Source organism: Sorangiineae bacterium MSr11367 (assembly GCA_037157805.1).
In the GTDB taxonomy this organism is placed as follows: domain Bacteria; phylum Myxococcota_A; class Polyangia; order Polyangiales; family Polyangiaceae; genus Pendulispora; species Pendulispora rubella.
This window is the reverse complement of sequence record CP089983.1, coordinates 1729227-1844569: the sequence shown is the minus strand read 5'-3', so window position 1 is coordinate 1844569 and position 115343 is coordinate 1729227. Positions and strand designations below refer to the sequence as shown.

Annotated in this window: 81 protein-coding genes and 3 pseudogenes (1 of these 84 only partly in view); 32 read left to right on the top strand and 52 right to left on the bottom strand. The window is 64.2% G+C overall.

The genetic code is table 11. The annotated features are described in order from the left end of the window. Positions 1-381 precede the first annotated feature (381 nt). The 8 genes from LVJ94_07235 to LVJ94_07200 are packed head-to-tail and all read right to left on the bottom strand — an operon-like array spanning position 382 to position 11183. A complete protein-coding gene (locus LVJ94_07235) occupies positions 382-3837 on the bottom strand; it encodes a SpoIIE family protein phosphatase (GenBank protein WXB07025.1) in 3456 nt (1151 codons plus the stop codon). Beyond that, on the bottom strand, positions 3834-5618 hold the full coding sequence (locus tag LVJ94_07230; protein WXB07024.1) for a hypothetical protein: 1785 nt from the start codon (positions 5616-5618) through the stop codon (positions 3834-3836). Before LVJ94_07230 ends, LVJ94_07235 begins: the two co-directional genes overlap by 4 nt. Beyond that, positions 5597-6031 (bottom strand): hypothetical protein, encoded by a 435-nt coding sequence (locus LVJ94_07225; GenBank protein WXB07023.1) that lies wholly within the window; start codon positions 6029-6031, stop codon positions 5597-5599. Before LVJ94_07225 ends, LVJ94_07230 begins: the two co-directional genes overlap by 22 nt. Further along, entirely contained in the window at positions 6028-7158 is a 1131-nt protein-coding gene (locus LVJ94_07220) for an AAA family ATPase (protein ID WXB07022.1), read from the bottom strand. Before LVJ94_07220 ends, LVJ94_07225 begins: the two co-directional genes overlap by 4 nt. Positions 7159-7170: 12 nt before the next feature. After that, a complete protein-coding gene (locus LVJ94_07215) occupies positions 7171-8103 on the bottom strand; it encodes a tetratricopeptide repeat protein (protein ID WXB07021.1) in 933 nt (310 codons plus the stop codon). Beyond that, a complete protein-coding gene (locus LVJ94_07210; GenBank protein WXB07020.1) occupies positions 8103-8582 on the bottom strand; it encodes a hypothetical protein in 480 nt (159 codons plus the stop codon). The genes LVJ94_07215 and LVJ94_07210 overlap by 1 nt, the downstream gene beginning before the upstream one ends. A 6-nt stretch (positions 8583-8588) precedes the next feature. Next, positions 8589-9947, bottom strand: a complete 1359-nt coding sequence (locus tag LVJ94_07205; protein ID WXB07019.1) for an AAA family ATPase — start codon at positions 9945-9947, stop codon at positions 8589-8591. A gap of 18 nt (positions 9948-9965) precedes the next feature. Next, the gene (locus LVJ94_07200) at positions 9966-11183 is read right to left on the bottom strand and encodes a DUF2236 domain-containing protein (GenBank protein ID WXB07018.1); all 1218 of its coding nucleotides are present in this window, start codon (positions 11181-11183) and stop codon (positions 9966-9968) included. An 85-nt stretch (positions 11184-11268) separates the two neighbouring features. Between LVJ94_07200 and LVJ94_07195 the strand changes: the two genes are divergently transcribed. Together LVJ94_07195 and LVJ94_07190 are read left to right on the top strand one after the other, a co-directional pair. Then, positions 11269-11889, top strand: coding sequence for a TetR/AcrR family transcriptional regulator (locus LVJ94_07195; GenBank protein ID WXB07017.1), 621 nt, complete (start codon positions 11269-11271; stop codon positions 11887-11889). Positions 11890-12097: 208 nt separating this feature from the next. Continuing rightward, positions 12098-12493 carry a RidA family protein gene (locus LVJ94_07190; protein WXB07016.1) on the top strand — a complete coding sequence of 132 codons (396 nt, stop codon included), beginning with the start codon at positions 12098-12100 and terminating at the stop codon, positions 12491-12493. Between the two features lie 35 nt (positions 12494-12528). On the opposite strand, the gene LVJ94_07185 is transcribed toward LVJ94_07190, so the two are convergent. Then, entirely contained in the window at positions 12529-13242 is a 714-nt protein-coding gene (locus LVJ94_07185; protein ID WXB07015.1) for a siderophore-interacting protein, read from the bottom strand. Between the two features lie 154 nt (positions 13243-13396). On the opposite strand from LVJ94_07185, the gene LVJ94_07180 reads away from it, so the two are divergent. Further along, on the top strand, positions 13397-14464 hold the full coding sequence (locus LVJ94_07180) for a hypothetical protein (protein ID WXB07014.1): 1068 nt from the start codon (positions 13397-13399) through the stop codon (positions 14462-14464). 459 nt (positions 14465-14923) lie between these two features. Here the strand turns inward: LVJ94_07180 and bioD are convergent, their stop codons facing one another. The 4 genes from bioD to LVJ94_07160 all read right to left on the bottom strand — a co-directional run bounded on the left by bioD (position 14924) and on the right by LVJ94_07160 (position 20351). Next, positions 14924-15568, bottom strand: coding sequence for a dethiobiotin synthase (gene bioD / locus LVJ94_07175; protein WXB07013.1), 645 nt, complete (start codon positions 15566-15568; stop codon positions 14924-14926). A gap of 104 nt (positions 15569-15672) precedes the next feature. Then, the gene (locus LVJ94_07170) at positions 15673-17820 is read right to left on the bottom strand and encodes a beta-propeller domain-containing protein (protein WXB07012.1); all 2148 of its coding nucleotides are present in this window, start codon (positions 17818-17820) and stop codon (positions 15673-15675) included. Between the two features lie 99 nt (positions 17821-17919). Next, on the bottom strand, positions 17920-19647 hold the full coding sequence (gene aceK, locus LVJ94_07165) for a bifunctional isocitrate dehydrogenase kinase/phosphatase (protein WXB07011.1): 1728 nt from the start codon (positions 19645-19647) through the stop codon (positions 17920-17922). A 29-nt stretch (positions 19648-19676) separates the two neighbouring features. After that, positions 19677-20351 carry a class I SAM-dependent methyltransferase gene (locus tag LVJ94_07160; protein ID WXB07010.1) on the bottom strand — a complete coding sequence of 225 codons (675 nt, stop codon included), beginning with the start codon at positions 20349-20351 and terminating at the stop codon, positions 19677-19679. A 297-nt stretch (positions 20352-20648) separates the two neighbouring features. Here LVJ94_07160 and LVJ94_07155 point away from each other — a divergent pair, with 297 nt between their 5' ends. Further along, the gene (locus LVJ94_07155; GenBank protein WXB07009.1) at positions 20649-24353 is read left to right on the top strand and encodes an AAA family ATPase; all 3705 of its coding nucleotides are present in this window, start codon (positions 20649-20651) and stop codon (positions 24351-24353) included. 1 nt (position 24354) lies between these two features. Here LVJ94_07155 and LVJ94_07150 read toward each other — a convergent pair whose 3' ends face one another. The 4 genes from LVJ94_07150 to LVJ94_07135 are packed head-to-tail and all read right to left on the bottom strand — an operon-like array spanning position 24355 to position 29271. Then, the gene (locus LVJ94_07150) at positions 24355-25365 is read right to left on the bottom strand and encodes a hypothetical protein (GenBank protein ID WXB07008.1); all 1011 of its coding nucleotides are present in this window, start codon (positions 25363-25365) and stop codon (positions 24355-24357) included. 7 nt (positions 25366-25372) lie between these two features. After that, entirely contained in the window at positions 25373-25924 is a 552-nt protein-coding gene (locus LVJ94_07145) for a hypothetical protein (protein ID WXB07007.1), read from the bottom strand. A 13-nt stretch (positions 25925-25937) separates the two neighbouring features. Next, the gene (locus tag LVJ94_07140) at positions 25938-27503 is read right to left on the bottom strand and encodes a VCBS repeat-containing protein (protein ID WXB07006.1); all 1566 of its coding nucleotides are present in this window, start codon (positions 27501-27503) and stop codon (positions 25938-25940) included. Further along, entirely contained in the window at positions 27496-29271 is a 1776-nt protein-coding gene (locus LVJ94_07135; protein ID WXB07005.1) for a sigma 54-interacting transcriptional regulator, read from the bottom strand. Before LVJ94_07135 ends, LVJ94_07140 begins: the two co-directional genes overlap by 8 nt. A 180-nt stretch (positions 29272-29451) precedes the next feature. Here LVJ94_07135 and LVJ94_07130 point away from each other — a divergent pair, with 180 nt between their 5' ends. From LVJ94_07130 to LVJ94_07120, 3 genes are read left to right on the top strand one after another with little or no spacing between them, the layout of a single operon-like run. Continuing rightward, positions 29452-36450, top strand: a complete 6999-nt coding sequence (locus tag LVJ94_07130) for a hypothetical protein (protein WXB07004.1) — start codon at positions 29452-29454, stop codon at positions 36448-36450. Continuing rightward, a complete protein-coding gene (locus LVJ94_07125) occupies positions 36447-39488 on the top strand; it encodes a hypothetical protein (GenBank protein ID WXB07003.1) in 3042 nt (1013 codons plus the stop codon). Before LVJ94_07130 ends, LVJ94_07125 begins: the two co-directional genes overlap by 4 nt. Then, positions 39485-42505 (top strand): hypothetical protein, encoded by a 3021-nt coding sequence (locus LVJ94_07120; GenBank protein WXB07002.1) that lies wholly within the window; start codon positions 39485-39487, stop codon positions 42503-42505. Before LVJ94_07125 ends, LVJ94_07120 begins: the two co-directional genes overlap by 4 nt. Positions 42506-42513: 8 nt before the next feature. Here LVJ94_07120 and LVJ94_07115 read toward each other — a convergent pair whose 3' ends face one another. After that, positions 42514-42792, bottom strand: a complete 279-nt coding sequence (locus tag LVJ94_07115) for a type II toxin-antitoxin system RelE/ParE family toxin (protein ID WXB07001.1) — start codon at positions 42790-42792, stop codon at positions 42514-42516. Further along, positions 42789-43025: a type II toxin-antitoxin system ParD family antitoxin gene (locus LVJ94_07110; GenBank protein WXB07000.1), complete on the bottom strand. Its 237-nt coding sequence runs from the start codon at positions 43023-43025 to the stop codon at positions 42789-42791. The genes LVJ94_07115 and LVJ94_07110 overlap by 4 nt, the downstream gene beginning before the upstream one ends. 72 nt (positions 43026-43097) lie before the next feature. Between LVJ94_07110 and LVJ94_07105 the strand changes: the two genes are divergently transcribed. After that, positions 43098-43898, top strand: coding sequence for a helix-turn-helix transcriptional regulator (locus LVJ94_07105; protein WXB06999.1), 801 nt, complete (start codon positions 43098-43100; stop codon positions 43896-43898). A gap of 16 nt (positions 43899-43914) precedes the next feature. Here the strand turns inward: LVJ94_07105 and LVJ94_07100 are convergent, their stop codons facing one another. The 3 genes from LVJ94_07100 to LVJ94_07090 all read right to left on the bottom strand — a co-directional run bounded on the left by LVJ94_07100 (position 43915) and on the right by LVJ94_07090 (position 48065). After that, positions 43915-44913, bottom strand: a complete 999-nt coding sequence (locus LVJ94_07100; GenBank protein WXB06998.1) for an MBL fold metallo-hydrolase — start codon at positions 44911-44913, stop codon at positions 43915-43917. Positions 44914-45028: 115 nt separating this feature from the next. Further along, positions 45029-45838, bottom strand: a complete 810-nt coding sequence (locus tag LVJ94_07095) for a hypothetical protein (GenBank protein WXB06997.1) — start codon at positions 45836-45838, stop codon at positions 45029-45031. 166 nt (positions 45839-46004) lie between these two features. Continuing rightward, on the bottom strand, positions 46005-48065 hold the full coding sequence (locus tag LVJ94_07090; GenBank protein WXB06996.1) for a prolyl oligopeptidase family serine peptidase: 2061 nt from the start codon (positions 48063-48065) through the stop codon (positions 46005-46007). Positions 48066-48203: 138 nt separating this feature from the next. Here LVJ94_07090 and LVJ94_07085 point away from each other — a divergent pair, with 138 nt between their 5' ends. Continuing rightward, positions 48204-48467 (top strand): trypsin-like serine protease, encoded by a 264-nt coding sequence (locus tag LVJ94_07085; protein ID WXB06995.1) that lies wholly within the window; start codon positions 48204-48206, stop codon positions 48465-48467. A gap of 376 nt (positions 48468-48843) precedes the next feature. Here LVJ94_07085 and LVJ94_07080 read toward each other — a convergent pair whose 3' ends face one another. Next, entirely contained in the window at positions 48844-49737 is an 894-nt protein-coding gene (locus tag LVJ94_07080; GenBank protein ID WXB06994.1) for an SMI1/KNR4 family protein, read from the bottom strand. Between the two features lie 645 nt (positions 49738-50382). Here LVJ94_07080 and LVJ94_07075 point away from each other — a divergent pair. Then, the gene (locus tag LVJ94_07075; GenBank protein ID WXB06993.1) at positions 50383-51558 is read left to right on the top strand and encodes an HNH endonuclease; all 1176 of its coding nucleotides are present in this window, start codon (positions 50383-50385) and stop codon (positions 51556-51558) included. 724 nt (positions 51559-52282) lie between these two features. On the opposite strand, the gene LVJ94_07070 is transcribed toward LVJ94_07075, so the two are convergent. Beyond that, positions 52283-52954: an epimerase gene (locus LVJ94_07070; GenBank protein WXB06992.1), complete on the bottom strand. Its 672-nt coding sequence runs from the start codon at positions 52952-52954 to the stop codon at positions 52283-52285. A gap of 62 nt (positions 52955-53016) precedes the next feature. On the opposite strand from LVJ94_07070, the gene LVJ94_07065 reads away from it, so the two are divergent. Continuing rightward, the gene (locus LVJ94_07065) at positions 53017-54207 is read left to right on the top strand and encodes an MBL fold metallo-hydrolase (GenBank protein WXB06991.1); all 1191 of its coding nucleotides are present in this window, start codon (positions 53017-53019) and stop codon (positions 54205-54207) included. Between the two features lie 1472 nt (positions 54208-55679). Here LVJ94_07065 and LVJ94_07060 read toward each other — a convergent pair. Then, entirely contained in the window at positions 55680-58001 is a 2322-nt protein-coding gene (locus LVJ94_07060) for a DEAD/DEAH box helicase (protein WXB06990.1), read from the bottom strand. A 177-nt stretch (positions 58002-58178) separates the two neighbouring features. Between LVJ94_07060 and LVJ94_07055 the strand changes: the two genes are divergently transcribed. The 11 genes and pseudogenes from LVJ94_07055 (at position 58179) to LVJ94_07005 (ending at position 71247) form a co-directional block, all read left to right on the top strand. Next, complete coding sequence (locus LVJ94_07055; protein ID WXB06989.1) at positions 58179-59180, top strand: LLM class flavin-dependent oxidoreductase; 1002 nt, start codon at positions 58179-58181, stop codon at positions 59178-59180. Positions 59181-59189: 9 nt separating this feature from the next. After that, positions 59190-61403, top strand: coding sequence for a prolyl oligopeptidase family serine peptidase (locus LVJ94_07050; GenBank protein WXB06988.1), 2214 nt, complete (start codon positions 59190-59192; stop codon positions 61401-61403). A 331-nt stretch (positions 61404-61734) separates the two neighbouring features. Then, the gene (locus LVJ94_07045; GenBank protein ID WXB06987.1) at positions 61735-62037 is read left to right on the top strand and encodes a hypothetical protein; all 303 of its coding nucleotides are present in this window, start codon (positions 61735-61737) and stop codon (positions 62035-62037) included. After that, the gene (locus tag LVJ94_07040) at positions 62034-62438 is read left to right on the top strand and encodes a hypothetical protein (protein ID WXB06986.1); all 405 of its coding nucleotides are present in this window, start codon (positions 62034-62036) and stop codon (positions 62436-62438) included. Before LVJ94_07045 ends, LVJ94_07040 begins: the two co-directional genes overlap by 4 nt. After that, entirely contained in the window at positions 62372-63073 is a 702-nt protein-coding gene (locus LVJ94_07035) for a tetratricopeptide repeat protein (GenBank protein ID WXB06985.1), read from the top strand. The genes LVJ94_07040 and LVJ94_07035 overlap by 67 nt, the downstream gene beginning before the upstream one ends. After that, on the top strand, positions 63070-64011 hold the full coding sequence (locus LVJ94_07030) for a hypothetical protein (GenBank protein ID WXB06984.1): 942 nt from the start codon (positions 63070-63072) through the stop codon (positions 64009-64011). The genes LVJ94_07035 and LVJ94_07030 overlap by 4 nt, the downstream gene beginning before the upstream one ends. A 61-nt stretch (positions 64012-64072) precedes the next feature. Next, positions 64073-64690 carry a hypothetical protein gene (locus tag LVJ94_07025; protein WXB06983.1) on the top strand — a complete coding sequence of 206 codons (618 nt, stop codon included), beginning with the start codon at positions 64073-64075 and terminating at the stop codon, positions 64688-64690. A gap of 61 nt (positions 64691-64751) precedes the next feature. Then, positions 64752-66455 carry a hypothetical protein gene (locus LVJ94_07020; GenBank protein WXB06982.1) on the top strand — a complete coding sequence of 568 codons (1704 nt, stop codon included), beginning with the start codon at positions 64752-64754 and terminating at the stop codon, positions 66453-66455. A 1447-nt stretch (positions 66456-67902) separates the two neighbouring features. Continuing rightward, positions 67903-69636: a hypothetical protein gene (locus tag LVJ94_07015; GenBank protein ID WXB06981.1), complete on the top strand. Its 1734-nt coding sequence runs from the start codon at positions 67903-67905 to the stop codon at positions 69634-69636. Positions 69637-69774: 138 nt separating this feature from the next. Beyond that, positions 69775-69921, top strand: a pseudogene (locus LVJ94_07010) (IS3 family transposase). A gap of 120 nt (positions 69922-70041) precedes the next feature. Further along, complete coding sequence (locus LVJ94_07005; GenBank protein ID WXB06980.1) at positions 70042-71247, top strand: hypothetical protein; 1206 nt, start codon at positions 70042-70044, stop codon at positions 71245-71247. A 335-nt stretch (positions 71248-71582) separates the two neighbouring features. Here the strand turns inward: LVJ94_07005 and LVJ94_07000 are convergent, their stop codons facing one another. Beyond that, positions 71583-71837, bottom strand: coding sequence for a hypothetical protein (locus LVJ94_07000; GenBank protein WXB10846.1), 255 nt, complete (start codon positions 71835-71837; stop codon positions 71583-71585). On the opposite strand from LVJ94_07000, the pseudogene LVJ94_06995 reads away from it, so the two are divergent. The 3 genes and pseudogenes from LVJ94_06995 (at position 71813) to LVJ94_06985 (ending at position 74524) form a co-directional block, all read left to right on the top strand. After that, positions 71813-72741: pseudogene (locus LVJ94_06995) on the top strand (serine/threonine protein kinase). The gene LVJ94_07000 and the pseudogene LVJ94_06995 overlap by 25 nt on opposite strands. Beyond that, positions 72738-74282, top strand: a complete 1545-nt coding sequence (locus LVJ94_06990; GenBank protein ID WXB06979.1) for a carotenoid oxygenase family protein — start codon at positions 72738-72740, stop codon at positions 74280-74282. Before LVJ94_06995 ends, LVJ94_06990 begins: the two are co-directional and overlap by 4 nt. Positions 74283-74347: 65 nt before the next feature. Beyond that, positions 74348-74524: a hypothetical protein gene (locus LVJ94_06985; protein WXB06978.1), complete on the top strand. Its 177-nt coding sequence runs from the start codon at positions 74348-74350 to the stop codon at positions 74522-74524. Between the two features lie 468 nt (positions 74525-74992). On the opposite strand, the gene LVJ94_06980 is transcribed toward LVJ94_06985, so the two are convergent. From LVJ94_06980 to LVJ94_06900, 17 genes and pseudogenes are all read right to left on the bottom strand, one after another. Beyond that, on the bottom strand, positions 74993-75556 hold the full coding sequence (locus LVJ94_06980) for a hypothetical protein (GenBank protein ID WXB06977.1): 564 nt from the start codon (positions 75554-75556) through the stop codon (positions 74993-74995). Between the two features lie 1217 nt (positions 75557-76773). Continuing rightward, the gene (locus LVJ94_06975; GenBank protein ID WXB06976.1) at positions 76774-77568 is read right to left on the bottom strand and encodes a hypothetical protein; all 795 of its coding nucleotides are present in this window, start codon (positions 77566-77568) and stop codon (positions 76774-76776) included. A gap of 1085 nt (positions 77569-78653) precedes the next feature. Next, positions 78654-79706, bottom strand: coding sequence for an AraC family transcriptional regulator (locus LVJ94_06970; protein ID WXB06975.1), 1053 nt, complete (start codon positions 79704-79706; stop codon positions 78654-78656). A gap of 447 nt (positions 79707-80153) precedes the next feature. Continuing rightward, positions 80154-80360 (bottom strand): hypothetical protein, encoded by a 207-nt coding sequence (locus LVJ94_06965; GenBank protein WXB06974.1) that lies wholly within the window; start codon positions 80358-80360, stop codon positions 80154-80156. A 470-nt stretch (positions 80361-80830) separates the two neighbouring features. Further along, positions 80831-81817: a zinc-binding dehydrogenase gene (locus tag LVJ94_06960; protein WXB06973.1), complete on the bottom strand. Its 987-nt coding sequence runs from the start codon at positions 81815-81817 to the stop codon at positions 80831-80833. Positions 81818-82218: 401 nt separating this feature from the next. Then, complete coding sequence (locus tag LVJ94_06955) at positions 82219-83136, bottom strand: trypsin-like serine protease (protein WXB10690.1); 918 nt, start codon at positions 83134-83136, stop codon at positions 82219-82221. Positions 83137-83305: 169 nt separating this feature from the next. Then, the gene (locus tag LVJ94_06950; GenBank protein WXB06972.1) at positions 83306-84142 is read right to left on the bottom strand and encodes a response regulator transcription factor; all 837 of its coding nucleotides are present in this window, start codon (positions 84140-84142) and stop codon (positions 83306-83308) included. 464 nt (positions 84143-84606) lie between these two features. Then, positions 84607-85725, bottom strand: coding sequence for a prolyl oligopeptidase family serine peptidase (locus LVJ94_06945; protein WXB06971.1), 1119 nt, complete (start codon positions 85723-85725; stop codon positions 84607-84609). Between the two features lie 67 nt (positions 85726-85792). Then, a complete protein-coding gene (locus tag LVJ94_06940; GenBank protein ID WXB06970.1) occupies positions 85793-86374 on the bottom strand; it encodes a WHG domain-containing protein in 582 nt (193 codons plus the stop codon). Between the two features lie 643 nt (positions 86375-87017). Further along, the gene (locus LVJ94_06935; protein WXB06969.1) at positions 87018-87500 is read right to left on the bottom strand and encodes a DUF1554 domain-containing protein; all 483 of its coding nucleotides are present in this window, start codon (positions 87498-87500) and stop codon (positions 87018-87020) included. Between the two features lie 917 nt (positions 87501-88417). After that, positions 88418-88906 (bottom strand): carotenoid oxygenase family protein, encoded by a 489-nt coding sequence (locus LVJ94_06930; protein ID WXB10689.1) that lies wholly within the window; start codon positions 88904-88906, stop codon positions 88418-88420. Positions 88907-88953: 47 nt separating this feature from the next. Continuing rightward, a complete protein-coding gene (locus LVJ94_06925) occupies positions 88954-89343 on the bottom strand; it encodes a carotenoid oxygenase family protein (protein ID WXB06968.1) in 390 nt (129 codons plus the stop codon). 94 nt (positions 89344-89437) lie between these two features. Further along, on the bottom strand, positions 89438-91081 hold the full coding sequence (locus LVJ94_06920) for a serine/threonine protein kinase (protein WXB06967.1): 1644 nt from the start codon (positions 91079-91081) through the stop codon (positions 89438-89440). Next, positions 91078-92349, bottom strand: a complete 1272-nt coding sequence (locus tag LVJ94_06915) for an ATP-binding protein (protein ID WXB06966.1) — start codon at positions 92347-92349, stop codon at positions 91078-91080. The genes LVJ94_06920 and LVJ94_06915 overlap by 4 nt, the downstream gene beginning before the upstream one ends. Beyond that, the gene (locus LVJ94_06910) at positions 92346-93725 is read right to left on the bottom strand and encodes a sigma-54 dependent transcriptional regulator (protein WXB06965.1); all 1380 of its coding nucleotides are present in this window, start codon (positions 93723-93725) and stop codon (positions 92346-92348) included. The genes LVJ94_06915 and LVJ94_06910 overlap by 4 nt, the downstream gene beginning before the upstream one ends. Before the next feature lie 2704 nt (positions 93726-96429). Beyond that, positions 96430-96899: pseudogene (locus LVJ94_06905) on the bottom strand (ATP-binding protein). Between the two features lie 327 nt (positions 96900-97226). After that, positions 97227-97883 (bottom strand): hypothetical protein, encoded by a 657-nt coding sequence (locus LVJ94_06900; GenBank protein ID WXB06964.1) that lies wholly within the window; start codon positions 97881-97883, stop codon positions 97227-97229. Between the two features lie 1973 nt (positions 97884-99856). Between LVJ94_06900 and LVJ94_06895 the strand changes: the two genes are divergently transcribed. Continuing rightward, positions 99857-100285 carry a hypothetical protein gene (locus LVJ94_06895; protein ID WXB06963.1) on the top strand — a complete coding sequence of 143 codons (429 nt, stop codon included), beginning with the start codon at positions 99857-99859 and terminating at the stop codon, positions 100283-100285. A gap of 1 nt (position 100286) precedes the next feature. Here the strand turns inward: LVJ94_06895 and LVJ94_06890 are convergent, their stop codons facing one another. Beyond that, positions 100287-101618: a DUF2156 domain-containing protein gene (locus LVJ94_06890; protein WXB06962.1), complete on the bottom strand. Its 1332-nt coding sequence runs from the start codon at positions 101616-101618 to the stop codon at positions 100287-100289. Positions 101619-101757: 139 nt separating this feature from the next. Between LVJ94_06890 and LVJ94_06885 the strand changes: the two genes are divergently transcribed. Further along, positions 101758-102591 carry a hypothetical protein gene (locus tag LVJ94_06885; protein WXB06961.1) on the top strand — a complete coding sequence of 278 codons (834 nt, stop codon included), beginning with the start codon at positions 101758-101760 and terminating at the stop codon, positions 102589-102591. Positions 102592-102733: 142 nt separating this feature from the next. Here the strand turns inward: LVJ94_06885 and LVJ94_06880 are convergent, their stop codons facing one another. Further along, on the bottom strand, positions 102734-103450 hold the full coding sequence (locus LVJ94_06880; protein ID WXB06960.1) for a hypothetical protein: 717 nt from the start codon (positions 103448-103450) through the stop codon (positions 102734-102736). 354 nt (positions 103451-103804) lie between these two features. On the opposite strand from LVJ94_06880, the gene LVJ94_06875 reads away from it, so the two are divergent. Beyond that, complete coding sequence (locus tag LVJ94_06875; GenBank protein WXB06959.1) at positions 103805-104545, top strand: TetR/AcrR family transcriptional regulator; 741 nt, start codon at positions 103805-103807, stop codon at positions 104543-104545. Here LVJ94_06875 and LVJ94_06870 read toward each other — a convergent pair. Continuing rightward, positions 104501-105472, bottom strand: coding sequence for a YafY family transcriptional regulator (locus LVJ94_06870; protein WXB06958.1), 972 nt, complete (start codon positions 105470-105472; stop codon positions 104501-104503). The genes LVJ94_06875 and LVJ94_06870 overlap by 45 nt on opposite strands. Positions 105473-105538: 66 nt before the next feature. On the opposite strand from LVJ94_06870, the gene LVJ94_06865 reads away from it, so the two are divergent. The 3 genes from LVJ94_06865 (at position 105539) to LVJ94_06855 (ending at position 107608) form a co-directional block, all read left to right on the top strand. After that, on the top strand, positions 105539-105997 hold the full coding sequence (locus LVJ94_06865; protein WXB06957.1) for a hypothetical protein: 459 nt from the start codon (positions 105539-105541) through the stop codon (positions 105995-105997). 64 nt (positions 105998-106061) lie between these two features. Further along, positions 106062-106901: an alpha/beta hydrolase gene (locus LVJ94_06860; GenBank protein ID WXB06956.1), complete on the top strand. Its 840-nt coding sequence runs from the start codon at positions 106062-106064 to the stop codon at positions 106899-106901. 20 nt (positions 106902-106921) lie between these two features. Continuing rightward, positions 106922-107608, top strand: a complete 687-nt coding sequence (locus LVJ94_06855; GenBank protein WXB06955.1) for a DUF4328 domain-containing protein — start codon at positions 106922-106924, stop codon at positions 107606-107608. Here the strand turns inward: LVJ94_06855 and LVJ94_06850 are convergent. Then, positions 107565-109091 (bottom strand): hypothetical protein, encoded by a 1527-nt coding sequence (locus LVJ94_06850; GenBank protein ID WXB06954.1) that lies wholly within the window; start codon positions 109089-109091, stop codon positions 107565-107567. The genes LVJ94_06855 and LVJ94_06850 overlap by 44 nt on opposite strands. Before the next feature lie 642 nt (positions 109092-109733). Here LVJ94_06850 and LVJ94_06845 point away from each other — a divergent pair. Further along, entirely contained in the window at positions 109734-110288 is a 555-nt protein-coding gene (locus tag LVJ94_06845) for a hypothetical protein (protein WXB06953.1), read from the top strand. Between the two features lie 7 nt (positions 110289-110295). Here LVJ94_06845 and LVJ94_06840 read toward each other — a convergent pair whose 3' ends face one another. From LVJ94_06840 to LVJ94_06820, 5 genes are all read right to left on the bottom strand, one after another. Then, a complete protein-coding gene (locus tag LVJ94_06840) occupies positions 110296-110964 on the bottom strand; it encodes a class I SAM-dependent methyltransferase (GenBank protein ID WXB06952.1) in 669 nt (222 codons plus the stop codon). A 106-nt stretch (positions 110965-111070) separates the two neighbouring features. Next, a complete protein-coding gene (locus tag LVJ94_06835) occupies positions 111071-111937 on the bottom strand; it encodes an SMP-30/gluconolactonase/LRE family protein (GenBank protein WXB06951.1) in 867 nt (288 codons plus the stop codon). A 6-nt stretch (positions 111938-111943) separates the two neighbouring features. Next, entirely contained in the window at positions 111944-113389 is a 1446-nt protein-coding gene (locus LVJ94_06830) for an aldehyde dehydrogenase (NADP(+)) (protein ID WXB06950.1), read from the bottom strand. After that, positions 113386-114429: an alcohol dehydrogenase catalytic domain-containing protein gene (locus LVJ94_06825; GenBank protein WXB06949.1), complete on the bottom strand. Its 1044-nt coding sequence runs from the start codon at positions 114427-114429 to the stop codon at positions 113386-113388. Before LVJ94_06825 ends, LVJ94_06830 begins: the two co-directional genes overlap by 4 nt. A 26-nt stretch (positions 114430-114455) precedes the next feature. Next, positions 114456-115343 carry the 3' portion of a U32 family peptidase gene (locus LVJ94_06820; GenBank protein ID WXB06948.1) on the bottom strand. 45 nt of this gene lie beyond the right edge of the window, so 888 of the gene's 933 nt are visible here — the last part of the coding sequence; the start codon falls outside the window, past its right edge; its stop codon occupies positions 114456-114458.

Below are 115343 nucleotides of genomic sequence, written 5' to 3'. Positions count from 1 at the left end.
GTGGGGGAATCAGTAACCGGTGTCATGTTGACGGTAACCGGTGTCATGATTCCAATCAAGGAACTCAATGCGTCAAATCGATGAAATCGTTCGCCGCGCCGCGTCGAATCCTATCCGTATCGCATGCGCTGATTGGATTTGAATGTTCGAACATTTCCTACGACGTTGGATTGAATGCCTTTACCACACACACTGGATGACCCTGACCGGTATTGGACCTAATCCGCGATCACGATCCCTCGCCCAAAAGAGGGGAAACCGCCAAGACGCCAAGGTCGCCAAGTTTGATTGATGTGCCGAAGCGCCGAGAAACGGCGGATTCAGGAGCCTTTAATTAATTAGCCCTTGGCGTTCTCGAACATGAAGAAGGAAACCGCGATTTTAGATGCGGTATTCGCGCGCGATGCGGCCGGCTTGGAGGATGAGCATTCGGCCCCAGGGGTCGAAGACGAGGGTGCAGTCTTCTTGGAACCGGACGTGGTGCGATGCCGGGACCTGATCGGGCTGGACGCCGTCAAGCTGGAAGACGGCGTATTCCTTGGCCATGCCATCGTAGATGCGAATGGACAATCCGTCTTTTCCCCAGTGCGCGAACGCCGCGCGTTCGTGGTTCGCGCTCGATGGGGCCGGTGTGGATGAGGTCAAGGAAGGGATGCGTATCCATTCTTTCCGATTGTAGACGTAAGCCTCCCAGATTTCGTCGTCGTGCACGTTGAACCAGCCGGCGTAATCACCGCCGGGGCCCGCGGCATCGCAACGAGATTGGGCGCTTGGCGATTTCACGCTCACGCGCTGGCGCAAGGTGTGCGTCTTTGCCTCGAAGGTCCAGATCTCGTCGTGGAGCTCCGTGCAATGGCGGAAATAGGCGCTCAGTGTGTGCGGGCTTCGTGCGATGGACCGAATGGTGAAGGCTGCGTCGTGGACTTCCCAGAGGTGTTCCCAATGCGTGCAGAGTACATCGATGGCAAACAGGGTGTCGTCGCGGGTGACGTACCAGACCGCGCCGTCGAAGGTATCGGCAAATTCGTCGATGCGCGCATCGCACCAGGGGCGCACTTTGCGTGCGGCGATGTCCAGGCGGGCAAGGCGGCGGGTCGCTCCACGGTGCGCGACGAGAATGGCGCGATCGCCGTGATCGGAGAGCACGAGGTGGTGGGCGGGCTCGGCGAAGCGTGTGAGGACTTTGCCGTCGCGTGAAAGCAGCCATACGCCGACTTCGCCGAGGGCCACGAGGAGGCGGCCGTCGGGAAGGGCGGCGGCATCGTAGATAGGAATGGCGCCCGCGTCGCCCGCTACGCGATGCTCCAACAAGGGCTTGACAGGAAGAGCGTCGCCGGCGACTTGGGCGACCACGATGGAAATGTCGTCATTGGAGCGTGCGGTCACGGCAGCACGCAGGAGCTCCTCGGCCGCCGCCTGTGGTGACCGCCCGTCCAAGAGGTCCCGAAGGGCCGCATCGTCGAGATTCTCGCGGAGGCCATCGGAGCAGAGCAGCACGGTGTCGGAGCCGTGCAGGTCGATGCGGACCGTGTCCGGGGTCACGCTAGCGTTCATACCGAGGATACGCATGACGACGTTCTTACTCGGAAAATCGGCAATTTCCTGCGGCGTCAACGCGTTCTTCGCGAGGTAGTCGTTGAGCATCGTGTGATCCTTCGTGAGCGGCAGAAGCTCTCCTTGGCGAAGGAGATACGCGCGCGTGAGACCGACGTGCGCAACGAGGAGCGTACTGCCGTGCACCGTCGCGACGGTCGCCTCGGATGCAGAACCGCGCTGGGAGGGATCTTTCGTTGCGTTATCCAGAACGGCTCGACTCGCCTTCTCCACGGCGGCCGTGAGCGCACGCGCCGCGGCATCGACGTTGGGCAGGCCCCTGGTGAAAGCGCGTTGCAGCTCTTCGGCGATGGTCATTGCGGCCAACGCGCTGGCAATGTCGCCGGCCGCGCGGCCGCCGGTGCCATCGAAGGCGCCAAGCAACACACCGTCTTGCGCGACGTCCACATCGAGTAGCACCCCGGAACGTGGTGGATCGATCCTCGAGAGAGACGTCGCGATGCACACGTCCTCGCTGTACTCTCGAGCCGCGCCCATGCGCGTGAGCGCAAACGCCTTCAGTCGCACCGACGACTCTCGGGCCGGGACGCGGAGGCGCACGTCGGCGGAAAAGACGGGATCGCCCGTGCGTTCCACGAGCTGCTTCACGAGGGTCGAGCTCGCGTGCGCATGGGGCATCAGGGCGCGCGCCGCCATCTTCGCGAGGATGCGCAGATCGTCCCGCTTCTCACCGGCGAGCACCGCTTGTCCGACCGCCGTGGCGAGAGCGACACCGTCATTCCCATCGATGAGCGAGGCAAGGCGATCGCGCACTTCGGGGAAGGCCGCCGCATCGACGTGGAGCTTGCGAACGAGCATTTTCGCGCCGGAGATTCCGCCCACCGCGATGCCGCGCTCGATCCATTCGCGGGCGAGAGGGCGCGCCGCCTGGATCGGCCACACCACGTCGACGGCCGCGGCGTACGCTCCGCTGCTCGCCAACATGTCGGCCCAGGCGAGGCGCAAGGCTTCGGCTTCTTGGGCATGCGACGACTCCAGCCGCGAAACGGCTTCGGCGAAGGTGCCCGTGCGGCGGGCTACGCGGATGGCGCGCTCCTTGTTGCCGGCGAGGAACCATTGGCGGACCACGAGGGCCGGAGGCAGCTTTCGCGCCTCGGCGATCTCCGCCGCCAACGTCCAGCGGCCATGCCGCTCGAGAAAGGCGACCGCCTCCTCGTTCGATTGAAGAAGCTCCGCGAGCACGAACGCCGCCTTCTCGATGTCCCCGCGCTGCACCAGTGCCTCGAAGGCGCGCCGGTACGTTTGCCGAAGGACCGAGAACAGGTCATCGCCCATGAACAGCGTCGTGGACGCCATGCCACGCGCGGGCACGATGGCCAGATCGGACCGCGGCGACGGCGTCGTCAACGCTGGATGCGTTTTCGCGAGCGCGGCCGCCACCGAGTCGTTCAGGGGAATGGCATGGCGCAAGGCGCCTTCGAGATCGTTCGAGGCGAACATGTCGAACAGTCGCTGGAGGTACTGCGCATGCCGGCGGCCCACGAGCGGGGCGAGCCGCGTCCACATCAAAAGGCGCACCGCCATGCCGTCGAACCAAGCACGAACGCGTTCGAACCACGCAGACGGCGCTCGTGTCGTGGACACCTCCGAGGAAGCCGGTGACGCCGGCACGCGCCATGTCATCAGCCACGCGAACGCGCGCCAGATCGCCGAAAGCCACGCACGGCGCGGGGGCGCACTCGGCGCCGACGGCGAGGCCAGGGCCGCCATGAGCTCCTGTCCGTCGGCGGCCAGAGCTTCTACACCGAGCGGCGCGCGCACGTCCTCGGAAGGGGGTACCCACTGCGCGGCAGGCGATGCCGCAATTTCGCCCAGCGACAACGCGTCGTCTCGAACCTCGAAGGACGCGACGTCGAGCCAGAGCGAGATATCCTCCAAGGTCGCGGCCTCCAACGGCAGCGACACGGACTCCCCACCTGCAACCAGGACGGCGGACTCCGCCCCCGTCTCCAAACTTCGCACTTCGTCAGGTTCGAGCGGCATGGCCGCGTGAAGGCGCCCGTACGAAACGAGCGGCGCCCCGAGGGCCGTCGCAGCGTCGATGCGCGCGGGACGGCGAAGCCGCACGATCAATTGCCCCTCCGTGCGGCGAACCTCGCTCACGCGGCCAGCGATGCTCAAAATGCGGGCGCGCACCGTGGCCTCCGGGACGAGCCGCGTGTCGAAAACGAACCCCGATGCGAGCACCGAGCCACGATGAACGAGATGGCGCGGCCTGGTCATGGTGCCATCTCCAGTGTGAGGCGAAGCACGGCGGTGCCATAGGTGCACGAGTGCACGCAGAGCTGCCCGTCGCGCGTGAAATAGGCAATGTCCGAGGACGCGTCGCTGGCCGCCGCCCCCAGAATGGGCGACGTCGTGGTCACCACAATTTCGTTGGACTCATGGTCCATCAAGGAAATTCGTGTACGTGCCCCGTCGAGCACCACCAGCCGAGGGCGCCCCTGAACCTCGACGACCCCAACGACCTCGTGGCCCTGGCCAACCGAGACGGAGACGGTGGTCTTCTTCTTTCGAATCGTCCAGCGGGAGCTTTCGGGCTCGGCATAGGCCACGAGGTCGTGCGGCGCGCCGAAGAACAAGACTCCGACCTTGCCGTCGATGCCCGACAGGTCGATGAGATTGGACGCCGAGACGACCGGCCCCGAATCGTCTTCGTATTTGGCCACCATCACCCGCGGTGTGGTCACCCCGACGGGGTATTCCACCTCGTCGACGTAGGCCAATCCGCCTTTGAGCGCTCGGGAGCGTCGCCCCTGTGCGCGCGTCGGCCAACTGCGCAATCGCCCATCCTGCAGCTCGACGAGCGTGTCGTCGCCTTGCAGGAAGAAGTATTGATCGGGCGCGAGAACGCCGAGCGGCTGCAACGGCTGCCCCTCACGCACCGGCGCCGAGGTGCATCCGCGAACGGGTTCGTAGTGCCCCGACGAAAGGCTCTCCCCACCCCGTTTCGACAGGTGATGCACGGTGATAGCCACATCGCTCTGAACGGCCGCGAAACGCCTTTTCGCAGTCCATTGTCCCACGGCCACCACGACACCGTCGCCGGGCGGCACGAAGGTCGCAGGAGGCCCCGACGGGCCGTGCGGCGATTTCGGAACGTGGAACGTGAGAAGCGACCGTCCAGCGCCCCGCGCGTAAAGCAATCGAGCATCCACCGAAAAAAGGAGGTTCGAGCGCGGATCGAGCGCCACCTTTGCCGACGTGCGAGGCGCCACCGCCACCTCGAACGGATCGCGCAACAGACGCGTGGCCACAGGCGCGGGCGGGAGCTCCAAGGTGACGGTCCGCGCACGGACGCGCACGCGAAGGCTCGGCGGCGCGCCCGGCTCGAGAACCTCCGAGACGGCGAGCAGCGATGCCTTGCAACGCTCCGCCTCGGCATCCAGGCGGTCACCGCCGACGAACCATAGTTCCGACGCGGGGTGAACGAGGCTCCGCCATGCCTTGAAATCGTGCTGCGCGGCTGGGTGCGTGCTCCGCGCGCGAAGGAACTCCGCCACGCTGGCCGCGTGCACCGCCGTGTGAAGCTTGCGCGCGCCATCTTGAAGAATGCCCCACGTCCACTCGGCTTTGCGCCATTCCGCACGCTGCGCCAGCACCACGAGGGCTGCCAGGTGGGCAATGCGCGGGGCACCGAGCTGCTCGGGCCCCGCGTCGAACAGGACGCACGAACGCAGCGTCTCGGAAGGCTGACGGTAGGCTCGTTTCAGAAAGGCGTGCTCACCCGAAATGGCGCGGCGAATGAACTCCTCGGGCAGCTCCTCCTGGAGAAACCACTCGGTGAGGAGCAATCGCTCGTACGAACCTCGTCGCGTGAGGCCGTCGAATCCATCGAAAGAGCCCTCCCCTGCCGCAGGCGCCCCCAAGGTGCCCAGAAGGCCGGTCAGCCGCGACGCCAGATCGCGAAGTGCCAAGGCGATGGGCTCTGGGAAGATGGCCAGCTGCTTGGCCCAAGGCGCGAGGGAACGCGGCAGCGACGTCACGATCGGGCCTCCAGCCATTTCTGCACGAGCTCGCGCGCCAGCGGCCGTGCCTCCGCCAGGGAAACGACGCATCGCGGTTCGAGCAGAATCGCCAGGGGCGGCGCCAGCGAAGCCGCGTGGCGCAGCAGCGCGCGCTCGAAGGCCTCGAGGGGCACGTTCGGGCGATGCGTCGTGGGCAGGAGGATGCGCGGTGCCGCCGGGTCTTGCCCGAGGTAGTGCGCGCCATCGACCCAAGGCAACGTGTCGCCCGCGCCGAGAAGAAATACGGCGTCCTGCGCCACCACGCCACGCCACGCTGCCAGTGCCGCATCGTCCTCCGCGAGCACCCGTCGGGCCAGTGCCAGGGCCGCCGGGCCCACGCCCACCACGCCGACGGGTTCGAGCGGATCGCCGCGCGCGGAGAACGTGACCGCGATTCCCCCATGGCTCATTCCGCGAGGATCTCCACCACGCGTGCCCGCAGCCCGGCCACATCGCCGGGCATCGTCTCTTGGCCGAACGTGGCGTCGATCTCGCGCGCGATGCCTTCGAGCTGCAGCCGCCACGCCCGCGCTTCCTGTTCGGCCGAGGGCCGCGCTTCGAGCAGCGCGCTGCCTCGCGTGACGATCTTCGCGCCCCGCGCCCGCAAGCCCAGGGACCCTTCGGCGGCCGCCGACGCGAGGCTCTCGTTTTCGGCCGCGCCGAGCGCATCCCGCAACACGTCGCGCCCGAGGCGCTGCGCTTGGTCCGTCGGCAAGGCGAACACCATCGGCCAGAGATCCGCCTCGGTCGGCCGTTCCCTCCCGGCCAACGCCGCTGCCGCGGCCACGAGTCGTTGGACGCGAACGATGCGCCGATCTGTCCACTCGATGCCCGCCGCACGAAGCGTGCGCACGGCATGCGCCATCGCCGGCCGCACCGGTGCGAGATCCATGGCCCGCGCGGCTTGCGTCAGCACATCGAGGTCCGCCATGGACGCGGACGCCGATCCGCGCTCCGCTCCGAGCGACCAGCCCGTGGTGAGCAGCTCCTCGAGCCCCGCATCGCCAATGGGCTCGACGAAGACGCGCACGAGAAAGCGATCGGCGAAGGCCGCGAGTTGCTCGTCCTCCGGCAGGCGATTGGACGCGCCCACGCAGACGCGCAATGGGCAATCGAGAATGGTGTGCCCCCGGCGGAAGGTGCGCTCGTTGAGCAAGCTCAAAAGCGTGTTCAAAATGGCCGTGGAACCGAGGAATACCTCGTCGAGGAATGCGATTTCTGCCTCGGGCAGCATCCCCGCGGTTTCGGTTTCGACGATTCCCTCTTTCAATTTGCGCAGGTTGATCGGGCCAAAGAGCTCCGTCGGTTCGGTGAACCGTCCAATCAAGTACTCGAAATAGCGGCCGCCCAGCCTTCGCGCGATGCGCCGAACCGCTTCACTTTTCCCGGTACCGGGTGGTCCCACGACCAAAAGGTGCTCGCCCGCCACCGCGCACAGCACCACCAATTCGACCAAGGTCTCGCGATCGACCAGCGCCGTACAGGCCTCCGCAATGGCGCGGCGAACGGCTTCCCGACTCAAATGGCTATTTGGCACGGATTGTTTTTATCAGAAGTCCCGACGAAGTCGTACCGTAGCGAGTTCGCGCTGGAGCATGCGCTGGAAGATGCCGGGGGCAATCCAGGAATAGACGCAGAGGCCGAGCCATGCGTACGTCACCAGGTCCGAGAGCTGGGCGTGCCCCAGATCGTCCAGGAGCAACGATAGAAACCGCTGCGTCACATAGGCGGCGACGAGGATCAGCATCGATTTGGGGCCCAGCTCCGACAAAACGGAATTGAAGCGGAACCAAAAGCCGAGAAAGATATTTTCGCGGGCTTTGATGGCCGTGAGCAGGAGCATGGCATCCCCTGCCCCACCACTGCGCAGCGCCCAGGCCGCATGCTGGCGGGCTTCCTGAATTTCGCCACGTCGCAAGAGAGTGTGACCCATGATCACCAGCGCGCTCGAATGCTCGGGCTGCTCTTCGAGGGCCGTTCGTGCGAAATGCTCGGCCTCCGGAAGACGGCCTCGCAGCAGGTGCTGTTGCGCGAGCTGAACCAAGGTCTCGGGATCCTGCGGATCGAGCGCCAACGCCGATTCGAGGAGCGCCACCGCGGCGTCGTACCGATGGAAAAACGACTCGTACTTGGCCAAACCGCGAAGGGGCGCCGGGTGCGCAGGGTCGAGGTTGCGCGCTGTCTCGTAGTGCTCGTGCGCTTTGCGGGGCTTGCGGTGCGCAATCCACGCGTCGCCCATGACGAGATGGGCCACCGACATATCGGGCCCCAGCGCCACGGCGGTGCGTGCCTCGACCAGCGCCGCGTTGATCCGGCGCATGGCGAGCAGCGCATACGAGAGGAGGGCGTGCGCCCGCGCGTCGTTCGGATCGAGGGTGAGAGCCCTGCGCAGATAATCGAGCGCGCTCTCCGCTTGCCCGCGGTCCAATGCGGCAATCGCGAGATCGATCCAAGCCGAGGATTCTCGTTCTTCGCCTTGCATCACATCACCGCGATGACCAACAGCCCTGAGTGCCCCGCCACGGCGGAAACGACCCGGCTACCGAAATAGAAGGCCCCCAGCGCGACCAGCGCAGCTCCTTGCCACACGGTTCCGCCAAAGTGCCGATAAATCTCGAAGCTTCGTTGCTGTGAGAGGCACAGCCAATAGCCAAACAAGAGCTTCACGGCGATGATGAGGACCTTGAAATAGGGCATCGATCGCTCGGAAAGTCCGAACGACACCGCTGCGATGCCCAAAAGGAGCGCCGTCGCAATTGCCACCACCGGCGCGGCCACCGCCACGAGCAACTCCTTGCGAAGACTCGCACTTCCCATCGCCACGCCATTGAAGACGAACCACGGAAGACCAATCCACGCACCGCCAAGCATCAGTGCCATGAAGGGCCAGAACGGATTCACCGTGTAGGACGCAAGGCGACCCGGGCGCGGTTCATCGGGGATGTGGTAGGCGGCCGGCATGGCACCTCAATCTTTGCCGTGCCGCTTGAGAAAGTCCAACACCTCGTCATATTGCCCGCCCTCATTGGCGTACCGCGCGTAATTGCGCGCGGTGGTCAGCCACTCGAGCGTGGTCGGCTTCACGTCCCGCAACGCCGTCAGCACGTGGCGTTGCGAAATCGGCACCTCGCCGCCGCTGTCCAGCGAGGCTTCGATGGCCTCGTCGCTCGCCATTTCCACGAGGTGCTCCAGATCGGCACCGGAGAAGCCGCTCGTCTTTCCTGCAATGGCGTCCGCATCGATGGCCCCGTCGGTGGGGCGCGCGTCCAAAAGCTGCCGAATGATGGCACCGCGGGCCTCCTGATCCGGCGGCGGCACGAACAACACGCGGTCGAATCGCCCCGGGCGTCGAAACGCAGCATCCACCGCCCAGGGCACGTTGGTCGCGCCCAGAATGAGGACACCCGAGTTGTTCTGGGTAAAACCATCCATTTCCGAGAGGAACTGGCTCACCAGCTTGGCGCTCGTGGCCTCGCGCGTGTGCTGGCGTTTGCCCGCCAGCGCCTCAAGCTCGTCGAAGAAGAGAACCGCGGGCGTGCTCGATCGCGCCTTGTCGAAAATGGCGTGGAGCTTCCGCTCGGATTCTCCAATGTACATATCGAGAATGTCGTGAATGGCCACGTTGAAAAACGCCGCCTTGCACTCCCCCGCCGTCGCGCGCGCAAGCAGCGTTTTTCCGCAGCCGGGCGGCCCATACAGCAGAATCCCGCCGCCCACTCGCTTCTTGAACCGCTGGAACAACGACGGCTTTTGAAACGGCATGATGATGCGCCGTTCAATCTGCTTTTTGACGTCGTTCAAACCGCCCACGTTGGCGAACGTCACCGTTTTCGTCTCCGGATGGAGCAGCCTCGCCAACTCGGATTGATCGGTGTCGTCGTTCGCGGTGGACAGCACCCGTAGCTTTCTCTCGCCAGCCGCCGAGGCCGGGAATTCCCGAACGCGTGCCCCCAGGCGCGCCTTGAGATCCAGATCCTCGAGGGTGGGATTCTTCTCCACCGCGACCCGATAGGCCTCCACGGCCTCCTTGGGGCGACCGAGCTCGTGCAGAATGCGCGCCCGCTGGAGCAGGGTGTCGGCGTCGTCCAACGACGTGAGCAGCCCGAGCGCCGTTTCGAAGTCCCCCACCTTCGCCAACGCGCGCGCCGCCACCCGCTTGTGCGCGGGAAGTTCGAACGACGCGGGGCCGTGCGCCCGCACCAATTTGGCTGCCTCCTCGCCCTGATCGCGGTCGACCAGGGCCGACGCGACGAGGGTGAGCAACTCGACATTGTTCGGACTTGCGGTGAGCGCAACGCGAAGGGAAGCCAGCGTATCGTCGTCCATCTGGAAGATGGCACGCTATCACAGATGCATTCGCTTGCCCGCCGTCGCCTCGAGGGCGCGCCCCAACTTGCGGCGCAAGACGCGCCGGCCAACGCGCACGGCGGCTTGCCGCCCACCGGGGACGAGGCGCTGCATCAACTCGAGGGCCGACACGGTGGGCGATAGCGCGAAAACGGCATATTTCCAGCGGTCGTTGGGCAACCCGAGGGCGTCGGCCGCCACGCCGCCCATGATCGAGCGCGACAACCCCGCACGGAAAGCGCGGTCGACGCGGACGATGCGGCTCACAATCGGGTGGAGCGCCAACCCCAGCGGCGCGTCGAGCAACGCAGCGGCAAGGGCGCGACTGTCCTCGTCCGGATCGGGCTGGCTGGTGCCCACCAATCGAAGGTAGCGCGTGGCCTCGCGGAAATTCCGCGGGAGGAGGTGCTCGTCGATCCCCATGAGGTATCCCACGTAGCGCCAAAAGTGCACAATGCTGTCGCGCTCGCGTTGCGAGTGGAGGAAGCCCATGAAGCGCAGGGTCAGCAGGTACGTGACGGAGAATTGGAGGTTCGTCCCCAGAAGGTCATTTTGATTGATGGGTAGTCCCCATTCCTGGGTTCTCCATTCGGGGGAGCGCCGCAATTTGGCGCGCACCATGGCGTGGAGCAACCGCACGCGCACGGTGGTTTCGAAGCCCGCGGTGTGGCGCCCCAAGTCGCCGGACTCGGTGATGTCGAGAATGAATTTGCCTGTCTCGACGATGCGTCGCGCGGCATTGCCCGTGAGCGCCCCGGTGCGCATCAACGGTTTGACCGCCGCACTGGACAGATATCCCGACATGAGCGAGCCACACCCCAATGCGTAATCGTTCGCCGGCCCGGCTCGGTGGATCGTGGCGCACGCATATCGGAGCTTCTCTTTGTCGACCCATGCCGGAACGCTATCGAGCTGAGCGAACAGGCGCGCGAGCGGCTCCGGCGGCTCTTGGTCGAGCGCACCGATTCCCTTCCGAAGCGCGGTCTCGAAGAGCTTTCGGGCTTCGGCTTGGCCGACCCGTTCCATCCAGGCGACGACCTCGTCCATCCGCGGATCGCCCTGCAGCAGCGCCTCCTGCAAGGTGCGCAGGAAGGGATGATCGGCGCGAAGGCCCCTCGAGCCGAAATACCAGACGACGCGTTTTGCCCACGGCGCGGGGTCGAAGGGATCGTGCCAGCGCGTGGGGACGGACGTCGTGTCTGCAACGTCGATCATGATTGCTCCCGGCTTGTCAGCGACTAGATAGGCAAGTAAGCATAATCCGAGTGATTACTCGGTTCTACTCGGATACGGGAGCACGATGCGAAGTCGCAAAATTCCCCGCCTTTCGCCGAAGAAAGTTCCTCAACAGGCCCGTTCACGGCAAATGGTGGGCGACATCCTGGAGACAGCTGCTCGGCTTCTCGTGCGGGGTGGTTACGAAGCGCTGACCACCAACCACGTGGCGGACGAGGCAGGTGTGGGCATCGCCTCGGTGTACGAATATTTTCCCAACAAGCAGGCCATCGTGGCCGCGGTCGTCACCCGCGTGGCCGAAGACGTGCTCGACGAATTGCAAAAGGCACTGGCCGAGGCGGCGCATGCGAATGCCAAAGAGGGATTGGCCCTTTGGCTCGATGCAATGTTCGGCGCCATCGAGCGGCGGCGCGCCATCCTCACGGTGATGGTGCGCGAGATCCCCTTCCTCTGGGAGATCCCGGCCGTGCAGTCGCTCGGCGAGCGGCTGCTGCAACTTGCGCGCGGTGCCGGCATGCTCTCGCGAAAGCCGGTGGTCGTGGCCCACTACGAGGCGGTCGCGTACCTGATGACCATCATGGTGCGCGCCGCGGTGCTCGAATCGGTCATCCGTCCCCCACCGCACATTCCCCAGGCCGAGCTACGCAAGACGCTCACTCAGTTGCTGACGGATTTGCTCGCCTAGCAGCTGGCTGCGGTACTCTTGAAAAGCTCGAGCGGACCGATGCTCCACTCCAGACTTCGGCCAGCACCTCGCCGCCGCCCGCCCCACGAGCGGCCAACCGGCAACTCGAGCTGCAACGGCTTCATTACACGCTTCAAATTCATCGCGTCGCATGTGTCGTGCTACATTCGGCGGGATTTACGCACAGCCACCAGCTAGGAGGTCGTCCATGACGCTCAAGTGCATCAATCCCGCGGACCTGCCGCCGCAGCAAACGTATACCCAGGTCGTCGTTGCGACGGGCAACAAGTTGGTATTCATTGCGGGGCAGGAACCCGAGGACATCCACGGCAACCTCGTTGGCCGTGGTAATCTTGCCGCTCAGGCGCGCCAGGTGTATGCCAATCTCGGTCGTGCGCTTGCCGCTGCGGGGGCCAGACCGGACCAAGTCGCGAGGATCACCATCTACGTCGTCAATTACGAACGCGATGCATGTTTGCCGATTATCGAAGCTGCACGGACATCGTTGTTTGGTGCTCACAAGCCAGCGGACGTGGTGATCGGCGTAACGTCGCTATCCCCGGGCTACCTGATCGAGGTTGACGCGATAGCGGTCATCGATTGAGCGTGCCATTGCGCGCCCGGCGTTCCACGACGGGCTCAGTCGAGCCCGCGCTTGCCCACGGACCAATACGGCTTCACCGTGCTCGGGGCACGAAGCCCGTCGCGTTTGAGGCGCGCGCGGATCCATTGGATCGACTGCGCGCGGCCGGTGAGCACCAGGCGCGTGTCTGGGCGCGCTGCGACGGCACGCCGAATGGATCCACAGACGCCATCCAAGTGCAGGTCTTCCGGCGTGCGTTCGAAACACTCCGCGTCGGCGAGGCCCACTTGGCGGAGCACGCCCTCCGCTTCGGGGCGCGATGTCACTTCGAATGCCGCGTGCACCGACCCCGCGCGCATCGATGCCTTGAAGGCGTGCGCCACGGCAAATGCGGTTTCGTCTCCGACGAGAAAAATCGGTTCGTCTTCGCGCACGCTCAAGGAGCGGCGCGGGCCGAAGAATTGGCACGCGTCGCCCTGACGAATGCCGCGCGTCCAACGGCTCCCAGGGCCGTCTCCGTGCGCATAGAGTAGGAACTCGGTGGTGCCGCGTGCCTCGTGCCACGACAGCGGTGTGTAGGTGCGCATGCCGATGTCCTGCAGGAACACTTGGACCTTGTCCCCCGCCGCCCAGCCGGCGTTTCGCAACGCCTCCCCGCGAAATTCGACACGACGAAAATGGGCCGACACCTCGTGCACTGAGGTTGCGGTCGCGTGGCGAAAGAAGAGACGTCCCAACATCTTTCCGAGGAGCGTTTGACCGGTTGCCATGGTGACGTCATGGCATGATGATATCGATTTGCAACTTCATTAACCTTTCTTCATGATTCGCCTCGGCCCCTCGTGAAAGGCTCCTTGCACAAGGCGGGGCAAAGGGGTCTGCTGGCAGGCCGTACATTCTTACTTTCGCGCGGAGGAAGGTTCCATGATCAAACCGTACACGGCGGTCGGTCTCATTCCCACGGTTCGCGGCATTCGCAAGCGCGCCGACATCGGCGTCAACATCGAGCACCTGGGGCACCTCGCCAAGGCTGCCGGGTGGCTATCGAGCCTCGATCTGCCGGTGCGCCTCATCGCCATTCCCGAGGGGGCGCTGCAGGGATTCAACGACGAAGTGCAGGACCTGGATCACGTCACCTTCGCACGCGATTGCGCCATCGACATCCCCGGCCCGGAGACGGAGGCCCTTGGAAAAATCGCGCGCGAGTTCGACGCATTCATCATCGCGCAGGCCAAGGCGCGGCATCCAGATTTTCCCGATCGATTCTTCAATGTGGGCTTCATCCTCGACCCCAAGGGAAAGCTCATTTTGAAGCACCACAAGGTGGCGCCGCTCTTTCCCGTGGAGCACTCGGTGGTGCCGCACAATGTGTATGACGCATGGGTCGAGAAGTACGGGAACGACCTCGATGCCTTCTGGCCCGTGGTGGACACCGAAATAGGACGCCTGGGCATCATGATGGCCAACGAGGGCTCCTACCCGGAAAATGCCCGAGCGTTGGCCCTCAATGGCGCCGAGGTCATTTACCGCGGATCCTACCCGCACCCGGCCGCCGGAAATGGCATGTTCGAGATTCAAAGCCGCGCACGGGCACTCGACAACAATGTGTACGTCGTGGCCCCGAACATGGGCACCTATTACCTCCACGCCGAGGACACCACGCCCATCGATACCTTTGGCGGACAATCCATGGTCATCGACTACAAAGGCCGCATCGTCGGCGAACAGCGCTACGGCGCGGGTTCGACCTACGTCGCCGGCGTCGTGGACATCCAAGCCCTACGCGACCACCGCGCCCGCGCCCAATGGGACAATTGGATGAAGGATCTACCGACCGAGCTTTATCAATTGCTGTACAAGCGCCCCATCTACCCGAAAAACTTGTACCTGCACCGCCCCCCGATGAAACACGCCGAGTACCGCAAGGAAGTCATCGAGCGGCAAATCCATCTGATGCACGAGCGCGGCATCTGGGTAAAACCGGACGAGTAGATCCGCTCTTCGGTTCGAGTCCTCACCATCCGCTACGCCACGCTGGCATAGCGGAACGCACCAGGATTCCAGCGGCAGCTGCTGGATGCCCGGAGAGGTTCGAGCCTTTATTCGTCCGGCTATCGTTTGGCTTCCTTTTCAAGGCCGTGCTGCCCCCCCCGTCGTGCCCGCTTCGGCGGTCGCGACGGGGTGGTCGCGGCATTCGCAATTCGCGAATCGCGAATCGCGAATCGCGAATCGCGAATCGCGAATAGGCCGCCCCCCATCCTCCCGCGCCGAGCGTTGCGGAACCGCAGTGAAATACTGCGCGCGAGTTCGCTGAGCCGCGCTCACCACCCCGGAATCGTGGATGGTCTATATCTGGTACACATTGTACCGAAATGTTCACGACGCAGAGAGAAAGAGCCCTTCTTTCGCCGTGAAACGTCACTTGCCAGGACAGGTGACCCTTGACGAACGTCAGGAACGGAGTACCGACGCGAGAACGGGATTCAAGCCGCGAGCCTGTTCGCGAACGAAGGCGGCGTCCACGCGTTGGGCTTGGGGGATGTGACCGAGCAGGGGATACTCGCTCCAGCGGACGATCTCGTCTTGGTTCGAATGGAATTCGCCGCTGAAGATCCACCCCAGCACGGGGACGCCGCACGCTTTCAACGTGCGGGAGGTGAGCAGCGAGTGGTTGATGCTCCCGAGATAATTTTGCGCCACGATGATGACCTGCGCCTGCAGCGCGAGAATCAGGTCCAACGTGAAGACGTTCTCGTTGAGCGGCACGAGCAATCCCCCTGCGCCTTCGATCACCAGGTGCCCGCTGGATGGGCGGATGCCGTTGGCGGCCGAGACGATGAGCATCTCGTCGATGCGGGTGCCTTCCAGGCGCGCGGAAAGGTGGGGCGAGGCCGGCTCGCGAAGGCGATACGCCTCCGGATGGCAAACCGTCGTCGCGTTCGACAAGAGGGATTGCACCGTGTTCGTGTCCGTCCCGTCCTCGAGTCCGCTCTGCACGGGCTTCCAGTAATCGGCACTCAGCGCTTCCGTCACGCATGCCGACACCATCGTTTTACCGACCCCGGTTCCGATTCCCGTTACGAAGATTCGCGCCATGCGCGCCACCATAGCCGGCACGCAGACCGTGCGGAACATGATGGCGACGCGGGGAGAAATTCTAAGCTAAGAGGGACCCCAGCACGGGCCCAACCATGGGCCCATCAACGAATCGAGACCTCGGCCACGTCGGCGGCGAGGGTTTGCAGGTTGTTCGCTTTGATGCGGGACGACGAGACGCTGTACACCATGTCGTCCATGAAGATGCTGCGTTTGACCTCGCTCGAAGCGTTGGTCCACCAGTTGTAACAACCGCCGTTGTTGTACCCCTTGCCGATTTCCGCGTTGGGGTGCGCGACGGTGCCCCGCAGGGAAAAGCCACGGTCCAACGAGACGTCGTAGACCATGAGGCCACTGAAGGTCATGTCGGTACCATAGCTGCCGTCACCGCCCCCCTCGCAGATGGTCATCGGCAATGCGAGGGCGCCCTTCGGGAGGAAGTAGTTGAAGGCGAGGTGATCGGACAGCGCCTCGGAGCTGGAACCACGCGTGCCGATCTTCGTCTTGTGCACCAGCGTTGGCGCTTTCGGATTCGAAACGTCGAAGATCTGCAGAAGCACGCCATCGAAGAAGGCGAAGTCACCGTGGTCGTTGGCGTCGTAGCCGATGGTCAGAAGGTGATTCTGATCCATCACGTGCATGTACGTGGAGAAACCCGGGATCTTCAACTCGCCCATGGTGACCGGCGCGCGCGGGTTGGAGAGGTCGAAGGCATAGAGCGGATCGGTCTTCTTGAACGTCACCATGAAGCCTCGATCGCCGTCGAACCGCACGGAGCGAATGTCTTCGCCTTTGGCGATGTCGTCGATTTGGCCCGAGACCTTCAACGCCGGCCCCTCCTGCCCGAGAACGGACAACGTGTTGTGCGCGGTCGGACTGGGAAGGTGCCCCGTCGTGGTGGCGATGCGGAGGTGGTCGTCCTTTTCGTCCATCGAGAATTGGTTCAACACGCGCCCCTTCACCGTGCCGCTCGCGCGGTATTCGGTGGTGAGCACGCCATCGCCAATCGCGAATTTGTGCACGGTGGACACCTCGTCGAGGCCGGCCGAGTCATCGAACCACCCGTAGTAGCCCCCACGCTCGTGCGGAACGGCCATGTAGAGCGCCTTCGCCGACGCGTACACGGCACCGGCGCGGCTCAACACCGTCACGGAGTTCAGCGGAGCGCTGTCGTTGGCGATGTCCAGCGACAAGACGGTGGTGAAGGCGACGCCGTCCGGCACCGTCGATTGCAAAAGCTGCGTGATGGCCCCCACTCCGCCGCCGGTGTCCAACGTCGGAAGTTGGTCCTTCATGCTGAGGCTGGCCATGTCCTTTTCGTTCTCGACCTTCAAGGCCGCGAAGGCCCGCTCGACATCGGCCTCCGACGTGGGGGCATAGCCCATGGGGGAGAGGCGATAGGACGGCACGAATGCCCTTTGTCCGAGCACGGTATGGACGGCGTTGCCGATGCGCCGTGCCGCAATCAGCGAGGCCGAGCTCTTGATCGCGCGCAGCAACTTGGGGTGGGCGCGATCGGTGATGTCGAACAGCGAAAGGGTCGTCGCCGTGCCATCGCCGGAGAAGTCGCAACCGTACCCATACGTGCAGGCCGAGCTTCCACCCGAAGGCATGGATCGCGAACCACGGGCAGGCTGTTGCTGCTGCACCGACGAGTACACCAAGGCCCGATCGCCCGCGACGAAAAGCTTCAGCGGCGTGCCCTCGAGGGAAACTTTGCCCACCTCGCGCATGCTCGTCGCCGGCCAGGCCTCCACGATGTGCAGCGCCGAGCCGGTCGCCGTATAGATGTAGTGCCCATCGTTCTTGACGAAGTCCGCCTCGTCGACGCCCCCCACTTGGTTGTTGGTGCCGGACACGTTCGTGGGGGAACCAGGGTCTTCCGCAGGGACGGGCGCCCCCGAGCCTCCGTTGCTATCGTAGGCGTCGCCGCCCTTCGAGAGGGCCGAGCAGCGCATGCTCACCAGGGCGTTGTACTTGGCATTGTCGACGGCGCGCTTCATCTCGGCGACGGCCGCCGCACGCATCACCGCATCGGCAGCATCCGCGTCGCCGGCGACGAGTCCCGCCTGCAAGGTCGCGCCATTGCCGGAGACCACCTGGATCTCCGGCTTGGGCACCGAGGCGACACAGGCTTCGTACGCCGATCGATACGAAGGAGTCCCCGTTGTGTTGCACGCACTGGGAACGATTCCGACCGCGCCCAGAGAGAGCGCCGAAAAGGCAAGAAAGCCAAAGGATCGATTTCGCATGAACCGTGGCCATCGCAAAGGCAATGCCATGGCTTCATACGGGATTTTCCAGCTTTCTCGTGGCGCGAGCGGGCCAATCTGTGCCTACCGAATCGGTCGTTACCCACCCTTTTGATCGCGGTTGGCAAATCGATGGCTTTCGCCATAGGGAAATACCTCTTCCTCGAGGCCTTCGCGGATATGGGCTTGGCGCTCGATCCAAAAACGAGCCTGGGCGAGATCTCGATGCTCGGCGAGAAAGATCTGCCGCATGCGCCCTTCCGGAAAAAGGAACATGGGAAACTGCTCGGGAAATACGTCGTTCGGCTCGACCGCGAACCATGGCTCGTTGGCCATCTCTTCGTCGTCGTCGCGCGGTTTGGGCATGCTGCGAAAGCGGCAATCGGTCAGATAACAAATTTCGTCGTAATCATAAAAGACGACCCGCCCGTACCGCGTCACGCCAAAGTTTTTCGTCAGAAGATCGCCCGGAAAGATGTTCGCGCGCGCCAAGTCCTTGACCGCCTCGCCGTATTCGCGAATGACATCACGGAGTTGCTCGTCGCCTGCGTCCTGGATGTACATGTCCAGCGGCACCAGGCGGCGCTCCACGTAAATGTGTTTGAGCACGATGCGGTCGCCCTCGATGGAGACATTGGATGGCGCAACGCGTTCCATTTCCTCGAGAACCTCGGCGCTGAAGCGCTCGCGCGGGAAGGCCACGTGGGTGAACTCCAGCGCATCGGTCATGCGCCCCACGCGGTCGTGGTGCTTGACCAGCTGGTATCGGTCCAACACCATGTTGCGATCCGTGTCCTTGGGCGGCTCGAACCAGTCGCGGATGATCTTGAAGACGCACGGCAGCGACGGCAGCGTAAAGACGAGCATGACCATGCCCTTCGTTCCGGGCGCCAGCACGAAGGTGTCCGTCGAGTGCTTCAAATGCTGCTGCAGGTCGCGGAAGAACAGGGTCTTACCCTGCTTCTGCAGGCCCACCATCGTATAGAGCTCGCCCCGCGGGCGCTGCGGCACCACGGTCTCGAGAAAGGAGACGTAGGCCGCAGGCACCTCCATGTCGACCATGAAATAGACATGATTCAAACTGAGCACGCGCCCGATGCTCCGTTTGTCGAGCAGCAAGGCATCGACGAAGAGGCGGCCTTGCTCGTCCCGCAGAATGGGGACCATCAGCGGGATGAGAACATTGCCATTGAGCACGCGGCCGATGATGTAAGCCGCCTTGTTGCGAAAGAAGAGCGAACGAAGGGCTTGAATCTGGAAATTCGGCTGCCGATCCCAGCCCTCCGGAAAATGCTCCTCCACGGCGCGCAGCATCCGCTGGATGTCGCGCTCCAAATCTTGAAATGGATTCTTCAAGTTGAAACTCCGAAGAATCTGGCGGAAGGCCTCGCCAAGATCGGCCGTGTAGTACGGGCGGTACGTGGGCTCGTCCCCATCGAGGTGCTCGGTGGAGACGGCCGGGCGGGAGAAGATGTACTCGTTGCTATGGTAACGGCGATCGAGCACGCGTGTGGCCACGGAGTTGTAGAAGGTCTCCGCACACTCAGGCTGCTTGTGGTCGTGCAAGAGCCCCACGTACGCGAGCTTGATCGACTGCCAAAGCGTATCGTCGAGCCCCAAATCGGGAAAGCGATCGCCGAGCACCTCGACGGCTTCGCGCACGCGCTGGTCGTACATGTCGATGCGCGCGAAGGCTGCCGCGCGCCCCCCCTCCCAGTCGGCGCGCTCGAAGCGCTCCTTGGCGCGCCCCGTGGTTTCACGAAAGAGCCGGTAGTGCTTGTCGAACCCGTCGAGGATGGCCCTTGCGATGTAAAAGCTTGCGCTCACGTCCCCCAGAATACCAGATAGACTACCGGTTACGCATGCGCTCGGACGGAAAATTCGAGCTTGTCTCCAAGCGGAATTTCCACGGAGCTGTAAGCGTTTTTGGGATTGCGGACGTAATCGAGATAGGGTGCGAGCTTCTCGGGCATGATGGCGAGATCGTCGGCGATCACCACGGCGTCGGGTGCCAGGCGGGACTCGACCAGCTTCAGCACCGGAAGGTAAAGCGCTTTCCAACCATCGAGAAAGAGCACGTCGATGGGCTCCTCGAGATTCGCCAACGTGACCAGGGCATCGCCTTCGAGGATCTCCACCACGTCCGCGACCCCCGCCTCCTCGAGGTTCGCGCGCGCAGCGGCAACCTTCGCAGGCTCCTGTTCGGTGGAGATGACACGTCCCGCGCCGAGATCTTTGACCGCGGCGGCGAGGTGAATCGTGGAGAATCCGAACGACGTCCCAAATTCGAGCACGGTGGCGGCACCGCGCGCACGCACCACGTTGTAAAGGAACTTGGCCGTCGGCATGTCGATGGCCATGTACGCGTCGCGAAGCAAGTGCGCAACGACCTGGTCGTCTTTCACGCCGCCGGTTGCCTTGATGTGCGCGAAGGCGCGGGGCGTGATCTCGGCATCGACGGCTTCGGCGGTGCGAAGGATGCGCTCGACGGTGGAGGTCACGCGCGGGGAGTTCAATGAGCTGTTGTTCATGCCCTCAACCTAGGCCGCGGGCGACATGCTCTCCAGTGCACTTTGCTGAACATATGATTGCGTCGCGTGCACTTGAGAGATCGAACCGCCAAGACACGGAGAACGCCAAGAGGAGATGGACTGGGGTGTTTCGTGGAACGAGCCCGTTCCAGCACATCAATCCATCTCTTGGCGTTCTTGGCGACTTGGCGGTTCGATCCGGCAGCGTGAATCGGCTCGGCTGCGTCGCTATGTGACGCAAGCGCGTCCGAAAGGAACGCGATTGACAAGGGTGCGGTGAATGGTCGTGAATGCAGCATGGCAGACATGCATGCCGACACGGAACTCGAAGTGCGGGGGCCGGTCGCCCGGCAAGGTGTCATCGCGGAACGGCTGGGGCCTTATCGCATCGTGCGGTGCGTGGGCTCGGGCGGGATGGGGGTGGTGTACGAGGCCATCGATGAAGAGCGCGGCGCGCGGGTTGCTTTGAAGACGCTCCCCGCAGCGGAGCCGGGAACCCTCTTCCGCTTCAAAAAGGAGTATCGAAGCCTCGCCGACCTCACCCATTTCAACTTGGCCACGCTCTACGAGCTCATGGCCATCGACGATACGTGGTTCTTCACCATGGAGCTCGTCGATGGGCAGCACTTCCTCGAGTACGTCTGGGGCGGGCCCACCATCCCACCCGGGCCGGGGCTGCCGCTCGATGCCGAGGCGCGCCTTCGGGCGGCGCTGCGGCAGCTCACCGTGGGCGTCGAGTTTCTCCATGGTGCATCGCTGTTGCATCTCGATTTGAAGCCGGCCAATGCGCTCGTGGACGCCTCGGGGCGCGTCGTGATCCTCGACTTCGGCCTCGTGAAGTCTCTCGAACGCGGCGGTGGGGACGACGATGCGGGGGAGATCGCGGGCACGCCCGTCTACGTGTCGCCGGAGCAGGTGCTCGGCGCGCGGCCGACGGCGGCGAGCGACTGGTACGCCGTGGGAACCATTTTGTTCGAAGCGCTCACCGGCACCACGCCCTTCGAGGGCACGGCGCTCGCCGTGACCATGGCGCGCACCACCGGCCCAGCCCCCGATCCGGGGTCGCGCCGGGACGATCTTCCGTCCGATTTGGTGGGGTTGTGCAACCAGCTCCTGGAGCGCGATCCCGCGCGTCGGGCTGGAGGAAAGGACATCCTCGAGGTGTGCGAGGATGCGCCCTACTCGGTGCGCGCGAGGGCCACGACGCTCACGCACGAACGGGCGATGGCCGAGTGGCCACTCATCGGGCGCGAGGGCGAGCTCGAAACGCTGCGTGACTGGTGCACCGACGGAGCGGCGGCTTGCCTCTTCGTCAAAGGCGGTTCCGGCGTCGGAAAAACGGCGCTGGTGCGCGAGCTCCTCACGCGGATCGAGACGGAGGAGTCCCAGAGCATCGTGCTGCGCGGGCGCTGCTACGAGCGCGAGTCGGTGCCCTACAAAGGCTTCGACGCCTTGGTGGACGCGCTCTGCCGCAAGATCTCGGCGATGCCGCATGGCGAGCAACGAGGCTTGCTCGACGAGGACATCCATCACACGGCGCGCATTTTCTCGGTGCTGGAAGACCTCGAGGTCCTCGCGTCCGTCCCGGCGCCGGCCAACATGCACCTCGAGCCCTTGGCCTTGCGGCAGCGCGCCTTCGCAGGCTTGAAGCGGCTCTTCTTTCGGCTGTGCGCGCGCCGCAAGGTGGTGCTCTTCGTCGACGATTTGCATTGGGCCGACGCCGACAGTGCGCATCTTTTGTGCGAGCTCCTGGGCGCACCCGACGCACCCGCCTTGGTGGTGCTCGCCGCACACCGCCATGACGAGGAGGACTACAGCCCCTTCTTGCGCGACCTCCGTGCCCGGCGTCGCGCGGGAACGCTGCCCTTTCGCGAACGCACCATGGAGGTGCGTCCCCTTCCCCACGACGACGCCATCCGCCTCGCACGCACGTGCATCGGAGCCGACGGCAGCGAGGAACGCGCCGCCGACGTCGCACGCGAGGCCACGGGCATCCCGTTCTTCATCGATTTGCTCGCGCGCGATGGCGGTCTGGGCGTCGATGTGGCGGCGCCATCGCTCGAGCGCGTCCTCGATGCGCGCCTGCAGCGGATGCCCGAGGATGCGCGGCGCATGCTGCAAGTGGTGGCCGTCGCTGCCCGGCCCATCGAGCAGGCGCTCGCCTTCACCGCCGCGCGCATCAGCGGCGATTCACAGGCCATTCTCGCGCAGCTTCGCTCGGCGCGGATGCTTCGAACGCGCGGCTCGCGCGGAAGCGACATCGTCGAGGTCTACCACGATCGCATCCGGCAAAATGTGGCCGCATCGATGCCCAAGCCCGAGCTGACGGCGATGCACGAACGGCTCGCGACGACCCTCGAGGCTGCGCGGCGAGCCCCAGCCGACGTGTTGGCCTACCACTTGCGAGAGGCTGGTCAGCTACGTCGTGCCGCCGAGTACGCCGAGCGCGCCGCGCACCAAGCCGCGACCGCGCTCGCCTTCGAACGCGCGGCGGAGCTCTACGCAAACGCATGGAGCTGGGGCGATTTCATGACAGACCACGCTCGGGATCTGCAAATACGAAGAGCCCTGGCTTTGTTCAACGCCGGGCGATGCGGTGAGGCGGCCACCGTTTACCAGGCCGCCGCCGATGATGCTCCGGCCCCCGAACGACGCCGGTTACGCAGCCTCGCCGCGGAAGCGTTTCTCTTCGGCGGGCACGTCGACGAAGGCATGGCCGTTGCGCGCGGGCTTCTTCACGAGAGCAAGCTGCCGTATCCGAGCACGCCCTCGCGGGCGATGCTTTCGCTGGTGTCCCAACTCGGGTACCTGCGGTTTCGCGGCATCGAGTTCCCCCAGCGCGGGGAGAGCGATCTCACGCACGAGGAGCTCTTCTCCGTGGACCTATGCTGGTCGTTGGGCAAAGGCCTGGGCAACGTGCTTCCGCTCGAGGGGACGTATTTCCTCGTGCGAAGCCTCGTCTCGGCGCTGCAACTCGGCGAACCACGGCGCATCGGGCGCGGACTCGCGCTGGTGGGCGGCACCGTGCTCGCGCCCTGGGCGATAGGTGCAACCTACATCCAACGCGCCGAGGCGCTCGGACGCGAGACGAAGGATCCGTACCTCGAAGGATTTCCGCAGATCATGCGGGCGCTCGGGCACATCTCGCAGACGGGCCGCTGGAAGACCGCGCTCGAATTGGTCGATCAAGGCGTGGCCACCCTGCGGGAGACTTCGACGGGTGTGAGCTGGGAAGCCGCCCTCGGGTTGGGCATCTCCTTCAAAGCGCTGGAGGCCATGGGCGATCTGGAGGAAATATCGCGCCGTGCCGCGCAGGGGTCCCGCGAATCGGAAGAGCGCGGCGACCTGTTCGCCCAGATCATCGCCGGGCAGTTCGGCGTGCTTTCGCTCATCGCGCGCGGCGACATCGAGACGGCGCGCAAACAGGACCAGCGGCTCTTGCTGCGCTGGTCGCGCGGCGGGTACACGCCCCAGCACTGGTATTCGCTCTTTCTTCGCGTCTATTGCGATTTGTACGAAGGGCAGCTTGGCAGCGCATGGGAGCTTTTCCAGCGCGACTTGCCGCAGATGGAGCGCGCGTACCTGCTCAAGATGCCCATTGCGCGGGCGCCCACGCTCTACCTGTGGGCCCTCTTGCAAGTGGCGCGGGCGCGCACACGGCGAGCCCGGCGCGAGCGCGATGAATTGCTCAAGGAGGCGGAGCAACTCGCGCGCCGGCTCTCCCGCGAGCAACGGCTCGATGGCCCAGTCCATGGCAAGGTCATCGAGGCGGCGGTGGCGGCGGCGCGCGGGCATCTGTCCGACGCGCGCAACCTCTTGGAGCAGTGCCGCGACGAATACCGCAGCATCGACATGGTGGTCATGTCGGCGTGCGCCGAACGGAGGCTGGGTGAGCTCTTCGCCAACGAAGAGCGGCGCCGCGCGGCCGATGCGGAGATCCGCCGGCACGGCATCGCCCAGCCCGAAAACTGGACCGATGCGATGCTGCCGCCGTTCACGTGAATCAGAAGAGAACGAAGCGCGGGTGGAAACAGAGGTACGCTTTGGCCTCGCACGTTCCATCGGCGCGGAGGACGAGCTTCACGTCGAGCTGACGCTGGACGTGGACGAGCCACGGCGCGCCGGTGACCTGCCCCGTGGCATCGCCGATCCATCGTAGGGCGGACTCGGCCTTCTCCACATCGGCGAGACCGCGCGCCACGAGGCCGGCCATGAACCGCTTCCAGGCGGGATCGTCACCGGAGCGCGGCAGCGGAAACTCCAGGGCGAGCGTCGGCCGCACGGCCTCGCCGAGATCGAGCTGAACGGAGGCATGCGTAAAGTGCCCGCCGAGAAGATCGAGCCAGTCGAAAGCATGCGCGCGATCGCCGGGCCAGCCGATGGCGGCGAGCCATTCCCAGGTTCGCGCAATGGGCACGCCGGCGAGCACCCGCAGATCGCGGCGACCGCGGTAAGGCATCACGCCCACGTGAAGCACACTGGCATTCTCGGGCAACCGCGCAGCGCACTGGGCGAGAAGATCGAGCGGCCCGGCGTCGGGTTCATCGCCCAACAGAGGCGCGACCCCGGCCTTCGCCAGCGCCCGAAGCTCCGCAGGCGGCAGCGCCGCCCGCCCCTCGGGGTAGCGAGGGTCGACGCAGAATTGTACGAAGGGCGCGCTCGGCCCGCCCGGGAGAAGATCGTGCTCGACCCAAAAGAGTGGACTTCGGGCAAGCGCCCCATTCGGATCGCGCCACGCGCGCAGAAACTCGGCAATCGGCCCGAGCTCCGCCTCGATACGCGGCCATTCTTCGGCGAGCTTGTCCTCACCCCCGCCCCGCCGCGAAACGCGAAAAAGCATGTCCACGCGCATGTCATCGGGCGCCAAGCGGCACTCGAAGATGCCCCAGGCGAAGACGGGCGGAAGCCGCGCCGTGTGTGCCCCGATGCGCGCCGACGCTGGCAGCGAAACCAGCGCCGACGACACGAACGGTGCCACGGCTTGAACCAGGGCACTCGGGGGCAAAAATGCCATGTTCGCGCTATTGAGATTTCGCTGTGAATCCCTGAGGGAGCTTGCCCGGGGACTCGTCGGAACCCGGATTGGCCACGACGACGTCGTAGACTCCGGCGACGGTAAATGTTGCCTTGGCAGTAAGTACGGTGTCGCCATTGGGTCTGGTCGTGACCTCGACACCGGTACCTTGAACCTTGGCACCCGGATTGGCGAAAGTCAGTATTGCATTGGATGCAAAGCCGGTCCCCGTGACCTTCACCGGAACCGGGGTATTCAGTGGCCCGCTGTTCGGGTCGATGGATTTGATGTGGATGGACGGTGGCGCGGCCCATCCCACGATTTCATGCGGGGGTTTCGTCACCACGGGAAGAAGCGATTCCACCTCCGCAGCAATGGCGGCGGAAATGCGTACCGCGGAGCGACTGCGCAAAATGTCGAGTTTCTCGTCGGCAATTTTGTAGTCGCGGAGAACCGCCACCGCGTCGACGGCAAATCGCTCGACGAGGGTACGATCGCGGGACAAATCAGCCAAAAGATGGAGGAGTAGTCCACTGGCCGAGGCAGCTTGAGTCGTCATGGTTTGTTTTCTCCTATTTCTGCTGTTTCGCTTGCGCAGGCAGGAAGCTGTCGAAAAGAAGATTTCCGCGCTGTGGACTCCAAGTGGCCACGATCAAATCCTGGACCGGGGATGCGCGGTAGGTGACCCGTAGTTCGGTGTTGGGTTCATAGGGCCGTGCGAGTGAAATCCAGTTCTGGCCGACGGCGAAGGCCCATTCGTGGGGTGGAAGATTTCGACCGGCCACGACGACCGACACGATGGACGCGACACGCCGATCGGGCAATGTGACGACGGCACCGCGTCCTTTGGTCCGCAACGTGACGTTGCGTTCCGATATGGCACGGCATCGGGTGTCGGCGACCATGAGCGCCTCGGCCACTGCACTTCCCGAGCCATCGGTGCGAAAGTCGGGCTCGGATGAAAAGGTGCCTTCGGGCAACCCTTGAAAGAACCACAGGGGTCCGCCCTGAACGTGATCGCCCCATTGGCCTCCGACGAGATCGAGCAGGTGATCGTCGTTGAGATCGGCCAGCAAGAGCATGGCGGCGAGCTGGTTCGGGGCGGATTTCCAGACGGGCGAAGGCCCGGTGCTCGGGCGAAAGAGCGCGAAGTCACTCGTGCAATTCGAATCGCCGGGAATGCAGCCGCGCGACACGGCAAGGGTCAGCGCGGGATCACGGCCCATCGCCCCCGCGTCGATGGACAGCGCGAGGCCGCGCGTCGGCTCGGACTTCCACGCAGGCGCCGGCGCGATGGGTACGCCTTTACCCGTGGGTGCTCCGCCGCGGTACGTGAACACGCGCTCGGTGCCCATGGCCACGTCCATCCAGCCGTCCTGATCGAGATCGGCGGCCACGGTGCTGAAGGCGAACATGCCATTGTCGCTCTTCCAATCGCTCGCCGTGTGAAAGCGGCCCCCCTCGTTGAGGTAAATGCGCGCGGACTCGCGGATTCCCTGCGGCGCGCTGCGCAGGCTGCCGCGAACCACCGCCGGCACCGGCGAGGACGGCGGCGAGTTGAACGCCGCCACGACGAGATCGAGCAGTCCGTCGGCATTCACGTCGGCCAAGGTGCACGCGAAGGTGCCATAGCCCTCGGCAATGCGCTGGGACGGGAAGCCCTCGAGATGGCCCTTGCGGTTCATGTAGATTTTGACGCTGCCACCCTGGCTGCGCCGCGACTTGTCCAAGGGCACGCAGACCGCCACATCGAGCCAGCCATCGTGGTCGATGTCGCCGACGGCAACGTTGGCCTGGTAATCGAAATCGCTCGAGTACCACTCGGGGTAGGGCGCAAAGCACGAGGTTTGCTTCGGCGAACAATGGTTCGTGTAGACCATGAGCGGCTGCGGAGCCATATCGTTGCCATTGGCCGCCACGACATCGGGCATTCCGTCGCCGTTGATGTCGGCATACGTGATGCCCGTGGCGAACGAGCCATCCATCGCGGTCTCGTACGAAGGCTGGCGCAGGTAGATCGAGTGAAAGGGCTCGGCGCTGGTCAGCACGACGGGACGGCGAGGCTTCACCGGAGGCTTTGCACCGGCGCAACTCAACGTCATGGCACTGGCCAGGAGCGCTGGGACGACCTTAGCCATCTTCCGCGAGCCCATCGAGAAGCCGGCCGAAGGGGGAGCCGGAATCGATCCCGAGCGCGCGAAAGAGGGCCTCGACCCGCTCGAGCTCGCGGCGAAGCACGCGGTGGTGGTTGCGGCTTTTGACTTGCGCGTCGCGACCGAAGAGGCGAAACGCTTCGTCACGGCTCTCGAGCTTTTCCGTGGCCGCAGCCAGGACCATTCCAGGGAACACACTGGCGAGGTCCAGTTCAAGTGGCGTGCCCAAGGCGGCGCGGCGCTCGGCTTCCCGGACGAACGCGGTCGCCGCCGCGTGGAGCAGCTCGACCAGCGAGCGACTCGGCTCCGCGTCCTCGTAGGCGAGGGCGCGCGTGAGGTGAGGTTCGTCGACGGCGAGCGAATGCTGCACGCCGCCTTGTTCCGCGAGCGCCACGGTGTACGCGCGGCGCATCACGTTGTCGAGTTGCCGCAAATTGCCCGGCCACACGTACGTGAGCAGGCGCCGTTCCGCGGCCAAGGTGAGATCGACGCTGCCCGCGGAGTCGCGTTCCCGATGACGCCGCTCGAGCATGTGACGCGCCCACGCGGGAATCTCGTCGGGACGCTCACTGAGCGCGGGCAGGCGAACCGGCAGCACATTGATGCGGTAATAGAGGTCCTCGCGAAAGCGCTGGGCGCGCACCGCGGCCTGCAAGTTGGCATTGGTGCCCACGACGAACCTCGCCTGCGCGCGCCGTTCGCCACCGCTGTCGCCGAGCACGCGGTACGCACGCGTTTCGAGCATGTAGAGCAAGCCCGCCTGCGCACGCATGGACAGCTTGTCGATCTCGTCGATGAACAAGGTGCCCTTCGCTGCGCGCTCGACGGCACCGGCATGATCGCGCGCGGCACCGGTGAAAGCGCCTTTGCGCCAGCCAAACAATTCTGCCAACTGCAGATCTTCGGGCACGGTCGAAAGATCCAGAACCTCGAATGGCCCCTTTCGATACGGCGAGCGCTCGTGGCACCAGCGCGCAAGGCGCGATTTGCCCGTGCCGGTCGCGCCGGACAAGAGAATCGTCTCGTCCTGCAGCGCAAAGACGCGCAGCATGCGAACGAGTCCTTTCATCGCCTCTCCCTGCACGGGCAGCAAGGGATCCTGCTCCTCGGTCACCACGGGGCGAAGCGGTAACGCAGTGAGGTGTGGCGTTGCAATATCCGCGAGCGTCCGCAGGCGCGATGCACACGAATTCCACACGAAGGGCTGCCCCACGGCGCCACGGCACTCGGCCTCGAGCGAGATCATTCCTTCGACGGCGCCGCCGGCACCGCGCAACGGAAGCACGTAGACGTGGGTGGCTCCGCGCTCGAGAAGGCGCTGCCGTGTTTCGCCCTTGTCATTGTTCGACGTGTCACCGAAGGCGTTGCGCCACTCTTGAGGAACATCCGTTCCGCCTGGCTCGATTGGCTCAATGCGTCCGAAATGGACATCGATGCTGGCGGCACAACGGTGCTTCGCAACCAGACGCCACGCCGTCATCGACGGAAGCCGTGTCGATCCTGGTTCGGGTGCGACGGCTTCGTGAGCCCCTGCCTCGAGCACGACCAGTTGCCGATATCCATCGGATGGTCGCAAATGGACCATGCCACGCGCCATGCGCGCGCCCTCGGAATGGACACTTCCGACCAACGCAGCTTCCACCTCGGAGAGCATGGCTGCCAGCGTGTGCGCTGCCGCCTCTTCGAAATAGTTCGATGCGTGAACCCGCGCCAAAAAGGCGTCCACCCCGCCCATATCCAACACGGAGTCCACACTACACCTCTTACTTGGTTCCGATAGGTCCAAAGCGACTCCTTCAGGTACGTGCGTAGCTCATTTAGACGACTGCACGGATTTTGTTGCCTGCGTTACGAAATACCGAGCGGAGCTAGCGGAGGGTGCGGGCTGCAGGTGCGTTGGCGCCTGCATCATTGCAACCGCGCAACGAACACCATGTCGCGACTCGCACTGATCGATATTCTGCGGGCACACTTTTTCGTCGGCATGGATCTCGGTCCAGGCGTGAGCGACATCCTCGCGGCATTGCATGTCGATGAGTACGACACGGCCTGGGACGATGACGCGGTCGTCATTTGGGGCGTGGCGCGCATCGATTCGGCTGATTCCACCTCGCCGGTGTTCTCACCGAGTGCCGGCGCAGGCGGGGCGGCGCCGGGAAATGGAATCGAATGGCACGATCTGGCCATCCGCTTTCGCATGACGGCGGCACGACGGCCCGCCGTGGCACTTCCCATTTCCGACGTCAGCGATGCCGAGGTGCGCAAGGTGCTGAGTGCGCTGGGCCCAGCCGTCGGTACAGCGCAATCGGATTATCCGAATACGCAATTTCGGATGGAGCTGTTGTTCGAGTTGGTGGATATCCCACTTCCGGGGCTGAAGGGGGCGAAGCTCGACGGCTGGGTCATGGTACCCGATCCGGAGAACCCGAACGTCAAGCTCACGGTGCCGCGCCTCCTCTTGATCCTCACGCAGGATTCGGCGGCGGACACGGCCTTCAACGTGGACCTTGGCAGCTTCGGCGCGGAAACCATCGACGATCACGATCCGGCCATTGCCAGTCTAATCGCCATGAAGCCGCCCTTTGCGTTGGTCCCTGGGGACCAATTCGGGTTCGGTCTCCAAAAGGTGGTGCTCGACCTGTCCGCCGAAAAGACACCACCGGACATTCTCGACCGATTTGGTGTGGGCGAGGATTGGAAGGGCATCTATTGCCCCGAGGTTCGTTTTTTCGTCTCGACGCAGCGCTCCGCCGGCGTGGCCTTCAACGTGGGCGCACGCGAGATGCTCATCGGCTTCGAACCGACGGCGGGGCTGTGGGGCGACTTCAACTTCGACGTCGAGGTGCTCGGCGATCGGCTCCGCGTAGGGCTGCGTCTTTATGGCGTCAACGGCCAGCGGCTCGATCCCGAGTGGGTCGAGAGCGACGAGACGTTGCACGTGGATCGCTACCGAGTCACCGTCCCGTCGACAGCCGGCCCGGACACCGAGAATTACGTGTTGTTCGTCGACGTCCAGAGCGGTGCAGCCCCCTTCGGCCTCACGTTCGTGGGCGGTGAGGAGCACCCGGCCGACCTGCATACCTTTCCCAACGACGCGTTCTTCGACGATGCGAGCCACTCGCCCGAGGACATCTCCGTCCTGCAGCGCACGCGCCTCTTCTCGCACGATCAGCGCGTGGCCGTGCGCGTCACCAGTCGAAATCCGCAGCAGCGGCGCATCGTGGTGCTCGATGTGTATCCGGATCTGCAAGCGTTGCCGCGCCCCCGCACGGAGACCTTGCGCGAGGCACATATCGTGGCAACGCATCCGGCGAACACCGGGACGGTGAGCGTCGAAAATGCGACCTCGGAAGAGGTGCTCCTTCGGTTGAATCCGCCCGATGGGGCCACCTTGACGGTGGATGGCAGCCCTGTACTGGTGACGGATGGAGGCGCACGCGTGCGCGTGGCCGGCGGCGGGGAGCGGACACTCGGTGTGACGTGGAATCGCACCGGCGCGGAGGAACTGCGCCGGTATTCGGTGTACTTCGAGTTCGACCATCCGTGGCGCCGGGATGGCAGCGGCCACTGGATCCTCGGTACCCCGCCTTTCGGGCCGGAGGGAAACCTCACCGACTTCGCCACCCAGTGGAATGCGCTTCCCCCGGGCGGGCGGCTCTTGCGCGTCGATGCGTACGCCAGCCGCGACTCGGACGATGCGTACTCCGCCCACAACGTCACGCTCTCGGAGAACCGGCGCGCGCACCTGCTCGATGTCCTGGCCGGGGCGGGCGTCCATCCGACGACGAGCGAGCTCGCAGGTAGTGGCTGGGGCAACGAATCGCACCCCGGCACCGGGAGTCTTTTGACCGAGGGTCAAGTGCCCGGGGATCACTCCGCCTCCGTGGAGCGGGCGACGGGCAGCAATTACGATCCCCGCCGCTATTGGGTCGCGGTGGCCAGCCTACTGCGACCGACCCCCGTCACGGACACCTTCGAAGGCCGGCTCGTGCGCCCGCCCACGGAGCATACCGAGATCCAGCGTGTGGAGCCGCCGGCGCCGCAAGGCCAGCATCCCAATTGGCTGCGGCACATCGGAGGCACGGTGCGCTTCGAGCGCGATGCCGCTCCAATTGCAGGCGAGTTGCGATTGACCGTCGATTTCCAAACCGCCCACGAGGACGGTTTGGAGCGATTCCGCCACGACGTCGACGTCATCGGCCCCGGCCTGGAGAATCCCGACGAGCAAGCGCGCCTGCCGCAGGGCGAGGCCAACCCGGACGACGGCGTGGTCGAGTTCCGTTTGGGCATCACGCACGATCCCTCGACGGGCACCTTCACCGAGACGCTCGTCGCGCGCGCCGGGGAAGGCGATCGCGATGGCCTCTGGAGCTGGGGGGCCATCCCCAGTGCCGATGCGGCAGGGGAACCCGGCGCACCGCAGACCGATGGCTGGCGCGATGTCCTCGGCCTCTATTTCACGCTGGCACCCCTGCTGGCCACCACGGCATCGAATGCCGCCAACGGCGGCGACATCGTTCCGTTGGTCATCGGCCTCGCCGCGCCCGTGGCCATCACGGTCACCGGCGTCGCGCACGTGCTGCGCTTTACGCATTATGGCGTGGAGCTCGACGTCCGCCACGACGCCGACGAAGTGCACGCCTCGCTGCTCTTCGACGTGGAAAGCGCGCTCTGGCTCAATCTGAAGATCGGTGACTTCGAAATCGTCACCTGCAGGCCGGACAAGCCCATCAAGGTTCGCTACAAGGCCATCGGCTTCGGCCTAGACGTGCAGCCTTCGCAGCCCACGCGCTTTCTGCCGGTGTTCGATTCCTCGCGCGGGTACACCATCGACCTGGCCGATTCCGGCTCGCTCCGGGTACTGCCCGCGCTGGGCGATACCATCGGCGACATCATTCAAGTCATGGGCGCGCGCATTGCGCGAACGAACCCGCTGAACATCGAGGTGGAGCTCGGGCTCGGGGTGGATCTCGGTGTCTTCCAGGTCGACCGATTCGGCTTCCGACTGCCGGTGGATCCGTTGGGTGCGCCGTCCATCACGGCGATTGGGGTGGGGGTGAACATCCCCGACGTTCTCAAGGGAACGGGGTACCTGGAGATCAAGTCCGATGGCTTCGCCGGGCAGCTCGATCTGACATTGCCCAGCGTGGGCATGCGCGTCGCCGGCGCGTTGGCCATCCGCACGGTGACCGAAGCCGAACGCTCGGCCACGGGCGTGATGGTCACCCTGGCGGTGGAGCTCCCCGCGGGCATTCCGCTGGGCGGCACGGGGCTCGCCTTGTTCGGGTTCCTCGGGCTCTTCGCCATGCACCACCGGCGGCTCGAGAATGGCTCGGCGAGAAATCCCGCGCTCGATTGGCTGGTCAACGTCGCCCACGGCGATCCCACGGATCTTCGCGCATGGGGGCCGCAGCTCGATCAATGGGCCTTCGGCGTGGGGCTCGTCGCGGGCACCATCGAGGGCGGCACGGTGTTGAACCTCAAAGGGATGCTCGCCCTCGAGATCCCCGGCCCTCGCGTGCTCTTGTTCGTCAAGGCGAACGTGCTCTCGAAGAAGCCAGACACCAAGGGCACCGCCACCGGTACGCTCTTCGCGGTCGTCGACGTCAGCCCGCAGCGCGTCCTGATCGGGATTCAATTCGAATACCACATCGAGTCGGTGCTCGATTTGATGATTCCCATCGATGCGGGCTTCTTTTACGACCCGCCGGCGTTCCCGCCCGAGCACTTTTACGTCGACGTGGGCAGCATCGCCCGCCCGGTCACCGCGAAGATTCTGCAGCTCTTCGACGCCACCGCCTATTTCATGGTGCACGGTGACGGCATTCCCGATTTTCCGCTCGCGCCCTTGCAAGGTTTCGCCATTGCCACGGGATTTCGTGTTTCCTTCACCTGGGGCAATACCGATATCGGATTGTATTTGCGTGTCGCGGCTGGATTCGACGCGGGAATCGGATTTGCGCCGCTATTCTTCGCTGGCCGCGTTTTCCTCGAGGGCGAGTTGCGGCTCTTCATCATCGGGCTGCGCGTTCGCGGAGACCTGAAGTTCCTCTCCGATGGGCAGGATACGCGGCTCGAGGGGCGCATCTGCGGGCGCGTGGACTTCTTCTTCTTCTCCGTCGAAGGCTGCGTGGGCTTTGCGCTGGGCAATGTGCCGGGGGCCCCCTTCCCGCCCGCGCCCATTCGCGATTTGAAATTGCAAAGCCGCTCGCCGGCGCTGGTCGATGGCACCGGCGTGGACCGGGGCATCGATACCGTGCTTTGCCGCGGCACCGACGATGGCACTGTGCCGAAGGTCGAAGTGCGCGATGGCGACGTGGTCACATTGCAAGACGTCTATGTGCCCATCGACACCATTCCGCTGATCCAATTCGAGGTCGCGCCCGACGTTCCCTCGAGCGCGACCATCGATGGGCAGCTCTCCTCCGGGCTACCGCCCGGCTTTGGCCAGGGCTGGCAAAAGCGGGGGCCCAATTGGCTTCGCTACCACATTCGCGCGATCGAGCTGCGGCTATTGGCCATTGGCGGCGTTCCGGTCGCCCCGGGCACGCCGTCGACGACGGAAGGGCCGCGGCCGTACACGTGGAGGCATCCCGCGCAGCAAAGTGGCAGCGATGGCTTGCCCGTGGAGCTCGCGCTCCTCGATTGGAAGCCGACCAACGCCGACAAAGTCATGGTGCAGGGCAAAGCGCTGGACGGCGTAGTGGGCGACCGCTGGGGCGATGTTTGCACGAGCGTCGCCGAGGCCGCGCGCGTGCTCTGGACCTTCCGCGCTCCGCCGTTGGGGCCTTCGCCCGGTGGGTGGCAGCTCGTCGGCAAACCGTGGCCCGATGCACCGGGCTCGCGCCGCAGTTTGCCCGTGGAGACGAAGTTGCGCGTCGACGAGACGTGGCGCACGCATTCGCTGCTCGATGGGCTCTTGCCGGCGTTGCCGGCCAAGGTCGTCGGAACGTGGACCAAGGACAAGGTGTTGGCGAAGGTGCTCGAGGCGCCGCACGAGATGTTCGCCGAAGCCTTCCCGGTGGGCGTATCCGATACGCTGCGCAAGGCGCTGCAAGAGCTGGAATCGAAGCGCAAAGAGGATTTGCGCGACGTCGTGCGCATCACCGGCGGACCGTTCCTCGAGCTGACATTGTTGGTCTTCGCGCGCATCAAGATGGTCGAGGCGGGTCTTTTGAAGGTGCGAGCGTTCGCCTCCGGTGGGGCGGAAATCCCGGCGCCTGCGGACTTCAAGGCCGTCTCGAGCAGCGGTGCCGAGCTTCCAGGAACGTGGCGCGATGGCGCGGGGCCGTGGAAGGAAGACGTGGCGCTGGCACGCGCCTACTTTGCGGCGAATCTATCGCAGCGGGGTTGGAGCGAATACCTGGTCCGGGTGAAATTGCCGGCGGCGGCTCGGATCGTCGACATGGGGATATCGCCTTTGGCCAAGGCCGTTCAGGAGTTCGGACTTGCGCCGCCCTCGTGGCATTTGGCGGTGGCGAGCGGCCTTTCCGAGAAGGAGGCGCGCCGGGCGGGCGAGGATGGCGCCGAGGCGGAGGACGACAAGGACGGACTCGAGGACGCCCTGGGTGATGCGCATCATGCGCTGCTGATTCCCAATGCGCGCTACGAGGTGCGTGTGCGCTACGACGCCGAGATCGGCCAGAAGCCGGTCGAGCCCGAGGAGGGGCAAGACCCCGACGAGATCGTCGTATTGCGCACGGTGAACGACGCGTCCGACACGCGCACGTTCTACACGGATGCCGAGCCGCCGCGCAGCCTCGATCCATGGATGCTCGCGCAGTTTCCTTCGCCGGGCGACGGGTACCACTTCACCGACGATCCGGTGGTCATCGTGTTCGGCACCGACGATGTGCTCGAGTTGTTCGAAGCCTACCAGCGGCAGCTTCGCGCGGTGGCACGCGCGGCCTCGTTCCGCGGGTCGGCGGGGACGCCGGATGCGCCGTTCACGCACTTGATGCTCACCCCGCGGTTCCAACGGGTGGGCGGTGTGGTGCTCTCGCCGTGGGAGGCCACAGTGCGGCGGCTGCTCGGCGCGAAGGCGTGTGGCAGCTTCGATCCCAATGCGAACCGCCATGGTCGGGTCACCTTGCCGTTCAAGCTCGATCCGCTGACGGACTACGTGGTCGACGTGGAGGCGCTCACCAACGCGGGCGCTCCTGCACCGCCGTCGACGCGGCCGGACGACGTGGGGCGGCGCCCGCTGTACCGTCAGTCGTTCACGACGTCGCGCTACCGCAACCGCGGGGAGCTCGCCGAGTCCGTGCGCCTCGCCCTCCCGGTGCCGCGCACCGTGCAGAATCCCGCGCTGATCCGCGCGCTCGCGGAGCAACTGGGTGACGAGGCCTTCGACCGCGCGCTGCACGAAGCCGGGCTCGAGGTGACGGCGCGCCCGGACGATGCACGCGTGACGGTGCTCTGGAGCCAGGAAACGGTGGCACAACCCGTGGCGGTATTCCTGGAGACGCCGGAGCCGCTGTGGCGCACACGCACGGAGCCCAAACCAGAATACGACGAGGCCGGCGTGTACATCCAGCGCTGGACCATGGCGGCTGCGCAGTGGCTGTCGGTGGACGAACTGGTGCGCGCGGGGCCGATCCTCGTGAAGGACGGCGGCGACTTCGTGCGGCGCGCCACCGGCACGCGCACGGTGACCGCGCCGACGGTCGCCGAGCTGCGCAAGCGCTACATCGGGCCGCGGCCTCTGGATCCACCGCCCATCGTGACGCCGCCCACGTCGTTGGTCTCGCGCCTGGTGCGCGATGCAAGCGGGACGCGCACGATCGCCGTGCTCAAACCGGGCGCGCGCGGTGCCGTGTTGAGCCTGGGGCTCGCGCGCAATCTGCATCCGCTGCTCGATACCGATGCGACGGATACGCCGACCGTGTTGCTCGAGGTTTCGCTGGGCCGCCCGCCGTGGGAGGAGCAATGACCCGTTACTTGTTTCCCGAGCTGTTCCACGTCGTCGGCGCGCAGATCCCCGTGAAAGGAAAGGCGCGCACGGCGCTGCGGTGGATCCTTCACACGAGCCTCGGTTTGCCGCGGGCGCTGTTTCGCGTGTGGCGCTATGAAAAATCGCTCCCGACGAAGGGCGTCGCGCTCACCCAGCGCACGCTCGACGGCGGCGAGCGACTGGTCACCTGGAACGAGGGCCCCGCGGCGGCGATTGCGCTCACCGTCACCGTCCCCGCGGGCGCGAGCTTCACCATGCGCGCCCATAGCGGTGCCACGGCGGTGGGGCACGTGGTGGACGTCGAGACGGTGGTGGGGCCAGCGACGAATGCGTCGGTGGTTCTCTTCGGGAGTCCGCTTTCCAGCGTGACGGCGACGGGAAATGGCACCATCACCGCCACGGCCACCATCGTGGCGGCGTACGATTTGATCAACGCCGACGGGTGGAAGCTCTTGGAGACGGTGGGCCTACCCGTGGACAAGTCGTTCGGCGGGACGGGGTATCCGCTGGACAAGCAAGGGCCCGTGGGCAGCGAGCTCGAGCCCTTCGATGCGGCCATCCGGCGCGTGAAGGAGGGATCCATCGACACCGGGTGGCCGGCGACGACGGATCGTGGGACGGCCGTTCCCGCCTTCGTGCCGCCGGATGCGTCGGCGCTGGTCCTCGACGAGTTGAAGGCCGTGCGCGAACAGGTCCGCACGTTGCTGCGCGACGTGGCCAATCCGGCGGAGCACGCAAAGGCGACGGTGCACATCAAGACACGCGCACCGCGCTCGATCCACGGCGTGGACGCACCGGCACGCTGGCAGGATCAAGCGCAGGATGCGGACGTGCAGCCTCTGGTCTCGCTGCTGCTCCCGGCGGCGACCGATTCGTACGCGGCGCTGGCGCTGGGCTTTGGGACGACGGTCGACGTGCCGGCGCAGCTGCGCACCCCGGTGGTGACGCACGTCTCGGCGACCAACCCGAGAGCGCTCGTGTTCCTCATGGTGACGGTGGAGCACGAGGTGAAGATGCAGCTGCCCGCTCCGCTGCCGCCCGTGACCTTGTCGCTGGCCGGCGAATTGGCCGCGCTGTACGTCGAGCCACAGAACAATGCCCCGGCCGTGCCCAATGGCGTTTCGGCACTGTCGTCGGCGGTGCACTTGGATCCGCCCGGTGTGCGGGATGGGCGATGGCTCGAGGCGGTGCGCGTCGGGTGGGCGGCACCGCAGACGCTCGCAGGCTCGCAGGCGCGCCCCACGGCGTACGCGGTGGCGCGCGGATTCGGCACGGGCGCGATGGAGATTCAGCTGGAAAAGCGTGCGGCCGCCGGGGGCTGGCGCACGTTCGTGGCGGCGAGTCCTCCGCGGGAGCAGACCCCCGCGAGCGTGGAATACGTCGAGGCGGGGCTGCCGGAAGTGTTCCCCAGTGAGCCCAACACGGCCGTGTATGCGGTGGCGGCGACGGATTGGTTCGGACGGTGGAGTGGATGGGCGTCGGCGGATCACCCGCGCGCGAGCGTCGCACCGCAGGTGCCGGCCACGCGCGACATTCAGGTGGACGTCCCCAGCGGCACGGCGCGGGTGGAGTTCACCTGGGACTGGTCGCACCGTAGCCCGAAGCAGATCACGGTTCGCGTGGTCACGCCGGATCAACAGGTGGATCGCGTGCTCGATTTCTCGACGGCGACCATCGATACGCCGCCCGCGGGGGTGGAGCTGATTGCCGGTGAGTCGCGGGGAAATTTGCGCACGTACCGCGTGGCCATCCCGGGGATCACGTTTGCCTTCAACGTGCACCCGCGCATCACGCTCTCGGCGCGGACGCGCGCCACCGAGCGGGTGGGCTTTGGCGCGGCGAGCGCGTGGTCGCCCGAGCGCACGACCATGGTGGCGAGTCCGCTGGCGCCGCCGCCGCCGTTCGTACCGGCGCAGATGTGGTGGGCCTCCGTTCCAGATCCGCGCGGCGTGGCGCGGAGCACGCTCACCTGGACGGGATCGGCGCCGTCGTACGTGGTGTACGTCGCCGACGAAACGGCGATCCGGCGCGAGCTGGGGCTGCCCTCGGCCGATCTGGGGACGCCTCCGGAAGCGCGGCTTCCCGCCCTGCGTGCGCTCGACTTCGGCGCCGCGCGGCGGGCGTTCAAACGGCTCGCAGGGCCGCTCGCGCAGCCGTCGTTGCCCGTCGAGCTGTCGCGCGGATCCAAGTTGATTCACTTTTACGGCATCGCACCGGTGGGGGTCACCGGGGTGGAGGGCCCGCTGCCGGCCGCTGGCAATGCCTACTTCGCCGTGGCGGCGCCGCGCATCCTCACCCCAGAGGCGCCACGTCTCTTGGCCCGCGATGCAGGCGGCGTGGTGACGCTGAGCATCGAGGTGCCCGAGACCCATGTGCCCGTAGGCCGGGTGACCATCCACCGGGCACCGAACCGCGCCCGCGCGGTGACGCTCGAGCACGCGGGGCCGCCCATTGCGGTGCTCGATGGTGCGACCGCGGTGCGCGCAAACGGCATCGCGCGGTTCACGTTCCAGGACATCGCGCCCGGAAGGGCGTGGCAACCGGTATTCTACCGTGCAGTTGCCCGGGCAACCACCGATCCGAGTCGCGGCGTGTACGGCGGTTCGTCGGAGGCGACGCGGGCCATCGACGTGGTGGTCACCAGCGCGACGGCGCCGTCCTTGAGCGATCTTCGCGTGGAGGACGTGGCGGCGGCCCCTGCACATCGCTTGGTGAGCTTTCTCACGGATGCGACCTTGGTGCGAAGCACGCGCGGCGCGCATACCTTTGCCTTGCAGACGATCGCCGCCGATGCGCAGGTGGGGGTTCGCCGTGTCTCCGCCGACGCATTGCCGCTGCTGCTCCAGGCGAGCGCACCGGCCCCGACGGCGCAGCCCGACACGATTTTCCGATTCCACGCCACGGATCCGCGCTCCGGCCGCAACTGCGCCTGGGTCCCGCGAGATGTGCGCGCCATCGTGGTCGAAATCGCCGACCCCTCGGGCCGCACCACCCGACAGACCTGGAGAGCTCCATGATCAACAGCACGATCGCGACCACGGCCTTCAACCAGGCCGGGCTCGATGCCATGGGCGCCGCTTCGGGCCAGCTCGCGGCCCAATGGGCGGAGGGCGCCGCTTCGTACGACGCGAACGCGATGACCTTGACCACCGCAGGAGGGACACGCTGGCACGCCATGGTCGGTGGAACGCTGCTCTGGCGCGACCAAGGCGCGCCCGAGCTCACCGATGCCGCGGGGAATGCACTTACTGGGGTGGTGGCGGTCCTGCGCTTCCATCCGCAGGCGGCCTTGCGGTTGCGGCGGCTGATCGGGCAACGCTACGATGGGCGCACCGACGATCGCGCGAGCCGTCCCGTTCCATTTTTCGCGGCCATTCGCGGTGCAGCGATGCCGCCCTCGAGCGAAGCGCCGCAAGCCGCACACGCGGCGAGTACGGGGACGCCGCTGGTCGCGGGTACGTTGACGTTTCACGACGATCAGGGCGCCATCGTCGATCCGGTGGCCGTGGCCTGCCTTCACCGCGATTTGATGCGCGCTTTTTCCGCGCTGCGGAAGAACGACGCGGGCCCGGCGGGGGACCTGGACAGCGGGACGAGCAGCCCGGGGGGCATCGGCGCCGTGTGCGCGCTGGCCAACGGGGTGCGTGTGTCGATGGTCGACATTTTCGGTGGACCATGGGTCCAACGAACGGGACGCGTTGGACTTCGCATCGGTTCGGGCGGTGCGCTCGGGGCGGGGCCGCACGATTGGCCCGAGGGTACGGTGCAGGCCGCGGCGACGGATCCGGGCGATCTGCGATTCGGCTTTTCGCCCGAGGGCGCACTGGGAACGGCAGGCCTTTCGCGACCCGCGTTTCCGGCGACCCCCTTTCCGGCGGGGTCGGCCGCACCGGTGCTCCCGCGGCAGTTTTTCCGCGTCGTTGCAGTTCACACGGAGTTGCATCTTCTGGGGAATCGCTCGGCCGGTGCCATCGATGGCATCGAGGGTGCGGACGAGGCGACCCGCTTGGAGCCGGCGCCCACCGTGCGCGATGGCGAAAGCCTCGAGTTGCTCGTCGATGGGCAGGCGACGGCGGGGGCCATCACCGAGGCGGTGAGCGGCTCGGCGTTCGCCCTCGCCGCGAGCCCGACCCTTGCGGACAACGTCGCGTTTCCACCGAATCGAACCGCGCGGTGGCCGGCGGTTCCCGCCGTGGTGGGTACGGCGGAAGATCTCGCGCCAGCGCAGTCGGCGCGGGCGCGCAACGAGGCGATGGCCGCGTACGCAGGGTCGAGCCCGGACGTCGTTCTGTCGTGGCCGGCGGGCGCGCTGCCCGTCGGTGCGCACGTGCGCGCGTTTCCACGGGTGGATCCGGGGCCGGCGATCGTGCCGCTGGCGGAGCTTGATTTCGCGCGGCGTGGCGATGGCGGTGCCACGGTGGCGGCGGCGGGGGCGACGGCCATCCTGCTGCGCGATCCGTACCGCGTCGGTGCGAATCCGCGCCCGGGCACACCGCGATTGCGTTTCGATCTTCTCATCGTGGCGCGCGGTCCGGCGGGGGTGCAGACGCGGCTCCTCGGGGGGCTCGATGTGCCCGTTGGGACGGGGGCCACGGCGCCGGCGCGTCCGCCGGTGACCAATGCGCTGTCGGCGATGCCGCTGGACCGACGCGGTCTCGCGCCGTCGCCGCGACTCGGGCTCCCACCGACGGCCCCCGCGGCAGGCAGCGATCCGATCCTCGCCGCGCTCGGAGAGGCGGCACCGCGCGAGTCGCCTCGTTTCCGAACCATGGCCCGCGCGGAGTCGGTCGTGGCGGCGCACGACGGCACCGCGTGGACGGCGGTGCTCACGGCGGGCTTTCTCGATGGGCGCGTGGTGCGTGGCGATGCGCGGCTGGGGAACCCGGGCAACGATGCCGGCTCCGAGGATCACGCGCCCGGCCTGCGCGCCACGGGGCGCCTCGCACTGGATCTCGCCCGTGCGGCGCTTCGTCGCACGCACCACTTGGCCCGCCGTCTTCCCGAGCTGGATTCGTCCCGCTGGAATGCGCCGAGCGCCGCAGGCACGGGCACCGTGAGCGGGGCCATCCTGCAAAACGTCGCCGAGACGTGCGAGAGCCCGGAGCTCTCCCTGGTGCCCGAGTCCACCGTCCACGGGCTCCCCTCGGATTGGAACGGCGTCGTCTCCGCACTGGGCTCGTCGCTGCCTTCCCTCCCCGCCCCCACCGCGGGGGACCGCTGGGTCGCCGAAGTGCGCCGCGAGGCCTTCGCCGCGAAACACGGGCGCCGCGACACGCAGTGGAGCCTGCGCTGGGCCATCGGCCATGCGCGCCGGCTCGTCTACATCGAGACGCCTCTCTTCGGCGCCACCGCCGATGGCACCGGTGCACACGAGGTCGATCTCGTGGCGCTTCTCGCCACGCGCTTGGCCGCCGCCCGCGATCTGCGCGTCATCGTCGCGGTCCCCAAGCGCATTCCCTTCGGCCCGGGCTACGAGTCGTTCGCGCAGCGCTTTTACCTTCTGCGCAACGCAGCCCTCGCAACCTTGCAGGCCGCCGCACCGGGGCGCATTGCGCTGTACCATCCCGTGGGCTTCCCCGGCCGTCCCGAAGTGATCCGCGGCACCGTCGCGGTCATCGACGACGTGTGGGCCCTCGTCGGCGCCTCCTCCCTGAGCCGCCGCGGCCTTACGCTCGACGGCAGCATCGACGCCGTCCTCACCGACCGCGCCTTCCACGACGGCGCCTCCATCGCCATTCGCGATCTCCGCCGCCGCGCCATGGCGCGCACCCTCTCCCTCAGCGCTCCTGCCGCCACCACGACAGCCAACGCCTCCTGGGTCCGCACCCGCGATCCGCGCGCCGCCTTCACGTTGGTCTCGGAGATTCTCGCCCGCGGCGGCGATGGCCTCATCGAGCCGTTGTGGCCTGGCCTCCCCGAAACGGAGCTCCCCGCCCTCCCCCGCACCATCGCCGATCCCGACGGCCGCGGCTTCCCCACGATTCTCGCAACCTTTGCGGACCTCCTCGCAGGGCTCGGTCCATCGCGGGTTTGAACACGCATCTATTTCAGATGCTTCTCTGGCAACATGCGCTCGTGCAAGATGCGAACGATGAAGACATTGCCGTTCGAAGCAACGCGAAAAAAAACCACGTGCTTGGCCTGTCGCTGACGTCGATAGGGCGGACGGTGAACCTTACCCGTCGTGGCACCCAGAAGACGAAAACAAGCATAGAGGTCGGAAACGTAGTCGACGGCCTGCGCCGCCCCCCAACGTTCCTTTGTAAAATCAGCAATCTCCTGCAGATCGTCGACAGCACGTCTCGAGAACCGAAACGTCACTTGAGCTTGAGTCTCTTGAGAGCGCCCTTGAGCGTCGTGGGAAAATCCTCGGCCACGCCGCTCGCTTCACCCTCGGCGAGGGCTTCGTCGAGCACGCGGGTCTTCTCCTCATGTTCGAGACACCGAAGAGCGGCCCGCACGACCTCACTGGCATTCTCGTACCGCCCACTCGTGACTCGCTCGGCAACGAACTGATCGAGCTCTTTCGTCAGATTCACATTTCGAGTCGGCATAGCCGAAGTATGGCTCGTCATTTGCTCGTTGGCAAACATTGCCAAACTCAACCACCGCCGTAAACTGGCGGGATGGCCACGATCGTCGACGTCGATACCGCACGAGCGCCCGCGTTCGGGCTGAAGGACGATCACGCGCCCTTTCACTCCGAGCCGCATACGCATACGCGCCATCAGATCCTCTACGCGGTTTCCGGAGTTCTCTCACTGGAGGCGGAGTCGTCGCAATGGGTGCTTCCCCCGGAGCGTGCGGCGTGGATCCCGGCGGGCGTCATGCATGTCGTGCGCACGCGGGTGCCGATTCGGCTGCGCACGATCTACCTTGCGACACCGCTCGTGCCGTCGGCGCCGCCCGTGTGCGGCATCTTTGGCGTGAGTGCGCTCGCGCGCGAGATGATTCTCCATGCCATGCAATGGGGGCCAGAGACGCGGACCGACGACCCCATTGCGAAACCGTTCTTCGCGGCGCTCGCCGCGCTCGTGCCTGGGTGGCTCGCCGACGAGAAGCCCTATCGGCTGCCCGTGGCCAAAAGCCCCGAGCTCGCGCGGGCCATGCGCTTTGCCCTCGATCACCTCGACGAAGAGCTCTCTGCGGAACATGGCGCGCGTGCGGCCGGCGTCTCCGCGCGGACACTCACCCGTCGCTTCGCCGAGGAGACGGGCACGTCGTGGCGCGTTTTCGTGCATACCGCACGCATGCTCCGCGCCATGGAACTCTTGTCCTCTCCCAAGGTGCGCGTGACCGAGGCGGCCTACGCCGTGGGCTTCAAGAGCCTCGGCGCATTCACCACGGCCTTCGGCGAATTCGCCGGAGAGACCCCCAAGGAATACCGCCGCCGCCGGTCCGCGATTCTAGGCCCCCATGCTCATTGAATGGACTGAACCGCGGTCAAGAACCACTCGCGATTTGCGCCGCGAGACCGTAAATGCCAAATGTGATCAAATACGAGAGAGAGAGCTCGGGAAATGCTTGTTCGGCTTTTTGGGTCAGCACTTGGAAGTGCGGGCCGGCGGCGTCTCCAAGGAGCTCACTCTTCCGGGGCCCCAGGCCTTTGACGTAATCGGTCACCAACTGGCGCATGCCATCGAGGTACCGCTTTTGCGCCGCGACGACGACCTCGACGTGGGCGCTCGCCCCGCGTCCTCCATAAACGGTGGCCCCGGGGTACGCGAGAAGCTCGTCCAGTGCGAGCTTCCAATCGTCGAGGCGCGGCTGCGGCGCGCCCTGCACGATTCCACCTTCGAGCCAGGCGTGCGCCCCCACGTGCACCAGATCGCCGACGACCAGCGCGCCGATGCCCGGCAAGAAGGCCACCGTTTGTGTCGACGAGACCCCCGGATGCTTCAACTCGTGCAACTCCACGCGGCCTTCTCCGTTCAATGGCAGGGAGAAGTCGCCTTCGAAGGTCTCGTCGATGGTGGCTTGGGCGGGGTACGTTTCCGCAGTGAACATCTTGGCGATCTCCACGAAGTAATGCTTCTTGTACGCGTGCACGCCGGGGATGGCGGCCGCCGTCGCCTTGCTCGCCACGATGCGCGCTCCCTCCGCGCGAAACGCGGGTGCGCCATTGAACTTGTCCGGATTGGGGTGCGTGATCACCACGTACCGAATCGGCGACGGCGTGGCCGCGTGAATCTCCGCGATCACCTTGCGCGCCCACGGCTCGGTAAACTGCGCATCGAACACGACGACCTCCCGCCCGGTGTCGTACCAAAACGAATGCGTCTCGAAGCCGGCGACATCCGAGGTAAAGACGCCCAATTGGCTCGATGCCGCTCGGGAATGCGCGCCCTCCGAAGTGCCACACCCAGAAGCGCCAACGACCGTGCCCATCGTCGCAGCCGCAAGCATCGCGCCGAAGGCGATGGCTCGAAAATGTGAACGCATGATGATTCTCCTCGATTCGCTGAATGCGAACAACGCGAGGAGGATGCACCGCGCCGCGATTTCGAGCTTCCTGGCGGCGGCCAAAGATTTTCTCGGCGGGGCCACCGCTCCCGAGCTAACCGCTGACGGGCGCCGCCGTCTTGGCGTGGCGAAGGACCCACCATTGCGCGATGCCCGCACCGCCGGTGTAGCCGAGGGCCAATACGCGGTTCAATTCGACGATGACGCCGGAGAGGTGGGAGAAGGCGTTGGCCATGTCCCAGACGAGCCAGAGTCCCGCGCCCAAGGCATACATGGCCCAGGGGGCGGCGAGCGCTCCGCCCCGCAAGGAGAAGGCTGTCACGGCGAGCGGACCAATGAGGCTAAAACAGAGCAAGTCGCCAAAGGGGATGAGCACCAGGAGCACGGACTTCCACATATCGTCGGGCGGGAGCCGTTGGAGGTTTGCGCGCAGGCCGACCACGAAGAGCAGGGCCGCAAAGGGAACGACCGCCAACTTGGCGATCTGGCGGCTCCTGGAGGGTGAGATCTCCAACCCCGCCTCGCGCCAGGTTCGCGCGAGCAGCACGGTGGCGACGGTCGACGCGATGTTGGCGATGGACACCATGATGGCGTACGCCGCCTTCTGCCATTCGCGCGAAAGGTGCACCCCCAGACCTTGCTGCGAGTACCCGAACACCACGTCCTTGGAGAGAAGGAGCACCATGTTGAGCACGAACAGCGCCCAGATGGTGTGCATGCGATCGCCCCACGAGAAGCGCGAGGTGGCCATGATGAAGCCCACCAAGGCGAAAAGCTTCATCAGCAGAATCCCGTTGGCGATGGTCGCAACACGTGCTTCGGCAGATGCCACATAGGCGCCGAGGAAGACCACGGCGAGCCCAAGCGGCAAGAGGAACCACGAGGCTTGGCGCACATAGGGCATCGGTCCAGTTTATTATGCCATCCTCAAGGGCGTGCGGATCGGACATCGCGCGAAAAACGGAGAAAAATCCGCGAAAATACGTGGCAAATCGCCGCACTAGCCCACCCTAGCGCGAGCGGTCCGCGCAACGAATGAGTCGCGACAGCCGAGCGCTAGACGGTTCGGGTCAGGGCTTCGTTTTCAGGTTGTCCTCGAGAAAACGGGCGACGCGGGTGAAGAGCTCCACTTTGGTCTCGCGGCGGTCCAGGCTGTGGCCCTCGTTGGCGGCCACCATGTATTCGACAGGAATCCGCCGCGTGCGCAACGCGCGAACGATGGCGTCGGACTCCGAGCGGGGTACACGCGGATCGTTTTGACCGGCGTAGACGAAGAGCGGTGAGACGATTTTGTCGACATCGCGCATCGGGCTGAACTGCTCGAGCAGCGTGGAGTCCTTTTCGAGATCGCCGAATTCGTCGACGAAGGCGGTGCGGATCTCCGTGGAGGTCGTGCGCAGAAAGGCCTTCAAGTCCGCGACCCCGAAGAGGTCGACCCCCAGGCGCCAAAGGGTCGGCTGCCGCGTCAGGGCCATCAGGGTCGTGTAGCCACCGTAGCTTCCGCCCCAAACGACCACGCGCTCGCCATCGCACCAAGGCTGCGCCTTGGCCCACGCGTTCACGGTCTCCAGGTCCTTCAGCCAATCGGCGCGCTTTTCGCGGTTGTCGCCCATCTCGTAGGCGCGCCCGAAGCCCGTGGACCCGCGCACGTTGGGCTCGATCACGGCGTATCCCAACGCCACCAGAAACCGATTCACGGGACTCCAGCGCACGGGGTAGCTTGCCGCGGGTCCGCCGTGGAAGATCGCGACCGTCGGGAGCTTCCGCTTTTCCGCGTTGGCACGCTCGGCGGGAAGGTACACGTTGACGGGGATCTTCAGCCCATCGAACGCCGCGATGGACGTGATGCTGGCCTGCACCGGGGGCATGCGATCGAGCCCCGCGTGTTTCTCGTCACGCAGGGGGTGCACGCTGCCGGCGGCCACGTCCACCTCGAAGACATTGGGCGGCTGGCTGGGAAGCGAGATCATGATGCTGAACCGGCGCCCGTCCTCGCGAAAGCTTCCGAGCTCCACCTGGCCAAGGGGCACCTTCACCGCGCGAAGCAGCTTGAGCGACTTGGCGTCGAGGATGCGCACTTCACCGTGGTCGCCCGCGTCGACGCGCACGGCGAGTGTATCGCCTTTGGGTGAAACGGCGGCCTGCATCATCGCGCCTTTCGGCGAGGCATTCGTATAACGCGCCAGCTCCTTGCCGCTGGCCGCGTCGAGCGCGAGAAGCAGCGACGACTCGCTCCCCTCGTCGGTGGCCATCAGAATGCGTTTGCCATCGGCGGAGTACATGGCCGAAAAGACATTGCCCTTCCTTCCCTCGGGCGGATAAACGCGGCGCGCCTTGCCGGCCGCAAGATCGATTTCGCTCAACACGCTATCGCTGAGCGACAAGTACTCGATGAAGAGCGCGCGCGATGCATCCGGCGCGGCGTCCGTCGCATAGCCAGGCCTCGGGTGGGTGTAGAGGACTTTGGGCTCCCCGCCGTCGATGGATTGGGAGAACACGTTCGTCGTCAGCTCGCTCACCTTTTTCGCGCCATAGATCATGATCTGCGGTTTACGGCGCGGCAGGAGTACGTCCTGGCGATGAAGCGATTCGCCGGGCGTCAAGTTGGTGAGGCCCGTGCCGTCGACGTTGACGCGCCAGATGGCGAAATTTTCATCGGCGCCGGTATCGCGCAAGAACAGGACGGACTTGCCATCCCGCGTGAACACCGCGGAGAGGGCGCGCTCCGGCCCCCCGCTCAGCGCCTTGGGCGGATCGGCGGGGCGAGCAACGTCGGCCGCGTAAATCTGGGGCGAGCCATCGCGAAGCGAGCCAAAGATGATTCGCTTTCCATCGGGCGAATAGGTGGCCACCAACGACGAAAACAGGCCGCCCCAATTCGGGTATGCATCGATGATCGAGGACGCCAGGGGGACACGCGCGGCATCGCGACGTTTCTGCTCCTCGGAGAGAACCGTGGGCTCCGACGATGCGGAGGGCGCGGGGGGAGCGGCCACCGCAGGTGGCGGCGGCCGCTCGGGTGCGGCCACCGCAGGTGGGGGCGGCGCCGCGGATTCACCACCACCGCACGCCGTCAGAAGAGTCGCAATGGGAACGATGGCTCTGGCCGCAACTCGGGAAATCGAATGCATGGTGCCCCTAGCATACCTCCGCCAGGGCGGGGGTGCGTTGCGCTCCCTCGTCGCGATGAAATCTCGGAATACGGATTTTTTGTTCATAAAAGAGACGGTGAGCACTCACTCTCATCCAAACGGATGCGTTTCGGATGAGTGGGCTTTGCAGCGGCACCGCCTCGCGCGGTGGACTGCTGCAGCGGCGAGGTCATTTCGCCCACGGTGATCCTCACCGCTGCCCATTGCGTCGATTCCGCGAGCCTGGGTGCCGATACGGTCTACACGGTCGTGACTGGCCCCAACGCCGATGACGCCGATGAGGCTTCCCGGCTCGAAGTCCTCGAGGTCCACGCGCACCCGCAATGGGATCCGGAGAACATCGAAGCCGGCTACGACATCGGCGTTGCGATTCTCGCGTAACCGACGGACATTGCGCCACTTCCGTTCCTTCGCGACGAGTTCGTTTCCGACGCGGATGACGTTCGCCTGATAGGATATGGCTGGAACAATGGCCGTACCTTCTCCGGTGGAGGCGTCAAGCGCGAGGTCACCGTGCCCGTTCGCGGCGACTCCCCGAAGACGTTCAACAACTCGGCATCGACCGAGAGGGTGATGCGGTTGTAAAAGCTGCCTGCCCCATAGGTCTCGACTACCGCCTTGTAGTCGGATGGCAAGTTCACGCGCAATGCGATCTCGACTTCGTTCCGGTTATCGTGACGGTGCGTCACATCGGAGGGAGGCGGCACGAGTCGAACGAGATCGGCCAAAAGCGGATGCGTAGACATGGCATTCATCGCTATTCGTCCGTTTCTTCCCGCTCTTCTTCTTCTTCCTCTTCTTCCTCTTCTTCCTCGGCCTCGTTCGGGTCCGGCCACTCGGAGAGCACCTCGCACCCCATGGCCTTTGCGGCACCGAGCACGGCGAGGCGAGCGCGCTCGTTGTCGGCGGGAGGGAACGCAATGCGGATCTGATGGCCATACAGCGTTTCGTACGTGAGGTTCCACCCCGTCTCGGTCGTCACGAAGGTGTCCTGGCGGTCGCCGTCATCAGCCTCATAACTGTTCCGAGGCGCCGTGGGTGCCAGCGCTTCCTGTAGGATGCGCAGTCGCTCGAGATAAGGCCGTGAACCTTCACTCAATTTGACGTCGACGTATTTCAAGTGGCGGTAAGGATCGAACCACGGGGGGAGATGGATGGCATCGTTGGGCAGGAGTTCCGAGACGATCCGCCCACTGCACCACCCTTCGACGAAGTTGGCCACGCCGGGCTCGTATTCCTCGTATTCGCTGTCCTCGCAGGACCAGATCACGATCGGCCATGCCTCGGGAGATCCCTTGGTCAGCCAGCAGAGCTCACGTGCATCGCCGGTGCCTCCCCAAGCGAGTAAGCCACCCGGCTCCGGAAAAAGCGGGTAAGGAAAGTCCTCTGGAGACGAATCTCGCAGCTCTCCGAAATACTTCGACATATCGCTTTTGAGGCGCATGGGATTGTTTTTGCCAAACGGCGTGTACAACCCGATGTTGTCGAAGAATTCGCCCCGCCCGTAGGTCTCGACCATCGCTCGGTAGTCGGCGGGCAGCTTCACTCCGAGGGATGCTTCGACCTCGGCCCAGTCACCGTGAGCATTTGCTACCTGAGACGGCGGGCGCACGAGCCGAACGAGCTCCGCCAAGAGGGGATGTGTAGACATTGTATTCGAACCACCCAACTGAGTCGAAAAGACTCCGCAAAAGACTATCTACTAGGCGTAGCATCCCGCCATCCAGGCCCGCAATGCACCGATGCCGCCAATTTTCGCGAGAGATGGGGCATTTCTCAGAGCAACCCCATTTCCCTCGAATCAATCGAATATCCAGATTAGCGCGTCTTATTCGAATGAATTCCGCAACAACGGGCGACGCTCACTTGGAATGCACTCGCACCCCATCGTCTTCGCAGCGCCGAATATGGCGAGGCGGGGCGCGTTCGTTGTCGGTGGGAGCTCCAGCGCTTCTCAGAGCAATCCCGTTTCACCCACGCGACTCGAGTACTGAATTTAGCTCAACTACTATGACCACCCTATTCGGCCGCTCCAGCCTCTACTTAGTTGTAATACCCGGCATGGGTTCGCCGGCATGCGAGGAAATTTAGGAAATCGCGCCAGTTTTATCTTGACACATTCGTCTCGAAGGTCCGCGCCCGAACCGCCACCAGGGGGAGAATTGACATCCAGGACCGCCCCATCGCCGCACGGCGCGATCATTCGAGCTCGAACGAGTCACGAGCCGTCCGCACGTATGCCCGTGTGATATGCGGCCAATACGGGGGTCGAAAATGACGATGGTAAAATGGTCTCATGAAGCTCACCGCTCTATCCAACGAAGAGCTGCTGGAAGGCCTCCATACCCTCGTCCGTCAAGGGAAGGTTCTTCTTGCGCGTTTGCTCAGCTATCTCGCGGAAGTCGAGGAGCGACGTCTCGATTTGCAGTCGGCCTGCTCGTCACTCTTCGATTTCTGCGTCCGTAGGCTCGGAATGAGCGATGACGAGGCCTGCCGGCGCGTCGCAGCATCACGCATTGCTCGACGATTTCCGTTGGCGCTGAATATGCTCGAACGTGGAGATCTCCACCTGACGGCCCTGTTGCTACTACGCGATTACCTGACGCAGGATAATCACGAGGAGCTGTTGCGCGCAGCCGCCGGCAAGACGAAGGGCCAAGTCCAGGAACTTCTTGCCACATATTTCCCCCGGCCGGACGTGCCGTCGTTGATGGGTCGTCTGCCGGATGCCGCTGCCCAGCCGGCGACCGGAACGTCCGGGCGTGCGGCAAAAACAACTCGCGTCGAACCGCTATCGCCAGAGCGCTACAAAGTGCAATTCACGGCGTCCTCCGAGCTCAAAGCGAAGCTCGAGTATGCTCTGGACCTCATGCGACACGCAAACCCTGACGGCGATCTGTCGATCGTCGTGGAACGTGCGCTCGATCTGCTCGTCGTCGAGCTCGAAAAGCGTCGGCTCGGAAAGACGAGCCGCCCCGCCACGAAAGCGCCTCGCAACGAGACTCGCTCTGGGTACGTAACGAGGGCCACTCGGCGCGAGGTGTTCGAACGCGACGGTGGACAGTGTACGTTCGTCGACGAGAGTGGCCGGCGTTGTGAATGCCGGTCCTTCCTCGAGCTCGATCACATCGCAGCGCGCGCGCGCGGCGGCACCGACGAGGCGACCAACCTGCAAGTTCGCTGTCGATCTCATAATCGTTTGGCGGCGGAACGCGATTTCGGTCGCGCGTACATTGACGAGAAAAGGTCCGGGAGACGCCCCTCCCATCTCAAAACGCAATGCGCGCCAAATCTTCCCATTCACCCGCGCCAGCGCGGGTACGAATCCGCGACAGCTCTCCGTGCACTAACATATTTGGGATTCAAAGAATCGCAAGCACGCCATGCGCTGAACGTCGTTGAGGAACGCATGGCCGGTTCCGCGCCATGCCTTGAAAGCGTCGTCCATGCAACGCTCTCGCTCTTGACGTAGAAGCGCTCACGAAATCGCAAGCTTGCTTAGCCTCTGGAGACGATCGCGGTGTTGATGGAAGCGACAACGGTCCGCGTCCACTGTGGATCCACCGACGAAATTGCATTGGTCTCAGCGCCGGCCGTACCGATGCGAACCCAATATTTTGGCCTGGTTCGGACGTAAACATAGAGCGGCAAGATGCCGAGCAGGGAGATCCACGCCCATATCATTCCTACCTCTCCGCTTTCGGCTTGATTGCAACGAGATGCTCCCATCACGACCATAGCGAGGCCGATCCATAACGCAATCGTCGGGCGCGGCTGGACTAACTCTCGCACGCTCGTGATGTTCGACATGGCGTACGTCGTGTCTTGACCAATGATCAGTCGAACGTTCGTGACTGTAACAAGCCGGTCTTGAAACAGTGTCTGTTCATTTGATGAAGTCTGGGGCGACCCATACGGCGCGATTGCCTTCGCGTTCGGTCGACCACAACGTGGACATGCTGGAGCCGTATCGGAAACTTGTGCGGAGCAGTCTGGGCACAGCATGAGTGGCATTTACTCAATGGTACATAAACATTGACTGTCCGTTACGACGCCGCGCGGATGAGATACACCATTTTGTGCATCATGAATCAAAGAGATGGCAACGCCTCCTCGCAGTTGGAGCTGCTCCGTGCCGTGCGGATTTGTCGATGCGCGTCCCACTGGAATCGCCGAATCTCGAGCTCTGGCAACGGTCAAATCCCCTGCCCTATCGCCACCAAATCCGTCGCCTCGAGCACCCGTTTGGGGGCGCCGCGTTTTGCGACGTCGAGCATCGCGCGGCCGAGTTGCTCGGTGTCGGTCACCGATTTGGAGAACAGTGCGCGCAATACGGGATAGAACGGCGTCATGATCGCATAGACCACCCGATACAGCGTGGTCCGTGATTGAATGCCGTGTTTCGGTTGGATGAAGCCGGGGCGAAGCATGTAGGAATCTTTGAACGGCAGCTCCAGAAGAGCGTTTTCGGTCTGGCCCTTGACCCGTGCCCACATGGTGCGGCCATGCTCGGTGGAGTCCGTGCCTGCGCCGGACACGAAGAGGAACCTCAGACTCGGGCTGCGCTCCAGCAAAATGCGCGCGACCGACAAGGTGAGATCGTACGTCACGTGGCGGTATTGCTCTTCGGACATGCCTGTCGACGCGACGCCGAGGCAGAAGAGGCATGCGTCGTAGCCGGACAGATCGCCGGCGATGTCGGAAAGGTCGAACAGATTGCCGTGGGCGATCTCGCGCAGTTTCTCGTGCTGCTGTCCAGTGACCGCGCGGCCGATGGTGAGGACGCGCTCCACGGCCGGATCGAGCAAGCACTCGCGCAGGACGCCTTGGCCGATCATGCCCGTTGCTCCGAAAAGGATGACCTTCATGTCGATGGGAGCAGGTGTGACACATTTGACAAACTTTGTCCAAGTGGTAGCACCTGCTGCGAATGACTCAGCGCAAGCGCAGCATAGGGCGTCGCATCGTGCAGGCGGTCGGCCTGCTGTTCCTGCTTGCGGTGGCGCTGACCGTCATTTCGGGCTGGACGGCCTTCGGGCATCGCGCCGAGGGGGCGCGGCGTGCGCGCATGGAGCGCTCACCCCATTGGAAAAATGGGCACTTCGTCAACCCGGAGCCGCTCGACAACGACGCCTGGCTCACCCTCCGAAACATGGCCCACGCGAGCCCCTACCGCAGCCCGACGCAGGCGATTCCAACGCTTCCCGTCCCCGTCGAGCGACTCGGGACGCCGCCGCCCTCCGGCCTGCGCCTCACATGGCTCGGGCATTCCTCGATGCTCGTCGAAATCGACGGCCACCGTATCCTCACCGATCCTGCGTGGAGCCCGCGGGCCTCACCGGTCACCTTCGCCGGCCCCGAGCGATGGTTCCCGCCGCTTCTCACGACGCCGATGGTCAAGGAGAAGCTCCCCGCCATCGATGCCGTGGTCATCTCGCACGACCATTACGATCACCTCGATTACGGCACCATCTCCGCGATGAAGGATTGGAATACCACGTTCGTCGTGCCGCTCGGTGTGGGGGCGCACCTCGCGTATTGGGGTGTCCCCGAAGACCGCATCGTGGAACTCGATTGGTGGGAGAGCACACACATTCGCGATCTCACCATCGTATGCACGCCCGCGCGGCATGCTTCCGGGCGCACCCTCATCGACAACGACACGAAGCTCTGGGCGGGATACGCCTTCGTCGGGAACGAACACCGCGCGTATTTCTCGGGCGATACCGGCCTCTTTCCCGTGATGAACGAGATTGGCACGCGGCTCGGCCCCTTCGACGTGGCCATGATCGAAATCGGTGAATACGACGCCGCTTGGCCCGATTGGCACTTGGGCCCGGAACAGGCCGTCGATGCACACCGCATGGTCCGCGGGCGGCTCATGGTGCCCATGCATTGGGGCCTGTTCAACCTCGCCTACCATGGCTGGACGGAGCCCATCGAACGCGCGCTCGCCGCCGCGGATCGCGCGGGCGTGGGCATCGTCACCCCCAAGCCGGGTCAGAGCTTCGAGCCCGTGGAGCCGCCCGCCCGCGACCGCTGGTGGCCCGACGTGCCCTGGCGCACCGCCCAGGAGGCGCCCGTGGTGGCCACCCAGATGAAGAAGCCCGCGAGTCCATAGACCACGAGAACGAACGCGCCGATGAAAGGAAGGTAGCTCGCAGGACCGGATGGCAGCGGGAAGCCGAGCGGCCAGCCGTACACGACGACATGCCCGACGTTCGCCACGAGGAACAAGGCAACGAGCGTGGCGAAGTCCTGCGCGAGCCGGCCCGTCCCACGAAGGAACGCCCGATGCGCCGCGATGGCGGCGACGGCGCCCAAACCGGTCACCGCGAACGCGCGGGGCACGTAGTTCTCGCGAAGGTTGATCGCACCGAAGTCGAACGCGCCGAGCACAATCGCGTGCGCAATCCACAGCGCGAGGACGCTCCCAGCGATCCAAACGAGCGTCGTGCGCACGTTCACCTGGCGGCGCAGGCGGCCTGAGAGAAGGAGCAGCGCGAGCACCCCGACGGCCACGCCACGAAAGGTCTGCGCCCGGCCTTCCCGCGCGTACAGCCGCGACCATGTTCCCGCGGGATCGCCGAGCCATCGCACCAGCGCGGTGCGGTTGGCCTCGCGAAAGCGCTCGATGGCGGCGCGCCGGTCCTGCGCATAGGCGCGGTCGGGCTCGCGGAAATCCGCGATATGCCAAATCTCGTCGAGGTGGTCCTCCCCCGCCCGCATATGGCGCGGGAATCGCAAACCGGTGAGCAAGGCGAGCGCCGGTGCCATGTTGCGGCCGTCGAACGGAACGCGATCGGTGCGCCTCGCCACGTTCACGCCGGCGAAACACGCCAGGACCTCGCGCACCTCCGGTTGCGGCCCTCCGTGACCGCCCTTCGCCGTATGGCCGTGGTCGGCGGTGAACACGACGAGATCGCGCGCCAAATCGACCTTGCCGAGGAGCTCCATCGTCTCACGATCGGCCCGCGCGACCGCCGCCGCGTAGTCGGACGAGGCTGCGCCATGATGGTGCCCCGCCTCGTCGACATAGAGAGGATGGAACAAATCGAGCTCGCGGAGCTCCCCTCCCTCGAAGACGTTCGCATCGTGCGTCTCGTGCACGTCGAAACGATCGAAGCCATCGGGAAAGAGCTCGCGAAACCATGGCAGGTGGCTGCTCCCCGCAACGGTGCGGCCGGAGGCGCGGGCGATCTGCCAAATGGATTCGGCGGCCAACGGCGCCGTAAGATCGTTGTTTCGAGCCCCGCTCCGGGCGACCTCGAGCCCCGTCGACAGAAGCGCGTAGACGGGCCGCGACACGGTCCATGGCCCCTGATCGGAAACGCGGCACTGACCGGCGCCCTCGAGCAGCCGGGTCGCCTTCATGGTCTCGGCCGCATCACGGCGCAGGCCATCGACGACGATCACGACCGTGTGCCGAGGCGTCACCGAGAGAGGCACGCGCACCTCGTCGTCCACCGCGACGAGGAAGTACCCCGCATGGTTCGGAAGGCGCCCGATGTACGAATTGCCGAGCGCGGCCCCGACGACCACCGCGACGAGAAACAAGGCGACCCGCAGCATCGCCCGTCAAGCCTAGGGCCGTTACGCGCTCGCGGCGACCGCAGGCGCGTTCGGGGCGCCCGCGCCGGCCTTGTGGGCGGCGGCGACACGCGAAACCGCGGGCCGTTCGTCGTCCTGCAGCGGTGCCAAGAGCGTCTCCACGTCGTCGGCGGTGAGCCCCGCGCTCTGCTGCTCGTCGTCGCCCAAGAGCATCGACGACACGCGGCGTTTCTTGTGCTGCATCATCATGACGCGCTCTTCCACGCTGCCCGCGACGGCGAGGTTGTACACGAACACCGGGCGCTGCTGGCCAATCCGGTATGCGCGGTCGGTCGCCTGCAATTGCACCGCGGGGTTCCACCACGGATCGTAGTGAATCACCGTGTCGGCGCTCACCAAGTTCAACCCCGTGCCGCCGGCCTTCAGGCTGATCAAGAACACGTCGGCCAGCCCTTGCTCGAAGGCATCGACCTTGGCCTGCCGATCCTGCGTCGCCCCCGTCAGGATCAAATGCTCGATCTCGCGCTCTTCCAGCCCCTTGGCCAGCAGCGAAAGCATGCTCGTGAATTGCGAGAACACCAGCACGCGGTGCCCGCCCTCGAGCAGCCCCTCGAGCAACTCGAAGAACGAATCGTACTTGGCCGACGTCCGCACCGAGCGCGCGGCGTTCATCTGCACCAGCCGCGGATCGCAGCACACCTGCCGCAGCCGCAAGAGCGCCCCGAAGATCGGCACCGCCGATGCTGCGAGCCCCTTTTGCTTGATGACCTTGCGCACGTCGGCGTGGGCGGCCACGCGGATTTGTTCGTACAGCTCACGCTGATTGCCGGAAAGATGAATGAGCCTCATCATTTCCGTCTTCTGCGGCAGCTCGCGCGCCGCCTCGCGCTTCATGCGCCGCAAGATGTACGGGGCCACCAGCTCGCGCAGCGACTCGAGGCGGTCCTCGTCTTTGAGCTGCTCGATAGGCTGGCGGTAGCGCGTGCGGAACGAAGCCTCGTTGCCCAGCAGCTCGGGATTCAAAAAGGCGAACAGCGCCCAGAGCTCGCCCAGGTGGTTCTCCACCGGCGTGCCGGTCAGGCAGAGCTTGTGCTCGGCGTTGACCTTCTTGATGGCCTTGTGCGCCAGGCTGGTCACGTTCTTGATGGCCTGCGCCTCGTCCAGCACCACCATGTGGAACTGCAGCTGCTCGAAGCGCTCCTCGTCGCGCACCAGCACGGGGTACGTGGTCACCACCACGTCGCTCGCCGGGATCTCGTCCCACAGCGCATGCCGCTGGGGCCCGCGGAACAAGGTTACCCGCAGGTGCGGAGCGAACTTCTTGATCTCGTTGTTCCAATTGCCCACCAGGCTCGTGGGCGCCACGATCAGGATCGGGTTCGTGATGCGCCCGTCTTCCTTCTCCTTGCAGATGTGCGAAATCGTCTGCAGCGTCTTGCCCAGGCCCATGTCGTCGGCCAGCACGCCGCCCACGCCATTGGCGCGCAGGTGCTGCAAGAACGCGAGCCCTTCTTCCTGGTACGAGCGCAAGGTCGCCTTCAACTGCGCCGGCTTTTCCACCTTCTTGGGGCGCGCGGCCAAGGCAAAGGCGCGGTCGGCCACGTGCTCGGGATCGCGCCAGCTGATGCGCGTGCCCTCGGTGCGGAATTGCTCGTCGAGCGGCACCAGGGCGGTCGCACGCGCCCGCGGAAAGGTAAAGCCCCCGTGCAGGCTGTCCTGCCATAGCTCGATGACCACGTGGAGCAGCGCACGAAGCCGCTCGCGCGAGACCGTCACGTGGTGCGTCTCGCTCACCTGCATCGCCACCAGCGACGGAAAGGTCTTCTCCAGCGCCGGAAGCCCGCCCTCCTCGCCGTTGGCCCGTTCGATGAGCTCGATCACCATCGGCAAGAGGTCGACCCGCTTGCCATCGACCTCGACCCCGAGTTCGAGGCTGAACCAATCGGGCAGCTCCTCGCCGGCGGCGTTGATCGACAGAAACCACGGCGCGTGCGTGTCGACGACCTGGAACGGGTAATTCTCGTCCACCGTGACGCGAAAACCGAGCGCACGCAGCTTGGGCAGCGCCTGCGCGGTGAAGGCGCAATACGCGTTGGCGTCGCCTTCCAAGCGAACGATGAAGTCGGCCTTGCAGTCGAGCGGCGGTGCAATGTCGTCGACGCACGCGAGGTCGACCGCGCCCAGGCGCTCGATCGCGTGCCGGCAGCGCGTTTCCGCCGCGAGATCCCGGGCCGCCCCCGTGTCGTAATGGAAGGTCAAGGTGATCAGCGGCATGGTGACCTCCTCGTACGAGGTGCCGAGACCTTCGGTTCGGGTCACCATCACCGTTTCCGCGTGCAGGCGGACCGCAGGAACGAAATTCACGCCTCCTTTTGATCAGATTTGGCGAAAGAAGGCGAGAAGCTTGTTTAAGCGCTTCGTACTGGACGCCCGAACCTCGTCATGCGGTGGATGGAGCTCACGACCGCCACAATAGGTTGGGCGTTGGGCCTGCATGCCATTGCCAAAGGTTTTGCTGGACACTAGGAAAACTCGGGCCCAATGGCTCTACCCCTCTCCGTCCTGGACCTGGTCCCGCTCGGTCGCGGCATGACCAGCCGCGAAACCTTGGAAGCCTCCGTCGAGCTCGCGCGCACCGCCGAACGAGCCGGCTACACGCGGCTTTGGTACGCCGAGCACCACAACATGCCGGGCATCGCCACGACGACGCCCGAGATCCTCATCGCCCACGTGGCCCTCAGCACCTCGCGCATCCGGCTGGGTGCGGGCGGCGTGATGCTGCCGAACCACGCGCCGCTCAAGGTCGCCGAGTCGTACCGGCTGCTCGAGGCGCTGCACCCGGGACGCATCGATCTGGGCCTCGGGCGCGCGCCCGGCACGGACACGCTCACGGCGCTGGCCCTGCGCCGTTCGCGGCAGGCGCTCGCGGCCGACGACTTCATCGAGCAGCTCGAGGAGCTGCGCGGCTTCGGCGACGATGCCATGCCGCCGGACCATCCGTTCGCGCCCATCCGGGCGATGCCGGACGACGTGAAGCTGCCGCCCATTTGGCTTTTGGGCTCCAGTTCGTACAGCGCCAAGCTCGCCGCGGCGCTCGGCCTCGGGTTCGCGTTCGCTGGGCATTTCAGCCCCGATCCGCCCGAGGAAGCGATGCACATCTACCGCCAGCGCTTTCAACCGGGCCCGCTGGCGAAGCCGCACGCCATCCTGGCGCTCTCGGTCTTTTGTGCCGATTCCGTGCAGGAAGCGCGGCGTATGGCGTCCTCGGTGCTCGTCTCGTTCGCGCAGCTCCGGGCCGGCAAGCCAGGCCGCCTGGTGAGCCCCGACGAGGCCCTGGCCCACGAGTTTTCGCCCCTGGAGGAGGCGGCGGTGGCCCATTTCCGGCGCATGCAAATCGTGGGAACGCCGGCCGACGTGCGTGAACGCATCGAGGCGGCGGCCTCGAGCACGGAGGCCGACGAGATCATGCTGGCCACCCACGCCTACGATGCCGCTGCGCGGCGTAAGTCGTACGAGCTGGTCGCCGGCGCGTTCTCGTCGTAAAGCGGTACCATGCGTAGTTTCCGCGTCGTTCCCCTCGTTTCCGTGTTGCTTGCAGCCTGCGGCGGATCGCCGCCCCCGCCGTCGGAGGCGCCGCCGCCCAAAACCGAGCCCGCACCAACACCGGCGACGGCCGCGGCGCCCGCCAAGACGCGCCCCGCGTATCCACCCACCGTGAAAAAGCCGGAGACCGTCGAAGCGGGGGGCACCTCGTTCCAAGACGACTACGCATGGCTGCGCGATTCCGCGGATCCGGCGGTCACCAAGTGGGTCGATGCGCAGAACGATTTCACCACGGCCAACCTGCACGGCTACCCGCACCTCGATGCGCTGCGGGCGCGTTTCACGAGCCTGACGAAGCGCTCCAAGCCAACGTTGACCGACATCCAGGGCACCACCAACGGGTACTTCGCCATGCGCCGCGCGCCCACGGCGCCGCAGCCGGCCATCGTGCACGTCGCCTCGCTGGAGAAGCCGGACGCACCGCGCACGGTCATCGACCCTGCGGTGCTCGATCCGAGCGGGCAGACGTCCATCGACTGGTTCACCGTCTCGCGCGACGGAAAGCGCATCGCGGTGGCGCTCTCGAAGAACGGCAGCGAAGACGCGAGCCTCTCCATTTTCGAGACCGCTACGGGCAAGCTCGTCGACGGCCCGATTCCGCGGGTGCAGTACCCGACGGCGGGCGGATCGGCGGCCTTCTCGGGCGATGGCAAAACGATCTTCCTCACGCGCTTTCCTGCACCGGGCGAGCGGCCCGCGGGCGAGCTCCATCGCTACCAGCAGCTGTATCGGCACGTCATCGGCGCGCCGATCGAGCGTGACGAGAAGGTGCCGCTCACCGGCCTGACCGACATCGCCGAGCTGGATCTGGAGCGCGCCAGCGAAAATGGCACCATCGTGTGCCGGGTGAGTATCGGCGACGGCGGCGACCACCGCTGGTTCGTGGGGACGCCCTCGGCCAAAGGCTACACATGGAGCCTTCTGGCCGACGTGGCGGACGCGGTGGCGGACGTCGAGACATCGCGCGATGCGCTGTTCATCGTGTCGCGCAAAAGCGATCCGCACGGGGCCGTCCTTCGCGTGCCTGCACGCACGCCGCGCCTCGAAGGGGCCAAGGTCGTGGTGCCGGCATCGGACCGGGACCTCACGAAGATCTCCGTGACCGGCGACGCCCTCGTCGTGTTCGACATTGCACGGGCCTCGATCCACGGGCGGGTGTTCGACCTCGGCGGCAAGCTGCGCGGCGATGCGCGCTTCCCCGAGCGCGCGAACGTCTTCCCCGCCGCCGAGGCCAATGGCGCGCTGTACCTCAACGTCGTTTCGTACACGGCCCCTCTCTCCGTCCAGCGCCTCGACGCCAAGAGCCTCGAGCTGAAGAAGACGCCCATTTTCTTCGAGTCGCCGGTGAACTTCGACGATCTGGAGGTCGTCGACGAGGTGGCCACCTCGCGCGACGGCACGCGCATCCCCATCACCGTCCTGCAGGTGCGCGGCACCAAGAAATCGCCGGACACGCCGCTGCGCCTCTCGGCCTACGGAGGCTTCGCCCTCGGGCAGCTGCCCAAGTTCGACCCGCGCAACCGCGTGTGGTTCGACCAGGGTGGCATCATCGCCGTCGCCCACATTCGTGGCGGAAACGAACATGGTGAGGCCTGGCATGCCGGTGGGAAGCTCGACAAGAAGCAGAACTGCTTCGACGACTTCATCGCCAGCGCCGACCAGCTGGTGAACGCCGGCTACACCTCGCGTCGCAAGCTCGCCATCGCTGGCGGCTCCAACGGCGGATTGCTCATGGGCGCCGTGCTGGCGCAGCGGCCCGACATCGCCCGCACCGCGCTGATCTTCGTCCCCATTTTGGATATGGCGCGCTACGAGTCCTGGCCGAATGGCCACTTCAACGTCACCGAGTACGGCTCCATGAGCGATCCGGCGATGGCGCCGAAGCTCCTCGCCTATTCGCCGTACCAAAACGCGAAGCCGGCCGCGTACCCCTCGGTGCTGCTCCTTTCCGGGGTGACCGATGGCCGTGTAAACCCGGCCGATGCGCGCACGTTCGCCGCGAAGCTGCAGGCCATCTCGACTTCCGATTCGCCTATCCTGCTGCGCACGTGGATGGACTCCGGCCACGGCATGGGCACCAACGTCTTCAAGCGCGCCGAGGAAGACGCGCAAGTGTTCGCCTTCCTCTTCCGCGAGCTGGGCGTCGAGTACCGCCAGCCGTGACCCGTTTGGGGGGGCTCACGGTACTGTATGGTCCGTGAGCATCGTTCGCGAGATCGCGTCGCCCGGCAGTCGTTCGGGGGCGGGCCCGTCCGACGCGGCGCTGGCGGTGGCGGCGCGTGCGGGCGAAGGCTGGGCGCAGGAGGCGCTCTTTCGGCGTTATGCGCTCCAATCGATTGGCCTTTCGATTGATGGGGCGCGATCGGGACGTCGACGATCTCGTGCAGGACACCTTCGTTGGCGCGATACAATCCATCGGTCGCCTCGAGAACCCCAATGCCGTTGGGTCGTGGCTCTCGGCGATCCTCGTGCGGCTCGCGCGCAAGCTCATACGGTGGCGGCGCATGATGGCGCGACTCGCTTCAGTCGAAATGCGCTCGACGTCGACTTGGACGAGATCGCCTCGGCGTGCACGTCGCAGGCGCGGCTCTCCGAGCTTCGCCGGCTCTATGCCATCGTCGGAGATCTGCCGGCCGACGTGCGCATCCCGCTGGTGCTTCATCGCGTCGAAGAAATGGGACTCGCCGAAATTGCGAACATGACCAACATGTCCCTGTCGACCGTAAAACGCAGGATTCGCGAGGGCGATGATCGGCTGCGCGCGCACCTGGGCGATGGGGAGGAGGGCGCACAGTGAACACGCCTCCGAAACGTCCGCATTTCGAGCCTTTGTCGCCCAGCGTGAACGAAGCGCGCTTGGCCCGGCAGTGGAGCGCGATTTCAGCCCGCCTTCGGCAACCTTCGCCACGAAGCCGGCGCTGGGTGTTCGCCGCGGCCTTTGCCGCGATGTTCGTCGCCGTCGCGATGGCCGCGACCCTGCGCTCGCGCCCTCGCGAGGAGCGCGTGGCGGAGACGGCCCCCGTCCACGCCGACGAAGCGCGCGAGGAGATCACGCTTCCCGATGGCTCGCGCGTCACGCTCGATCCAAGAGCCGGATGGCGCTCGCGAGCATCACGCCCGAACGGGTTCACGTGGTCCTCGAGTCCGGCGGGATCGCCCTGGACATTCCGCGCGTCGAAGCGCGCGCCTTCGTGGTGAGCGCGGCGAATCATCAGATCACCGTGCTCGGCACCGCCTTCCGCGTTCGCATCGAGCCAAGGCCCGATCGCGAGGTGCTCCACGTGGACGTGACACGCGGGACCGTCCAAGTGGCGCGCGACGATGGATCGTCGCGGCGGGTGCTCGGCAGCGGCGAGACATGGTCCACCACGGTCGAACCCGGGCTCGCGCCCACGGCCTCCGCGCCGGTGATCGAACTGCCGCCTTCCGCGGCGCCGCCACCACGCCCCGCAGCGACGGTGGACGGGCCAAAAGAGCTCCTCGCCCGCGCCACCGACGCGCGCGCCCAAGGCCGTTCGAAGGACGCGGCGGCGGCGTTCGACCAGCTTCGTAAGCGGTACCGAAACGACCCGCGCGCCGGGCTTGCGGCGCTGGAGCTCGGGCGCATCCGCCTCGACGCCCTGGGCGATGCGGCGGGGGCGCTCGAAGCGTTGGACGACGCACTGGCGATCGCTCCGGGCGCGCCCCTTCGCGAAGATGCGGAGGCTCGCCGCGTGGATGCACTGGACGCGCTGAGCGACCCACGTTGCGCCGCCGCGCGCACGTCGTACCTCGGGCGGTACCCGCAGGGGGTTCACGCGAAGACGGTGCGCCTGCGGTGCACCCAACGATGATGGACCTGCCCGCGCAAGACCTCGAACCGTGCCAGGGAGGTGGGGCCGAGGTTCGCATGGCCTCGTCCGTGGAAGGCTCGCTGGCAGCGCTGGTGTCTTCACAGCTTCGAACGGCGCTCCGGGCGCGAGGGATCCGCGTCTGTACCGTGCCGCCGTCTTCGTCCGTGGCCACGGCGGCGGTGGTGGAGCTCTCGGAGGACGGCCACGAGCGGTTTACGATCGTCGTCAAGGACGCGCTCCTCGCGAAGCGCGTCGAACGGAGCATCGAGCTTTCGAGCATTCCGCCGGACGGCCGCCCTCTGGCCCTTGCGCTCGCGACCGACGAATTGCTTCGCGCGAGTTGGGCGGAGTTGTTGCTCGTCGATGCGCAGCCGCGCCAGAGCGTTCCGCCCGAGATCCATCGCTCGGTGGCACCGAGTGAAGAACCGAAGCGGTTCGAGTTGGGAGCGGGCTTCGCCGTGGACCACTACACGCGCGGGCACACGCAGCTCGGGGCCGACGTAGCCGGCGCTTTCTGGGTTCTCCCGCGCCTCGCCATCGAGGCGCGCGCGGGCTTCCGCGTGGCCCCCTCCGTGGATGCGCCTCGGGGAGAGATCCAGGCCAACGCCACGGTCTTGTCCCTTGGCGCTCTCGCCAACGTTGCGAGGCAGGGCTCATGGATAGGTGCCGACATCGGCGGGCGTCTCGCCATCGTGCACGTCCAGTTCACGGCCCTCGGGGACGGCTCCGCGCAGGGGCGCGACGTGAGCAAGACCGCGTTCTATCTCAACGCCGGACCGCGGGGATGGCTCGCGATCCACCGCTTCGTCCGCGTGGTGGCGGAGTTCAACATCGGGGCGCCATTGCACTCACTCGAAGGACTCGATGGCGAACGGAGAGTGACAGGCGTTGGCGGTTTGCAGCTCTCCGGTGGTCTCGGACTCGCCGGCGCATTCTGAGTGAGCCGATCGGGATCGCTGGGGGTACTGCACGGGTATGCGGCGCAGGCGGGTCGTTGCAGTGGGCGCTGGTAGCGGCTTGCTCGCGGCGCTTCTTTCATGGGCATGCACCCTTGGCGAAGGTGGCTTTGGCGCGCCCGAGCCCGTGTTCGACGTGGTCGACGCCGCGTCGAACACGGGCGAGGACGCCCGCTCCTCGGAGCAAGACGCCACACTGGACGCCGGAAAGGACTCTGCCGTGGCGGATGCAGCCAAGGCCCCGGATGCCAACACCAACGACGATCGATGCCGTCAAACCTGCAGCCGCGGCACGTGCGAGGCCGGCACCTGCGTCATCGAGTGCTCGACGCTCAAGCCGTGCGATCAGAACGCCTGCCCCGCGGACGTCCCTTGCAAGCTGAATTGCCGCGGCGCTTCGGCGTGCGACACCATCGCGTGCGTGAATTGCGACATCCGGTGCGAGGGTGCGCAAGCCTGCAAGAACGCGTTCTCGTGCGCAAGGCCGGGATGCACGATTCGGTGCTGCGGAGAGCAAGCCTGCACCGGCAATGTCTCGTGCAGGGGCGCGGGCTGCAGCGTCGTCTGCGATCCGAGTCGTTCGTCCGAAGACCCCGGATGCAGCAACGCCCCCTCGTGCGACAACGGCCTGAATAGCTGCGACGCGGGGAAGAAGTGTTAGTGCTCGCCGAATGCGTGAGCCGATCGCTCGCCCTCGGGTACTTCTTCGACGGAGGAAACACATGAAGGTGATCCACAAAGGGATCGCGGTCGTTGTCGTGGGAACCGCCGGTATTCTGTTGGGCGCAGGACTACCCGCGTGCAGCTCGAGCTCGTTCGCGCTGTTCGATGACGCGGGCGCCGGCGACGGTGCGCCTCCTCCATGGGGAAACGTGGATGCGGGCGAAGAGCCCCAGGCATGCCGCGATGGAGTCTGCACCTGCCCGCCCTACAAGACGTACTGCGATGGGAAGTGCATCCCCACGACGGCCGACCCGGCCAACTGCGGGGCATGCGGCAACACGTGCACCGGCGCGCTCGCGTGCTCGGGCGGCGTCTGCAGCGGCACTTGCCTGCCCGGTCTCGACAAGTGCGGCAACGCCTGCGTGGCCCGCGGGAGCGATAGCCAGAACTGCGGCGGATGCGGCAACGTGTGCGGCCCCACGCAGGGCTGCGTGGCCGGCAAATGCGAAAACAAGATCCCCGTGGGGCCGGCCCCCGCCAAGTGCGCCGGCGGCGGCCCGCCGATCCAGCATCCGCCCGCGCAAGGTGGTTGCCTAGGCAACCTTGCACAAACGGTGTTCCGCTGGGCGCTCTGCTCGTGCAAGGACGTGCAGTTCAGCAAAGACTACGTCACCGATGGATGCGACAGCCGACAGGGACCTTACCAGCCCGGCGGACTCGGGGCGGGCATCGGCGCGAATGGAAATTACGGAGCATCGGGCACGGGCGACGTGTGGGGCACGCTCTGGATTGCCGGCAGCGGCGGAATTGCGCCATCGCAACGGCACGACATCCGGTCCGAGGTTCGCTCCGGCGGAGAGCTGAAGAACGGAGGAGGAGGCTTGCTGGTCGGCGGAGACGCGTACGTGGCAGGCAACGTGGTGGACAAGCCTGATATTCGAGGAAAGCTCTATCTGCGCAATGGCTCCAGCGCCGACGGGATCGCCGAAAGCAAGATCGTCCGGCAGAACGTCGAGGTGAAACCGCCGTGCGACTATTGCGCGGAGGGACAGCAGGTCCCCATCGAGGCGATCGTCGAGGCCCACCGTGCACCGAAGAACGACAATGCGCTCATCGGTCTCGATGCCGGCGCCTACGAGAGCCCGACGGGGCCGCTGCGCCTCGACCTCCCGTGCGGCGAATATTACCTGACACGCATCGCCTCGAGCCATCATGTCACGATCGTCGCGCACGGAAGAACGGCGCTGTACATCGACGGCGAGGTGAGCCCGAACGGTCTCACGATCGACGTGGCCCCGGGCGCCGAGCTCGATGTGTTCGTGCGCGACAAGATCCAAACCTCGGGCGCGCTCAAGATCGGCTCGCCGAACCATCCGGCAGCCACGCGCGTTTACGTGTGGGGCGACTCCGGCATGACCATTTCGGGCGAAGTGGACATCGCGGGGAACCTGTACGTGCCGCGCGGAAGCGTGACCTACTCGAAGACCGCCGCGCAATACGGCGCCATTTACGCGGGCAACTTCAGCGCGAGCGAGCCCGTCCAGTTCCATTACGACCGCGCCATCCTCCGAGCTGGTGATACGTGCAGGCCGCCCACCAGCGGCGATGACGCGGGCACTCCGCCCCCGCCCACGTGCGGCACCTGCCGGGACTGCACCAATCAAGCCTGCAACGGCGGGACGTGCGGCAAGTGCGGATCGAGCAACGATTGCTGTGCCCCGTTGGTCTGCCGCGAGGGAACCTGTGTGAGCGACGTGCACTGAGGCCCAGTCCGTTCCGTGAACCGCGGAGAACCCGAGATGAAGCACCTCCCGTTCACTTGCAATGCGTTGATACGAAAACCCACCCCGTGGGGGCGAGCCATGAAGTGGCTCATCCGGGAACCTGCACCGCGTCTGGCCAGCCTCACGATCGACCGCGAGGCTGTGCGCGCAGACGACGTTCTGCTCGTCCCGGGTCACAAGATCGATGCGGCCTACCTGTGTCCCCGAGCTGGATGCGCGCCCCCGGTAGTGCACATCCGCTGGAACCATGGCAATGCGCTCCTCGAGCTCGATCCCGCGAACGAGGGATTGGCGGAAAAGCTCCTCGCGGCACTTGGGTACGCCCCCGAGCAACGGAAAATCGGCTTCGTCGGGATGCACAAGAACTGGCGTTCCTCGTTTCCGTTTCTCCTGGTTCTTGGCGTGCTCGCCGTTGCATTGCCGCGAGCTGCCAACGCATGGATGTCCATTCGTCTGGAGATCGGCAGCGATGGGGTCCCTTCACCCGACAGATTGCCGATACCGCGTGGTCCACGACGGACGTCAACTCGTAGCAAGCGACAATCGGTACGACGTTCCGCCACCTATATAGCTAGCGCACACGCTCGCTGCCGTCTCCAATTGGTATCGGTATGTATCAATGGCATCCATCCACGCCATTTCACCCAACCCCGTCCGCCTGCAGGCCGTCCGCTCGGAGCCTCAGCGCCAACATGTAGCCCACGCCGCGCACCGAAACAATGAGCGCGGACGATCGGGCAATATGACATCGCCACGTTGCCCGATCGTCCACACACCATTCACGACCCGGGTTCAAGTTCCGCGGATCATGGTTACGGTCGATACCACTGCGGCAACGGATCGAACGGCGGGGAACTGCGCCAGACCTTCTCCGCTACGCGCTACTCCCCCCCGGTCACGACGGCGCTGGCAACGGATGGCATCGACATTATGGGTCGTACGGGCATCGAATCGAAATCATAGGCCTCATCGGCGCCGCTTCATTGGCGTTCGAAGCGGCCTCGTAATCGTTATCTGCTAGATGACGCGATCTACAAGAGCATTGAATAGACCGTTTGAATGAGCACACCAACATGGACTGAAACGACAGTCGTCTTCTGTATAACCAACGCGCTACACGGTGCCATTCCCATTTGGTATCTGAGTGTATCCGTCAACGCTTGAAGCCCTACCCGAGGGTCGTGGACGACCTCGCGGCCAACGTCTCCAAACTCGTCGGCGAACACGATGTCACCGTCCGGCTGGAGCTGATCGAGGCCTAGCTCGGCTTTACCGCAGAGGAAGGCGGGCATCGACCTGGAGGTACCACCACCACCGAAATCAGCCGCGTCCTCTTCGAGGGATATATCAATTAGTATCACTTTGGCCAGATGAGCCAAATGCATGCGGGAAGGATCTCGCCGCCCTTGGGGTATCACGAGCTCAGATGACTCCGTACCGGACGAACCATGAGTACGATATCGAGGTCGTAGCCGATCCCGAGTTGCTCGCGCAGCAGCGTCGGCAGAGGCGGCGCCGGTGGCACACAAGCGTCGGAGCCGTCGCCAGCCTTGCGGCTCTGGTGGGCGGACTCGTTCTGCACGAGCGGTACGCCCGTCGCGTGGAGAGACAAAAGGCGTGGGACCGGCTGGCCACGTGCTTGGTGGGGGCGGTGGAAACGCTCACCCCCGAGCAGGCGAGCCTTCGTGTTCGCAACGCGCAACTCACCGTTTTGGGCGCGCCATCGGAGAGAGAGGGGGGACGCGAAAGTCCCGTATGGCCAGCGCGCTGTGGGCCGCTCGCTCGGCGACTCGCGGTGGCGGCTCGACGCGAAGGAAGTGCTCCGACATTGGCGCATTCGAGTGACCGCATCGCCCAAGCGTTGTCGGGGCCAAACATCGCCGCCGCCAACCTCGAGTCGCACGTCCGTGCCCTCGTTGCCGCGGCCGCAACGATCCCTTTGGCGGTGAACCGGGCACCCGACACGGCGGAAGCGCCCGCACCTGCATCGCCCTTGGACCTCACCACGCTTCCCACTGCGGCCCGCATACCGGGTGAATCGGTGCCTGCATCGGGCATACGCCCGTCGCGATTTTCCAGCGAAACACCGCGCGTCATCGTAGGAGGCATTGTGCCCGGGCGCGCCGCGTGTGCCCTCGGGCAAGATGGGACTATGTTGATGTGTTCGCCGCTGGACGCTCCCAAGCACCCCAAGATCACCTCTATCCGCAGGGTGCTTGGCACCGGTGGGCAGATGAAGCTCGTGAACGGGGAGATCGAGATGCCACCGATCGAGGGAGAGGCATACACCGACGAATCGGGGGAGTGCATCGTCCCCTTCGTGCCCACCCCGTATCCGTCGGCGCTCGAAGATGGCAGCGTCGCGTACATCGGAGAGGAGTCCACCCCGAACGCGCCGCTCTCCGAACGATTCGTTCGCATTTCACCGGATGGCACGTATTCGGAGAGCGAATTCGACATCAGCAGTCGCGGTATCGGGGAGGAGCGCGCGCGCGGAAGTTTCGACGACATCGCACGCGTCGAGGACGCCACGCAGGACGCGCCGTCGCTCAGCCGCTGCCGCGCGAATGGGACCGATGTCCTCGCCATCCGAAACGGGAAGGATCTCTATCTTTCCTTCTTGGACGGGCATCGCTGGTCGCAGCCCATCGAATCCAAAGGAAACATCGACCGGCTTCAATGTGCAGGCCGGGAGGCGATTCTCACCGGCGTCTACGTGCCCGCAGCAATTGACTCGCCCTTCTTCAATGGGACGCTCGAAGAGCGACATTGCACGCTCACCGCGTGCACGACGCACGAGTTGACTCTGGCAACCATGCTTTATCATTCGATCGATGTTCTCCCCGTTCAGGAGGATTCCGTGGCCACGGCGTATTTCGATGGAAAGCTCGTGGTCGTGTGGGCCGCTGGCGTCCGTGGAGGCCTTCGTATGAGAATGGCCCCCTTCGATCGCATCGACTCGGTGCCGGATACCGTCCTTTACGACGACCATATCCGCGCCGGAAGTTTTCACGATGTCTCCTCCCTCCGCGGCTTTCGCCTCGTCGCCTTTGCTTCGGGACTGGCCCTGTTCTTAGAAACCGTGGAGGGCACGTTCGCGCTGCGCATCGGACCGACCGGAAACCTCACGCCGCTCGTCACGAGAATCGTCACGCCGTGACTTTGTGCGCGACTCTAGAAAAACGCCTTCATGAGCGACGAGCGATAAATTACTTCGTTTTTGACATGCGAGGCGGACCGAGAGCATTTTCGAATAAAAAGGAACGTCCATTGGCTCGCCGCACATGTGGCGAGCCACCATTCCGACCGGGGAAGCCACCTACGCGAGTGACGACTACCGCGACGTCCTCGCCGCAAACAAGAGGATCGCAAGCATGAGCCGCAAGGGAGTTGCTGGGACAACTCGGTGGCCGAGAGTTTCTTCGCACCCCTCAAGGGCGAACTCCGCAGCGCTCTCATCACATCGTCGGCGTGCCGCCTACAGCATTTTCCACCCTTGCCCTCCAAGTGAAGTGAAGCAATTGCGGTCACACATGCAAGTGGCAACTCGACCGTCCAACGAGGTATGAGGGCGCTCGGTTTGGTTATCGCCTCCAGCGTGTTCGGGTGCGGCCACCGCCCGGCGGCATCCGTCCCGCTCGATCCCACCGCAACGCCACCAGTGCCCGCTGCCGCATGCATGGTGCGTCAGAGCGAGTCGGGAAAAGCGGGGCCGTCGGACGTGCCCGTGCGCCCGGTCACACCCGAGTACCGGTACGATTCGCGCGGACGGCTGCTCTACGCCGTGGACCAGACCCAAATCATCGACGTTCGGCGGAGCTGGTTCTCCTACGACGCGCGTGATCGGCTCGTCCATGTCCATCGCAGGATCGATCGCCTTCTGTTCCAGAGCCCCATCGACCCACAATGCGTCGACGCGCCCTGTTCGAGGATGATAAACGACCAAGACGGTATCGACACGGACTACCGCTACGACGAACAGAATCGGCCTGTCCAATTGGTGGAGCGTTACACCGCATACGACCACCAGGGCGGTAGTTCGCGCGACGCTCCACCGATCCAAGGACGGCAACGAAACGAAGCTTCGGGTCGGACACGGCTTCCACTTGTGACCTGCGACAAGAGCGAGCCCGTCTCTTGCTTTCATCCTCCTGTTTTCGTTGGCGGAAGCTTCCGCCCGTACTATGTCCGAACGCGCACTGTCACGCTCCGTTATGGCCAACCAACGGCCGCACTTCCGACGAGCGCGCACGTCTCTTCGTTGACGAGGTGGAACAGCAAAGGGAACCGACCGTGGGAATACAAACCAGTCGAGGAACATGCGAGCGAGTACGCCTACGACATCGAGCCGCGCGTCGTCACACGATATCTGGTGCGAGATGGATCGCGAATCCCCGAGCGGCGCGTCGAGCGTGACGACGGTGGGCGCGCGTTGCACGAGGCGAGGTTCTCCTTCGATGGCGTCCTCTCGTTCGATGTCTGGCATAGCCACGACGACACCGGCCGACGCGTCGAGACGATTCGAACAGAGCACACGCGTAATTCGCCGAAGCCGATGGCGCGAACTGTGGAGACCTATGCCTACGACCAGCTTGGAAGGTTGACCGAGGTGCGATCCAAATCCGACGCGCACGGTTCGACACGGGCAGTTAGGTACGAATACGATGCGGGATGCAGCAGCCTGCATCCTGCGTTCAAGGAATCACCCCGAATGCCGGACTCGATCGACCCGGTCGAGCAGCAGCTCGAGGTTTTCCAGGGGCGTCCCTAGGTTTCGCGGCCGAGCTCCGTAAAAATATGCGCCGTCCGTGCGACGCGCGCGCATGCATGGCCCGGCAACGTGCGCGAGCTTCGCAATCGCTTGGCGCGCGCAACCTTGGTGGCCAAAGGCCCCCGCCTCGAGCCGCCGGATTTGGACCTCCCTCGCGCGCCCGCCCGCATCGTTTCAGGCTCGTCCTCGGAGCAAGGGGACATCCCCGGGACCACCCTCGAAGAGGTGCTGCCCCGCAGCGAGGGCAACGTGTCACGGGCCGCGTCCGAGCTCGGCCTGCCGCCAGGCCCTCTACCGACGCATGGATCGCCTTGGTCTTTCCGTCCAGCGGCGACTCAAGGGCCCATGATCACTCCGAAGGCTGCATGGCTGCTGCCGACGATGGTCACCCCCGTGTTTGCGTCCGCCGCGTGCGCGTATGCCATCCGGAGCGGCGCCGGGGCGCTCGCTTCGGCGCTGCTCGTCGGCGTCAGCTGCCTCGCCGTGGTCACCGCGGCATGGTTGGCCATGAGGTATTCGTGGCGGAAGTCGCACGTCCCACGGTATCCTTCGTCGGCCCACCGCCGTGAAGCTTCTTCCGGCGAGTGCATCGACGGCGCCGCGAATTGCGCGCTTCGAAGACGAGATCCAGCACACCGCGCGCCTCTCACATCCCAACACGGTGACCATCTTCGATTGCGGACGCACGCCCGAGGGGATCTTCTACTACGCCATGGAGCTCCTCGACGGCGGGACGGTGCAGGATACCATCGACGCTACCGGTCCAATGCCGCCCGAACGGGTCGCTAAGATTCTCATGCACATTGCAGGAGCGCTCGATGAGGCGCAATCCATCGGTGTCGTTCATCGCGACGTCAAACCGTCGAACGTCGTCTTGTACAATCAGGGGGGCTCCTCGATTTCGTCAAGGTGCTCGACTTCGGTCTGGCCGAATCGTTCGAGCGCGAAGGAAAACCGAGTCAGACCCATCGCGGCATCGTCGGAACCCCGCTCTACCTCGCGCCCGAGGAGGTGCTGAGTCCGGCGGTGGTTGGCTCGCCAGCCGACGTGTACGCGCTGGGAGGGCTTGGAAATTTCATGCTCACCGGCGAGCCGGTGCTCCCCGGAAAATCGATCCTGGAGATCTGCTCGTGCCATCTGCACGCGTCCCCACGAACGCCGTCGGAGCGATCCCCGTTCCCGGTACCCTCGAGAATCTGCTGCTTCGTTGCCTGGCCAAAGGAAGAAAAGCGTCCGACAGCGGCCGTGTTCATCCGAGAGCTCGCCTCGGTCGCTAGGCAGGCATGGTCCGCCGGAGACGCCGCGGCGTGGTGGCGCGAGCATCGGGCTCGCGTGCATGCGCAACGAAAGCAACCGGATGATTGCCCCGCGCCTGGCTTGAGTGTCCGGCACGGACAATTGTCCACAGCCGCCATTGTCCGCGGACACCTCGAAGGGAGCACCAAATCCGCGGAAGTCGTAGCGGCACACGCCATGCACCTTCGGGCGCCATGATCCGACGACGCGAATTTTTATCGCTCTCCGCCCTGATGGGTGGTCACTTGGTGCTGGGGCGTACGCTTGGTGGCTGCAACGACAGTAGCAACGGCGCTGGGGCTCCGCTTTTCCTCGGTGGACTCACCACCAACCTGGCCGAGGAACAACGATACGCCGCGACCCTCACCGGCACCGTGCCGCGCGACCTTCGCGGCACGCTTTATCGCAATGGGCCCGGGATCTTCCAGCGCGGTGGTGCCCGCATCGCGACGCTCCTCGACGGCGACGGCATGGTAATCGCCTGGCGCTTCACCGATGCGGGCATCGAGTTTCAAAACCGCTTCGTCCAGACGCCACGCTTTACCGAGGAAACGGCCGCCGGTACATTTCTCTACGACACGTGGACCACCAAGCGCCCAGGTGGCGGTCCGCCCAACGCTGCCGAGCAGGCAGGCGTGACGGTGTACAACTGGCAAGGCAAGGTCTACGCGTTCGGTGAGTCGAGTCCTCCGTGGGAGCTCGCGCCAAACGATCTCGCGACCCTTGGACAGCGCACCTTCGGCTATTCACTGGCCGAGTCGAGTGTCTGCGCGCACACCAAGCAACTCGCTGAGAGCCGTGAATGGGCGATGTTCGGTCAGAGCTTTGCGACCTCGAAATTGCAGATGTTGGTACTCGATTCGTCCGGCTCCGTCGTCGAGAGATGGAGCCTGCCGACGACCGACTTCGGTCCACCGACCTACATCCACGATTTCTTCTGCACCCCCACCCATCTAGTGGTACACCTGATGCCGATCGTGGCCGATGGCTCCGTGCTCGGTCAGGGCGGAGTGTTCCGCGATACGTTGAAGTGGACGGCCGGAAAGGCGGGAAGGCTCGTCGTGTTTCGCCGCAGGGATAGCGCTCCGCCCAAGTTCATCGAGCTCGAGGGCGCCTGGATGTGGCACTCGGCGAATGCCTACGAGCGCCCCCGAAACGAGCTGGTGCTCGATTGGATTGGCTATGACGATCCGTGGCATTTCCTGGGAGACGATGCCTATTTCAAAATCATCATGAACGGCGAGACGCGAAGGACCGGGGCGCCGGGGGCATTCCGCCGCACCGTCATCGACCTGGTCGCCGGAACGCAAAGAACGGAACGCCACGCTACACTGCCATGGCAAGAATTCCCAATGGTAGCTCCTTCCCGCGTGGGGCGCTCCTACCGGTACGCGTACCACCTGTTCACCCCCGAATCGGGTATTCTGTGGCGCGCCGTGGCCAAACTCGACGTGGAGACCGGCCGCACCGACGTCTTCGACTTCGGCCCTGGGCGCTGGGCCCTCGAGCCGACGTTCGCGCCTCGTCCCAATGGAACCGCCGAAGACGATGGCTGGCTCTTGGTAGAAACAGTCAACGAGCGTGGTCCCGCCGCGCTCGAAATCTTCGACGCGCGCCGCGTGGCCGATGGCCCCGTGGCTACGGCCACGATCCGCACGCACATCCCGATGCACTTTCACGGCCATTGGGCGCCGCGCACCGCTGGGTCGCCCTCCATCGGAGGCTGGCCTCGGGGCTGACGCTCAGTCGGGGCCCGTCGGCGAGCTGCGCGCGGAGGCGCGTGCCAAACCCGCGGGCCTGGAGCATGTATCGGGAGCCAGACGCGTACAACGCGCTGGTGGGCGAGCTCGAGCGCCTTCGTCGCCGGATCTTTCTCGCGAAAGCCGAACGCGTCGATGCGCACCAACTGGAGCTAAGGTCCGGCGGCTACACGGGCGAGGTCCACATTCACGACAACGGTGGTACGGGCACTTGCAACTAGCGCTCTTGTCTCAATTGATGTGCGCGGGGCTCGCACGAGCCCTGTGCGCCCCCTGAGGCGCTCGTAGCGACGACGTGAATACCCCTCGCGGTTGCGACGGATACGCATGCTCGGCATGGCAAATCAATGGCCGTCACATATTTGGCACGCATTTAGACACGCTAATATCGACATTCCAATCAGGTACGTCTTAAACAGAAAATGAGTAGAAACAAATGGGTTGGTTTTTGAAGGGGCGAGAATTGGGGTTCATGGTTCTGGCCGCCAGGGCGACCGTCGGGATCACCGGATGCGGCGATGGCTCTCATGAGAGTCCAGTCGACGCAGGCCCATATGACACGGGTACGGATCGGATGAGAATCCTGCTCAACAGGCTGTCGGTAGCCCAGAATTCCAGCCCGGCGAAGGCATGTTCGATTCACCGCAGAACATTGTTATCGTCACCTCGATGGCGGACGCAGCTATTCATTACAGATTGGACGGTACACGGCCCGATGCCACTTCGCCATTTACAGCGCGCCGCGGCAGGACACGCACGATCTCAGCCTGGTAGGTCGCGGCGTCGAGTCCGTGAAGATGGCACGAGGCAATGAGCGAGAAGAGGTTGAGAAGCTCGATGTAGTACGCCGGCGTGACCCCGTAGGCGTCTGCGAAGAATACGCGTTTCGAGGTCTCGTCGAAGGCGCTTGGCGCATTCTGTATCGCGATGGCCATCGCCCGTTCTGCGGCCAGCCTGAAGCCGCGGCTCGTCGTTTCGCTTCTGGCGCCTGCGGCATGCAGATTCGAAGCGATGGAAACGAGACTTTTGGTGCCAGCGAGAACGACGCTGGCACGCGTACCGAGCACCGCGAGGCCGCCGATGCGCTGCTCGAACTGCACGACGCTCGCGCCCCTGGTGAGGGGCTGCGTGTCGGTCACCACGGCCCACTTCAACGTTTGCTCGTCCAAACCGAGCAACTTGAGGTGCCGCTGCAAACTCGGGCCGCCGTTTCCGAATCGACGTTCCGCGCTCGTCGTGCCAAATCGATTCATGAGATATCGCATGGCTCCCAAAATGTTATTTCCAGTCGATCGAAGGAGGGCACTGATAGCCATTGCTGCCTTTGCCAGAGGCCTCCGCCGACAAGACAATATCGAATCGGCCTGACTGGACAGTTGTCTTACTCAGCGCCTTCACGGATAGTCCCATGCGATTGTCTTTGGATACGCGTTCGACGATTGTCCCTGCTCACGCCGTCTGGCCAAGTTCTGCCACGACTTCTGCAGCGTACGATCCCCGAGCCACCCGGCCCACCCGGATTCATCCGTCGTTGCAGTGGACGCTGTGGCGGCGGCTATGACGATGGCCGAAACGCCCACGCCGAGCGCGCCGAGGAGCTTCGTGTCAGCTCCGGTCTCGGACTCATCCATGTCCGCGAATCGGAACGTTGCGCCGATGCCGGTATGTTCCGGAACCGGTTTGTATTCCAGACGGTTGGTTCCCTACGGTGTTCCGCCTCGTCAACGAAGCGATGCGCAATTGTCGGAAGTGCGGCGGTCGGTTGGCCATGACGGAGCGCAACAGTGAGCGTTCGGACATAGTGCCGGCGGAAGCTTCCACCGACGAAAACAGGAAGAGGATGGCAAAAACCGAGATCGCTCTCGTCACATGCCACAAGTGGAAACAGCGGCCGATCCGGTGCTTCGTGTCGTTGCCCTCCTTTGGAGCGGACGAGCGTCGCGCGAACCGCCCCGGTGGTCGTATACGATGTAGCGCTCCACCAATTGGACTGGCCGCTGATGCCCGACTCCGAGGGGCCGCCTCCCATCTCGGATACAGTTGGCGTCCGGTTCATCACCGTGCGCGCTCGTGACACACGAAGGTCGCTGCTTCTAAGATTTCGCGATCCTCCTTGAGAGTCGAAACGCCCAGCTCCGACGGCCAGCACGATGTCGGCCTGGAGCACGCCCACGTGCACCAAGTCGCCCAGCCATCACCATCGATGTCGCGCAGCTCGCACGGAGACGACGAATCGTAGTTCGGGACGTCGTTCGCGGTTTGCGCCAGCTCGAACACGCCTCGACCTCGGCAATCATGCGCCTCCACCACGTGGGCTTCGAATCGGTGTGCAAGGACAGTCACAGCCGCATGCAGTTCGCTATTGGGCGGCGGGCATGCTCCGCGGTGCAGGGCGTGCGGCAGTGGTCCTGGTGGACTGGCTTCTGGAGCCTCACCACCGTGGCGGCGAGGCTGAGGTGGGAGTGGTGCTCTATGGCTGCTTCGTCAGGATGGCGGTCGCCGAGAAAGGATCGGGGTCGCTGTTGTCGCTGGTAGCGAGTTTCATTTGGCCATTTTGGTAGGGCCTGAGCTCGAATGTCTGTGCATACGGTACGCAGTTGACGTCGATGCCGGTGCTGAGAACGAGACCGTTCTCATTCACCGTACCGACCTGGAGGTACTTGGTCCCAGATTGATAGCACGCGGTCACCAAGACTCCATTGGGTCGAAGATACATTGCACCCCGTTCCAGGGACGCAATCGCATTCTCACCCGTGCCATATTTGTAGGAGAACGTTGCAACGAGACTTCGAGAGTCGTCCGACGTGCGGTAGGGGACTTTGACGACCACCTTGTTCGGTTGGGGAGAGTGAGGCTGGCCGTTTGCGTCGCGAAGATCGGCGGTGGTGGCCGTCCACGTCCCCTCGTAGTCCTTTAAGGTGCACGCACGACAACTCTGCACCGTCCTTTCTCGGCCGCACGCATCACGTCCTTTTGCAGGGCCGCAGGTTGCCTTCATGGTCGTACAGAAGGCGTCATCGGTCTCGGACTTGCAGTTGCCGCCGTCGGACGGATTGCCGCCGTCAGACGGATTGCCGCCGTCGGGCACATTGCCGTCGTCGGGCAGATTACCACCGTTGGGCGCGTTGCCCGATCCGCCGCTTGGATCGCTGCTGCACGCGGCCAGCGGGAGGGCAACGATGCCGAGCGCCGCACCGCGAACCAGATGATTCCGTACAAAATGATGCTTCGACGAAATTCTGCGAAAGGCAACTGTTCTGTTCATCGATTCTCCCCTAGGGCTCGAAGCGAAGATGAGACGTAACGATGCTCTCGGAGCATCGTTACCTCTTCGTCGGCGCTCGTTCGCAAGGACCATATCCGCGCAAGAGAATGCGCCATGACGCACTCTCGTTGCATTCCCGACCATTTAGACCGCGGTCGACTCGTATACAAGGGACGTGGGATGCCAAGTTTGTGTGGACATCTGACGCCACTCACGTACGAACGCGCCACTCCGGAGGCTTTGAGTCGATGGCCGAGCGCCCCTGCTCGATACGAATTGGGTCGGACGTGGCCTAAGTTGATTTTACGCGAAGGTAGGCTGCAGCGGCGGCTTTGACGCTCCGCCTGAATTTCGGCGTTGGCTTAGTGCTCGTGTACCAGGCCCCAACCAATTCCGAGCTACATCGTCTCGGTGAAGAGAATCACCGAAGGGGCGCCGTGCGTGGGCGGGTCCGGCCGCCGTGCGGACTCCTGCCATTAGGTTATAACCGACTGAATCAGTTACGCTACGGGCCGCTCGCTGCCTTGAGCATTCTCCACCCTTGCCCACGTGAAGCGATCCGACGCAACTGTGGTCATGCATACAAATGGCCGCTCGTCCGTCTAACGAGGTATGAGGGCGCTTTTGGTCATCGCCTCCAGCGTGTTCGGGGGCGACCACGGCCCGGCGGCATCCATCCCAGTCGATCCCAGCGCAACGCCACCAGTGCCTGTTACTGGCGTGCACGGTGCGTCAGACCGAGCCGATAAACGAGGGGCCGGTGCCGGTGCGCCCGGTCACCCCCGAGTACCGGTATAATTCGCGCGGTCGGCTGCTCTACGCCGTGGACCAGGGCCAAGTCATCGACGTTCGGAGGAGCTGGTTCTCCTATGACACTCGAGACCGGCTCGTCCATGTCCATGGAGAGCTCGCTCACCATCGACGCGGGCGGCACACGGGCATTATCTTAACTACGCCAACCAATGCATGCTCGAACACGGCCAACCGCTATTTCGCAGACAAGACGCTACCCCCGACAGGAACCCGCTGCCCCGCCAGCCTCGACTGAGGACGAGCATTCTGGCAATATGTCCTTTTTCAGGACACTATCTCCGCTTCCGATGCTGTGCGGGGGTCCGTCCCATCCACCGCCGAAATGCGCGAATGAATGACCTCACGTCGGCATAACCGAGACGCTTCGCCACCTCACCGGTTCGCACGCACGCATCATCCAGATAAGCCAAGGAAAGCTCCCGCCGGGCCCAGTCGACCAATTCGTGAAAGTCGGTTCCAGTTTCATCGAGGCGCCTCTGGAGCGTGCGTACGCTCATACGATGAAATTCTGCAGCATGCTCGATGGACGGCGCTTCCCCACGCCTAAGTGTGTCGACGATGTAGTTCCGAACGGATGCGGAGCAATTGCGCTCACCTGGATCCATCCGGAAGAGAGTGGGCGCCGACGATTGCAGGTGACGTTCTGCCAATCGGTCCAAGAACTCCAGAAGCTCCACATCCGCGGTCACGATGGGCATGTCGATCGTTTCCGCCGGAAAGACGAGCATGTTGACGCCACGATCGAACTCCAGCCGATCGATACCAAAGAATTCCTTCAGTTCGAGGGTATTGGACGACCGTGCGTGCGCGAACTTCGCAAGTTTTGGAATGATGGGTTCCGAGGTGAGGTCGCGCACCGTTTTTAGCATCGCTGCCATCATGAGCTCGTGACCGTGACGCCCCGTGCCTAGAGGGTCGCCCCCAAATCTGTGAGAAACCAAAAGCTCCCCGTTTCGCACTTCCGCTTCGACCGATGAGAGATTGTTAATAAGTCGCTGGTACTTCGCGAGTCGCTGAATGGCTGCGCCCACCGTTGGGGCGCTCCGAACCGCAAAGTCCAATATGCCGAAGCTACCGCGCTTTTGGGCGATCGCCAGATGAAGACCGAGAAACGGATCGTCGATCACGCGCTCGGCCGCATCTGCGCAATCGCGTGTCGTGCGCGGCGATGCCGTGTACATCTGGCTCGCTGGCAAGCCCGCCGGGATGTCGAATTGCCGCTCCAATTCCTCCGTCCTTCCTCCCATGGCACGCACGTGAGCGAGCACTTTGGGGATGAAGAACGACGCCATTGGGATGCCGCGGGAACGACCAGGCTTTCTCACGGTGGGACCAAGTTGTCGGGTTGGTGCATTATTCATAATAAACTCGCAACCGTCAACCTGCTACAACCAGACTTTACCGACCACTGCATCTCGAGCTAAGTCGCAATACGCCGAAGTCGGGGTACTATTGTGCTGTCGACGAAGAGATACCGCAAAGAGGGAGTAAAAATTGCGACCTTGGCGCGAGAAATGTTCTATCCGAACGGCTGCGAATGTGAATCGGTTGCACAATGCGTTCATCCCCGAAACATACGGACCGAGCCGAGAGGTGCGGATTTCGTGCGTATGGCTCCGGTTGCAGCGCCGGGCGGCATGGCATCAAGTGTCTCTCATTCATTGGCGTCCTGTGTTCTTGTTGGGAGTCGAAATCAAATTCACACACCTGTAGCCACCGCGTAGTGAGATGCCAAAGCCGACGGTCTAGCGCAAAAAGCACCGCTTCGACTTCTAGCGCTGCACGTGGGCGGCGCACTCAAGCGGCTCGACCAACAAGTGCTCGACTACTTTCGCGAGCTTCTCGAGCTCCGCCCTGTAGGCGGCATCGCACGCATGGTGCCCCACATACTCCGGCGGCCGTCGCGGGTGCCGGACACGGCCGAGCACCTGCTGCACGTTGTAGTACGCGTCGAGCCGCAGGTGCGCACGGATACCCATAGCGTACGTATTCGAGTTGGAGGGCGTTGTCGGCCACCGCAATCGCGCGCACAAGCGGTGAGTCGTTGCCCGCGCCACCGCAGGCGCGGCCGGCGCCGACGTTGGCCAGGATGGCGTCGACATTCTTCTTCAAGGCCTTCAGCTCGTCGGGGGTTGTACTCGCTCATCTCGCTCTTGTCCGTTCGCTGCCCACGGGGTGTCCGCCGCGGAGGGTGTGGGCGTTCGCCACCGCCACCCGCCCAGCCAAGAGCCAACGCCGTTTCGGCCGACGCCTACGCAATTTCTCGAGTGTTCGCATCGCCGCTGGGGTAGTTCGAGTTTGAGCGGGCGGCGCTGTCGACGTTTATTGCGCATTGGCGAGGATGCGCTCGTCGCTCGAAGTGTAGCTTGAGGCACCGGTCGAGATTGTGTGCACCTTCCCAGTTGCGACGACGGGAGCGTTCTTGCCGGTTCCATTGCTTACGGCACGCTCATCGCTTCGCAATCGATTGCACCCCATCAGTGGCGGCGGTGTTGCGGGGGCCATTCGAGGCGTCACCGAACGGGATAAACAACACGGCTTTCCCCTGGACGCTTCGAGATCGGAGCGCCTGGAGCGCACCATCAAGCTCGTCCCAAGAACCAACGTGTCCGATCTGAGGTACGATTTCGCCCCGATCGACGGAAGCCGCCAAGCGTTGCAGCCTTTCGCCGGTGTGCTCGTCCGATGCGTAGTTCATGAACGTAACGAGCCGCGCCCCTTCGTGGCCCGTGAAATCGAAGACACTCATCGACGTGCGCTCGGCGCTGCTGTTCCCCGAGAGTACGATGGTGCCACCTGGCGCGATCTTTCCGACGGCCTCTTCCAAGCTGACTCCGCCGACCGATTCGAGGATCATATCGAAGAGGCCTCGTGCTTTGGCAATGGCCGACACGACGTCCGTCGCGCCCAGTCGGTGCAGCCACGCATTGGCATCGCGCCGTGCTGTGACGGCAACCACGTGGGCACCTGCGCGAGCGGCCATCTGCACTTGGAAGCTGCCCACGCCACCTGCTGCGCCGGTGACGAGCACGCGAGAGCGCTTCGTGCATTCGGCAAGGCGCAAGGTGCCCATCGCGCAGAGCCCCGCCGCGGGCAAGGTCGCGGCCTGCATCAGGCTCACGCCAGCTGGAATTAGCGCGAGCGCGGAAGTGGGGACGGCTACGCGTTCCGCCCACGATCCCTGATCTACGAGCCCGAGGACGCGCGCACCACGCGGTGGCCCCGATCCGTCGGCTGCAGGTTCGAGAACGATGCCCGCCACGTCGAGGCCCGGGATCCATGCTTCGGGCAACCACGAAAGAAGCTCCATCTCGCCGCGGTTGATGCTGAACGCCACCACGGAGATCAAGGCCTCGTGGGCCATGGGCGATGGGGAAGGAACGTCGCGCACCTGCAGGCGCCACGGCATTCCGGAGGTCACGATCCAGGCTTTCACGTGCCTCTACCGCTGGACGGCGCGCGAGGACCGTCCTCACCGAGTACCAAGTAATCCGCGAGCGCGGATGCATCACGATGCGTCGAAATGTCTAGAGATCGACTTCGCTCATGCCGGCTTCGACGAGACGAGCGTGCAGTCGTTCCGACTGATGGCGAAGGAATTGGCGAAAGCCTCCACCGCCGCGCCACCACGATGGCTTGAAGGCCGCTTCCCGACGTGTCGCGAATTGGCACCTCGAGGACTTCGTTGTTCGTGAGAGCCATAATGGCTTTAGGGAGGCCTGCTCGCGCGACTTCAAGCGCCTCGACGGCGGAGGGCAGGCCAAGCCCGACATACCGGATGACTCGATTGCTGTAGCGAAGCACTTCAATATAGACACAAATGGAGATCAAAGTGCATCACTGGGCAAGAATCGACTTGAGCCATTTGGCAACATTGGAGTCCGTTTTGTCGTCGAGACGCACGTGCCAATTCGAGTACGATTGGCTGTCGTGCCAGCCGGTAGAATTCACGCCTACGACGATATTTGGTTTACCTTTCCGGAACACGGGAGCGCCCGAATCTCCGGGACACAAGGTCGGTCCACCGCGAAGATTCGCGTCCGTGAAAAAGAGAACCTTCTCGATCTTCTTTCGCAGCGCCGCGGAGATCGGCGGGGGAGGCGGATTAAGGTCGGGATCGGGTGTGGTCGCCCGGAGGGACGGAACGGCCTTCGCGCCTGCGTAACGCAATTCGGGGCGTTCGTTGAACTGCATACAGTCCTCCCCGTAGCCCTGCAGGGTCAGTGCATCTCCTGATCGGACGACGCTATAATCGATTTTGGCGGAGGGAATGTCTTTGATCTTCTCCGCCGATTCTACCGTCAGCAGTATCACGGCCAGGTCCGATCCTCCGCCAGTCGCCTCCGGGTATTTCGCGTACGCGGGCTCGAGCACCGTCTTTTCCACGGTGACTTTCTCGTACCCGAGTTCGAGCGCCGTTTGCTCCTTCGTCACGAAGCATGCGGGTTCATTCCGAGTACATCCAGGAGGGACGAGTTTCGCTTTGTTGGACACATAAAGCGTCCCGCCCGATTTGAATGGCTCTTCGATCTTCCCGCTCTCGTTCAACGAGCAATGCCCAGCAGTCAAGATGTGACGCGGCCCCACCTTCGTAGCCGTGCACTGTACCTTCAATGTCGAAAGATGGATCGTCGAAGCAAATTGCCCTTCGGCAGCGATCGGGGGCGCGACGCCATCCTTTCCGGAGAGCGGGGACTCGACTTCATCGGTCTCGTCGGCGTCTTGCGGTGCGCCCGCGCACCCGAGGGAGACCATCATCGTTGTAAGAATAGTGCAAATTGAAAACTTCAAGTTCGACACAAGCTTGCCCTTTCATTGATACACGTTACAAGCAAAAATCGCCGCGACGTCGATCATCTGTATAGCTGGCGCACCTCCACAGTGCCATCTCGTATCGGTATCGATATGTATCCGTCTTGCCATTTTAGCTACCATCGATCGCTTGTGGGGCGTCGGCCCGGTGGCTTGCCGCCAGCATGTAGCCCACACCGCGCACGGAGACGATGAGCGTCGGTCGCTTCGGATCGTCTGCCAATTTGCGGCGGAGACGCGAAATGCGCAAATCGATAGATCGATTCAATCCGTCGTAGCGAATGCCCCGAATGGCGCCCAAAAGATCTTCGCGGTGGACGACCTCCCCCGCCCTTTTCGCAAGAATCTCGAGCAGTTCGTATTCGGAGCACGACACCGATATAATCGCACCGCGATACATCACCGAACGACGCGCCGGGTCGATGCACAAGTCTCCAACCGCAATCCATTCGCGCTCGCTGCTCGGAGGCTTTCGCTCGCCCGTTCGTCGAAGATGAGCGCGCAAGCGGGCGACCAGCGCACGCGGGCGAATCGGTTTGGTCAGGTAGTCGTCGGCACCGACTTCCAGGCCCATCACTTCGTCGATCTCATCGACTCGTACAGTCATCATGACGATGATGCCATCGTAGTGTCTTCGGATCTCCCGACACAGAGACAGGCCATCGCAACCGGAGAGCCCGACATCTAGGAGCACGACATCGGGGATCTCTCGCCGAATACGGTCGAGAGCAACGTCACCGCGGCCCACGATCTCTACCTGAAATCCGTGCTCGTCGAGGTACGAGCGCACGACGTCGGCCAGACCACCATCGTCTTCAATGAGCATAACAGAAGTTCGGCGGGTTGCTGCCGTCGTGGCGAGTTCGCCCTTTTTATGTCGCCGGTGTTTCGCTTCGCAGGGAGGCACTTCAGCCGATTCGGGATCATACAGACCCAGACTCTCGGCCACTAAAAAACCAGACATATGCCATCATCGTGTGCTTGGTGAGAAATAGAAATTCCTCGGCGCGGGTCGCTCTTCTCCGCAAGCAGGACGTTGGATGCGACGAGAAGGTTCGGATCGATGCGCTCAGGGTCAAGCCGAGGGTGGGACGGTCCACTGAGACGGTTGGGAGCATTGCGAATGCAATATCCATCTCGTGCGCAATAACCACTTGACCAATCTTGCGACAAACCACGTACTTTCGAACGCATTGGTTACTTGGATATCGGCGATAGGCATGCGAGACCGCTTGCATGAAAGGTGCACCGATCCTGGTTAAACTACAGCCTCGCGCCATCCAGTGTACCCGGCGGAGATGGTACCGATGTGTACTAGTTTATAACGCCCAGCGTGCCATCCGTTCAAGCTGCTGGCTTTGCGAGCTCATTAGCGCACGAGCTTCAGTTTGCGGCGCTCTCGATTCGCGAAGACTATCGCGCCGGCTCACAATGACGAGTCGTACGCTCGATAAACGCTCGCACGATATTCTCGTATGCAAGGGGATCTGCGTTCCACGACTCTACATGTCCGTCAGCATGGAATTCACGATATTCCATAGGCCAGTTGTGTTGAGCTGCGGCGGCGGCAAAATCGCGCGAAAGCTGTGCCGGAACCTCGAGGTCACCGTCCCCATGCAGCAGCAGCGCTGGAGGTCGTATTTTCGGAGGGTACGTGAGCAGATCGAGCTGATCGGATTTGATTTCGGTGCGCCAGTCGACGATCTTACCGGTTAGCCAAGCCATGATGCTGGGCAGATGGTGCTGCTCGTTCGCATATGCTGCGACTTTCGACATGCTACTGGGAGGGGCATCAAGCACGACCGAACAAACCTGTTCCGCCAGTGTCGAGTTCCGCAGTAACTGGCCAATGATTTGACCACCCATGGAACCACCGTAGAGAAGCAGACCGTGTGCCCCCTTCTCCTCCGCAACGCGCATGACGGCTTCCAGGTCGCGCCACTCGGATTCGCCAAGATGCATCAAGCCATCGGAGGATGCAGGAGCTCCAAGATCGTTGCGATAGGTACTTACGAGCACCGGTAGCCCCAACTGATGAAGCATGGGAGCGACGAAGAGCATGGAACTGCGACTCCCGTTTTGCCCATGCACTACGATAGCCCAGGTTCTAGCGGTAGCGGCCGCCGGCACATACCATACGGGCGTGGGGCCAAGCTCCGTCGGCACCATTATTTCGGAAAACTCGAGACCAAGCCCTGCCGGATCGGTCGGCACTTTGGCGCTGAACCGTACGATGGCTCCGGTTGCGGGCACCCTATCGCCGAGCAAAAGACGTTCTACTCGGTCCGACGAAGAAGAGGTGATGTCTCCGACTGTTGCGAAACCTCCCTCCCAGGTCAGCCAGAACACACCGGGTCGACGCGTAGTCACTGTGGCGGGCAAAGTGACTCGGTGCGTGCCATTGTCGTCCTTGACAACGAGAACAGGGATCCCATCTGGATGCTGCGAATGCACCGGCTTGATGGCTTGATCACTAGCGTACCAGGCGACGCGACCGACGATTGGAGTCGCCACAATGACCATGAAGGCCATCGCGATTCGTAAGCACGGTCGACGCATTGGAAAGCGTCTACGTAACGTTCTCTGCGCCACGCCCATTTTATGCGCCAACGCCATCGAGTATCCGGCGCACCGAACGCAGACATGGCGCGCGAAAGTCTTGCTTCGACAAACTGATGTGGCCCGCTTGATAGAGCTGAACTAGCCCTTGGACGCCCGACACAAATACCAGTGTGACCTCCAGAGCGTCGTCCGATCGGAGTAGTCCCTCGTGGATTCCCTGCTCAATGACTCTCATGATGGGGCTATACGTCCGAGAACCGCACCCACGAAAATCAGTTGGAAAGCATCGCGCCTCTTCTCTACGTGTAGTGTGGAGGAAGGTGTAGAGGTGCGGCCGAGCAAGAGCTAAATCGAGAAACGCATCGAGCAACTTCGCAAATCGTTCATCGAAACCCACCACCTCGGCAGGCTTGCTCCAAGCCTTACCCAGCTCTTCGAAACTAACACCTGCGATTGCATTCAAAAGCACCTCGCGATTGACGTAGTGTTTATGGATCGCCATCGAACTTGTCCCCACGACGTCGGCCATGCGGCGGACTGTCACCGCCTCGACACCTTCTTTCATTAAAAATTTCTTTCTGCCAAAAGCGATACGGGCTGCCGTTTGACTCTCTGCCATCGTCTACGAAGTCGCGTATATGATGTACACCACAAACACTAAAGTACAAATAATTAAATCGAAGAACGTCGGGCCTCTACGACGCGTCCCATAAAGGTTTTTTCTTGCGACACATCTGCTCATGGCAAGATGCCGACATATACGAAATGTCACATCGGGGCGCTCTTGCGAATGCGTCCGGTCGCAACGCGGGCCGAGCATCATACTCTCGATGTCGCCCCATGCTCCCCGCGGAACGAGCGCATGACGCCGGTTAGTCCCCCATCGCCTTCGACGGACATGACGGAAGCTCCAGAGATCGGTATGCGATAAATTGCGGACCACACCTGCCAAATCGCGGTCAAGTATCAAACAAATGTTCCCACTGGATCTCGCATCACGCCATAGATTATCGACACTTGGCCGGAGTTACCTCTCGCGGTCCTATATGTCAATTGAATCAAAGCAAGCCGCAAGTCAGTCGCGAAAGAGAATGAGGCAAGAAGATCCTGCGCGTAGTCGGTGTCATACCACACTCGACATGTGTAGCCTGTTAGCTCGCGCAGACCGGCAGCAAAATCGTAGCGATATGTGACTTCTTGAACGGGGTGACTGCCTCGATTACTGCAAAACTTGTTGCTACCTGCTAGGCCAAGTGACGATTCTATTGACGGAAGCAGTAGAGGTGCGCGGAACTCCGGCACTCCTGAAACGCGTTCGCCGTCCATTTCCCGTCGATGTCCGTGTAGTGTCCCCCTGAGCCAAAGCTCGGAGATCCACCGCCGTCGGATTGCTCCCAGCCCGAGCAGTTCTCCCGTCCGTTGTCGGTTCCGTCGGGCTCCGTGCCGGTCCAGGCCATGGCCGGACCAGCAATCTCGAGATGATTTCCACTTTCGTCCACGTCGATCGGTGCTGCAAGGTAGTAAAGCAGGTCGTTCCAGTTCTGAGCGATAACCGTACCGTCCGTTCGAACGTAGGGGGCGTCGCTGCGTGTGAATCGATGCAGCGGATCCTGGCCTCGGAAGCTGCTCAACCAGGCGCGATAGGTTCCAGGTAGCGGATGCCTTGCCGCTGCCGCAAGCTCCTGGCACTTGGCGTCGGCGCCTTCCAGACCACCAAGCTCACCCTTGAACGTCTTACTCGTCACGAATACGAACTTCGCGTCGGAGGGTGAAGGACCTGGGGTACCACACGCGGTAGCGTTCGGTGCGCACGCGGCACAAAGTCCAGACGCCGTATCGCAGACGGGCTTGCCGGGCCATTCGCAATCTGAATCCGAAAAGCAGGTAACGCATGCTGTCTGTTCAGGATGTGCAGCGCGGGCCTGACGAAGCCCGGTGATGCACCCTTGTCGGCAGACGGATACGTCTTTCTGCTTCCAACATGTCCCTCGTTCGCCGTAAGCATCAATCGTTGCCCCGAGTAATGTCGGCTCGCGCGTGGATATGCATTGGATCCAGGTAGCGCAGACGCTGAATGCGTTGCTTGATGAATTGCCCGAACCTCCGTCGAACGGGTTTGGATTGCCTCCGGAATCAGGCGGAGGCTGCCCCGCGTTCGAAGCGGGGTCCGAGGAGCTCGCGCTACATGCGGTGACGGTCGTTGCCATGAGGAATGTCCAAGTTCCTCGAAAAGCGCGAGGGCTGTATCGCAGGTTCGTTTGCAAGTAACTTCACCTTTCGTTGACGGACGCGAGTCGACAATCGGTACGACGTCCGCCCCGTATGATAGCTAGAGCGCACCTTCGCGCCGTCTCTAGTTCGTATCGATGTGTATCGATGGCATCTATCCACCACATTATTTCATCCATACCCGTCCGCTTGCGGATTGTCCGCTCGATAATCAGTGCCCGCATGAAGCCCACGCCACGCGCCGAAACGATGAGCGTCAGCCGAACGGCTCGTCTCAGAGTTTGCGGCGCACTTGCGAAATGCGTAAATCGAAGAAACGATCCAGTCCGAATGGCGAATACCTCACACGGCATCGAAAATCTCTTCGCGCGGCAAGAAAACGGACTTGCGATCAATTCTCAGAGAAAATGGGTCAGCCCAATTGCGCGATGGATCACTTCAGGCGGCATTTAGGCGATGCGCGGCGCCCAATGGCCGTGAAAGTGCACGGGATGTGCGTGCGGGTCGTGGCCGTAGCCACGGGGCCATCGGCCACGCGGCGCGCGTCGAAGATCTCGAGCGCGGCTGGGCCACGGTTGTTAACTGTTTCTACCAAGAGCCAGCCATCGTTTCGGCGGTTCCATTGGGACGAGGCGCGAACGTCGACTCGAGAGCCCAATGCCCAGGGGCCGAAGTCGAAAACGTCGGTGCGGTCTGTCTCCACGTCGAGTTTGGCCACGGCGCGCCACAGAATGCTAGATTCGGGGGTGAACAGGTGGTACGCGTGCCGGTAGGAGCGCCCCACGCGAGAGGGGGCTATCATCGGAAATTCTTGCCATGGCAGTGTAGCGTGGCGTTTCGTTGTTTGCGTTCCGGCGACCAAGTCGATGACGGTGCGGCGGAATGCCCCCGGTGCCCCGGTCTTTCGCGTCTCGCCGTTCATGATGATTTTGAAATAGGCATCGTCTCCCAGGAAATGCCACGTGATCATCATAGCCAATCCAAAGATCGTTCGGCGCTAGTGGTCCACGTGTCGTAGAGAAATGTGCCCGCGGCCGTTTCCTCGGCGAAGCGTGGCGTCTGGACGAAGCGGTTCTGAAACTCGATGCCCGCATCGGTGAAGCGCGAGGCGATGACCATCCCATCACCGTCGAGGAGCGTCGCGATGCGGGCTGCACCGCGCTTGAAGATGCCGGGCCCATTGCGATAGAGCGTGCCGCGAAGGTCGCGCGGCATGGTGCGGGTAAGTGTCGCGGCGTAGCGTTGCTCCTCAGCCAGGTTGGCGGTGAGTCCACCAAGGAAGAGCGGGGCCCCGGCGCCGCTACCCGCATCCCGAGGTGCGCCAGCGCCGTTGCCACTGACGGCGCAGCCACCAAGCATGCGCCCCAGCACCAAGGATCGACCATCAGGGCGGTGAGCGATGGAAGCTCGCGTCGTCGGATCATGGCGCCCGAACAGAGCAAGGGATGTGCCGCTAAGATTTCCGCTGGTTTGACGTTCGTTCGAGGTGTCCGCGGACAATGGAGGCCGTGGACAATTGTCCGCGCCGAACAGTCAAGCCAGGCGTGAGGTTCGCATCCGATTGTTTTCGTTGCGCGTGCACGCGAGTCCGATGCTCCTGCCACCACGCCGCGGCGTCTCCGGCGGACCATGCCTGCACGGCGACCGAGGCGAGCTCTCGCACGACCGAGGCCGCTGTTGGACGCTCCTCTTCCGCTTTGGCCAGGCAACGAAGCAGCAGATTCTCGAGGGCCTCGGGCACCGGGAACGGGGATCGCTCCGATGGCCTTCGTGCGACCGCGTGCAGATGGCGCGAGCCGATCTCCAGGATCGATTTTCCGGGGAATACCGGCTCGCCGGTGAGCATGAAATATCCGATCCCTCCCAGCGCGTACACGTCCGCTGGCGGGCCGACTACCGCCGGATTCAGTACCCCCTCGGGCGCGAGGTAGAGCGGGGTTCCGACGATGCCGAGATGGCTCTGACTCGGTTTTCCTTCGCGCTCGAACGATTCGGCCAGACCGAAGTCGAGCACCTTGACGAAATCGAAGAGCCCCCCCTGATTGCACAAGACGACGTTCGACGGTTTGACATCGCGATGAACGGAACCGACGGAGTGCGCCTCATCGAGCGCTCCTGCAATCTGCATGAGAATCTTAGCGACCCGCTCGGGCGGCATTGGTCCGGTAGCGTCGATGGTATCCTGCACCGTCTCGCCGTCGAGGAGCTCCATGGCGTAGTAGAAGATCCCCTCGGGCGTGCGTCCGTAGTCGAAGATGGTCACCGTATTAGGATGTGAGAGGCGCGCGGTGTGCTGGACCTCGTCTTCGAAGCGCGCAATTCGCGGCGCCGTCGATGCGCTCGCCGGAAGAAGCTTCACGGCGGTGGGCCGACGAAGCATACCGTGGCGGGCGCGATAGACCACGCCCATGCCACCTTCGCCGATCTTTTCCTCGAGCGTGTACTCTCCGCACTGGAGCGCCTCGCGGACCTGAAGGCGAAGGCCATAGATGGTGCTAGTAGCAAGCGTAGCGAGGCACGTGGTCATGAGCCACCACGCAAAAATGCCCATCATGGTGCCGAAATAGGGCGACGCCTTCGCGCCGAAGACGTCGTGCGTGGCAACGTTCAACAGAGGCGACGCAGACAGGAAGAGCCCCGCCGCACTGACGCCCGTGAGCCAGAGCGTTCGTCGTGGCGAACTCGGAATGAACACCGCACGAGCCATAACGATGTAGTTCAACGCCAAGAGCACGATGTATTGGCCAGCAGTGGGGCCGTGTTCCCGGCCGGGCGTGACACCACCCGAGAGGGTAAGGGCGTATCCCATGGCGGAGAGCGCCAGCGTGGAAACGAGAATTCCGATGGCCTCCAGGCATCGCAAAAAACGTAAGGAGCGTGGACGCCCGCGGGCAATCCACCATATCGCCAGGAGTGGCACGCACGCGGCCACGTGAGCTGCCCAAGCGACGACGTCCTGTACGTCCGCCAGGCTCGACGGGATCCATTTCATGCCGCGAACGATCATGGCCAACACGTCGAACAACCCGACCACCAAGCCGAACTGTCCGATACGGCGTTGAAGGAACGCCAGGCTCTGCTCGTTGTCGCGTATCATGTTCGCGTGAGCGTGAGCTTGCCGCGGGGATCCGAAGAGGCTTCGGGACCTGGCAAACGAATCCAGACCTCAAGCCCACCACCCTCTCGGGTCTGCAGGCGCAGGACGCCGCCGTGGGCTTCGACGATTTCGGAGGCAATGGGGAGTCCGAGCCCGGTGCCATTGTCCTTGGTGGAGAAGAAAGGGACGAGCGCGTGCTTCAAAACCTCGGGCGACATGCCCGGGCCGCGATCGAGCACGCCGAAACGTAGGCCGGAGGGAAGAACCGGTTCCACGCGAAGGGTCACCCCGTGTGCCGAGCCGGACGACTCGATGGCGTTCTTCAAAAGGTTGATGAGAGCCTGTTCGATCTGCCCGACGTCAAACTGGACCGTCGCCTGGGAAAGCTCCCCGTCTACGGCGACCTCGGGAAAGAGGCTGCCCAATCTCTCCACGAAGGGGGCGAGCTCCACGTATGCTTTGCGCGGGGCGGGGAGACGCGCGAATTCGGCGTAGCGGTGGACGAACGACTCGAGGTGCTCGGCGCGGCCGGCCACGGTATCGAACACCTTGGTGAGGCGGCTCTCTTCGGGGACGCCACGGATGAGGGTGCGGCCGGAGTTTACGAGGCTCTTGATAGGAGCCATCGAGTTGTTCAACTCGTGGGTGAGCACGCGCAAAAGCCGCTTCCAGAGGTCGACCTCTTGTCGATAAAGCTCGCGGCTCAAGTTGTTGACCACGACCAGCACCACCGACTCCCCGTCGAGCTCCATGTGGCGCTTGGCGAGGTGATAGGTCTGCCGCTGCTGGTTTTCGTCGTAGATGGAGAAGAGCTCGTCCCCTTCGCCGAGGATGGCGCGGCGCAGGGCCTCCGGGGCGCGGCCGAGGCGGTTGAGAAAATTGCCGCCGTCCGGATGGGCACCGTCGAAGAAGAGAGCGCGTGCGGCCTCGTTGGCGTAGAGAATTTGCCCAAGGCCGGTGAAGAGGACAATGGCCATCGGCACCGACTCGACCAGCGTCTTCAGGAGGCGCTCGCGTTCGGCTAGCTCCTTCTCGCGCGCCTCTAGGGCGATGCCCAGCTGGGTGGCTTTCATCTCGACGTGCGACTTGCGCCACGAATACATGGCCAACGATGCCGCGAGGGCCACGGCTAGGCAGCCGACGCCAATGAGCAGTGCCGAAGCGAGCGCCCCGGCGCCTGTCTGGATGGCATAGGCGCATGCGGCGGACGCAAACGCGGATGTGGCCGTCGTCGGCAGCAGCCGTGCAGCCTTCCACGAGGTGCTCATGGGATTTTGAGCCGCCGTTGGACGGAAAGACCAAGGCGCTCCATGCGGCGGTAGAGGGCCTGGCGGCTCAGGCCGAGCTCGGACGCGGCCCGCGACACGTTACCCTCATTGCGGGTCAGCACCTCTTCGAGGGTGGCCCGCGGGATGTCCCCTTCCTCCGAGGACGAGCCTGAAACGATGCGGGCGGGCGCGCGAGGGAGCGCCAAATCCGGGGGCTCGAGACGTGGTCCTTTGGCCACCAAGGTTGCGCGCTCCAAGCGATTGCGAAGCTCGCGCACGTTACCGGGCCATGCATGCGCGTGCATCGCACGGACGGCGTCTTCACTTAGCTCGAACGGACCGCCGCTGCGTCCCGCAAGGATGGCACACGCCAGCGCGGCCACATCGTCCGGCCTCTCCGCGAGCGGCGGGACGCGCAGCTCGATCACATTGAGCCGGAAGTAGAGGTCTTCGCGGAAGCTCTTCTGCGCGATGGCTTCACGCAAGTCTGCGTTGGTCGCGCTCAGGATGCGCACGTTTGCTTTGCGTGGCGTCGCGCTTCCCAGACGTTGGTAATCGCCGGTCTCGAGGACGCGCAGAAGCTTTATTTGGCCGGCCAGTGAGAGATTGCCAATCTCGTCGAGAAACAGCGTGCCGCCGTCGGCCGCCTCGAAGAGGCCAATTCGCATTTTGCCCGCACCTGTGAACGCCCCCGCCTCGGCACCAAAAAGCTCCGCCTCGATAAGGCTGTCCGGCAAGGCGCCGGCGTTCACGCGCACGAAGGGTTTGCCTTTGCGGGCCGAGTTTTGCTGGATGATTTCGGCGAGCTTCTCTTTTCCCGAGCCGTTGGGGCCGGTGATGAGCACCGGTGAATCGGAACGCGCCGTGTGTACTGCCAGCGACACCACCTCGTGCATGGCACGGCTCGCATAGACGACGCCGCACAGGTCGAACGACGTTCCCAGCTCGCCGCGAGCACGGGCCACGGCTCCCACGAGCGCTTCATTTTGCTGCGACAGGCTATGCAGGCGCAGGAGATTCGAAACGGCCAACGTCAGCTTGCGGTCGTCCCAGGGCTTTTCGATGTAGTCGTCGGCGCCCTCCTTTACGAGCATCACCGCCGTCTCAAGGCAGGTCCAGGCGGTCATCAAGAGCACGGGTATCTGCGGATTCAGCGCGCGAATGGCGCGAAAGAGCTCGACCCCTTCCTCGCCCGATGTCGTGCCGTGCGAAAAATTCATATCTTGAACGACCACCGCAACGCCACCTCGCTGCACACGGACGAGCGCTTCCTCGGGGGAGGACACCGATTCGAACTCCATGCCCGCGAGTTCGAAAAGCATCTCGAGCGCAGTTCGAACCGCTTGCTGGTCGTCGACAATCAGAACCTTGCCCATGCGAACCATTACCGCATCCGGACGCGTTGGCAACCACCGTCGCAAACGTCTGCAAAGGCGAAATCCGCGAACAAGCGCCGTGGATGAAGCAGCGTGCAGTGTCTGCGTCCATCCGTACGGACACTTGTCCGCGGACGCTACCGTTCAACGGCGCATTGGCTGCCGTTCGCCGTAGGCGAGGAGCGCCACACCTATTCCAGAACCGAGCTGCATGCGGGAAGCATCTCGCCGCGCTCGGGGTATTACGAGATCGGATGACGCCGTATCGCACGAAACATGAGTACGACATTGCGGTCATGGACGATCTCGCGTTGTTCGAACAGCAGCGCCGGCAGAGGCGTCGCCGGTGGCTCACGAGCGTCGGAGCCGTCGCCGGACTGGCGGCTTTGGTGGGCGGACTCGTTGTGCACGAGCGGCACGCCCGCCGCGTGGAGAGACAGTGTGGTCAGCGAGCAGGCCGTACGTGGCCAGTATCCCGGGGCCCTTCAGGATGCTCCCGAATTCGCGTTCGTGCCGTCGCTGAAGATGGACAGCCACTGAGCGGAGTGGAGGTACAAACGGTCGCCTCTCACTGGGCCGGACCAACAGGTGCCTTCTCCATCGAGGGAGGACACCAACAGGCGCATGCCAGCAAGACGGTGGTCACCGATGCGGCAGGGATGGCATCCGTGTGCAACGCAGCAACTGCAGCCGAAGACGAGAGAGCGCGGATCGATCAGGTCCCCTTCTCTGCCTCACCTTGGTACGGGGGATTGGGGTCTGCACGCGCCGGCCGGGTAGACAACCTGGTCGTGATTGCGCACCGACCAGGCTGGCCGCGCGCAGTGGCTCGCCTTGGAAAACCTTTGCTCGTACCGGGTGCATCCTCGGATCGTCCGCTAGAGATTGTGCTCGGGCCCCCTCGAGACATCCAACTCGATGTGCGGTCGCGTTGCGTGCCAGAAGGGAACGAAAGTGACGTTCGACAGCGGTTCAACGCTAGATCAGCCTCGCGTAGAGCGTGACTCTGGCAACTTTCATGAGCGTGAAAGGTATGGGACCATTTCCGTACGCCGCGAGGGCCGAGTGTTGCGGGACATCGATGACGCTCCAGTTCGACGGACGAGATGCGCGCGGTACGCTCCGTTTCGATAGGACGCGGATCACGCTGAAGGCTCCAGGGTTCGAGAGCGGAAGCGTCGATATCCTCGTTCCGCCTCCCAGCAGGCGCTCGGTCCAGACGGCGACCCTGGGATTCTGAAGGAGCCGCCACCACGGAGGTGCCCGAGGGAGCCCAGCACTGCGTCAAGGTTCAGAAGGGGGCCAAGTGCGATGTTGCGCTGCTTTCCCCGGGGGCAGACAATCCACGTCCGCTTGCATTCGGTAACGCGCATTCGGTCGCGACGTGCGGGTCCTGTCCGCAGCCAGCGGCCGCGCGCTCCACTGCCGTCGGCACGCTCAGTGTCTCGGCGTTGGCCCTGGGCGATGAAACAAGCTCTGCGCTGCTCACCGACGGCACCGTCCGGTATTGGGGTGAGAACGAGATGGGGATGCTCGGTGACGGCTTGGGGATGACGCAACCGGTTCCCGTCAGGGTCGAAGGCCTCAGCGACGTGCAGGAAATCGGCGTGGGCAACCGGCACGCGTGTGCACGTAAGCGCGATGGCTCGATCTGGTGCTGGGGTGACAACAGCCGCGGGCAGCTTGGTAATGGAACGAGCAAAGGCCACGGAAGCGTCCCCCGACAAGTGAGCAGTCTGGTGGCAACTTTCTCTTTCTGTCGGGAGCTTCCATAACTGCGCCATATCAAAAGACCGACAGGTCCTATGTTGGGGCTGGAACGACTACCGGCAATTGGATGTGGGTGATCGCGATATGAGGTCAACACCAACGATGGTGAATGGTCTACCCAACTCAGAAGAAGTACGGGCTGGCCATTTCCATACGTGCGCCCGTCTTCAAGGTGCTGGCTTGTGGTGCTGGGGCTGGAACTCCCATGGCTAGATTGGCGATGGAAGTGAAGGCGAGTCCGTGTTCCGCGACACGCCGGTCGAGGTCAAGACGATCAGGGAAGCGACCAACATGATCCTTGGGGGCCATCATACTTGCGTTCTGGTCGGCAAGGGCGAGCTGATGTGCTGGGGTCAGGGCACGGGTACCCACACGTGCGCGCTCAAATGACGGCCGCTCGCTACTCGAGATCTGCCGCGAGTGCACCGCATCTATTTCGATTCAAGAAATAGCCCCTTGGCCGTCGCGACGATGGTCGAGTTCTCGACCTGAAAGGCAGCCATAAAAAGATGGCGGGAGCGGGGACCATCTGGGGGGGCTCTCTTCTCGCTCCTGGACGCGGGGCCCCGAGTCCTTCGGAATACGCACTGATTCAGGAGCGCGAGGCCAGCCGCGGCCTTAGGATGTCGCGCAGCAGGGACTATGCTCCAATAAACAGCTAACGAGGCTCAGCGCGTCGACATGCCGAAGAAGATTTCTCCAAAGTAGATGCGCCTGGTGCCAGTTCGCAGGGCCATGGGGCCCCCCCTTCGCAGGGTCATGGGGCCAGGGAGATAGAGCGAACGACCATGAGCAGGATGCCGCGGATCGGGCTCAAAGTCCACAGGTCGAAAATCGTGTTCTCGAACATGGCGGATCCGAAGATTTTCGCAGGGCCATGGGGCCACCTCGACGGGCGACAACGACGAGAGCCGGCCGCCCGCCGAAGACTGGATCAGTGACGCCGGCGGGTTCGCGACCGTGGATGAATTTTTTGCTTCATCGCCGGTGCATCAGGCGCAGGAGCCGATGCATCGATGGTGGGCTTGAGGCGCGCGCGGTACGACTCGCCTTCGATGACGAAATCGTAGGCGGAGTTCTTGAATCGATCGACAGCGCTCTGCGCAAGCAGCACGTCGTCGAACATCGCGAGCCATTCGGCGGTGTCTCGATTTGAAGTGATAATCATGGACGCGCGACCGGTGCGCTCCAAAAAAGCTGGTAGACATCCTTGCTCTCTTCCTTCGACATTGGCTCCAGAGCAAAGTCGTCGAGGATCAAAAGAGCGACCGTCGTAAGCGCGGTCATTTCGGCGTCACGTGAGTTGTCGAAGCGGCTCTGACGAAGACGACGAAGCGTCTCGTCGGCGCGCGCGAAGATCACGTTGTAGCCGTCCTGCGAAAACTCGGTCCGGGGTGGCCCCATGACGCCGCGAAAATCTCGTCAAGCCTCCCTCGCCGGTGGCCCCTTCATGCTGCGAAAGGGTGGCCCCATGATGCTGCGAAAAACTGCTTCAAGTGGCCCCATGCCCCTGCGAACTGGCACGCCTGGCCGATCTGACGCAAACATCCGCGCGGATACCATCAGGCGGGCGATGAATCGGACGATATCACCCAAGGCTGCAGCGAGCCTTCATTCGAACGTTATCGTGCGACATCGCAGAAAGTGGGGTCAGTACCAAACTGACACTCCCACCTCCCCGATGTTCGTAGTTCCTGCGCGCCCGTCCGCCTCGTCTACTTCCGGACCTCGCTAGAACGAATACCCGAGCGCAAAGAGGAAGCGCGGACGAACACCGCCGCCGGCGACGACGGCGCTGGCGAGGTTCAGGTTGTCCGTGTTGATATCCTCACTAGTTTTCGTGTACTGAAGGCCGAATCCACCGCCGACTACGATCCCCGGGCCGATCACCGCTTGCCCGCCGATGTCCAGGGCGGCGCCGTAGTTCAAGAAGGAGTCACTCGATTTGCTCTTCGATGCGTCGGCGTTGCCCGAGCTCTGGCTGTACGAAGCAAAGAGGAGCGAGGGGCCAACGAAGAAACCATTCGCGCCTTTGGTACCGGTGTAAAACCGATAACCAAGTTCGCCGCCGAAGCCGTTTAGCGAGCCGGCGTCGACGTCTTGCCCATTCAAGCTGACAGTGACCGGAATGTGTGCGAAGAACGGATTCAACGTGATGGCATGGTGCGGCATCGGGAGGTATTCGCCCTGGATGCTGTAACGCCCGATGCCGATGGCGAGCGGATTAATTACGAGGGCCACCCGCTTGAAATCGGACCGTTCGCCCTCGGCCCGCGGGGCATCCTTCGGAATCGAGGTCGCATCCTGCGCGCTCGCGGCGAGACTGAAAAGGACAACGACCGAAGACAAAAAGAGTGCAGCGAGGAGCGGCGAACGATGAAAACGCATGAGAGCCTCCGAAGAAAGACGATAAAATGTCGCGCTGTGCGATGAGTTGCATTTAAACTTAATTTCACATTTACGCAGAGACATATTGGTTAGAACGTCGTCATGACCCCATCCAACGATCCGTAAAGAACGAATGCGACGAAGATACCGTTATGGTTTGCCCCAGTGATTCGCATTTGCAGCTTCTGGTTCAACCGTCCCCTGAGTAGTCGCAATTCACACACATTCAAATTCTTCAAAAAAAAGAAGAAACCCGGCTCGTGTAGCGTGTCTTGTGAACCGCAACCCAGTCCACAGACTGGGCGCGTTTTCATCATCGAAAGACTAGGCCACCTTGTTTCTCGATAGTTCACACGAGGCATACAACCAAACCATTGAATTACCACAATCTCGTATAACGTCGCATTTCATTCAGCAGACGACATCGACGCTGAGGGCACAAAGGGCTGCCACGATGCGATGAAAGCACACAGGAAGATAGCCTCGCGAGCTCCAACCACTAGTAACGAATTAGTCAAACAATGCGATTGCCCCCTGCGGTGCTGGGACTGAGAGAGCCCATCAGCGATTGAAGAATCCTTCCCCGACGTGCCAAGCATTGGCTCCTCGAGTCCTTCATTGTTGATGAGCGGTGTGACGCCTTTGGCGAGCTCTGTTTGCGCTGCCCGGAGTATTACGACGGCGGATGGTAGGTCGAGCTCGAGCTACCGCATGATTCGGTTGTTGTAACCAAGTATCATGCTCGGCGTAATAATATCGCAAACAGGATATCTGAAGGCTACCACGAACTCGTCCTTTCGTTGATATATACATGTACAAACGAGAAGTCGCTGCGACGTCGATCGATATATAGCTGCAGCGCATCCACGATGCCGTCTCGAATTGGTATCGAAATGTATCTTGCTTTGCCATTTACCCGCCATCATCCGGGTGTCCGTCGTCCGCTCGGTGGGTCGCCGCCAGCCGTGTACGCCACACCGTGAACGGAGACAATGACTGACGGCCTCTGTGGCTCATCTCCCGATTTGCGACGCGGGCGCGAAATGCGTGAATCGGTATAACGATTCAATCCGTCATAAGGAATGCCCCGCACGGCACCCAGAAGATCTTCGCGCGGGACGACCTCACCTGCCCTTTTCGCAAGGGTTTCGAGCAGTTCGTATTCGGAGGACGATACCGGTATCATCGCGCCGCGATAAGTCACCAAGCGGCACGCAGGCTCGATCCGCAAGTCGCCAACCACGATCCGCCCGCGCTCTCTGCGCGGGGGCTTCCGCTTGTCGGTCCGGTGCAGGTGGGCGCGCAAGCGGGCGACCAGCGCGCGTAGGCGAATCAGTTTGGGTCAGGTAGTCGTCGGCCCCGACTCCAGACACAACACTTCGTCGACTCGCGCTGTCATCATCACGATGATGCCCGTGTACTCAGCTCGAATCTCCCGGCATACGGACAGGCCATCGAAGCCGGGAAGGGAGAGATCGAGGAGCACCAGATCGGGTTTCTCTTGCTGAATGCAGTCGATAGCATCGTCACGACTTTCACGTTGAATCCGTGCTCATCGAGGTACGCGCGAACGAGTTCGGCCAGGGGCCATCGTCTTCGACGAACATGACGGTGCCTCTCGATATTTCTGAACTTCCAGTCGACTCGAAATCGAAAATCATCATTTGAGCGAGAAGCGGGCATGCTCTGCACGGCGTCGAATAAGACCTCGACGGTTCGACATGCCGAGAAGCATTCTTTCAAAGCAGGCGCAATCTATGGATAAGGCGTTCACCTTGAGGACATAGATCCGGCCGTGACACAAAACTCCGCGCGGGTACCATCAGGGGATGATGGTAAAGCGTTCAAACACCTCGATACAAATCGAGATACACACGGAGACATATTGATACGAACATTTGGAGTTCCACAGGCTATATCGATTGGCAAGCAGCTTTCCAAGCAAATCCAAGTGCACGGAAAACAACATCTACATGAATTTCAAACTTTCGATCATTGCCCTTTCCGTTCTTTCTTTCTCGAGCGCCCTTGGCACCATCGCCTACGCACAAGAAGACGAAGCGGGAGATATCGCACCGGATGACGACGACGACTTCGGCGTCGAAGAGTTCGGAGACTACGGCTTGGCCAAGGTAACGATTGGCGCGAAGACCTACGACTTTCACATGACGGAGTGCTACTACGACGGGGCTCGAGTCGCGCTCGATGGTGAGCGTAGCGGAACCAGCCTTGACAAGGTCCTTCGGAGCGAACTCGTCGTCATCAAGGGTGGCATCAACTTCAAAGGGCTCGTCCAGAATGCCAAGTTCAACCCGCAGACGAAGAAAGTCACGGTGAACGGCACGGAAGAACGCGGATCGCGCAAATTCAAGATCGTCTCCAAGTGCGCGTCCGGATCGTGAACTAACTCGTTCGCGTGGCCTGGGCTCCCCAGAGGACGACGGCGGCCAGGGTGGGCGCCAGGCATGCGAGCACGATGACGACCCAGTCCGTCGGGCCGTGCACGCGCGGTACGTTGAAGGTGACGGCCTCCGTCAGGGTGAGGAGGCCGTCCATGGTGACCGCGGCGGCGAGCACGCGCGCGAGGCGCGGGCGAAAGCGCGAGGACAGGGCGAAGAGCCCGATCATCACCGCAATGTCGAAGCCGACCCATGCCCACTTGATCCACGGCGCGGGGAACCACTTTCGCGTCTCGACCGAGGCGAGCAAAATCGTCCACGGCACGAGCAGCGCCGCGAGCACACGGACGACGAACGCGGGGCCCCGCAAAAGCGTCTCCATGCCGAAGCGCGAGAGGCTGCCGCGCGCGAAGGCGACGAGCACATCGTAGACGGCGAACATCGCGCTCGTGCCCTTGGGGTACGCGAGGTACGTGGGCTCCCAGCGGTCCGGCTTTAGCTTGGCCTTGAAGGCCTGCACGCCGCGAAAATCGTAGAGCGCCCGCCCCACGGATCGTGCGGCGCCGAGCCAGCGGTTCACGCTGCCCGAGAGGGGCGCCAGGCCCAAGGTGACGTCGTGGCTGCCCTCGGCGGCGAACAGGCGCATCGCCTGGTCGATGAGCATTTCGCCCGTGCCGTTCGGAGCGCCCGTACCGCGCACCAAGTCTTCGATGAGCCAACCGCCGCGCGCATACACTGGGACCGCGGCCAAGAAGGCGACGATGGCGCCCTGGCGTTCGGCGATGAAGTAGCGCCGCTCTTCGGGAAAATCGAAGGGCTGCACATCGACGAGAAAGCCCATGGGCGCCATGGCCCGCGTCGAGAGCCAGCGCGCGACGAGTGTCTCCATCGCGTAGCGCGCGACGGAGCCGGGTGCGACCTCCTCGGTGGCGAGCTTGCGAATCGTCACGCCCTTGGCCCGGGCACGGCGGATCTGTTCGCGAAGGCTGCGGCTGCCTTTGACGATGTCTGGCCAGCCGGCCGGATCCCACACCGGTTGCTCGCCGATCTGCAGCGACGCGAGCTCGTTCGAGGCTTCGAGAAGGCGCGTTTCGGTGGCGAAGAAGCTGACACGGCGCCCTTTTTCCCGGGCGGCCGCGATGAAGGCCGCGGTCACGGCGGCGAGCGCATCGTCGCCCGCGATGGGTGCACCGGCCGCAACCCACGCATGCCCGGTGTCGGCGTAGGCGACGCAGCCTTGCTCGCAGAACCAATAGCGAAAGCCGACCTCCAGGACTTGAAAGGAGGTCCGGTTGAACCCGTGGTCCCGAAGCAGGGTGAGCACACGCGATCGCATCTCGGCCTTCGGCGATTTTTAGGGTGATCATGGGCGGGCGTCCACTTGCTTCGTGTTACCGCGCGTCCACACCCCCCTCGCGGTGCGGCGCATTTCCGCGGAAAAATGTATGGCAAGGCCCCTGCAACCCTGCGCCCCCATGCGCATCACCAGGCTGCTCGCTTCGCTGGCCTTCGTCTCGCTGACCTTGCCAGCCTGCGCCAGCAAGACGGGGAACGACGAGGCGCTCTCGCAGTCCGAGGCCCTCGAGGCCGTCGAAGAGAGCTCACTGAGCTCGCAGGCGAACAACCTTACGAGCGCAAGCATCGAGATCGCCACGAACTTCACCATCGGCGGCGCCGTCGAAGCGGCCGCCACGCAGCTTCGCACGTTCATCGCAACGCAGCTGCCCTGCGCCGAGACGACGTTGGTGGGCAGTACGTTGAGCATCACCTACGGCGCGCGCCCCGGCAGCTGCGTGTACCGAGGCCACACGTTCTCTGGCAAATCGCAGGTCAAGGTCACGCGCAACGACGCGGGCAGCATCGTCGTCGACCACACGTGGACCGATTTTTCGAACGGCATCGTCAAGGTCAACGGCACCGCCGAAGTCACCTGGAACACGGCGACCCCCACGCGCCGGGTCGCCCACGACGTCACCTGGACACGCATCTCCGACGGCCGCTCCGGCCACGGCACGGGCAACCGCACGCAAACCGCGCTCGCCGGCGACATCGCCGCGGGCTTCACCGACAGCGGGACCCTCGGCTGGACGGGCCCGCACGGCCGCTGGGATCTCTCAATCCAAGGCGTCGAAATGCGCTGGAAGGATCCCGTGCCCCAGGCAGGCACCTACGTGCTCGAGACCCCCAAGGACAAGACGCTCACCGTCACGTACTCCCGCGTCGACGCCGATTCCATCAAGGTCACCGCCACCGCCAACGGCCACAGCTTCAGCTTCGACGTCAACGCACTGGGCGTCCACGCGCGCTAGAGCACTGAAGAAGGAAACCGCCAAGACGCCAAGGACGCTAAGAAGCAATGGGGTGTTGGAACGCCGAGGAACGGCGTCATTCATGCACCCTTACCCCTTGGCGCTCTTGGCGTCTTGGCGGTTCGACGCTCTTCCGTCGACTCTACAGCGGTGGGCCGAAGCTGCAGGTGATGCGGCGGGGGTGCGTGGGGTCGAGGGCGTTGGCGACCATTTGGGCGACGTCCAGATCGAAGGCGAGGCCGATGTGGCCTGCGGGATCGAAGGGACACGTGTCCTGCAAGTACACGTTCTTCACGCCCTCTTCTCGGATGAACGAGTTCTCGTGCGGAACGACGAGGGGATCGGCCTTGGACACGATGATCGTGTAGTCGACGCCCGGCTGCGCGATGGGGCCCACCTCGAGCTTTTTCACCTCGGCGCCGTCGACGATGATTTCCGAACACGCCTGGCAGCCGACCGTGTTGAGCACCTGATCGACCAAGGGACGCAGTCCGAGGTAGTCGCCCAAGCTCACCAAACCGAGGAACGTCGTCCCGTGCGTGGGAGGCGCCAGCGCTACCACGTGATCGACCTTGTCCGCGTAGCCGAGCATCTTGGGCCCGTAGATCGAATGGAATCCGCCCTCGGAGTGCCCGACGATATCGACTTTGGCCGCGCCGGTGGTGGTGCGCACCTTTTCGATGTATGCGGCAATTTCCTTGGCCGAATCGGCGATGTGGATCGAGCCTCCAACCGGCAATCCCGGGATGGCCTGACCGTACGTGGGGGCGAAGGTGCAGTAACCATTCAACGCCAGGTACGGGCCCACGAAGCTGAAGTTTCCGGGGCCATTGCCGAAGAGGCCATGCAGCAGCACCACCGGATTCGGGTGCGCCGCGGAAGGTCTACAACTCCAATCGTTGAAGCCGGATGACGGCGCGCTCTCCGCGGCGTCTGCGCTCGTACCCGAGACCGCGATCATGCCAATGGCCAGCACGCCGATGGCGGCTTTTGCGAACCTGGGACCCATGAATCACCCCTTTCGGAACGACGGACTCTCCCCGCTCGTGACTTCAGTAGATGCTCCGTCGCGTCCACCAACGTTTGAGCAGGCTGTTTTTTTCTTATCGCTATTGCGAACCAGAATCTTGATTCATATTTTGCCTAGCTGATGATTCGCTTTCCGTCAACCTCTAGACCCGCGATGAATGACCGCTCATATTCCTTAGGTTCGATGTCCACCAGCCGCGCCCCCAAGGAAATGCCGCCCAGGAAGACGTCCGAGCGGCGCCGGCAGCAACCCACGAGTCCAAGTGTGATTCGGTGGGTAAATCTCCCCCTCCAAGAGCGCAGCCGCCTCAAGCTCGATCGCATCGTCTCGGCCTTCGAGAAGCTCGTCGCCGAACGTGGACTCGACGGAGCCACCGTCGCGGACATTGCGCGCGAGGCGGGTTGCTCGGTGGGTGCATTCTACACGCGATTCAAGGACAAGGGAGATCTCTTCCGCTACGTGGTCCTGCACCACTTGGAAGAAGGCCTCCTCACCTTGCGCGGCCTGACCACGGGCGAAGGCTGGAAGGAGGCCGACACCGAGACCATCATCAGCAGCATCATCGCGCTGGTGGTCGAACTGCATCGCCGCCACGAAGGCTTTCTGCGCGCGTTCTACGAGCAGGCCCACAAAGATCCGGTGGTGATCGCACACTTGAGCAAGGCCGGGGTCGAGCTCGAAGAGGTTCTGTTCGCGATGATGTCCGAGCGCAAGGACGAGATCTCGCATCCGAATCCGCGCGTGGCCGTCGGCTTCGCCGTGCGCATGGTGATGGGCACGATGCAGTTTCGCTCGCTCATGGCACCGCACACGCCAAAGGAGACCCACTTTTCGTGGTCGACGTGGGCGGAAGAGATGACCTCGAGTTTGCTTGCCTACCTAGGCGTGCGGGCGCCCGAGTCGCAGCAGCCGATCAGCGAGTGACACCATCGCGGCGCGCAGGGCCTCGGGCGCGCGCACCTCGAAGGGAAACGGCAGGCGTGCCAGCTCGAGGGCGAACCAATCGAGATCGTCGGCGGTGCTGCGCAAGAGCGTGCGCTCGCCGGTCCATTCGAGCACGCCGGCGGCGGGAAAGAGCGCCCGCCGCGCCGTCTCCAGATCGGCCTCGAGCAGCACCTCGATGGCGTGCGCGCGCGGCAAGGTCGCCAGCGAGAGCGCGAGGTATGCAAGGGCATCGAAGCCATCGGGCCGGGTGAAGCGCGCGGCGATGGGGCGGACCTCCTCCACGCGATCGAGCCGGAAGGAGCGCAGGCCACCGCGCAGGTGGCACATGCCGACGGCGTACCAGCGCCGATTGCGGTAGGCGAGGCCGTACGGGTCGAAGTCGCGCTGGGTCGCTTCCTGCGCGCCCGCGCGGTAGCGCATGCTCACGCGGGTGTGCGCCTGCGCGGCGGCGCTGAGGGCCACGAGTGCGGCGTTGCTTTCCGGCGCATCCTGCCCGCGGCGCGCGAGATCGAGCGTCACCGTCTCGTCGACCGCGCGCACGCGGCGTTTCAAGTTGGCCGGCATTACGCGCTCCAACTTGGCCTGGGCACTGGCCACCGACGTCACCGCCTCGGCAAGCCCGAGACCGCGCACCGCCAGCAGGCCGATGGAGAGCGCGAGCGCCTCGTCGTCGGTGAACATCATGGGCGGCAGCTTGAAGCCGGCCACGAGCATGTACGCCCCATCGCGCCCGCGCTCCGCGGTGATGGGGATGCCGATCTCCTCGAGCATGGCGATGTACCGGCGCACCGTGCGCGGGTCCACCTCGAGCCGCCGCGCCAGCTCCGCGCCGCTCATGCGCCCGTGGGTCTGCAGCAACTCGAGAACGGTCAGCACGCGCGTCGTAGGGCGGACGGGACGGGGCATCGGCATTTCATGGTACGCGGCAATTAGGGCCGATTGTGTCCTATTTGGACTCTAGGGTGTCGTCCCATGAACGACTTCGATTTTTTCATGGGCCAATGGCACGTTCGCAACCGCCGCCTTCGCGAGCGGCTCAAAGGCTCGACCCAATGGGACGAGTTCGACGCGACCAATGTCTGCCGCCCGCTGCTCGGCGGCGTGGGCAACGAGGACGAGTTCCGCACCGATCACGACGGCGGATTCATCGGAATGAGCTTCCGCTTTTTCAATCGTGCGACCAGGGCGTGGTCCATCTACTGGGCCAGCAGCCGCACGGGCGTGCTCGAGGCCCCGGTGACGGGCTCGTTCTCCGGCAACACCGGCACCTTCGAAGGCGACGACGTCTTCGAGGGCCAACCCATCCGCGTGCGCTTCATCTGGTCGCGCATCGACACGAAGACGCCGCGCTGGGAGCAAGCGTTCTCGAACGACGGCGGACGAACCTGGGAAACGAACTGGATCATGGATTTCTCGCCGCTGCGGGATTGACCTCGACGCCTTCCGTGCATCGTCGAGTGCGCGCGTGGAGCGATTTCTGGCAAGCTAACGAACGATGACCTTCGGGAAACTCGTTCGGTTCGCGGTGGGCGGCGTGGGTGTGGTGTACGCAGGGTTGGCGGCGCTCGTCTTTGCGAAGCAGCGGGATATTCTTTTTCCGGCGGCGACCAACGCGCCCCGGGAGGTCACCATGCCCGAGGGGAAGGTCGTGCGCATCGCGGCGGCAGGGCGCGAGGTGTTTGCGCTTCACGCGCCCGCCAAGCAGACCGACGCGCCCACCTTGGTGTTCTTCCACGGCAACGGTGAGCAGCTTGGCGATCTGCCGGACATCCTGCGTCTCTTCACGGCGCACGGGCTGGGGGCGTACGCCATCGAGTACCCGGGATACGGATTGGCACAAGCGCAATCCGTTTCCGAAGCCGCCATTTACGAAGCCGCCGAGGCGGGGCTCGTTCACTTGGAGAAAGAGCTCGGGGTTCCGCGCGAGCGCACCGTTCTCGTGGGTCAGTCCATCGGTTCGGGCGCCGCCACGGAAATGGCGCGACGCGGGTATGGGGCCAAGCTGGTGCTCATTTCGCCGTACACGAGCATCCCCGACATGGCGCGAGTGGTGCTGCGGATCTTCCCAGGGTCGCTTTTGGTTCGCGACCGATTCGACAATGCGGCCAAGGCACCGGGCATCGCCTTGCCGGTGTTGATTCTGCACGGCGCCGCGGATGAGCTCATTCCCTTGGCCATGGGGCAGAAGCTCGCCGCGATGTTTCCGCACGCGCAGCTGGCGGTGGTCGAAGGCGGGCACCACGGAGACCTGTTCCTCCGCGACGACGATTTCGTCCCCGCCGCCATCGCACGCTTCGTCGCTTTTCCCACAACTCCACAAAACGCCGGCCGATAGTCTCGTTTCGGAGGGTCCAAATGGAGAATCCTTACAGTCCGCCGGCAGCGAGCTATGGCCAATACCTATCGCCGCAGGATGCATGGTCGCGTTACGGAGGTTTCGTTCCGCTGAAAACGCGGATGGTGTGGGCGTCCGTCGCCATCATGCTTTCCGTGGCGTCCTCGGTCATTTTGGCCATCGCGCAGACCGTGTTGGCGGGGCAGGTCACAGGCAACGGAGAAAACGTGGGGGCGGCCCTCATCTTGCTGGCCTGCGCGGCGCTCTCGTTCCTTTGCCGGTGCTTGGCAGCGCTTGCTTTTTGCTTGTGGATTCACCGAGCCGCGTCGAACGTGCACGCTCGTGGTGGTGCCATGTCGTTCACGCCAGGTTGGTGCGTGGGCTGGTTTTTCATTCCTTTCGCGCACCTCGTCAAACCGTACCGCGCGGTGATGGAGCTGTGGTTTGCGAGCAATCCCGAGTCACCACGCCACAAGGGCATCGTGGATGTTTGGTGGGCCACATGGCTCATCATGGGCTTCATCGAAACCGCAACCTCGCGGATCAACGACCTATCCGTGGCGGGCACCATTGGCCTGGGCGGTAGCCTTTTCGGCCTCGTCGCGGCGGTCTTCTGCGTCCAGGTGATGTCCGAAATCTCGCAGCGTCAACTCGACGGCACCGCTACCAAACCGGTGGGCCGAGACGGTGCGAGCGCGAATGGATGATTTGCAAGCGGGTCACGATGTCCGCGTCCGGTTCGAAGTAGTATCCGCGCGTGTGGCACGATAGGCACTCGGGCCCGACGGCATTGAGTCCCTCGAATCCGTGCCCCACCACCGGAATGGCCGCGCGACCGGCGTGGCAATTCCCGCAGCGGGCATCGACCCCGGGAATCGGAAAGGGCGCGAACTGCGATGGCATCTGGGTACCAATCTGGATACGAATCGACGCGGCCGCATGCACGGGCTCTCCTTGCCATTCGCGCCGTGCCTTGATCTGGAGCGAGTAGGTACCTGGTAGTGCCTCTTCGGGCACGTCGAAGCCAATGACGTCGCTCACCGGCGTGGAGCACTTCGAGGGATCGCCACCCGGTGCACCTTGCAACCCCAAGAGGCACGGAAAGACGACATTCGTCGGGGGCACGATCTGAACGAGCCCGGTGTACCCGTCGTGTTCGACGTCGGCCGCGGGAATTTGCGATAGCGCGAGCGATGCGGGCGTAATGGGCGTCGTTCCGATTCGGGTCATTCGGTCGAGTGGTCCGACCAGGCTTATTTCCATATCGGCCTGGAGTGCCTTGTGCGCCCAATAGAGAATTGGAACATCGTTGAATCCTAGGTACCGAAGGCCCTGCGCAGCCGGTGCACGGAAGAGCGCATCGCCGTACGTGGGAAGCGTACCTTGCGGAAAAAGCGGCGTGCCGGCAGCGTCGGTGTACCGCACCCGGGCGGAGAGGCGCTCCTTCGGCAAATAGTAACCGCGGGCTGGAGGAGCCAGCTCTTCCAGCGCGGCACGCAGCCCATATCCAATCGGCCCCGGGGCATCATGCACCAACGGCACGCGCCGTACGACGCCATGGCCGGCGTCGGCGCTCCACGTGAGGGTGAGCTCCGTCGCCGCGGACGGAATGCGGGCGGCCCGATGGGGGGATAGCGCGCCCCGCAGCTGGACGAGACCCTCGGCCGCCGACGTGGCCTCCGCATTGGAGCAATCGTCCTTGGCTTTGCAGCCACTCGTGACGACCCGTGCGACGAACCGCCGCTCGAAGGCTTCGTCGCGGCGTCTCCAGACGTCATCGCGGCCCGCGTTCATGGAAAGCACCGGGCCCACGATGTCGCCGCGATCGTTGCGCGGAATCACGGCCAGCGAGCTAGCCTCCACCATCCAACGCGCGCCCCGGTAGTACACCTGGTGGATCCAATGGACGCCGTCGAAGTCGAGTCGCCAATCTTCGCCGTCGACGTGAACGCCCTGCCAATCGACCGCAGCGAGATCGCCCTCCTGCATGATGGGCGAGAGCCCTCTTTCGGGCGTCGTCGGCGCACGAGAGACGATATAGAGCTCCTGCAGGAACCGCCGCGGACCGTCGATCAGATGCAGTGCACGCGGCTGGGTGGGATCCAAGTCCGGACTATGCACCCCATTGATGAAATACAGGCCCAACCCGACATCATGCGATGTCACGCCGAGCGCGTCGGATACGCCCATCGCGGCAGGCGGAGACGATTCCCCGTTGCACCCGAGCCCCAATCCGATTGCCGTCGCAAAGAGAATTCCAAGTTTTCGAAGGATGGCCATTCACCCAGATTGGCATGCACGGCCGACCAGGTCTCTTTCTCCCAATGTTCGTGACGTCACGAACATCGCTGTTCGAGTGCACGCAATAAGGCCTTCCCAGATACTGTAAGGGGCAATGCGTTCACGTAGCGGTGCTCACTTCTTGCCGAGTCGCCGAACCAGATCTTTTCGATACAAGGTGTACCATATATGTTCCATCCGAGAGTGCGAACCGGTGAGGTCGGCTCAGCGCCCACGCAGCGCGCTCTTGTTCGCGGTATTGCTCTCCGATTGCGCAACACGCGGTGCCGGCGGATGGGCGGTTCGGCACATTCGCGATTCGCGATTCGCGATTCGCGATTCGCGAATTGCGAATGCCGGGTGCGCCCCTCTCCGTGGGTCATCGGCTGAGCTTGAGCCGAGGCGCGCGGACTGAGAGACGCGATCGGGATGGCTGGGCGGACCTGTACACAGAGGTGACGGGCCGGGTGATCATGCCAAGCGTTGGCGGGGATTGTCCGGCGACGGGGTGCTATGTGTCGAGGTAGCGCCTTGCCTTCCTCGGAGGAAATCATGCATCGAACCATCGGGTTGCTTGCCGTCGTGCTTACAGTCGGAGTCTCGGATGCAAATGCCGCGGAGTCATCCAACGCGGATCCCCCGCTATGCGGTGCGGCGCCCGGCCCAATCGGCCAGTGGCGCGACTACCGCGTTTGCCGCACCGTGAGGACGTTCGCGGCCGGTGACTACTGTTCCTTCGCGGTCAAATCGGAGGTCGTCGTGGACGAAGAGCGCATTCGTACACTCGCGGTCGACGCATCGGGCAAGCCGCTGGTCGAGCAATTCACCGGCCCTCTGGTCTTCCGTTTTACCAATACGGCGACGGGGAAGTCCGCGCTGGGCGACGTGAGCGGCGACGCGGATGCCTTTCATCACCCCGACGGACGCGACACCTGGATCCTCCACGATGGATTCTTCTTGAACGTATCGAAGTACGTCACCACCAACGTGCCGCCCGGATTGTACGTTCTGAGCGGCGGCTCGATTTTCGAGGTCGCGGACAGGACGCATTTCCGAATCACACCGCTCGGAAAAATGGAAAACATGTGCGAGACACTCGCAAACTGATTCCAAACTAAGCGCTGGCGGCGCGGCAGAGGAAGTAGAGCCATCGATCGGGCGGGCACTCGTGCGCGAGCGACACGATTTCCGCCCCGGTCGTCGCGGAGTAGGCACGAACGCGTTCGAAGCCCGCTTGGTGAAGTTGCGCGAGCTGCTCGGAGAGCCAGAGATGGTACGCCGCAGCCCGAGGGGCCAATACGGGAGCGCAGCGTTCGAGGTCGTGCGTCGAAAAGACGAACGTCCCCCCAGCCCGCGCCACGCGCCGTACTTCGCGAAGCGCGCGAAGCCGGCCGTCGCGATCGACGTAGTCGATGCCGTTGTGCGCGAAGAGAACGAAGTCGAAAGTGTGGTCGTTGAAGGGGAGCGTTCGCGCATCACCCAGCAGGAACTCGTACGGTGCCCCGGAGAACCGCTTGGACCACGCGCGAAGCGTGGCGGGTGAATCGTCGAGCGCGATGTAGCGCTTCACCCGCGGAGCAAAATGCTCCGTGGTTCGACCACCGCCCACCGCAAGATCGAGCATGGTCATGCTCGGTAACTCGACGTCGAGCCGCTCGAGAATCGTTTTTTCGGCGGGCCGCAGTGCCGACACCCGCGCCGCGCGCACGGTTGGTCCCGCCAGTCTGAAACGGCCGGGCACGCTGCCGCGATCGGCAGCGCGTTCGGAAACCCTCGCTCGCATCTTTCGCCACTCCTCGCGCACTTCTTGGACAGTGGCGCGAACGAGCGACCGCGGTTCACCTTTCGACGCGCGGGATGAACATTGGCGCGACGGGCAAGCGTCTCGCCTACGTCGTCGTCCCGTAGCAGCGGGCCGGCAAGCCGCGCGCGCCAGGGCGGGCGCGAAAGAGAGCGCCTGCGGCAGGCTGCGTGCCCGGTGCGACGGTTTGCGGGGACGTGGTGATGTAAAGTTCGTCCAGCTCGGGCCCGCCGAAGGTGCAGGCGGTGACTTGCGTGACCGGCAGCTGCACGCGCTCTTCGAGACGGCCCTCCGGCGTGTAGCAATGGACGGCGGCGCCACCCCACAGGGCGATCCAGAGGCGGCCCTCGGTGTCGACGGTCATCCCGTCGGGGGCGCCGTCGGTTTCGGGAATGCGGAACAAGGTGCGGCGGTTTCCGAAGCGACCGTTCTGCGCGTAGTCGAAAGCGTCGACCCGATGGGTCGGCGTGTCGATGTAGTACGCCGTGCGGCCGTCCGGGCTCCAGGCCAAGCCATTGGAAATGGTGACGCCCTCGAGCATGACCACGGTCGTCCCGTCGGGGTCCATGCGGTACAGACTGCCCGCGCCGGGGGACTCGTCGTAGGCCATGCTGCCGCAGTAGAAGTGGCCATCGGGCGAGCAGTCGCCGTCGTTCATGCGAACGCGCGGATCGGCCCACACCTCGTCGAGCGGGCGCACGTCCTTCAAGTCGGCGTCGGCCAGGGCGAAGCCGCGCTCGATGGCGATGATGGCACCGCCGTCGGTGCGCGGCCGGATGGTCGCGGCGATGCGGCTGCCGACGGCGTGACGGGTCACGACGCCGGTGCGTGCATCGAGTTGAAGGACCTCACCGCCGAACATGTCGACCCAGCGCAGGCCGGGCCAGTCGGGGTGCCACACGGGTCCTTCTCCGTGCGAAGCGTTCGGATCGGTGATCTGCTCGGCGTGGGGCATGGACGTTTACCGGCGAAGTGAGCCCTCGATCCAACGCGGGATGTCGAGCGGGTTGTCGTCACGCAGCGCTTCGGGCAGCAAAGCCTGCGGCACATTTTGGTAGCACACGGGGCGCAGGAACCGGCGAATGGCCGTCGAGCCCACCGACGTGTACAGCGCCGAAGTCGCCGAGGGATACGGTCCACCGTGGTGCATGGCATGGGAAACGGCCACGCCGGTGGGCCATCCGTTCCACAGGACCCGGCCTGCGCGCTCGGACAGTTCGGCCAGGAGCGGCGCGGCGATGGCATCCCCCGCTTCACCGTGCACGGTGGCCGTGAGCTCGCCGGTGAAGAGGCGCGCCAACTCGGGCAGCTCGGCGTCGCTACCGTAGCGCACCACGACGGACGTCGGACCGAAGCACTCGGTGAGCAAGGCCTTCTCGCCGTCGGCCAAGAGCGCACGCGCCGTCGTCCCCAGCAAGGTGGGGGACGGGCCATTCGGCGTGTCCGTTCCCGCGTGGAGGACGCGGACGGCCGGGTGCGCGCTCAAGGTGCGCAGCACGGACGTGTACCCGGCCGCGATGCGCTCATTGAGCAGCGGCGCCGCGGCGCGATCGAGAACGCCCGCCACGAGGCGAAGCTCGAGTTCCTCCGCAACGGACTCGGGCACGAACAGGAACCCCGGCTTGGTGCAAAACTGGCCCGCGCCCAAGGTGTACGAATCGAGGTACCCCGTCGCGATTTCGGCCCCGCGCGCGGTGGCCGCGGCCTCTGTGACGAATACCGGATTGACGCTGCCCATTTCGGCATAAAACGGAATGGGCACCGGACGCGACGACGCCAGATCGAACAGGGCGCGCCCGCCGTGCGTGGACCCGGTGAAGGCGCCCGCTTTGATGCGCGGATCGAGCAACGCCGCGCGCCCTGCCTCGTCGCCATGAACGAGCGCGAACGATCCATCGGGCGCGCCTCCATCCCGCAAGGCCGCGGAGACGATGGCCGCCGTGCGATCGCTGAGGCGCGGATGCCCGGGGTGGGCCTTGATCACGACGGGACAACCGGCGGCCAATGCCGACGCCGTATCGCCACCTGCCACGCTGAAGGCGAAGGGAAAATTGCTCGCCGCAAACACGACGATGGGCCCGAGCGGAAGCAGCATGCGCCGCAGATCCGGGCGCGGGCCGGGCGGCCAGTTGGGATCGGCCGCATCGAGCGTCGCCTCGAGGTAACTGCCCTCCAGAAGGACGTCGGCAAAGAAGCGCAGCTGGAACGTGGTGCGTTTCAGCTCGCCCGTGAGGCGCGCCTCGGGAAGATGGGACTCTTCGCGCGCAAGCGGGACGAGCTCGGGGGCGGCCGATTCGAGGGCAACGGCCACGCGGCGCAGAAGCCCTGCGCGCGCGGCCGGACGAAGGGCAGCGAGGGGCGCGTGCGCCGCCGCCGCTGCGGTGAGCATTCGTTCGAGTTCACTCATGGGCGTAGCAACACCTTTACAGCACGGGCGCTCGGGTCGGTGAGAATCCGAAACGCTTCGGCCACGTCCTCGAGGGGGACTTCGTGGGTGATGACCGGCGAAGGGTCGAGAACCCCCGTCGCGAACGCACGGACCGCGTGTGCCCATGCGCGCGATGGCGCACCGAACACCGTGAGCACCGTGATTTCGCGAAGGACCAGCTCCGTGGGCGAGAGTGCGTGCACCTGTCCAGACGGTCCCGTCTCGCCGGTCGAGGCTGGCGGAATGCCCGTGAGCACGATGCGTCCGCCACGGCGGGCCAGCTGCATGGCCAGCCGCGCGGTGTCGCTCGCACCCGCCGCCTCGAGCACAACGTCGAACTGCCCCGCTCGGCGTTGGGCCTCGTCCGGCGAGAGAAACTCGCTCGCGCCGCATTGCTGCGCGAGCTCACCGCGATCGCGGTGGGGGTCGACCACGATCAACTTCGACGGCTCGCTCGCGCGAAGCAGCTGCGTGGCGAGCAAGCCGAGCGTGCCCCCGCCGACCACGGCGACGCGCTCACCGCTCACCACCGCCGCCTTCAGGCACGCCGCCGCGACGCACGCGGCAGGCTCGAGCGCGGCGGCTGCACGCAGATCGCTTTCCTTGGGCAACACGTGGAGCAACCGCGCGGGTACGGTGAGGTACGTGGCCCAGGCGCCCGGCTCGGTGAAGCCCGTCTCGCGGTACTCGGCTTGGCAAAGGTTGGTGTCGCCGCGAAAGCACGCCGGACAGCGCCCGCACGAGCGAAATCCCTCCCCGACCACGGCGCGGCCCACGAGCGATGCATCGGACAGCTCGCCGACGGCCACCACGGTGCCGGACCATTCATGCCCGGGGATCAGCGGGTAGCGCACGAAGTCCTTCGGGCGCGTGCCCGCGAGCACCTCGCGGTCGGAGCCGCAGATGCCGGCCCACGCCACCTCGACCAGCGCCTCCCCCAGGCCGGGCGCGCGCGGTTCGACGGCGGCCAGGCGCAACGTCTCGGGGGCGTCGATGTGCACGGCCCGTGCATCGCGCAAGGGGGCACGAGCAGGTGCCGGCGTGTTCACCTTCGCCTCGGCACGGCGAGTCCCGGCACGGCGAGCTGCTGCGAGGCCACCGCCTCGGGCATGTGGCGGGCCAAGAAATCGAGTCCGATGCGGGCGCGCCGCACGCGCTCACGCCCGAGGGCAATGGCCGTCGGCATCAAGTGCGTTCCGCATGGGTAGATGTTCGGAGCATTGCGCAAGCCGAACTTCACGTACACCGGCGCGGCCACGCGGACGATTTCGGCAATCTCGAAGTGGCGCACGAAGCCGCCCAAGTCGTCCGGCGCCTCGATGTAGATATCGAGCGGGATGTCCACGGCCGCGCGAATGGCCGCAAGCTGCCCGAGCGAAAGATCCGTCGGCACGTTGTACGTCGAGGCGCCGAGCCGTTCGACGATGCGGATGGATGCGGGGTTGGCCATGCCCATTTGCACGCTGATCTTGAATTGCAGGTCCGCGGGCAAATGCCCCGAGGCCCGCAGCTTGGCCGCGGTATCCAGCACACCGATGTCCGTGACCAGGACGCTGCGAATGCCCGCCTCCGCGCAGCGGTGAATGTCCGCCAAGCATTGGAGCAGCTGCTCGGTGCCGCGCGCCTGCGCCGCCAGCGAGCCGCCCCCCGAGGCCACGGCCGCCGCCGAGGTTCCCCACCCCGCGAGCGGGCGCGCGAACAGGCTCACCTCGATGGAACGCGCCGCGCCGAGATCGGCCATGGCGGCGAGCTCGCCGTCGGTGAGGAGCATGCCGCCGCTCCCCTGCGAGACGCGGTGCACGGGAACGCCGCGCGCTTCCGCCTCTGCGAGCACGGCAGCAAACACCTCGGGACCTTCGACGCTGGGGATTTCCACACGGTATTGCGCTCCGTCCGGAAAGCGCTTCGGGCTGTCGGGCAGCGCACCGCCGTC

Excerpts from the sequence above, each read along its gene's own strand:
- LVJ94_07235 (WXB07025.1), bottom strand. The coding sequence starts at position 3,837 with ATGACCAGGCCGCGCCATCTCGTTCATCGTGGCTCGGTGCTCGCATCG.
- LVJ94_07230 (WXB07024.1), bottom strand. The coding sequence starts at position 5,618 with ATGGCTGGAGGCCCGATCGTGACGTCGCTGCCGCGTTCCCTCGCGCCT.
- LVJ94_07225 (WXB07023.1), bottom strand. The coding sequence starts at position 6,031 with ATGAGCCATGGGGGAATCGCGGTCACGTTCTCCGCGCGCGGCGATCCG.
- LVJ94_07215 (WXB07021.1), bottom strand. The coding sequence starts at position 8,103 with ATGCAAGGCGAAGAACGAGAATCCTCGGCTTGGATCGATCTCGCGATT.
- LVJ94_07210 (WXB07020.1), bottom strand. The coding sequence starts at position 8,582 with ATGCCGGCCGCCTACCACATCCCCGATGAACCGCGCCCGGGTCGCCTT.
- LVJ94_07205 (WXB07019.1), bottom strand. The coding sequence starts at position 9,947 with ATGGACGACGATACGCTGGCTTCCCTTCGCGTTGCGCTCACCGCAAGT.
- LVJ94_07200 (WXB07018.1), bottom strand. The coding sequence starts at position 11,183 with ATGATCGACGTTGCAGACACGACGTCCGTCCCCACGCGCTGGCACGAT.
- LVJ94_07195 (WXB07017.1), top strand. The coding sequence starts at position 11,269 with ATGCGAAGTCGCAAAATTCCCCGCCTTTCGCCGAAGAAAGTTCCTCAA.
- LVJ94_07190 (WXB07016.1), top strand. The coding sequence starts at position 12,098 with ATGACGCTCAAGTGCATCAATCCCGCGGACCTGCCGCCGCAGCAAACG.
- LVJ94_07185 (WXB07015.1), bottom strand. The coding sequence starts at position 13,242 with ATGGCAACCGGTCAAACGCTCCTCGGAAAGATGTTGGGACGTCTCTTC.
- LVJ94_07180 (WXB07014.1), top strand. The coding sequence starts at position 13,397 with ATGATCAAACCGTACACGGCGGTCGGTCTCATTCCCACGGTTCGCGGC.
- bioD (WXB07013.1), bottom strand. The coding sequence starts at position 15,568 with ATGGCGCGAATCTTCGTAACGGGAATCGGAACCGGGGTCGGTAAAACG.
- LVJ94_07170 (WXB07012.1), bottom strand. The coding sequence starts at position 17,820 with ATGCGAAATCGATCCTTTGGCTTTCTTGCCTTTTCGGCGCTCTCTCTG.
- LVJ94_07160 (WXB07010.1), bottom strand. The coding sequence starts at position 20,351 with ATGAACAACAGCTCATTGAACTCCCCGCGCGTGACCTCCACCGTCGAG.
- LVJ94_07155 (WXB07009.1), top strand. The coding sequence starts at position 20,649 with ATGGCAGACATGCATGCCGACACGGAACTCGAAGTGCGGGGGCCGGTC.
- LVJ94_07150 (WXB07008.1), bottom strand. The coding sequence starts at position 25,365 with ATGGCATTTTTGCCCCCGAGTGCCCTGGTTCAAGCCGTGGCACCGTTC.
- LVJ94_07145 (WXB07007.1), bottom strand. The coding sequence starts at position 25,924 with ATGACGACTCAAGCTGCCTCGGCCAGTGGACTACTCCTCCATCTTTTG.
- LVJ94_07140 (WXB07006.1), bottom strand. The coding sequence starts at position 27,503 with ATGGCTAAGGTCGTCCCAGCGCTCCTGGCCAGTGCCATGACGTTGAGT.
- LVJ94_07130 (WXB07004.1), top strand. The coding sequence starts at position 29,452 with ATGTCGCGACTCGCACTGATCGATATTCTGCGGGCACACTTTTTCGTC.
- LVJ94_07125 (WXB07003.1), top strand. The coding sequence starts at position 36,447 with ATGACCCGTTACTTGTTTCCCGAGCTGTTCCACGTCGTCGGCGCGCAG.
- LVJ94_07120 (WXB07002.1), top strand. The coding sequence starts at position 39,485 with ATGATCAACAGCACGATCGCGACCACGGCCTTCAACCAGGCCGGGCTC.
- LVJ94_07110 (WXB07000.1), bottom strand. The coding sequence starts at position 43,025 with ATGCCGACTCGAAATGTGAATCTGACGAAAGAGCTCGATCAGTTCGTT.
- LVJ94_07105 (WXB06999.1), top strand. The coding sequence starts at position 43,098 with ATGGCCACGATCGTCGACGTCGATACCGCACGAGCGCCCGCGTTCGGG.
- LVJ94_07100 (WXB06998.1), bottom strand. The coding sequence starts at position 44,913 with ATGCGTTCACATTTTCGAGCCATCGCCTTCGGCGCGATGCTTGCGGCT.
- LVJ94_07095 (WXB06997.1), bottom strand. The coding sequence starts at position 45,838 with ATGCCCTATGTGCGCCAAGCCTCGTGGTTCCTCTTGCCGCTTGGGCTC.
- LVJ94_07090 (WXB06996.1), bottom strand. The coding sequence starts at position 48,065 with ATGCATTCGATTTCCCGAGTTGCGGCCAGAGCCATCGTTCCCATTGCG.
- LVJ94_07080 (WXB06994.1), bottom strand. The coding sequence starts at position 49,737 with ATGTCTACACATCCCCTCTTGGCGGAGCTCGTTCGGCTCGTGCGCCCG.
- LVJ94_07075 (WXB06993.1), top strand. The coding sequence starts at position 50,383 with ATGAAGCTCACCGCTCTATCCAACGAAGAGCTGCTGGAAGGCCTCCAT.
- LVJ94_07070 (WXB06992.1), bottom strand. The coding sequence starts at position 52,954 with ATGAAGGTCATCCTTTTCGGAGCAACGGGCATGATCGGCCAAGGCGTC.
- LVJ94_07065 (WXB06991.1), top strand. The coding sequence starts at position 53,017 with ATGACTCAGCGCAAGCGCAGCATAGGGCGTCGCATCGTGCAGGCGGTC.
- LVJ94_07055 (WXB06989.1), top strand. The coding sequence starts at position 58,179 with ATGGCTCTACCCCTCTCCGTCCTGGACCTGGTCCCGCTCGGTCGCGGC.
- LVJ94_07050 (WXB06988.1), top strand. The coding sequence starts at position 59,190 with ATGCGTAGTTTCCGCGTCGTTCCCCTCGTTTCCGTGTTGCTTGCAGCC.
- LVJ94_07030 (WXB06984.1), top strand. The coding sequence starts at position 63,070 with ATGATGGACCTGCCCGCGCAAGACCTCGAACCGTGCCAGGGAGGTGGG.
- LVJ94_07020 (WXB06982.1), top strand. The coding sequence starts at position 64,752 with ATGAAGGTGATCCACAAAGGGATCGCGGTCGTTGTCGTGGGAACCGCC.
- LVJ94_07015 (WXB06981.1), top strand. The coding sequence starts at position 67,903 with ATGACTCCGTACCGGACGAACCATGAGTACGATATCGAGGTCGTAGCC.
- LVJ94_07005 (WXB06980.1), top strand. The coding sequence starts at position 70,042 with ATGAGGGCGCTCGGTTTGGTTATCGCCTCCAGCGTGTTCGGGTGCGGC.
- LVJ94_07000 (WXB10846.1), bottom strand. The coding sequence starts at position 71,837 with ATGCACTCGCCGGAAGAAGCTTCACGGCGGTGGGCCGACGAAGGATAC.
- LVJ94_06990 (WXB06979.1), top strand. The coding sequence starts at position 72,738 with ATGATCCGACGACGCGAATTTTTATCGCTCTCCGCCCTGATGGGTGGT.
- LVJ94_06985 (WXB06978.1), top strand. The coding sequence starts at position 74,348 with ATGTATCGGGAGCCAGACGCGTACAACGCGCTGGTGGGCGAGCTCGAG.
- LVJ94_06980 (WXB06977.1), bottom strand. The coding sequence starts at position 75,556 with ATGAATCGATTTGGCACGACGAGCGCGGAACGTCGATTCGGAAACGGC.
- LVJ94_06975 (WXB06976.1), bottom strand. The coding sequence starts at position 77,568 with ATGAACAGAACAGTTGCCTTTCGCAGAATTTCGTCGAAGCATCATTTT.
- LVJ94_06965 (WXB06974.1), bottom strand. The coding sequence starts at position 80,360 with ATGGGTATCCGTGCGCACCTGCGGCTCGACGCGTACTACAACGTGCAG.
- LVJ94_06955 (WXB10690.1), bottom strand. The coding sequence starts at position 83,136 with ATGGTCTCCCTCGGGTGCGCGGGCGCACCGCAAGACGCCGACGAGACC.
- LVJ94_06945 (WXB06971.1), bottom strand. The coding sequence starts at position 85,725 with ATGGCCTTCATGGTCATTGTGGCGACTCCAATCGTCGGTCGCGTCGCC.
- LVJ94_06940 (WXB06970.1), bottom strand. The coding sequence starts at position 86,374 with ATGGCAGAGAGTCAAACGGCAGCCCGTATCGCTTTTGGCAGAAAGAAA.
- LVJ94_06930 (WXB10689.1), bottom strand. The coding sequence starts at position 88,906 with ATGAACGGCGAGACGCGAAAGACCGGGGCACCGGGGGCATTCCGCCGC.
- LVJ94_06925 (WXB06968.1), bottom strand. The coding sequence starts at position 89,343 with ATGCTTGGTGGCTGCGCCGTCAGTGGCAACGGCGCTGGCGCACCTCGG.
- LVJ94_06920 (WXB06967.1), bottom strand. The coding sequence starts at position 91,081 with ATGATACGCGACAACGAGCAGAGCCTGGCGTTCCTTCAACGCCGTATC.
- LVJ94_06915 (WXB06966.1), bottom strand. The coding sequence starts at position 92,349 with ATGAGCACCTCGTGGAAGGCTGCACGGCTGCTGCCGACGACGGCCACA.
- LVJ94_06910 (WXB06965.1), bottom strand. The coding sequence starts at position 93,725 with ATGGGCAAGGTTCTGATTGTCGACGACCAGCAAGCGGTTCGAACTGCG.
- LVJ94_06900 (WXB06964.1), bottom strand. The coding sequence starts at position 97,883 with ATGCGTTTTCATCGTTCGCCGCTCCTCGCTGCACTCTTTTTGTCTTCG.
- LVJ94_06895 (WXB06963.1), top strand. The coding sequence starts at position 99,857 with ATGAATTTCAAACTTTCGATCATTGCCCTTTCCGTTCTTTCTTTCTCG.
- LVJ94_06890 (WXB06962.1), bottom strand. The coding sequence starts at position 101,618 with ATGCGATCGCGTGTGCTCACCCTGCTTCGGGACCACGGGTTCAACCGG.
- LVJ94_06885 (WXB06961.1), top strand. The coding sequence starts at position 101,758 with ATGCGCATCACCAGGCTGCTCGCTTCGCTGGCCTTCGTCTCGCTGACC.
- LVJ94_06875 (WXB06959.1), top strand. The coding sequence starts at position 103,805 with ATGTCCACCAGCCGCGCCCCCAAGGAAATGCCGCCCAGGAAGACGTCC.
- LVJ94_06870 (WXB06958.1), bottom strand. The coding sequence starts at position 105,472 with ATGCCCCGTCCCGTCCGCCCTACGACGCGCGTGCTGACCGTTCTCGAG.
- LVJ94_06865 (WXB06957.1), top strand. The coding sequence starts at position 105,539 with ATGAACGACTTCGATTTTTTCATGGGCCAATGGCACGTTCGCAACCGC.
- LVJ94_06860 (WXB06956.1), top strand. The coding sequence starts at position 106,062 with ATGACCTTCGGGAAACTCGTTCGGTTCGCGGTGGGCGGCGTGGGTGTG.
- LVJ94_06855 (WXB06955.1), top strand. The coding sequence starts at position 106,922 with ATGGAGAATCCTTACAGTCCGCCGGCAGCGAGCTATGGCCAATACCTA.
- LVJ94_06850 (WXB06954.1), bottom strand. The coding sequence starts at position 109,091 with ATGGGCGTATCCGACGCGCTCGGCGTGACATCGCATGATGTCGGGTTG.
- LVJ94_06845 (WXB06953.1), top strand. The coding sequence starts at position 109,734 with ATGCATCGAACCATCGGGTTGCTTGCCGTCGTGCTTACAGTCGGAGTC.
- LVJ94_06840 (WXB06952.1), bottom strand. The coding sequence starts at position 110,964 with ATGCGAGCGAGGGTTTCCGAACGCGCTGCCGATCGCGGCAGCGTGCCC.
- LVJ94_06835 (WXB06951.1), bottom strand. The coding sequence starts at position 111,937 with ATGCCCCACGCCGAGCAGATCACCGATCCGAACGCTTCGCACGGAGAA.
- LVJ94_06830 (WXB06950.1), bottom strand. The coding sequence starts at position 113,389 with ATGAGTGAACTCGAACGAATGCTCACCGCAGCGGCGGCGGCGCACGCG.